Source organism: Vibrio sp. B1FLJ16, from assembly GCF_905175385.1.
Classification (GTDB): domain Bacteria; phylum Pseudomonadota; class Gammaproteobacteria; order Enterobacterales; family Vibrionaceae; genus Vibrio.
Genome location: NZ_HG992749.1, coordinates 2,191,517 through 2,306,859, shown reverse-complemented (window position 1 = coordinate 2,306,859; position 115,343 = coordinate 2,191,517). Strand labels below are relative to the sequence as shown.

The window sequence follows — 115,343 nt, the reverse complement described above, 5'->3', positions numbered from 1 at the left end:
AAGAATATTTAAGAGTTGAGTAAGTAAGATGTCGAACGTTGAATTTAATCCAGTGGATCATCCACACCGTCGTTTTAACCCGCTAACCGGTCAGTGGATTCTTGTCTCACCTCACCGGGCAAAACGTCCGTGGAGCGGGGCAGATGAAAAGCCAGCGATGGACGAGCTGCCAAGCTATGAAGAGAAATGTTTCCTTTGTCCTACGAACGAACGTATCTCCGGTGATGTAAACCCTGATTATCAGGGTACCTATGTGTTCAATAACGACTTTGCTGCACTGATGGTTGATTCTCCTGATGCGCCGGAATCAGAAAATCCTCTATTCAAAACTCAGGGTGTACGTGGTCTGAGCCGAGTGATCTGTTTCTCGCCAGACCACAGCAAAACGCTCCCTGAACTTCCGGTCGACAAAATTCGCGGTGTGATTGATACCTGGAACGAGCAAATCGAAGAATTGGGCAAAGACTATGTCTGGGTTCAGGCATTTGAAAATAAAGGCGAGACCATGGGCTGCTCTCAGCCTCACCCGCACGGTCAGATCTGGGCGAATAGCTTCTTACCTAATGAAATAGAACGTAAAGAACATAACCTGAAAGCTTACTACCAGCAACACGGCAGTAATCTGCTGGTGGATTACGTGCAGGCTGAGCTGCAAGACGGTTCCCGAATTGTGGTGGAAACCGAGCACTGGATAGCGGTTGTCCCTTACTGGGCTGCGTGGCCATTTGAAACCATGCTGTTACCAAAAACGCACATTCGTCGTATGAACGAGCTGAGCGATGAGCAACGTGACGACCTGGCCGTTGCTATCAAAAAGCTGACCAGCCGTTATGACAACTTATTCCAGTGCTCTTTCCCTTACTCAATGGGCTGGCACTACGCACCGTTCTTTGAAGAGGGAACAGATATCGATCACTGGCAGCTACATGCTCTGTTCTACCCGCCACTATTGCGAAGTGCAACAGTTCGTAAGTTCATGGTCGGCTACGAAATGCTGGCAGAAAGCCAACGGGATTTAACCGCAGAGCAAGCGGCACAGCGTCTGCGAGATTTGAGTGATGTGCATTATAAAGAAGGTTCTAGGTAAAACAAAGGTCCTAGGCTCTAGGGAAGGAAAACTGAATACGGAGCTCTTCGCTTACGGAATACAGAAGGAAGGCTCGATCTCTGTAATCCGTATTCTGTAGTCTTTAATCTTTTCCTAGGAACTAGAACCTAGGACCTCAAAAACCTCGAACCTTAAAACCTAATTTCAAAATCAAAAATCGAGATTTAACTATGTCTGATCTAATCCAAAATGTGAAAACGTCTTTTGAACAAGTGTTGGGCTACGCACCAAGTCACATCATTCAAGCCCCTGGTCGTGTAAACCTGATCGGGGAGCACACCGACTATAACGATGGTTTTGTCCTGCCGTGTGCGATTAACTACCAGACGGTTGTTGCGGCAGCAAGGCGCGAAGACAACCTGATACGCGTAGTATCGGTGGATTATGACAATGCGGTTGATGAGTTCGATATTACTCAGGATATCGCCTTCCTGGAAAACAAAATGTGGGCGAACTACATTCGCGGTGTGGTGAAGTGTTTATTGGCTCGTGGCTATCAATTTAGCGGTGCTGACATTTCGGTCAGCGGCAACGTACCTCAAGGTGCGGGTCTGAGCTCATCAGCGGCACTGGAAGTGGTGATTGGTCAGACATTCAAAGTGCTGTTCAATCTGGAGATCAGTCAGGCGGAAATCGCGCTGAACGGTCAGCAGGCAGAGAACGAATTTGTGGGCTGTAACTGCGGCATTATGGATCAGATGATTTCAGCTGAGGGCCGCGAAAACCACGCCATGCTGCTGGACTGCCGCAGTCTGGAAACCGAAGCCGTGTCTATGCCGGAAGATATGGCAGTCGTGATCATCAACTCGAATAAAAAGCGTGGTCTGGTAGACAGTGAATACAACACGCGTCGTGAACAGTGTGAAGAAGCAGCTCGTATTTTCGGCGTTAAAGCACTCCGTGATGTAACCATAGAGCAGTTCAACGACAAAGCTTCGCAACTCGATGAAATGGTGGCAAAACGCGCCCGCCACGTTATCACCGAAAATGATCGCACAGTAGAGGCAGCACAGGCGCTGCGTGCAAATGACATGAAACGCATGGGCGAGCTGATGGCGGCGTCACATGCTTCGATGCGTGACGATTTTGAAATCACAGTTAAAGAGATCGACACCTTAGTTGAAATGGTCAAAGAAGTGATCGGTGATAAAGGCGGTGTGCGTATGACGGGCGGTGGTTTCGGCGGCTGTATCGTGGCACTGGTTCCACCTACACTGGTTGAAGAGGTTAAAGCCGTGGTTGAAGCGAAGTATGAAACGGCGACAGGCCTTAAAGAGTCTATCTATGTTTGCCAGGCAAAAGAAGGCGCTGGTCTGGTCGAAGTTTTGTAGGGGGAAGTGATGACAACACATTTTGAACAGTTAGAACAGGCGATGGCAGAAACCCCGTCATTTGACGGTCAGCCGGCAAAGCTAATCCATCTTACTAACTCAAATGGCATGACAGTATCGTTTATGGATATTGGTGCTACCTGGCTGAGCTGTACTTTACCTGTCAATGACGAATCTCGTGAAGTGTTACTGCGTTCAGAGAACATGGCTGAGCACATGAAGCAGGACGCTTACTTTGGTGCTATTGTCGGCCGCTTCGCTAACCGTATTGCAAAAGGTCAGTTTACCGTTGATGGCAACTGCTACCAACTCGATATCAATAATGGTGAAAACGCGCTTCACGGTGGCCTACAAGGTTTTGACAAGAGCCGCTGGACCGTTGCTGAACAAGGTGAACAGTGCGTGGTCTTTACGCTTCATTCAGAAGACGGCGATCAGGGCTATCCGGGTAATCTCGATGTTAAGGTCACTTACACCCTGACTGACGAGAACGAGTTGGTCATCGCCTATGACGCGACTATTGATAAAACATCGCCGCTGAACTTAACTAACCATGCTTACTTTAATCTGGCCGGTGAACAGAGTGATGTAAATGGATTAGAGCATTCCTTGCAGCTTCACGCATCACATTACTTACCAACTGATACAGGGTTAATTCCTACCGGTGAGCAAAAGCCTGTTGCTGGTACGAGTTTTGATTTCATCGAGCAAAAAAGAGTCGGGCAGGATTTTCTTACCGAACAGGATCAGAAGACCGCTGCTGGCTACGATCACGCCTTTGTGTTCAAGCCTGAAGTGACCGATGGTGTGTCTATCGCTGCAATTCTGATTGCTCCGCAAGAAGATGTGGTAATGAAAGTCAAAACCACTAAACCCGCTATCCAGTTTTATTCAGGAAATTTCTTAACAGGAACGCCGGGAGCGAGCAAAGTTTATCAAGCGTATGACGGTCTTGCTCTGGAAACACAGTACTTTCCGGACGGGCCAAACAAACCAGAATGGGGACTCAACAGTGGGGTGTTGAGCTCTGGGGACTGCTATCAGCATCAGACCGTATATCAGTTTGAATTTTAGATAGCGTTTTTGGTGGGCTACATGCCCACCTTTTTTTATTGCGGTAATCAAATTATTACACTTGTGCGACGGAATTTCGGCGTACCAGAGTAGGACTGAAAATCGCAGTTTCTTCTTCTACATTTTCATCTCGGGATAAGGCTAGTGCTAAACGCGCCGCGCGCTCTGCCATGATTTCGATAGGGTATCGGATAGTCGTTAGGCTTGGATGTACAAAGCGGGCAATTAAACCGTCATCGAACCCGACCATGGATACTTTTTCCGGTACGGCGATGCCGTTTTGATCGAGTGTCGCTAACGCACCAGCTGCCATGTGGTCGTTGTAAGCAACTACGCCTGTTATCTCAAGGGATTTAGTCAGCAGGTTTGTCATGGCCACTTCACCGCCGTCACTGTTTGGCTCGCCATATTCTATATAGCTTTTTGACAGCTCAATACCGTGCTCTAGAAGAGCGGCTTGATAACCATGCAGACGTTCTTTGGTATCTTCAATATCATGAGAAGAGGTGATGCATGCGATCTTAGTGTGCCCGTGGCGGATAAGGTACTCTGTTGCCAGATAAGCGCCTTTACTGTTATCCAGAGAGATACAGCGTTCAGCTATTTCAGGAATATGGCGGTTGATCAGCACAAGTCCTTTTACCTCTTTGGCATATTCGATCAGCTCTTCATCAGAAAGCCCTTTAGCGTGAATGACAAGTGCATCACAACGGCTGTTGACCAACAGCTCTAGAGCACGGCGCTCATCGCTTGCGTTGTGGTAACCGTTACCGATCAAAATATGTTTACCGTTTTCACGCGCTACATTATCGACGGATTTTACCAGGGTACCGAAAAAAGGATCAGAAACATCACTCACCAGTACACCAATCGTGTTGGTACTTTGGCTTACTAGCGCACGTGCAGCGGCATTTGGCCGGTAACCTAGTTTACGCATCGCGTGTGTCACTGCATCAATAGATGTCTGGCTCGCTTTTGGTGACTTGTTGATCACTCGTGAAACGGTCGCGACCGATACACCGGCTTCTTTTGCGACATCCTTGATGGTTGCCATTGGGGTTCCTTACAGCACTAGTAACGTAATTTAGGGTATTAAACACCTAATGTGTAACAAGTGCAATTTTCTATTTAACGTTATGACTAGTAAAGTGCTTATTTATTGTATTTATTGGTTTTATTTTTGTGTAAACGTTACACATTGAGGTGTCTAACTACCCGATTAAATGTGCTGAGCGATCAAAGCATCTATTAACTCATAGTGATGTTCTTGAACGCCCGCGAGGTTGCCGTACTTAGGAGCATGTCTGTCGTTCTCTTTCACGTGATGCCAGCCGACAGTATGACGGACAAAGTGCTCTGCAAAGGCGTGTGAAACTTCCAGACAACCTGCCAGAACGGTATCAACGTAGCTTTGCATAATCGGAGTGTTAGAGCAGGGAGGTAACGGCTCATCTTTCACATAAACCCAAATAGCATGCTCACGGTTAAACTCTGCTTCGGTCTCTATTTGGTCTGGATGAATCTGAATGCGGTGATAACCACGTTCGCGGCGATCAAACTCGGCTAAAGCCGTTTCATCAACTTCAAGTAGCACACCATTTACCTGACCTTCTCCTTCATTGACGATCAGCGGAGAAAGCGTGTAGCTGTCATCGATTTTTCCCCAATGGCGTACTAAGCCATGAGCGATAACCGGAATTGCACTGCCGGTCTGTCCGGTTAATTTGCGTGAAGCGGAATTTATCAGGCTGCCATAGCCGAATATATACATTTTATTAGTGTCCCTGTTTACTTTAGCTGTTTATACCTAACTCATCATTTAAGCACAATTATTACCTCTAAAGTATAATCTTAATTCTTAACATGTATATTTTATGTGTGTTTATGCTAGCATCAAGGCTGATGATGAAATGACCTGCACCTAGACGATCCTGAGGGCAAGATAATGCTGAATATCACTGATAAAAAAGTGGAAGAGAAAATCCCCGCGTGGCTACGTTTAGGGTTTAGACCGTTTTTCCTATTCGGCGCTATCTATGCCGTTATTGCGATTGCTCTGTGGGTATGGATGTTCAAGACCGGGCAACCCGATGCTCTAGCTGTACCGGCGCTGTGGTGGCATGTTCACGAAATGCTGTTTGGCTTCTCAATGGCTATTGTTGCTGGGTTTGTATTGACTGCAGTGCAGAACTGGACCGGAATCAATGGTACGAAACATTACACATTGTTCGCTATTTTTGGTTTGTGGCTTGTCCCCAGAATACTGTTTTGGACGCCAGCGCCATTATGGTTAACCAGCACAATAGAAGCACTGTTTTTGTTGTCTGTCGCTTATGAGGTGGGCATTCGTGTCTACCGCGTAAAAGGATGGCGTAATCTTTTTTTCGTACCGCTGTTCTTACTGGCGATATTTGCTAATTTCGCCAGTTATGCGACGGTGAAAGGTATGCCGCCATTTACGGCCTCAGCGGTCTGGCAAGCCATGTTGTGGTGGTTTACGTTACTACTTTCTGTGATGGGGGGACGGGTGATCCCATTTTTCACGGCGCGTCGTTTTAATTTCGAAAAAGCGCAACCTATGGTTTTACTTGACTGGTTTGCAAACCTGCCACTGGTGATGTTGTTTATCTTGAGCTTTTTCCCTGTAATATTCGCAGAGCTCGGCAATCCCCTAATGTTGTTTGCTGGTATCGCGCAGCTTATCCGTTTCTTGCGTTGGAGACCTTGGCTAACCTTAAGTGAGCCGTTAGTTTGGTCACTGCATGCTGCCTACCTGTGTTTAGCTGCGAGTTTATTGCTGCGTGGTTCATGGGGTGATGCATTTGCCGCCCATAACCTGATTCACTTGTTCTCGGTTGGCGCACTGGGTGGTTTGATTCTGGCGATGATCACTCGTGTTACCATGGGGCATACCGGACGCATGATTTATAAAGGTCCGAATATGGCCATTGCTTTTGTGTCTGTTATTGCTGCCGCTTTGGTTCGCAGCTTTGCGGTGATATTTGACCCGGCAAACATGATGCTGTGGATTGATATCAGTGGCGGGCTATGGATTTTAGCGTTTGGAATGTTTATCTGGCGGTTTGACGCTATGTTGGTGACTCCCCGCATTGATGGCCACCCCGGCTAACGACTTTTGATCTAGAAAGAGGAGCGCATGCTCCTCTTTATGTTTGATGGTTTTCAGACGGTAGCTCTATTACTCATCTTATTCTTTATCAGCTTTGTTGGTGAACCCTAAGCGCTTGAACAGTAACCACTCTAGCGCAAATATCACGATTAATGCGACGCAGAACCAGGTGAACGCCGTACCGGATTCAACACCGGGCATACCGCCGATATTGATTCCGAGCAGGCCGGTCAGGAAGCTGGTTGGTAAGAAAATGGTTGCGACCAAAGTAAACAGGTAACTGTTTTTATTGGTCTTTTCATCACGGTTGTGCTTGATTTCCTCTTGGAAAAGTGCGACTTCGCCGAGATAAAAATCAATAGTTTCGTTGATCCGTGTGATGTTGTTGTGTGCAAAGCGATACTGATGCGGTCTGGATGCCACTAGATCAGAATTGGACTCAAGTAAGTCTTTGATCGCGTATTGCTGTGGGCGAATAAAGCGCTTGATAGAGATAAGCGCCTTTTGCGCTGAGATATGCTTGTAAGTGGACTCATCATTAACATCAAAGTGATTGAGGGTTTCCTCTATCGTGTCCAGGTACACATCAATTTTTCCGTTTAACCCTTCGATGATTTGGTTTAGTAAACTTGCAAGACTTTTCGGTCCGTTGTGTTCTGCCAGTGCCTGGCGGATTTCCATAATCGCGCGGGATGGGATTTTACGTGTGGAAATTAACGCACCCTGAAAATACAAAATGCGGATACTGAGCATGTCTTCCGGTGCGGCATCTTCATTCATGTTGATGCCGCGCAGGATCAGCATAAAGTTTTCATCATCAAGGGGATGGAAAGACGGGCGGCTTTCATCGGCGAGCAGATGGTCTACGGTTGAACGGGGAACCTGATTGTCTAATAACCATTCTCGAATACCAGGATGCAGCCTTTCACAGTGGTACCAGTGCTTTGCTTGGATCTCTTGTGGTGTTGTAGACTCCTGAGTTGCAACTGGGGTAGAAAAATCCCAATGCTCAATCATAAACCCCATATTCTCTTCCTTCTAATGAGACAGTGATTTTTGCATGAGTATGATTGTATTGAGATGAAAAGTCTATGAATAATTGCTTGAGAAGAAAACAAAAATGCCTGAAAAACTCGGACGTTAACCCGATTAAGGGCTTATCAGCTCACCTGGTGTAGGTTGACCACTTTTTTTTGCATCTTTTGTTTCAGGTATTCCGCTATCGAGCGTTTCTCATCCTCACTGATGTAGAGTCCGAGTTTTGTGCGGCGCCATAAAATATCCTGGTCGGTCAGAGCCATCTCATGATTGACTAGGTAGTCGATTTCACATTGATACACACCGCCGGCTTGTTCTGAAAACCTTTGGCCAAGTTCAGCTATCTCAGAGAACCCTTCCAATAAGTCCCATGTTTGCGTACCAAACTGAGTGACATAGCGGAGAATGAGCGCTTCGGGTGCCCACCGGTATCTAGATTGTATCTGTGTGGCTAACTGCTCACGGGTGCAACTGAAATTCCCGCCGGGCAGCGCTTGATTGGCTGTCCAGTTACCTCCCATTTGGGACAGGAATGGAGCCAGTTTTCTCATCGCAGCTTCGCTTAGTTTGCGATAAGTCGTGAGTTTGCCACCAAATACCGACAATAGCGGGGCTCGTCCACTCTGGGTATCCAGCTCTAGGGTATAGTCCCGTGTGACTGCCTGAGGAGAGGATGATTCATCATCACACAGAGGGCGAACGCCACTGTATGACCAAATGATATCGGCTTGGGTCAGCTGGTGGATGAAATGCTGGTTGACGATATCGAGCAGATAATCAATTTCATCATCAGAGATAGCGACGTTTGTCGGATCACCACTGTATTCAACATCTGTTGTACCTATGATCGTGAATTTATCCAAATACGGGATGAGAAAGACGATGCGGTTATCTCGGTTTTGCAGGATATAAGCTTGTGGTTCGTTGTGAATACGAGGAACCACGATATGAGACCCTTTAATTAAGCGGATGTTGCGAGGAGAGGTCTGAGCTAGTCCTTCGTCAAAGAAGTTTTTTACCCAGGGTCCTGCGGCATTAACCAGAACTTTGGCCTTACGTTCAAAACGTTGGTCCGTCATTATGTTGTGGATAGTGACGTGCCAGATACCGCTTTCTCGATGGGCTTTCTCAACTCTGCAATAGTTGCGTACCTCCGCATTGTTTTCCTTGGCGGCGAGTGCGTTGAGTAGTACTAAGCGCGCATCATCGACCCAGCAGTCTGAATATTCAAAACCGATCTTAATTTCTGGCTTGAGCAACCCCGATTTAGCTAAGTTGATGGTTTTACTGCCTGGCAATGTAGTTCTTTTCCCAAGGTGGTCGTAGAGGAATAACCCACAACGTATCATCCAAGCCGGGCGAAGAAAGGGACGATGAGGCAAGCGAAAACGCATTGGTAGTGCGATATGTGGAGCTTTGCGCAGAATGACTTCACGTTCCGCAAGGGCTTCGGAAACCAGACGAAATTCATAATGCTCAAGGTAGCGCAGTCCGCCATGGACCAGCTTGGAACTTGCTGAGGAGGTAGCGGATGCAAAGTCGTTGGCTTCATAGAGCCCGACGCTCAGCCCTCGACCTGCGGCGTCCGCGGCTATTCCGGCCCCGTTAATACCTCCTCCGACAACGAGTATATCCAACACCGGAGTTATACCGGTTGCCGAATTACTGGTTCTTATACTCATAACGCCGCCCTCGGTTATGTATTTCAGTAATAAAAAACCTCTGTCTAATTAAGACAGAGGTTTTTATGGAGGTCAAATTTTGAACGATAAGGAGTTTGCTGGGCTGGAGTTAATCTTCTTCTTCATGAAGCGCAGACCAGGTTTGCGCGCACTTCACCGCGCGTTTCCAGCCTCTGTAGCGGCGATTACGTTTGTCTTCATCGTCATGCGGCTCAAATGTACGATCGATAACGGCTTTGTATTTCAGTTCATCAAGGCTATCCCAGTAACCGACAGCCAACCCTGCCAGATACGCCGCTCCTAAGGCTGTGACTTCAGTGACCTGTGGACGATGGACGATGGTGTTCAATACATCAGACTGGAACTGCATCAGGAAGTTATTCGCGACTGCACCTCCGTCAACTCGAAGATGAGTGAGCTGAATACCTGAGTCGGCCTGCATTGCATCGAGTACATCTCTGGTCTGGTAAGCTATCCCTTCCAGTGTTGCGCGTATGATGTGGTTGGAATTAACGCCGCGGGTAAGACCAACAATCGTACCTCGCGCATACGCATCCCAGTACGGCGCGCCCAGTCCGGTAAAGGCTGGCACAACGTAAACCCCGTTTGACGAATCGACTTTGGTCGCGAAATATTCTGAGTCTTCTGCACCGTTAAGAATCTTCAGCTCATCGCGCAACCACTGAATCGCCGCACCGCCCATGAATACGGCACCTTCAAGCGCGTAAGTGGGTTCACCTTCCGCACCGCAAGCCAGCGTGGTTAGCAGACCGTGTGTGGAGGTCACCTTTTCTTTGCCGGTATTCATCAACAAGAAACAGCCCGTTCCGTAGGTATTTTTGGCCTGACCGGGTTCGACACACATCTGGCCGAAAAGCGCGGCTTGTTGATCTCCCGCGATACCGGCGATTGGAATACGGGTACCACCTTTACCGCCGATGTTGGTTTTTCCATACACTTCTGAAGAACGTTTTACTTCCGGCATCATCGAAGCTGGAATACCCAGTTCATCAAGTAATTTCTGATCCCAGCAGAGGTCATTAATATTAAACAGCATAGTACGAGACGCGTTGGTGTAATCCGTTACGTGGACACGTCCCTGAGTCATTTTCCAGACTAGCCAGGTATCAACGGTACCAAACAGCAGCTTACCAGCTTCTGCGTCCTCACGTGCGCCTTCGACATTATCGAGAATCCACTTTACTTTAGTGCCGGAGAAATAAGGATCGAGTACTAAGCCTGTGTTTTTGCGGACGTAATCTTCCAAGCCGCGCTGTTTTAGCGCTTCACAGATCTCAGCAGTACGGCGGCATTGCCAGACGATCGCGTTGTAAACTGGCTTACCGGTCTCTTTGTTCCAGACAATGGTCGTTTCACGCTGATTAGTGATACCAATGGCGGCTAACTGGTCGCTGCGGATACCCGACTTAGCGATGGCCTCAACCAGTGTTGAGCTTTGCGTTGCCCATATCTCCATAGGGTCATGTTCAACCCAGCCTGCCTGAGGGTAAATTTGGGTAAACTCTCTCTGAGCGACGTTAATGATATTGGCATCATGATCAAGAATGACGGCGCGAGAGCTCGTCGTTCCCTGGTCTAGGGCAATAATGTATTTTTGCTCAGTCATCGCAGAGTCCTTTTGTTGCTGTTTTTCTGTTTATATTTTAGGTGTTACAGAGTTTTGCCGGGCAAATTTAATCCGTATTGAGAGATTTATTCAAAAGTGTCCTGCATCAGGCAGAGCGACATTTTAAGGAAAATCTTAATCAGAATTTAATACCATGTCTGTTAGTGAACCCAAAGGATGATGGTCACAATTGCCAGTTTCATCACCCTTCTTTGGGTATACAAGCAGAAACAAAAATCCCCCGGCAGTTTCCTGTCGGGGGATTTATTAAAGTACAGGTCAACAGACCGTTATCAAAACAACTTAGTTGTTAGAGTGCAGTTCGCTGTTCAGTTCAACCGCGCTCTTGTTGGCAAGACACTCAACCTGGCCAGTTTGAGAGTTGCGACGGAATAGCAGGTCAGATACGCCAGCAAGGTCGCGAGCTTTAACGATTTCTACTTCGTTACCTTCTCTATCCAGCATGCGAACTTTAGTACCTGCTGTAACGTACAGACCAGATTCAAGAGTACAACGGTCACCTAGCGGGAAGCCAAGACCAGCGTTCGCGCCCAGTAGTGAGTTCTCACCGATAGACACAACCACAGTACCGCCGCCTGATAGCGTACCCATGATAGATGCACCACCACCGATGTCAGAACCGTTGTCTACCACAACACCTGCAGAGATACGACCTTCAACCATGCTCACACCTGTAGTACCAGCGTTGAAGTTGATGAAACCTTCGTGCATAACCGTTGTGCCTTCACCCACATGTGCACCAAGACGTACACGAGAGGTATCAGCGATACGAATACCAGTTGGAACCACGTAGTCGACCATTTTAGGGAACTTGTCTACACAATCGACGCTTAGTGTACGGCCAGCAAGACGCGCTTCGATTTGACGCTCAGCGAGTTCAGGCAGGTCGATTGGACCTTCGTTTGTCCATGCGATGTTGTGCAGCAGACCAAAGATGCCGTCTAGTACTGTACCGTGTGGCTTAACAAGACGGTTAGAGATAAGTTGTAGCTTCAGGAAACCTTCAGCAACAGATTGTGGCTGCTCGTCAGTTGCTAGGATAACCAGTACTAGAGGTTGCGCTGATTCAGCTGCCTTAGCGGCAAATGATGCGTTAGCAGCGTCGCCGTTAGCTTCGAAAGCAGTCGCCAGATCTGCGCTTTGTGCTGCAGAGATCTCGATAGCTTGGTTGCCTTGCTCGTAACCTGCTACTGAAGCTAGTGCGTTTACCAGCTCGTCGCTTGGGTTAAGAACTGGGTTTGGGAAAAACGCTTCGATGATTTTGCCGTCGCGGTTTTTAGTTGCCGTACCAAAGGCTAGAGAAAAGAAAGCCATAGTTGATCTCCGTCTATTGAGTCTGGTCTCGTCTGTTCACTGACAAGACGTTATTTTCTGTAAAGTGGTATCAATACCAATCGTAGTAAATAACTGCTCATTCTAGCTTGTTAAAATACTCGATAACTGCGTTACAATTTTTGATTGTAGAATAACTACTTATCAAAAATTCTGCCTTGTTCTCAAGCATTTTTCCTACGCTATTTCTGAACACTTACTTACTGTGATTGGTATAAGTTGATAGTCATCATAAAGAGACTATCGGGCAGTTTAAAGAGGGTAAGGGGATAAAGTCCGTAGATGGATACCTTTTGTCTTTTAAGAGATATGTCTGTCTGATTGGAAATGCTGGCTGTGAGGCGTGGGAAGCCTCCAGAGCTCAGAGAACTCAAATTGAATCCATAAAAAAACGCCGCAAACAGCGGCGTTTTTTCTGATGCTTATAAGCAATTTATGCAGCTTCTTCTTCAACTGCTTCAAGCTTCTTTGCTTTCTTTGGTGCAGGTTTACGTTTTGCACCGATCGCGTAAAGGAGCTCTTCTTTGTTTTGCGCAAGGAACATTGCAAGATCTTCTTGCTTACCTTCGTCTTCCAGAAGTTCACTTTTACCTAGCAGAGTGAATAGTTCATCTGCCATGTCCAGCATTTTGTCATATGCGTCAGCTTCCGCTTTAGAGGTAAAAGTCATTTTCTCTTCTCCGTTGCGTTCTACCACGTACTTGACTATTACAGCCATGGTTGGTCCCCTAACTTGGTGAATTGATACTGGCTGTTTATACAGTTTTTAACCAGCTAAGTCTAGTGAGTGATTTAATAATGAGATGCTGGTGGGACTTAGTGGCCAGTGTTTGAGCTATATGTGTATTCCCAATTCTGACAAAATTCAATAAAGGTTTTCAGGAGCGGGCTTTGGTATTTTTCCTTGTGTACCAGCAGCCAGAATCGTCGCTTCATATCCAGCGGCATTTCCAGCACCTTTACGCGCCCTTCACGAATAGCTGGGTCGGCGGATAAACGCGACAAACAGCCCAGCCCTAAACCTGCGGAGACGGAGTTAATAAGAGCTTCGGTGGTATTGAGCTGAAAAGCCTCATGCCACTGCTCTATACGCGGAGCAATTACGCGCAAAAAGAACTCCCGAGAGCCTGAGCCTGCCTCGCGCAATATCCACTCGCTATTTTCCAGTTCGGCTAGATTCATCATACCTTCGTGTGCCGCGGGATAATCTGGTGCGCAGATCACACACATCTCATCTTCACTGAATTGTGACGATTGCAGTTCAGGGTGAAGTGTTTTCCCCTCGATAAGAGCGATATCCAGTTCATAAGCAGTCAGCTTGTCACAGATCTGTGCCGAGTTGGAAATAAACAGGCTTTGAGAGCGGTGGTTGGTGTGCTGACGAAATGCGCTCAGAAGATAAGGCGCAACCTGATTGCCGATAGTATCGCTGGCACCGATACGTAACTGACCGGACAAAGCGTGGTCGCCCTCAAAAATGCTCTCAATATCTTTGGCACGGTTTAGCAGCTCGTCCGCTAAAGGCAGCAACTTTTTCCCTTCCTGATTGAGAATCAGACGGTTGTTGACTCGATCAAACAGATGATGACCAATCTGCTTTTCCAGCTCAGACAGCGCCATGCTGACCGCAGCTTTGGAAAGATAAAGGCTTTCTGAGGCAGCAGTCAGCGTGTTGTGCTGAGTGATGGTGGTAAACACCTTGAGTTGTTTGAGAGAGATGTGGCTTGCCATGGATCAATGTTTAGTTAATCTGAACGTGTGTTCTAAATAATTAGATATATTGAAACGAAGTGCAAGCGTAGAATCTGCAACATTGTTAGGGTCAACAGTCCCTAGTAGCTCTGATAGAGGTTGTGATGATGCAAAAAACGAAAGCAAAACTCTTGGCTGCGCCAACGCCGATGGCAGGGTTAGCACTTGGTATTGCAAGTTTGGGTTGGTGCTGGGAAAACTTCGCAGAATTACATGGCTATGGACAGTGGATGAGCGCAGGTATTGCCAGTTTGTTGCTTACCATTCTGGCGATTAAGTTCCTGCTAAATCATCACTTATTAAAACAGGATCTTGCGCACCCAGTGGTGGGGAGCGTGGTGCCGACTTTTGCAATGGGAACGATGGTGGTCTCTAACTCGCTGGGCCAAGTTTCCCCAGTCTCAGGAGACATACTCTGGCTGTTCGCGATAGCTCTGCATATCGCATTTTTAGCCAGCTTTGTTTATCACCGGGCCAAAGAGTTTGAGCTCCACCACATGGTACCGAGTTGGTTTGTACCACCTGTAGGCATTATCGTTGCGGATGTCTCTTTCTCGGGTAATCCTTTATTAGTGCCAGTAGCACACGGAGCTTTAGCATTCGGGATGCTGGCTTACGCTGTGATGCTGCCGGTAATGATTTACCGTTTTATGTTCACTCAGGAAGTTCCGGATGCCGCGAAACCAACGATGGCGATCCTGGCTGCACCTGCCAGCTTATCATTGGCTGGCTACCTAACGGTTGTTGCCACACCATCACCGCTGATTATTGCTTTGTTGTTTGGTATCGCGGTGCTGATGACGGCCATCATCTACTTGGCATTCTTTAAACTGTTAAGGCTGCCGTTTAGTCCCGGTTATGCCGCGTTTACCTTCCCTATGGTGATTGGAGCAACAGCATTGTTCAAAATGACTCATTGGATGGAGATGCAAGGTTTAGCTGTGCATTATGTTCAACAGGTGAGATCGTTAGCGGGTGTAGAGCTTATCGTGGCAACGCTTGTTGTCGCGTATGTCGCATGGCAGTACATCAGCCATTTATTGATTAAGCCACGTTTCATGTCGGCACAGCATGCTTGATTAAAACGCTGACTCACATCAGATCGCAAGCCTCTTGAACAAACATCAAGAGGCTTCTGCTTTTAGGTGACGGGAACTGGGGTTCTCAGAGCTTATCCTGAAGCTCCTCTGCATCCCCTGTGGATAGCACTCGTATCTCTCGTTGTGGGAATGGGATTTCGATGCCATTGTCCTGCAGCGTTTCGAGGATGATCAGTAGTAAATCTCCTCCGACACGATTACGTCCGTCATCGATCCCTTCCATCCAGAATTCGACAAACATATTGATCCCGGAGTCTCCAAAGCTGTCGATTTCACAATCCGGCCGCTCTTCAAATGGAACCTGATCTCCGCTTAAAACCTGCGGATGGGCTGCTACTGCGTCTTTGATTAACTCAACCATACTGCGAACATCTGTTTTGTACGCGACGGAGAAATCAACGCGATAACGCTGTTTGGTATTTTTATGTGTCCAGTTGGTAAATGAGCTGGAAATGAATTTCTCGTTAGGAACTACGATGTCTTTACCATCATAGGTTTCTAAAGTTGTTGAGCGCATGTTCAGCTCAGTGACTACTCCGGTCCGGCCATCTTCAAGCTCTATGTAATCACCGACTGAAATCGAACGGTCGAAAATAATAATTATCCCCGAGATGAAATTAGAGGCGATGGCTTGCAGGCCAAAACCCAAACCGACACCGACCGCACCACCAAATACAGCTAACGCAGTCAGGTTGATACCCATAAGCTGCAGAATCAGTAGGACAACAGTGAAGAAAAGCGCGACCTCAAAGACTTTGGCGACGATTTCACGGGTACGGAAGTCGAGCGACTTTTGTTTACGGATGATGGTTTGACCCGTTGCGTTGGAAACGCGTCCGAGCCAGAAAAGCAGCGAACCAAAAATTAATGTTCTCGCTAAGCCATAGGCTGAGATATGTATATTGCCAAGGTCAATCGACATTGACTCAAGCACAGCGATGATGTCGTCGAGTATGCCTATGCCGTAAAAAACAATAATCGGCATGCCTATCCAGCGAAAAGCTCTTGCAACCAAGGGGTTAGTGATAAGCAGGCCGATGAAAGAGTTAAAAAGTAGCAAAATCGCAATCGCGAAAGCGACTTTCATTACCCATCCGTCTTCAATGTAAAGCTGACTAAACTCTAATGAAATTCTCAGCAGCACTATTGCGAGTATCGGAAATAACAGTTTCCCACACCGAAAGATCAAATTTCGAATGGGATAACTACTGGCTGGTGAAGGAGGTTCCCTGAGGATGGGTACATACTTGTAGACGCGGTTGGCGAGAATAAAAGCCAATAAGTATATACACAAGATAATGCCAATCTGGCTGTATGTATCGGTACTGGAGAGGGAGTTAAGAAAAGAGTGGTAGTAATCAGTAATATAATCCATTTCAATTCCTTACTTTCTTATCCAGTGTCTGCTGAGTTTTGTTATATCAACGACGGATTTACATAGCGCACGGCAAGGTTATATCTGAGTCTTTTAAAGTTTGAATTAACAAGTGTTTAACATCGTAGTAATTGTTGTTGTAATTATTCTGTTCGTCCAGCCGGTATGTGGTTTCCGCTTTACGAATGTGCTTTCCTGCACATGCTGATCTTGTATTTTGAGTGATATCTAACCTTTTGTTATTTATGGGCGCGAGAAGAGTGCGGGTTTAAATCGGGCTGTGCTAAGCTAGCTAAAGTTTCAATCGGCTCCCGGTATTCCCAAATTGTTTACTGTTTATCACTCCAATCAAGTTGATGTCCTCAAATCCCTTCTTGTTGAACTGATTAGAATCAGTCCGCTGGAAAACCCGTTCGAAAAAGAACAGATACTGGTGCAAAGCCCGGGCATGTCTCAGTGGCTGAAGATGGAATTAGCCAAAGAGTTTGGTGTGGCGGCTAACCTCGATTTTCCGCTCCCGGCGACTTTCATTTGGGAGATGTTCACACAGGTATTGCCTGATGTACCGAAGCGCAGCGCCTTCAACAAAGAAGCGATGACATGGAAGCTGATGCACCTGTTACCTGGGCTTCTGAATCAGGAAGCATTTGCTCCGCTGGCGCAATACCTCAAAGACGACAGTGATAACTCCAAGCTCTACCAATTGGCGGAGAAAATTGCTGATATATTCGATGGCTACCTGGTGTACCGTCCGGAATGGATCGCAAGTTGGGAGGCAGGGCAGAATGTACCTGATCTGGAAGATGAGCATCCGTGGCAGCCAATTTTGTGGCAAGCGTTGTATGATCACACGGTATCATTAGGACAATCTCCTTATCACCGTGCCAACCTTTATGAACACTTTATCGAAACATTAGATAACTTTTCCGGCAACTTTGATAATTTGCCCGAGCGTCTGTTTGTATTTGGTATTTCTTCGCTACCACCACGATATATGGATGCACTAAAAGCGATTGGCGAGCACATTGATGTGCATTTGATGTTCACTAACCCCTGTCGTTACTACTGGGGTGAGGTTCGTGATCGCAAATATCTGGCTCGTTTGGCAGCAAGGCACAGGCAGCATGTTGTGTGGCAGGATGATCACTCTGAAGTGCAAGGCGAATCCGAGCAACTAAAAGGCTCACTGGAAGACAATGTGATCGATGAACTGCACACTGATGTTGTGGGCAACAGTTTGTTGGCTTCGATGGGCAAACTCGGGCGCGATAACATGTATCTGTTATCTCAACTAGAATCCCATGAGATTGAGGCGTTTGTTGATGTTGAGCGCGACAGTCTGCTCCATCAACTGCAAGCGGATATTCTCAATCTGGAAGAGCATCAAGACGACCAGCAGATTGAAAACAGCCAGCACAAGAAAGTGGTTAGCCTGGGAGATAAATCACTTAGCCTGCATTCCTGTCACAGCCCGATGCGTGAAGTCGAAGTTTTGCATGATCAGCTTCTGGCAATGTTCGATGCCGATCCGAGTTTAAAGCCACGCGATATCATCGTCATGGTGGCGGACATCAATGCGTACAGCCCAGCGATTCAGGCGGTATTTGGTAACGCGCCGGGTGAGCGTTTTATTCCATATTCGATTTCAGACAGGACGGCTGATCAGGAAAGCCCAATTCTTGCGGCGTTCATGCAGTTGGTGAACTTACCGAATACGCGCTGTTTGGCTTCAGAACTACTCGAACTGCTGGAAACTCCGGCGATATTAAACCGTTTCGAACTCAGTGAAGACGACTTCTTACAAGGCAAACAGTGGGTAGAAGATTCGGGTATTCGCTGGGGGCTGGATGCCACGACCGGAAGTGAGTTTGAACTGCCGGAAACCCGTCAGAATACCTGGCAGTTCGGTATTCAGCGCATGCTGCTGGGTTATGCGATGCCAGAATCTGCGGGCTTGTTTGAAACCGGGCAGGGCAGTTTGTCGCCGTACAATGAAGTGCAGGGTATGGGCGCAGAACTCGCCGGTAAACTGGCGCATTTTATTCAGCAAATCAGCACTTATCGCAGCAAGCTTTCTCATGTTCAGACCGTCGATAGCTGGCGGGAAACATTAGTTTCGCTGGTGGATGACTTCTTCTCGGTGGAGCTGGAAGGCGAAATGGCGCTCAAGTCCATTCGTGACACGCTGAGTCAACTTAAAGAGCAGCTCTCTGATGCAGCGTTTGAAGAAGCTCTATCACCTGCAATCATCCGTCAATATTTGCAGGATAAGCTCTCTGGTACCAGAGTTAGTCAGCGCTTCCTTGCTGGGCAAGTCAACTTCTGTACTTTGATGCCAATGCGCTCGATTCCATTTAGAACCGTATGTCTGCTTGGAATGAATGATGGCGTCTACCCGCGCTCTATGCCGCCGGAGGGCTTTGACCTGATGACAGGCAGAACCAAACCGGGTGACCGCTCTCGCCGGGACGATGACCGTTACCTGTTCCTCGAAGCGATGTTGTCGGCACAGCAAACCCTTTACATCAGTTATGTCGGTCGTTCGATTCAGGACAACACGGAGCGCGTACCGTCGGTGCTGGTTTCTGAGCTGATGGAATACTGCCATCAGAACTATTGTTTGAGCGGCGAACAAGCGTTACCAGTGGATGAGTCTGGCGACAATTTATTAAAAGCGTTAGTAAATGCTCACGCTATGGTGCCGTTCAGCCCAAGTGCGTTCCAGGGCATACACTCCAGCTACGCAAAGGAGTGGATTCCGGCAGCCTTAACCCAAACGAGTCAATCTCAAGGTCATGTCCGTGGTGATTTTAATCGAGCACTGGACGATTATCTGCTGGGAGCAACATTCCCACTCGAGCTTGATTTGGTTGAGCTGCAACGTTTCTGGCGATTACCGGTACAGTACTTTTTCAATCGCCGTTTGAAAGTGACCTTTGAGCCACCTTTGCCAGTAATGGAAGATGATGAACCATTCGTTCTGGGTGGGCTGGAAAGCTATCAGATGCGTGATGAGCTTTTAGAAACCTTGCTTGAAACGACATTGACGCAGCCAGAGTCGAAAACAGAGGTACTGAAGCTCTTTATGAATCAACAACGTGCCCAGGGCAAACTGCCAGTTGGAGCGTTCGGTGATATCGAGTTTGAAACCAACCGGGTTCAGGCTGAAGAGTTGGTAGACAAACTGGCGTTTTTATCCGGCGCACCGCAAGACGACTTAGAAATCGATCTGACTTTCGATTCCTTATTTGACTTTGACTCTTTACATAAAGGAAGTGAAAGCGAAGAGAAAAAAGTACGTCTGACGGGCTGGCTGACTCAGTGTTTCCAGTCAGGTTTGATTCGCTACCGAAGCGGCAGAGTCCGTGCTCAAGATTACCTTGCGGCATGGATAGATCATCTTGCCATGTCGGCATCAGGCCATGCCAAGAAGACTCATATCATTGGCTACGATCGTAAAGAAGGCGCGGTGCATTTAGTCTACCCGGAAATCGCAGATGCGCAGCACGCTAAGCTACTGCTCACGGAATTAGTGCGCCTGTACTTCGAAGGCATGACCAAACCTCTGCCTTATTTCCCGAAAACCGCTCTGGCTTGTGTTGAGGCGGGCTTCAACCGTGGTCACTGGGCTGACGACGAAGAGAAATCTTTGCAGAAAATGGCCAGTACATTCAATGATGGATACATGAGCTCTGGCGAAGGAAATAACGCTTATATCGCGCGTATCTGGCCTGCCTGGAACGATGAATTAGCCACAGAAGTCCGTTTACTGACAGCGTTGGTTTTGCAAGGTGCGCGTTTAGCGGTGCAAGAAGCAGATGATATTAAAGCGTAATAAAGACAAATGGTTACAGAGAAGAGAGTGTGGATTGAAAGAATAAAGAGTAGGGTGGCCGCCAGAAAATCATTATTTTGTGTAGGGCGTTCGCTGTACGGCCACAAGGTCAGAGGGACCATGATTCGTTTGCTTAATTCTTTTGAGTGGAGCTGCCTAAAAAGGCTGGCTTATCTCGTGGCGGGGATAGTAGCGGTACAGTAGAAGGATAACCGTGAGTGAGATCCCACAAAGCTCTAAATTTTCCGACTTGTTAAACATATTATTAGAATTTTTCACGATAGATCACACTTCTATCAGTTGATAATCCGGAGAGATTCAACGTTATGGATCAAATGTCAGGTGCAGAGTTACCGACCCATGATTTAAAAGCCCGTGAATTAGAAGCAACTATGCAATCACAGCCAACGCCACTAGAACCAATGACGTTTCCGCTGCATGGTGCGAGGCTGATTGAGGCATCAGCGGGTACGGGTAAAACCTTTACCATTGCGGGTTTATACCTGCGCCTTTTGCTTGGTCACGGCAGCGCGGCAACCCGACATCGCGTACCGCTTACGGTCGACCAGATTTTGGTAGTAACCTTTACTGAAGCGGCAACAGCAGAATTGCGTGACCGTATAAGGGCAAGAATCCATGATGCCCGAATTGCTTTTGCCCGAGGACAGAGTTCCGATCCGGTTATTCAGCCTTTGCTTAGTGAGTTCGATGATCACAAACAAGCCGCAGAAATTCTGTTGCAGGCAGAGCGTCAGATGGACGAGGCTGCAGTGTACACCATTCACGGTTTCTGCCAGCGCATGCTGACACAAAATGCTTTTGAATCCGGCAGCCGGTTTAACAACGAGTTCGTCACCGATGAAAGTCACCTTAAAGCTCAGGTGGTGGCTGACTACTGGCGTCGAAATTTCTATCCGCTACCGTTCAATCTAGCCGGAGAAGTTCGTCAGATTTGGGGCTCTCCATCGGCGCTTCTTGGCGACATCAGTAATTATCTCACTGGCGCGCCCTTAAGTTTGTCGGTTCATGCAATGAGTGGCAACCTAGCTGATCTGCATGCTGAAAATCTGAAGAAAATCGATGAACTGAAAGCGCTGTGGCGAGATAGCCAAGACGATTTCCTAGCGTTGATTTCGGACTCAGACATCAACAAACGTAGCTACACTAAAAAGTCTCTGCCGTCATGGCTGGAGGCGGTGAACGCTTGGGCGGCAACGGAAACTACCGGTTACGACTATCCAGACAAACTGGAGAGATTTGCCCAGAATGTTCTGCTAGAAAAAACGCCTAAAGGCAATGCGCCTCAGCACACAGTGTTTGAAGCAATAGAAGCTTTTCTTGCCAATCCAATTAGTTTAAAAGCTCCACTTCTTGCCCACGCTATTGAGCACTGTCGAGTGATGCTGGCCAGCGCGAAAAATCAGAAGCAGTGGCTCTCATTTGATGACTTACTGACTCAGCTTTCTGCCTCGATTGATACAGATGAAAGTGAACTGCTTGCCGAGCGAATCCGTACTTTATATCCCGTCGCAATGATTGATGAGTTCCAGGATACCGACCCTCTGCAATACAGTATTTTCAGCCGTATCTATTTGGATAATCCAGAATGCGGTCTGTTTATGATCGGTGATCCGAAACAGGCCATCTACGGTTTCCGTGGCGCAGATATTTTCACTTATATCAAAGCACGTAACCAAGTGAGTGCCCACTACACGTTAGGAACTAACTGGCGTTCAAGCGCGGATATGGTACAGGCGGTGAACCAGGTGTTCGCCTTGCCAGACAGCCCGTTTATCTATGATTCGGACATTCCGTTCTTACCGGTAAATTACAGTCCGAATGCCGGAAAACGCATTTGGACCATAGGTGGTCAAAAGCAACCGGCACTCACTTACTGGCTGCAAGAAGCGGATGAGAAACCGCTGCCAAAAGGCGAATACCTGACCCGAATGGCTGAGGCAACAGCAAGTAAGATCCAGACGATTTTGACTCAGGCTCAGCAGGGGCAAGCGTGTCTGGTAAACGGCGAAAAACAGAAAGCCGTTCAGGCCGGAGATATTGCCGTACTGGTTCGTACCGGTAATGAAGGTCGCATGATCAAACAAGCGCTGGCAGATCAAGGCATTGCCAGTGTATACCTATCTAACCGTGACAGTGTGTTTACCAGCTCGGTCGCTCAAGATTTACAGCGTCTGCTGCAAGCAGTACTGACCCCGGAAAATGATCGGGCTTTGCGAGCAAGCTTAGCCTCTGAACTCTTTGCCCTCGACGCCGCCAGCCTGGATGCGCTCAACAACGATGAAATCGTCTGGGAAAACGCAGTCAATGAGTTCAAAGAGTATCGCAAACTTTGGGTTCAGCGTGGTGTGCTACCAATGCTGCGCGCGGTGATCAGCAAGCGTCATATTGCCGAGCGATTGTTAGCGGGAGGTGCGGGCTCACAGGGTGAAAACGGTGAGCGGGTACTTACCGATCTCATGCACATCGGTGAACTGCTTCAGCAGGCAAGTAATGAACTGGACAGCGACCACGGTTTACTCCGCTGGTTAGCGCAGTCTATCAGTGACGCGGAAAACGGCTTGGGCGGCAGTGATGACCAAATCCAGCGTTTGGAATCTGAACGCAATTTGGTACAGATCGTTACCATTCACAAATCAAAAGGTCTGGAGTACGACCTAGTCTTTTTGCCGTTTGTATTCAGCTACCGGGAAGCGAGCGAAGCAAAATATTACGATGCTGCTAATGACCGCACTGTACTGGATATTACAGGCAACGATGCTTCAATGAAGCAAGCGGATAAAGAGCGTCTGGCTGAAGACTTACGTTTGATATATGTGGCACTAACGCGTGCCGTGTATGCCTGTTTTATAGGGGCTTCTCCCTTGCGAAATGGCCGCTCGACGAAGGAGCCAACTGGTGTACACAACAGTGCTATTGGCTACTTAGTACAAAATGGTGAAGAGGGCGGAATCAACGATCTGTACCAGGGTTTAAAACAGCAGCAAGATAAGCTCGAATGTGTAGTCATTGCAGAGCCGCCTCAGCAGCTTGAAGAGAAATACATCGCGCCGCAAGTTGAAGTGGACGACCTGACGGCTAAAGAGCTGCAAAACCCAATCGACAGAAACTGGCGCATCACCAGTTATTCTGGCCTGGTAAAGCAAGGCTCTCATCATGCGGTGCATGACGCAACCATTGAGATCACCGGATTTGATATCGACTCTTCTGATGAGCAGGATGAAGAGGATTTGGTTGAGCCTGAACGTTCTATTTTCACCTTCCCGCGCGGTGCTCGTCCGGGTACCTTCCTCCACAGCTTGTTTGAGGAGATTGAGTTTACTCAGTCAGCAACGACGGTAGAGAACACGCAAATCATTCTCGGCTTAATGGAAAGTGAGCAGCTGGATGAAGAGTGGCTGCCAATTTTACAGCAACTGATTGATACCGTTCTTGCCACACCACTAGACGGCAAATCTTTGCTGCTCAATCAAAAATCGCCATCACAGCGTTTAGTTGAGATGGAGTTTTTATTGCCGATTGAAGTATTGTCTGCACCGGCTCTGAACCGTGTTATTCAGCGTCATGATCCGTTGTCTGCAAAAGCAGGGGATTTAGGTTTCCATACCGTGCAGGGGATGCTTAAGGGCTTTATCGACCTGGTGTTTGAACATCAGGGCAAATACTACGTGCTTGACTGGAAATCGAACCATCTTGGCGATGATGTGAAGCATTACCATGGTGAAGCGCTGAAATCCGCCATGGCCGATCACCGTTATGATTTGCAGTATCAGATTTATGCGTTAGCACTGCACCGATTCTTGCGTAGTCGACTGGCGGATTATCAATACGATCAACACTTTGGTGGCGTGTACTACTTGTTCTTACGCGGCATGGACGGACAAAGTGAACACGGTATTTTTTCCGCCAAGCCAACCTTAGATTTCTTAAATGAGATGGATTGTCTGATTGATGGTCAAACGCCGGAAACGCGATCGACTCAGGCCGGTCAGATGGAGTTACTGTAATGACGACCAATCACAACCTTCATTCCGAGCAAGAGAGCTTGCTGGCAACACTTGAACATCTGGCGCACAAAGGTGCGATTCGTCAGCTCGATTACCAGTTCGCCCGTTTCCTTTTTACTCAACGTAATGATTCTCAATGTACTGATACCCAAAGCGAACTGATAACTGACGGTCAGGCTCTGGCGTTTATCGCCGGAGTGGTCAGCAGCGAGCTGGGCAAAGGGCACATCTGTTTACCACTGTTCGACTCTCAAGGTCAGCCTACAGATTTTGCCAGTACGTTAGGGCTATATGGTGAAGCAGCGTTAGCGCTCAACAGTAAGCTGCAAGGTATTGACTGGGTTAAAGTACTGCAAAGCTCGCCGTTAGTCGGCGGGCAGGGAGAAGCTTTGCCGCTGATGTTCGATGGTGAGCGTTTGTATCTGCACCGTTACTGGCACTATGAAGTGACCCTGGCGGAAAAGCTCAATCAACTGGGCGCTGCGGTTAACTTGCAGCCCCAAGAGTTTGCTCGATTATCTGAGCTGCTTAACCATCTGTTTGCGCGGCAATATCATTTTCTTTTTAACGCGCTAGCCAAAGCCAGTGAAGCGGGGAATAGTACCCAGGTTTTGCGTCAGCAACTGGTGTGTGACCACCTTGATGTTGTCGCAAGCGACATACTGGATTGGCCAGCAATTGACGCTCTGCTTGGTCAGGTGCGTAAGGTTCAGGATTTACAGCCACTGGATGAACTTGTGCCACTTTCTGCTTGTGTGAACTGGCAAAAAGTCGCAGCGGCGGTAGCGCTAACCCGTCGGTTTGCGGTGATTTCCGGTGGGCCGGGAACGGGTAAAACGACTACAGTAACCAAATTGCTTGCTGCTTTGATCGAGCAGGCAGTACAAGAGAAAAACCTCACCATTAAGCTGGTGGCTCCGACGGGTAAAGCGGCGGCGCGATTGACTGAGTCAATAGGTAAAGCGATACAAGAGTTACCCGTTTCTCCTGAGCTAAAAGCCAAGATCCCAACAGATTCGAGTACCTTGCATCGATTGCTAGGCGCGATCCCTAACAGTGCGGAGTTTCGTCATAACAAGCAAAATCCACTGCATTTGGATATCTTGGTGATAGATGAAGCCTCTATGGTCGATTTGCCTATGATGTATAAAGTGGTTGATGCATTACCGAAACATGCTCGGCTGATACTACTGGGCGATAAAGATCAGCTCGCCTCAGTAGAGGCGGGGGCGGTGTTAGGGGATATCTGCTCTTTCCACGCTTTGGGCTACAGTAAGGAGCAGGCTTCGGCCATCACAAAACTGACCGGATATGAAACCTTGGCCCACAGTAGCAACAGTGCATCCAGTATTGCAGACAGTTTGTGTATGCTGCAAAAGAGTTATCGGTTTGATGCCCGTTCGGGGATTGGGCAGTTGGCAAAAGCGGTTAATTCAGGTTCCGCTGCCAGCGTTGATAATGTCTGGGCGCGTGACTTTTCAGACATTGAGCATTTCGCACTGAGCAGTCAACATTACAACCAGATGATGCAGACGCTAGTGCAGGAATACGGCCGTTATCTTAAGCGCATCGGGCAGCAAGAAGTTGACCAGAAAACGGGGAAACCGGAATCGTTAACTCACAAAGCCAAAGCAGTATTAGACACGTTTAATCAATGCCGGCTGCTGTGTGCGATTCGCGAAGGCGACTTTGGTGTGGCTGGATTAAACCAGCGCATCGAGAAAGCCTTGGCAGCACGTAAGCTGATTCAGGTTCAGGACGAGATTTGGTATCACGGCAGACCGGTAATGGTCACGCGTAATGACCACGGTTTAGGTTTGTATAACGGTGATATCGGTATCTGTATGCTGGACGACAGTGAAGAAGAACCGCGTTTAAAAGTCTTTTTCGAGCTCCCTGACGGCAGTGTGAAATCGGTGTTGCCAAGCCGGGTACCAGAGCACGAAACAGCTTATGCGATGACAATTCATAAATCCCAGGGCAGTGAGTTTGATTACACCCTTATGATTCTGCCACCAGACTTTAGCCCGATATTAACCCGCGAGCTGATATACACAGGTATAACGCGAGCAAAGAAACGTTTAGCACTTTACGCTGAGCTGAATGTGCTTAAGAGAGGGATTAAAGTTAAAACCACTCGGGCTAGTGGGCTCACTCAGAGACTTTCCTGCTAAAAACAAAAAGACCGAGCTTAATGCTCGGTCTTTTTCTATCCGCGTTTTTTAAACGCACTCGTAAATGATACGCTTCGAATTTTGTATTGTTTCTGATGGTCGAGGATAAAGTTTCGGATAGAGTCATTCACCGGAAATACGCAGTGTACGTCTAACCCTTCTAAAAACTGATGGTCGGCCATATCCCAGAAGCTTTGAAGCGAATTACAAACGATGGTTCTCATAACAGTGCTCGTCTCGGCTTATTAAAAGTCAGATCAACAACTGTCCTTGATGTGTCATACCAGGCTCTTCGTTCGCTGGTACTTTAGGGTGAAGACCACACACATCCAGCTTGACTCTTATTTGAGCTTTTCTGGTTATATCATCACCTAGATCCATTGATATTTGGTTAAAAACCAATCATTAGGGCGCGGATTATAACCAGACATTTTCACATTGAAAAGATAAAAATGAGACTAATATCAATGTAATGCTTTGCATATTTTGAGTTGTTTGTTAATGGATTATAAATCCAGAGCTAAAATCTTAGACTTTCTCTGGAAGTTATACAGCCCCTGCTTAGCTCCCGGTAAATAATCAACGCTCACTTCGTAGAAGCCTTGTTCTCTGAACCAATGGAGGCTGTGTGTTGTGAGAACGAAGATTTGATGGATATTTTCAGACTTTGAACGGTGCTTCATGTAGTTGAGTAATAGTAAGCCGCGGTTACCATCCCGGTAGTCTGGGTGAATCGCGACGCAGGCCATTTCCGCTTTGTGCTCTTCGGCATATGGGTAAAGTGCGGCGCAGCCGATAATTAAGCCATCCTTTTCTATGATGGTGAACTTGCCAATCTCTTGCTCCAGCTGCTCACGTGAGCGCCTTACCAGTATGCCTTGCTCTTCCAGAGGTCGGATTAAATCCAGAATACCACCAATGTCATCGATGGTTGCCTGGCGGACTTGCTCGGCGCTGGCCATGACGACCTGAGTACCGATACCGTCGAATGAGAACAGTTCCTGGATTAATGCCCCGTCCACTTTATAGCTGATGAGGTGGCTGCGGGGTACACCCGCGCGACACGCTGCAATGGACCCTTTTAAGAAACGAAGAGTGCAGGAACTGTAATCAGAATCTGACGAGGTATTCTCAGTGAGCGTTTTCATCACATGTTCAGCTTCAATCGGAAGAAGTTCAGCGATAGCGTTGCCATTTTCACCGATAACACCTTGTTCAGAGCAAAAGCCAATCAGCTTGTCTGCACCAAGTTTGATCGCAAGTTGTGTTGCGACTTCTTCAGAAAGTAAGTTGAAACACTCACCGGTCACTGAACTGGCGATAGGGCCGAGCAGCACAATAGAGCCTTGATCGAGTGTGCGGTTGATCGCGTCAGTATCGATACGACGGATCCGCCCGCTGTGGCAGTAATCAACGCCATCATCGACGCCTAATGGCTGAGCAATAATATAGTTACCTGTCACGACGCTCAGTTCTGTTCCTGCCATAGGCGTATTGTTAAGGCTCATTGAAAGGCGAGCGGTAATAGCCAGTTGAAGTTGCCCTGCTGCTTGCATAACTACCGATAAAGCTTCTTCATCAGTAATCCGGATGTTTTTGTGGTAAGGCGTAGTAAGGCTTTGTTTTTCCAAGAGTTGGTTGATTTGCGGACGAGCACCATATACTACCACTACTTTAATGCCGAGGCTGTGCATTAAAGCAATATCATTGATGATGTTGCCAAAGTTATTATGGGCAACGGCTTCGCCACCAAGCATGATTACCATGGTTTTGCCACGGTGTGCATTAACATAGGGAGTTGACTGGCGGAACCCTTTGACGAGAGCGGTACTACGAATTTTCACTACAACCATTCCTTGTGACTATTTATGCTCAAATAATGGCTTTTTATTCGGCTTGTGGCAAGGGGATTTTTTGGAATAAAGAACAAAGATATGGGCAGGAACCCTTTATTGAACCATAGAGCTGAGGGTACAATGCCGCTCTTTATCTTTTCATTGGTGGTTCTTATGCCTTCAACGGCAAATCTCTCCGAGCAAACTCAGACAGAATCTTCCCAAAAGTCCAAGTTTCGGAAAGGGGCTGAGCGCTTCTTAATGCTTAGCGCAGTGATTGGAACCATCATAGTATGCATGCTGTACAGCGAGCTCATTGCTCAATATATCAACCCTTCTTTTTCCAAATCGACAATTTATGGAAAGTGGGTAGAACAGAATGTCGCGCACTACGTTCGTGAAGAGTTCGTTGTGAGTGAAAGAGGCGTGACTGTTAACGGCTCCACCGTTGCAACGGATTTTGAATTTGATGGTGATTCATTTTCTTATAAGCTGGGCTCGACTGTCCGTAGATTTAAGTTTACCGGCAAGCAGCATGCAGAAATGAAACTGGATGCGGACTCGCATTACCTGCCAGTGTTTCGTTTAGAAGACACGTCGATATAGATTCCCGTTAATCATTTCCTTTGCCAGTTAGGAAATAGTGCTTCTCTTTTTAGATATTGTCTGAACCGTTATGTATCGCATTTCCGATCTTAACGGTTGATATAGCGTCACCTAGAATCTTTGACTTAGTATTGAAACAAATTGAAGCGGCTTTTCAATTGCGCTGATGCTATTTGTTTGCCATCCTTTTGCTATCTTTTATTGCGAATAACTATTTGCCGAATAACCATTTACGGAATAATAATGTGCTAAAAAAACTCATTCCTATCGTTTCCCTGAGCCTGATGTTTGGTTGTGCGAAAAACGACCTGGCTAAACAGTATATTGATGGGGAGCTTCCTCAAATCCTCAATCAAGTTGAAGTGGTTGAGTCGAATAAACCGCGCGACTTTACTGAGTTCAACATGCAGGTTGAGCAGGTTGTGATGAAGTCGCCCTCTATGGCGAATATGTACCAGCCTCTCTACCACAAGTTAAGCGAATGGGCACAGCAGAGTGGTGATACCAGCGAACTCAGTGCCTATGGTATTCAAGCAGCGCAGTTAGGTGGTAGCGATAACCAAGGTAACGTCTTGTTTACCGGTTACTTCTCTCCGGTGATGGAGCTGCGTCATCAGCCAAATAACATTTTCAGGTATCCGGTTTATGGTATGCCTGATTGTTCTGCTGATTGTCCGACCCGGGCAGAAATCTACGCAGGCGCTTTAGAGGGGCAAGACCTAGTCTTGGGCTACGCACCGAATCGCATTGATCCATTTATGATGGAAGTTCAGGGGAGCGGTTATGTGCACTTTGAAGACGATGACACGCTGGAGTACTTTGCATACGCTGGGAAGAACAATAAGGCTTATGTGAGCATCGGACGAATCCTGATAGATCGTGGTGAAGTGCGACGTGAAGACATGTCGCTGAAAGCGATTAAAGACTGGGTCATGGAAAATGATGAAGCCACCGTTCGTGAGTTGTTAGAGCAAAATCCGTCTTACGTGTTTTTTGCACCTATGAAAGAAGCGCCAGTAACAGGAACCGCCGGCATTCCATTGTTACCAATGGCGTCCGTTGCGGGTGATCGTTCAATTTTGCCTATGGGTACGCCAATTCTGGCGGAAGTGCCGCTGCTTAATGCCGACGGAACCTGGAGCGGGGCACACCAACTACGCATTCTGCTTGTTCTGGACACTGGCGGTGCAGTGAAACGCAATCATCTCGACCTGTATCATGGCATCGGAGCCAGAGCAGGTACGGAAGCCGGACACTACAAACATTTCGGTCGCGTATGGAAGCTGGGACTGGAAAACTCGCCGACTCAAGCTCCTTGGGCTTTATCGCCAGAACAGCTACAATAGCGGCCTGATAGGAGTTATTGTAGCTCCCAATCTAGACATTCCATAAAAGAGTGCGTATAAATCGCACTCTTTGTTTTTCTATCGAACATCTGGATTTCAATATGCGCGAACTCGATACTCCGGCCTCTGACAATTATAATCAACGCTTTGGCGGCACTCGTCGTCTTTATGGCAACAGCGAAGTGGAAATTTTGCGTGCTGCCCATGTGTGTGTAATTGGCATTGGCGGTGTGGGGTCGTGGGCAGTGGAAGCGCTTGCACGTACTGGTGTAGGTGAGCTGACACTGATTGATATGGATGACGTGTGTGTTACGAACATTAACCGTCAGATCCATGCGATGTCCGGTAATGTCGGCCAAAGCAAAATTGAAGTGATGGCTGAGCGCGTTAAGCTCATTAATCCAGAGTGTAAGGTGAATCTGATTGATGATTTCATCACGCCAGACAATCAGCATGAGTACCTGAGCAAAGAGTACGATTATGTGCTGGATGCGATCGATAGTGTTAAAGCAAAAGCGTCTCTGTTGGCGTACTGCCGCAGCAATAAAATAAAAGTAATTACGACTGGCGGAGCTGGTGGACAGGTTGACCCAACGCAAATCATGGTGGCGGATCTGACCAAGACGATCCAGGATCCTCTGGCCAAGAAGATTAAGGACACCCTGCGTCGTCATCATAACTTTCCAAAGAATCCTGCGCGTAAGTTTGGCATAGACTGCGTATTTTCAACCGAGCAGCTAAAATACCCACAAGCGGATGGCTCGGTATGTGGCGTAAAATCGACTGCCGAAGGGCCGAAGCGAATGGACTGTGCAAGCGGATTTGGCGCTGCGACAGTAGTGACCGCGACATTCGGATTTGTAGCCGTTTCACGTATTGTCGAAAAGCTGATTCAAAAGCATAAGAAGTAACCCAGCCTAGAGCAGAGCAGAACATGACAGACTTTCCAGTTTCACCATTTGGTACCGAGATAACAAGTGACGATATCGTCGCAACCATGCAGCAGTTCAAAGGCTGGGAAGACCGCTACCGTCAGGTTATACAGTGGGGGAAAAAGCTACCCACAATGCCTGATGAACTGAAATCTGAACAAGTGACGGTGTCGGGCTGCGAAAGTTTAGTCTGGCTGGTGAGTAAAGAGCAGGATGGCGTTTGGCATTTCTGCGCTGACTCTGATGCACGTATTGTGCGCGGACTGATCGCGTTAGTGATGGCCGCGTATGAGGGAAAAAACTCTGAACAGATCAAAGCGTTCGACATTGATGCGTATTTTGAGCAATTGGGTCTGATTGCACACTTAAGCCCATCACGCGGTAATGGCCTTAAAGCGATTGTTGAGCAGATTAAATCCAGAGCCTAGATTTTTCTAGGCTCTTATATATCAGGCAGTCTGTTTCTAGAGCATATCAACGGCTTTTTCTACTGCCGCTATCAGTCTGTCTACATCTTCTATCGTGTTATAAATACCGAAAGATACGCGTACTGTTCCTTTTACATTGAGTGCGTCCATTAAAGGATGAGCACAGTGATGTCCGGCGCGAACCGCGATACCCTGCTGGTCGAGCAGCGTTGCTATGTCCTGATGATGCACGCCGTCCATAACAAATGTCAGAATCGATGCGTTCGGCTGGTAGCCAAGAATACGTATATCGTCTAATTGGCTAAGCGCCTGAAAGGCTCTGTTTTGCAGAGAGTGTAGGTGCTCTTCCACCTCTTGATGGTCAAACCCCTGATACCATTCAATTGCCTTTGCCAGAGCAATTGCTCCTGCCACGTTAGGTGTTCCTGCTTCGAACTTTCCGGGCAGGGCCGAAAAAGTGGTTTTCTCAAACGACACTCTTTCAACCATTTTTCCGCCTCCGTGCCAGGGCGGCATAGCTTCCAGTAGAGCTAGCTTGCCGTACAGTACTCCGATGCCAGCTGGTGCGTAGAGTTTATGTCCGGAGAATACGTAGAAATCGATGTCCGTTTCAGCGATGTTTAACTGTTCATGCACGATACCTTGCGCGCCGTCTACCACCACAACCGCACCAAACTGATGCGCCAGTCTGGTAATTTCTTCAACAGGCTGGCGTGAACCAGTGACGTTGGTGATTTGCGCACAAGCTACAATCTTACAACGCTCAGATAATAGCGATTTAAATGCTTGCATATCGAACTGGCAATCGGGAGTCATTGGCACTTTGATGACTTTAGAACCGGTCTGCTCTGCAACGATTTGCCATGGCACGATATTAGCGTGATGTTCCATTTCACTTATCAGAATCTCGTCACCAGCTTGCAGGGTGCTGCGAGCATAAGTCTGGGCAATCAGGTTCAGCGCTTCTGTCGCCCCGCGTGTCCAGATGATTTCCTTTGAACTAGCAGCGCCGATAAAGCGGGTGACCGTTTCGCGAGCCGCTTCGAACTGGCTGGTGGCATTCGCGGTTAAGCTGTGGCTGCCTCGGTGCACATTCGCATTCTGCGCACTGTAATAATGGCTTATAACATCAATTATGCATTGTGGCTTTTGTGTGGTAGCAGCGCTATCAAGGTAGACCAGGGGCGTATCATTGATGGATTGACTCAGAGCGGGAAACTGCTTACGAACTGCGTTAACGTCAAACATTACTCGTCACCAAACTTGTGATAGTGCAAAGTCGGGATTGTTACCATAGGCTCGGCGATGCTCCAGGCGTGCTTTTTACCTGACAGCTTGATGATCACTTCCATTGCGAACTCTAATGCTGTACCCGGTCCCTGACTGGTGATTAGATTATGATTCAGATCGATAGTTACGCGTTTACTGCGCCAGTTTGATTCGGGAATGTGTGACTGAAAGCTGGGATGGCAGGTCATCAATGCCTGAGGGAAAAGATCATGATGTTGCAACACCAGAGCAGGGGCTGCGCAGATAGCTGCAACCAGTTTACCTTCGTAAATATGCTGCTTAAGGATTTCTATCATTACCGTACTGTCACGAAGTACTTCTGCACCGCCGACACCGCCGGGAAGTGCAATTACATCAAACTCGTCATCGGCAATATCAACCAGCTTACAATCCGCCGTCAGCGTAACGCCGCGAGAGGCCTTCATTGTCAAAGCACCGTCGAACGCAGCACTGGCGACGGTCACGTCATACCCTGCGCGAACCATCATATCAATAATGGTGACGGCTTCCATTTCTTCGGTTCCAGGTGCGATAGGTACTAAGATTTTTACACTCATTGTTCTGTCCAGCTCTGTTCAATTTGTTTAATGCGTTGGTATAGCTTTAAGTTCTCAGGAGTATCGATGTGATATTTCTCAGCCGCTTGCAGAAGATACCCAGTAATGAAGTCAATTTCAGTACGGCGCTGATGGAAAACATCCTGTCTCATTGAAGAGTAGTTCTCTGCGGTGGCATTGACGACCTGCATGATGGTATTAAAGAGTTCATCGAATTCGATATTGATCTCTTCTTGCTTCATCACCTGGATCAGCTCATGGGTAACGAGCTCTAGAGTTGCTTTATATTCTTGCTGCCCAAGCTCTCCATTTTTGCATTGATGGATAGCCGTTAATGGATTTATCGCACAGTTGATAGCGAGCTTCGTCCACAATGCCACATTGATATTCGGGTTCCATTTCACGTCAGGAAGGGCGTGATTCATCACGTCTTGCAAAAACTGACACTGTTCGCCCGAGCGATTAAACGCTCCGATTTGTGTCATGCCATTCCCAGTGTGCAACACTTGTTGATTCGATGGTTTGTAAGCCCCGTGCGTGGTAGTTGCTAAAACGATAGGGTTGTTAGTAAGGACGGCTTCTACCTGCTGCGCAGTACCCATACCGTTATGCATTAACATTATGATGGTGTCAGGGTTTATATGCGGAAGCAGGGGAAGAATAGCCTCATCTACTTGCCAGGCTTTTACCGTCACAACAATCAGGTCTGCATTTTTTACATCTGGAAGATGATGATTCGTAAAAGTGTCAACAGCTGAGTCATCAAGTTGCAATTTGAGCTGAGATTCTGAACTTCTGCTCCACAGGGATACGTTATGTCCGGCTTGTTTGAGTTTTGTTGCCCAGAGTGAACCGATAGCCCCAGGGCCTAAGATGACAATATTCACCAAACGCTCTCTTTAAAAAGGTTTGCTGCAAGGATAATGAGGGGAAAAAGGAAAGCAAATAAAAATGGCGCCGATTGGCGCCATTTTTGAGAAAACTTATTGGTTCAATTAGAACTTGTAAGTTACAGCTAGGTAGTGACCGAAGCCAGATGTTTTACCTGCCCAACCGCCATCTTTAAGACCGTAAACGTCTTTGTAACCTTTCAGGCCGTAACCAACTGCAAAGCGGTCTGAGTGCCAGTAGATACCGTTGAACATAGCACCACCGTTAGTAGTGTTAAGTTCTTTTACGTCGTCATTCATACCAAACTGGTAATCGATGTAACCTTGGTAAGAGATGAATGAACCGTTCTCGAAGAAGTAGAAAGGTTTAAACCAGTTAGTCGAGATTTGGAAACCGTTCCAGTCTTTGTTGTTGCCGTCGTAAGTACCGTATAGGTTTAGACCAATTTTGCCTAACCATGGAACCATTACGTCAGAACCCAGACCGATTTTCTGGCTGTTAACACCAGAGTTACCACCCCATTCCATTAGGGATGCAACGTATAGTTCTTGTACTGGACCGAAAGACAGATCTTTACCAGTCAGTGCGTCCAGAGACATGCGAGGCGCGAACTTCATGAAGATTTTTTCAGCACCGTCTTTGTCGCTGCCTGGGTCAGATGCCAGGTTGAACACGTCAACGTAACCGTAAAGATCGAAAATACCAGAGCGGCCGCCGAATTCCATTTCTAGGTAGTCGTGAGAAGACTCACCTGGTAGCTCGTCAAATGCACCCATAAGGTTGAATTGCATCCACTTGTAATCGTTTTTGTGGATATCGCCATCGGAGTAATCAGCTGCCATAACTGGTGCTGAAGTCGCTGCTAGAAGGCTAAGAGCTAATAGTGATTTACGCATAAGGGGACTCTCTATGTTTGTAATGTTTCAGAACTCGCGATCTGTGCCGCGCTCTCCAATTGGCGGGAATAATAGCGATAAAAATCTCAAAAGAAAGTGATAGATCGTGCAAAAAGGAACCTTTTTTGGTGATGTGCGTCACGAAACTATTTTTAATTGCGGAACTTTTTATTTATTACATTTCATTGCATTTGATATGTGAATTTGATCTGGTTTGGGGTGGTTTTTGTGACTTTTTAAGTCAGTCGATTAACCAACAAAAATGGTTAGTGATCCGAGTAATCCCAGATTCGTATTACTCGGTGAACAAAAGAGGACTTATTAATGAGCGAAGTTATGTTGTTTCCACTCACTTCAGTCGTACTTCCTGAAGGCAAAATGAACTTGCGTATTTTTGAACCACGTTACATACGAATGGTGAAAGAGTGCAGTTCGAAAAATATTGGTTTCGGAGTCTGTCTAGTAGGCAACGACGGCGATCCTAAAGAGGTGGGGAACGTTTCTTCGGTCGGAACACTAGTCCGGATTGTTGATTTTGAAACGTTAAGTGATGGGCTTTTAGGCATTACAGTGGTTGGCGAAAAGCGATTCAATGTAAAGCGAGTAAGAGCTGATGCAGACGGTTTGCGACATGCTGAAGTTGAGTGGATGGAAAATTGGGCCGTACCTCCGGAGTTGCTCAGCTTTGGTTATTTAAGTCAACAGCTTGCTCACGTTTATGAGGAGTTCCCACAGTTAGGTACGCTCTACTTACATCGTTTTTATGATGACCCGACTTGGGTAACTCAGCGTTGGCTGGAGTTGTTACCGCTGGATTGTAATCTGTTTGAGAAGTTGGCTGGTGCTGATGATTGCCTGCCAGCATTGAAGTTTCTCTGCCAGGCACTGGAAGCCCCAAATAATAAAGAGGAGAGGTTATGAAACTATCGAGAAAAGTAGTAATGGTTATGTTATCTATTCTTGGGTTAGCAGCGTGTGGCTCAGATACAGATACCATTGAGTATTCTAACGTTCAGGCGGTACATGCATCTCATGATGCGCCATTAGCGAATGTATGGATAAATGACAAAGCTGCACTCACTGACGTCGATTATGGTACAGGCTCTGGGTATGTTGAGTTACGAGAGGGTATGAATTCGGTACAAGTAGATGTTCAGCTACCGGGAGATGAGGTGGCAACCGTGGTTCCAAGAACTGAGCTGGATCTCGATTCAGATCTTAAATACACCGTATTTGTTGTTGGTGACGCGGATGGTTCGCCAAACCCTGTTGAGCCGCTAGTCGTAGCTCGTAGTGCCGACTCTATGGCAGATGAAAACAGTTTAGATGTTCAGATTGTGCACGCCGCTTCCGGAGTACCTGCTGTCGACTTATACGTGACAGAGCCTGGTGCTGCTTTATCATCGGTTATGCCAATAACGAATCTCACCTACAAAGGCTCAACTGACGTACTCAATATCCCTGCTGGAGATTACCAAGTTAGATTAGCTGTGGATGATACCGTTGTGTTTGACTCTGGAACGCTTTCACTTGAAGGGAACTCTGATTTAACTATTGCCGCTATTAATACCGGAGACTCAAACAGTGCATCTCCGGTTAAGCTGATAGTTTTAGACGGCTCTGGTTCTTCTATAATTCAGGATACAGCAAGCCAAGCGGAAGTCCGTGTTGGTCACCTTGTGGACGGGGCGCCTGTTGTTGATGTGAATGTTAATGGTGTGCCGTTTGCGCCTTTGGCTGACTTATCTTTCAAAGAGATTCGAGGTTATCTAGATCTAGACGCTGACTCTTATGACATTGACGTATTTGTCGATGGCACAACATCTGACCCAATCATCAACGTGGATGCACTAGCTGTAGAAGGCGGAAAAGATTACAGCATTTATGCTGTAGGCGTGGTTAGCCCTTCTGTCGATATAGAGCCTTTAGTTGTTGAGGATATGAGAAGGGCTGTTGCAACCAGTGCGACCTTGAATATTACACACGCAGCAGCAAATCCGGTTGCTGAAAAAGTTGATATCTATCTCACTACCAGTACAGGAATTGAGGGTAGTGATCCAGCCGTCACAGACTTTACGTACAAAGATAGTCTGCAAAGACTTTACGTTGAAGAAGGAACCTATTACGTCACCGTAACGGTTGCTGGTGACCCATCTACGATTGCTGTTGATTCAGTGCCAGTCAATCTTATGAATGGGGTCGTTTACCAGGTGGTAGCGATAGACGATGGCAACAGTGGTGGCTTCAACCTGTTAGTTAATGACATAACAGACTAGGACGGAAACAGGAGGGGGAAACTCCTCCTGATTATTAAGGCCGATTATGATGAGTGATAGCCAACAAAAATTAGGGCGAAAAGAATGGAACGCTTATATGGAAAAAGTAAAAGCGCGGGATAAAGACGCGTTTTCCTTTGTATTCCGTTTTTATGCTCCTAAGTTGAAACAATTCGCCTATAAGCACGTTGGAAACGAGCAAGTAGCGATGGAAATGGTACAAGAAACCATGGCTACGGTTTGGCATAAAGCGCACCTCTATGATGGGGAGAAAAGTGCGTTATCGACCTGGATATACACAATCATCCGCAATTTGTGTTTTGACTTGTTGCGGAAGCAAAAGGGTAAAGAGCTTCATATCCATTCGGATGATATCTGGCCTTCGGAATATTACCCGCCTGATCTCATCGATCATTATTCGCCAGAGCAAGACATGCTGAAAGAGCAGGTCGTTAAATTTTTAGATACCTTGCCGAAAAATCAGCGAGATGTTTTGCAGGCGGTTTATCTTGAAGAGTTGCCGCATCAGCAAGTAGCTGAACTGTTTGATATACCTCTTGGAACCGTTAAATCCCGCCTGAGATTGGCAGTAGAAAAGCTTAGACATTCAATGCATACGGAGCAACTATGAACAAACATCCAGATAACAAACTGTTAGAGGCGTATGCTTCGGGAAGCATTGATGCGGTTTCTGGTCTTGTGGTCGCGACGCACCTGGAAACGTGCTCCAAGTGCCGGGAATATGTAAATCGGATTGAGGCTGAGCAAGCGGATGTAGTCAGTGATGTTCCTTGCGCTTATATTCCTGAGTTTGATGATATGTTTAATAACATTGTCACCGCTCCGATGATGCGGGATAGCGTTATTCTCAGAGATACGGCCAAAGTGTCCGTTGCAGGCAAAACCTTTGAGCTTCCTAAAACCCTGAGTCGCTTTTCTGACCTGGTTAGCTCGTGGAGAAGCTACGGGGGCAAGGTGTACAGTGCCCAGATAGAACTGGGTGAAGATGCACGGGTAAACCTAATGTACATCGGTGAAAATGTTCGGATTCCGCAACATACACACAAAGGGTTGGAGTCGACCCTAGTGCTTCATGGCAGCTTTAGTGATGAAGATGGCGATTACGCAGAAGGCGATCTGATGATACGAGATGCATCGGTGAAACACAGTCCGTACACTAAATCAGGAGAAGATTGTCTTTGTTTAACGGTACTGACAGAGCCTATGTTGTTTACTCAGGGCGTAGCAAGAGTCTTCAACCTGTTTGGTAAAGGGCTATATCCATAACGTGACAGGTTTTAAATACCAAAAGCCACCGATTTCCGGTGGCTTTTCTGTTTCTTGCTTTAAGATGTTTGGGTCAGAGCCGTTTAATCTTTATGCCGTGCCTTTTCTAACAGTTCATCGAAGTAATGGCGCAGTGAATAAAGCATTATCAGGCTTGGTATCACCATCACAGCAGTCAGGATGAAGAAGGTACTCCAGTCATTGAGGTAATCAACCAGTTCGCCACTGAAAGATGCAAGTGTTGTGCGACCAAAATTACCTAAAGATGCTAGCAACGCATATTGGGTCGCTGAAAACGCTTGTCCGGTCAATATTGTAAGGAAGGAAACAAATGCTACCGTGGAAAACGCAGTAGTAAAGTTATCGACGATGATGGTCGCCAAATATAGATGCTCATTCGGGCCTACAGAGGCAATCCACGCAAACATCAGATTACTTGCCGACATAGCGATACCACCGATCATCAGGCCGCGCACAATACCAAATTTCACATTGAACATACTGCCCACGAAAGTGAAGAATATGGTGGCTCCCCAGCCAATCAATTTCGAGTAGTGACCGATCTGTTCGTTGCTGAAGCCGATATCTTTATAGAATGCGATGGACATGCGGCCCAAGAATGCTTCCCCAATCTTAAACAGGAATACGAACAGCAATAAGGTAATTGCGACTCGCACACCATTGCGATTGAAGAAATCGAGAAAAGGCTCGACGACGGTTACCGTAAACCATGCGACCAGCCTTGAACCCACCACCTCTTTATGACGCTGTTCTGCTGCTGATTGTAACTGTTCTCGTTGTGTTTTCGGTTCGCCTACCAGTAAGGTAAAGATCATTAAAATGACAACGACGAAAGCCATACCATAATAGACGCCATTCCAGCCGATGCTGTCAGCATTGATAAATGCCAGATAGCCGGGTAGCGAATACCCGGTCCACCACCCAATTACCGCCATTGCGGATGCCTGAGGTAACTTAGATGCTTCCGATTTTGGGAAGGTATCGATACGAAAAGCGTCAATGGCGATATCTTGTGTTGCCGATGCGGTAGCAATACAAAGAGCAAGAAGTGATGCAAATACCAAGTTCTCTGCAGGGTCCACACCTGCAATGAACAGAGTCGCAATGAGTACAATGCTCTGGCATAAAAATATCCAACTGCGTCGCTGTCCCAATAAACGGTGCAACAGCGGCAGTTTGACCCGATCTACTAGGGGGGCCCAGAGAAAGTTAATCGCATATACAGCGAATACACTACCAAAGTAGCCAATTGCAGAAAGTGTAAGGCCAGCATCTTTTAGCCAACCAGACATATTAGAGCCAATCAGTACCCACGGAAAACCGCTTGAGCACCCGAGCATAAAGACCCATAACAAGCGTCTGTCGAGATAACTTTTTACCGTTTCCAACCAAGTGATGGAGGGTAATGAAGACATAGGTTAATCCAATTTAGTGATGCTGTTGAAAGAGAAAACCCTTTGAGTACTCAAAGGGTTTGTGCCCTAACTATTCTCGCTGAACTAAGTAAATAGAGGTAGTTTGGGTAATTATTTGCGTAGCGTCGCGTTGGTAATCACGATTTGTTTTTCAGGTACGTCACGCATTCCGCGCGCAGACGTTGTTGGTTGTTTCGCCATATTTTGAATGACTTCAAACCCTTCGATTACCTGACCAAATACCGCATAACCCGGCGGGCGGGCACCGTAATTCAGAAAATCGTTATCCACTAAGTTGATGTAGAACTGGCGAGTGGCAGAGTCAGGGGCATTAGTGCGGGCCATCGCGATAGTCGCACGGTTATTCTCCAAACCGTTACTGCCTTCATTCTTAATAGGCGCATAGGTCTCGACCTTTTGCATATCTTGATTGAAGCCGCCACCCTGAGCCATAAAGCCCGGGATCACACGGTGGAAAATCGTTCCCTTATAGCTACCGTCTTCCACATATTTAATGAAGTTCGCGACGGTAATCGGTGCTTTTTCTTCGTTTAGTTCTACGGTGAATGAACCTAGCGTTGTTTCAAACTCCACTTTAGGCCCGGCCCAGACGCTACAGCTTAGTAGCGCGAGAGAAATAATAGCTTTACGTATCATCAGAATCGTTCCTGCATGTAATTACGAAGTTCAGGGTCGTTGGCGATTTCTTTTAGTGTCAGGCTAATAACATCGTTTAGTGTCTGCTCAATGTCAGAATCCGACGCACTTAGTGTGCCTGAACGTTTTGCTGTGCCCGTGAAGGTTTTAACAAGTCGGCCTTGCGGGTTTTCTGCCGTAATTTCTATAACGACTTTAGCGTCCATTTCATTTTCCATCACCGAATGTTTTACATTCACGAGTGCTTGCTGGACTTTAAGCTCAACCACATTGTTGCTGTTTAGATCGGCATGGAAACCCTGAGACGAAAGCTGTTGTTCCAACGCTTGTTCCAGAGTAATACGTAAATTCTGTTTGGCATGAAGAGGAAGAATATTCGAGCGGCCATTGTCTACCAAAGCGACGTACTGAGAAGCGCGGGTATCTTTACTGGTTAAGCTGTAAGTTTTGCCTTGTACAATTGGATTTGTACTAAGTGTGCTTTCAGGCATCAGGTTCAGTTGAGGTTGTTGAGGTGCTGAACATGCAGCAAGCAAAGCAACTGAAGCCGCGAGTACCAGTTTTTTCATTCTATAGTTCCTTGTTTATTTTTTAGTTTTATTATTTTGTGTTTAATTTAGCAGGACTTTTTATCGCCTGTAAAATCACGAACTTATTATTGGAAGCGATAAGTTTCACATTACTATCGCCAAAGAGGCGCTTAAGCTTGGCATCGTAACCCAGGTGTCGGTTACCTATGACAAGTAAATAACCCCCAATGTTCAAAACTTGTTTGGAATCACAAAACATTTGCCAGGCAATATGGTCGGTAATCGCCTGTTGTTGGTGAAAAGGCGGGTTACACATGATGAGTGAACAGCTCTCTTTTTCGAAACCGTCCAGACAATTGTTCGCGATACACTGGATATCACGAACCTCACCTAAGTTATCTAGTAAGTTCTGTCTGGCTGATTCTAAAGCCATGTAGCTTTCATCGACACAAGTAAGACGCGCTTCAGGATTGAGTTGTCCTGCTTTTACGGAAAGTACGCCATTGCCGCATCCTAAGTCGATAATGTGCTTAATAGACTCATCCTGAGGGATGTGCTGCAACATGAAGCGGGCACCCAAATCCAAGCTTTCTCCTGAATAGACATTAGGAAGGTTTTTAAGCTGAATCTTCTCACCATCTACATGCCAGGCGGTGATTGGGTCGACATCCAGAACCGGTTGAACGTTCGCTTGTGAGAAAACCAAACGGTGTTTTTTCCAGGCGAGGGAAGTTTTCGTTTCACCTAAGTGTTTTTCAAATAGCTTTAGAGTCGAAGTGTGGATCTCTTTCGCTTTATTGACCGCAATTACAGGGCAGGACTCAGGGAGTGTTTTTCTCAACTGGCTGAGTATCCAAACCAGATGACGATTACTTTTCGGCAGCTGCAGTAGAACGAGATCAGTGTTAGCTGGTATATCATCCATTGTGGTGAGAAATGTGACGTCACCACATTGATTCTCTTCAAGGTTTTTCTGAGCGCCTTTGCGAGAAATATAGGAGTCGCTTATAAACGTCACATGATGTTTTTCAGAAAACCAGCAGGCGAGGGCACCGAAGTTATCATTAATCACGACAATGTGCTGATTGTCTGGCAGCGCGAGTTCTTCGACATGATTAATCAGGTACTCATCTCCCGCGTCCCATGCTTGTAGTGTTTCGTTGGAGCGCTTGGGGTAACGGTGAAGGTTTAAGCTTCGATCATGCAGATTCAGTTCGGTTTTCATAAGTAAACGTAGATTGATTCGATAAACTAGGCGTTATTGTCTCAAATGATGGCAAGTGTAGATACAAAAAGCTTTGAAATTTTATGTTTACTGCCTTTTGTCTGGCGCTTGGAACCCGCATGAGTTAAATATGTGTTTTTGCTGTCAGCTAAGATATTGCGTTGTTATTTCATTATTCCGTTAAGTGGCGTAAACATATCTGACTAAGGGTGCTGCAAGTTATTGCAAGTTGGGTATATACTTACCAAATGCATATCGACGAGGAACGAATATGATCCAAGAAATCATAGAGAAAAAGCTGCATAGTGAATTGCAACCAAGTTATCTGAAAGTGATTAATGAAAGCTATATGCACAATGTGCCACCTGGTTCAGAAAGTCATTTTAAAGTCATTGTTGTCAGCGACTCATTTGCCGGGCACAGACTGATTGGACGACATCGACAAGTTCATCAGATTCTGGCTGATGAACTCGATAATCATATTCATGCATTAGCGATTCACACTTACACTGATGAAGAATGGAAGCGTCAGCAAGACGGCGCGCCAGATAGCCCTATGTGTGTGGGTGGCGGACGTTAGAAGCGTATAAAACAAATATATAAAGATGGTGAAAGCCATCTTTTTTTTCGTTTTGAATCGTGTAACAACAGGGTGTTCACCTGACCGACTGTTAAAGAAAAAACATTAACAGTGTTTCAACAAATGAATGGAAATCAGAGAATGTTTCAGGTGGTGAATATTGATTTTCCATGCGATATGTATGGACTATTGTATTTGTGCGATTGGTCAAAGTTATGAGTATTATTTGACCTTTTAGACCTGATTGTACCTAAATAACCACTCCTTTCTTATGATTGGTCATGGCATCAAGTTCCTAAAAAATGCTAGAATATTGCACCTGAGAAATCTCGCTTATTTTTTGTAACGAGATTTTTAATAGGATGTTGCGATTTTGGTGTTTAAAACAGCACCAAAACCGGACACTGATGTCGTGTCTAAAAGTTACGCAATCAAAAGAATCTTTTTCCCGATAAAAGTAGTGCAAGTGCGTATGATTACAATAAAGAAGGGCTTGGATCTTCCTATCGCAGGAACTCCATCCCAGGTGATTAATGATGGTAAGACCATCAAAAAAGTCGCCTTGCTTGGCGAAGAGTACGTTGGCATGCGTCCAACCATGCATGTCCGCGTTGGTGATGAAGTGAAAAAAGCGCAAGTTCTTTTTGAAGACAAAAAGAACCCAGGCGTGAAATTCACTGCACCGGCAGCCGGTAAAGTGATCGAAATTAACCGTGGCGCTAAACGTGTCCTTCAATCTGTAGTGATTGAAGTGGCAGGTGAAGAGCAGGTTACATTCGATAAGTTCGAAGCCGCTCAACTTACAGGTCTGGATCGTCAAGTGATCAAGACTCAATTGGTTGAATCTGGCCTATGGACCGCTTTACGTACTCGTCCGTTTAGCAAGGTTCCAGCAATCGAGTCTTCAACTAAGGCGATTTTCGTAACTGCAATGGATACTAATCCTTTAGCAGCTAATCCTGAGTTGATAATTAACGAGCAACAAGAAGCATTCGTTGCTGGTCTAGACATTCTTTCAGCCCTGACGGAAGACAAGGTTTACGTATGTAAATCTGGCACTAGCTTGCCGCGCTCTTCTCAATCTAATATTGAAGAACATGTCTTCAATGGTCCTCACCCGGCAGGTCTTGCTGGCACCCACATGCATTTCCTTTACCCGGTAAATGCAGAAAATGTGGCGTGGAGCATCAACTACCAAGACGTTATCGCGTTCGGTAAGTTGTTCCTAACTGGTGAACTTTACACTGATCGTGTTATTTCTCTGGCTGGCCCGGTAGTAAATAATCCGCGCCTAATTCGCACGACTCTGGGTGCAAGCCTAGACGACGTAACAGATAGCGAGTTGATGCCAGGTGATGTTCGTGTGATTTCTGGTTCTGTACTGACAGGTACACACGCAACTGGTCCTCATGCTTTCCTTGGTCGTTACCACGCACAAGTTTCTGTTTTGCGTGAAGGTTATGAAAAAGAGCTGTTTGGCTGGGCTATGCCTGGTAAGAACAAGTTCTCAGTAACTCGCTCATTCCTTGGTCACCTGTTCAAAGGTCAGTTGTTTAACATGACAACGACGACGAATGGTAGTGATCGTTCAATGGTTCCAATTGGCAACTACGAACGTGTAATGCCACTAGATATGGAACCTACTTTGCTACTTCGTGATCTATGTGCAGGCGATACAGATAGTGCAGCAGCACTTGGTGCGCTGGAGCTAGACGAAGAAGACGTAGCATTGTGTACCTTTGTTTGTCCTGGTAAGTACGAATACGGTCAACTACTTCGTGAGTGCCTAGATAAGATCGAGAAGGAAGGGTAATTTTCATGTCTCTTAAAAAATTTATTGAAGACATCGAGCATCACTTTGAGCCTGGTGGTAAACATGAGAAGTGGTTTGCCCTTTATGAAGCAGCAGCAACGCTGTTTTATACTCCGGGTCTTGTAACAAAGAGAAGCTCGCACGTTCGTGATAGCGTTGACTTGAAACGTATCATGATCATGGTTTGGTTCGCGGTATTCCCAGCAATGTTCTGGGGTATGTACAACGCGGGTGGCCAGGCTATCGCAGCACTGACTCACATGCATGCTGGTGACCAACTGGCAACAGTAGTAGCAGGTAACTGGCACTACTGGCTAACCGAAATGTTTGGCGGAACCATTTCTGCCGAAGCTGGGGTTGGCAGTAAGATGCTTCTGGGTGCGACATACTTCCTTCCAATCTACGCAACAGTGTTTATTGTTGGTGGTTTCTGGGAAGTGTTGTTCTGTATGGTGCGCAAGCACGAAGTTAACGAAGGTTTCTTTGTAACTTCTATCCTGTTTGCACTTATCGTTCCGCCAACACTTCCTCTATGGCAAGCAGCGCTAGGTATTACCTTCGGTGTTGTTGTCGCGAAAGAGATCTTCGGTGGTACAGGTCGTAACTTCCTAAACCCTGCGCTAGCAGGCCGTGCATTCCTATTCTTCGCTTACCCGGCTCAAATCTCGGGTGACGTAGTTTGGACTGCAGCTGACGGTTTCTCTGGTGCAACGGCTCTTAGCCAGTGGGCTCAAGGTGGTAACGGTGCTCTAGTTAACACAGTTTCTGGTGCTCCTATCACTTGGATGGACGCATTCATTGGTAACATCCCTGGCTCTATCGGTGAAGTATCGACGCTTGCACTGATGATTGGTGCAGCGATGATTGTGTACATGCGTATAGCATCGTGGCGCATCATTGCAGGTGTAATGATCGGTATGATCGCTACATCGACACTATTCAATGTTATCGGTTCAGATACTAACCCAATGTTCAACATGCCATGGCACTGGCACCTAGTTTTAGGTGGTTTTGCATTCGGTATGTTCTTTATGGCGACAGACCCAGTATCCGCTTCATTTACTAACAAAGGTAAATGGTGGTACGGCGCTCTTATCGGTGTAATGTGTGTTCTTATCCGTGTAGTTAACCCAGCTTACCCAGAAGGTATGATGCTGGCGATTCTATTCGCGAACCTGTTTGCACCTCTGTTCGACCACTTAGTTATTGAGAAGAACATCAAGCGGAGACAAGCACGTTATGGCAAGTAATAACGACAGCATTAAAAAGACGCTGGGTGTTGTTGTCGGGTTGAGCCTTGTTTGTTCAATCATCGTATCAACAGCAGCAGTAGGTCTACGCGATAAGCAAAAAGCTAACGCTGTTTTAGATAAGCAATCGAAGATCGTTGAAGTTGCGGGCATTGATGCTGCAGGTAAAAACGTACCTGAGCTATTTGCACAATACATCGAACCACGTCTGGTGGACTTTAACACTGGTGACTTTGTAGAAGGTAACGCTGCGACTTACGACCAGCGAAAAGCTGCAAAAGATCCTGCTGAATCTATCAAGCTACCTGCTGAAGATGACAAAGCAAAGATCCTTCGTCGTGCTAACACGGGTGTTGTATACCTTGTTAAAGATGGCGATGCAGTATCTAAAGTTATCTTACCGGTTCACGGTAACGGTCTATGGTCTATGATGTACGCATTCGTTGCTGTTGAAACAGATGGCAACACAGTGTCAGGTATCACTTACTACGAGCAGGGCGAAACCCCTGGACTTGGTGGTGAAGTTGAGAACCCAAGCTGGCGCGCACAATTCGTAGGTAAGAAACTGTTTGATGAAAACCACAAGCCAGCTATCAAAGTTGTGAAAGGTGGTGCTCCAGCAGGTTCTGAGCACGGTGTTGACGGCCTGTCAGGTGCGACACTAACTAGTAACGGTGTTCAACACACATTTGACTTCTGGTTAGGTGACATGGGCTTTGGTCCATTCCTAGCAAAAGTTCGTGACGGAGGTCTGAACTAATGTCTAGTGCACAAAATATTAAAAAGAGCATCTTAGCGCCAGTATTGGACAACAACCCAATCGCGCTACAGGTTCTTGGTGTATGTTCTGCGCTTGCAGTAACAACTAAACTAGAGACTGCGTTTGTTATGACGCTGGCAGTAACATTTGTAACTGCTTTGTCTAACTTCTCGGTATCTCTAATCCGTAACCACATTCCTAACAGCGTACGTATTATCGTTCAGATGGCTATTATCGCATCGCTAGTAATCGTGGTAGACCAGGTGCTTAAGGCTTACCTGTACGATATCTCTAAGCAGCTATCGGTATTCGTAGGCCTTATCATCACGAACTGTATCGTAATGGGTCGTGCTGAAGCATTCGCAATGAAGTCTGCGCCAATCCCATCACTTATCGATGGTATCGGTAACGGTCTTGGTTACGGTTTCGTTCTTATTACTGTTGGTTTCTTCCGTGAGCTATTCGGCTCAGGCAAACTATTTGGTATGGAAATCCTACCTCTAGTGAGTAACGGCGGTTGGTATCAGCCAAACGGTCTGATGCTTCTAGCACCATCAGCATTCTTCCTAATCGGCTTCCTAATCTGGGCAATCCGTATTCTGAAACCAGAACAAGTAGAAGCGAAGGAGTAAGGACGTCATGGAACATTACATTAGTCTGTTAGTTAAATCGATTTTCATCGAAAACATGGCTCTGTCTTTCTTCTTAGGTATGTGTACGTTTCTTGCGGTATCTAAGAAAGTTAAGACCTCTTTTGGTCTGGGTGTTGCGGTTGTAGTAGTACTTACTATCGCTGTTCCAGTAAACAACCTTGTTTACAACCTAGTATTGAGAGAAAACGCTTTAGTTGAAGGTGTCGATCTTAGCTTCCTAAACTTCATCACCTTTATCGGTGTAATCGCTGCACTTGTACAGATCCTAGAAATGGTTCTAGACCGTTTCTTCCCACCTCTGTACAACGCGCTAGGCATCTTCCTACCGTTGATCACAGTAAACTGTGCGATCTTCGGTGGTGTATCTTTCATGGTACAACGTGACTACAACTTTGCTGAATCTGTTGTTTATGGTTTTGGTTCTGGTGTGGGCTGGATGCTAGCCATCGTTGCTCTTGCAGGTATCCGTGAGAAGATGAAGTACTCTGACGTACCTCCAGGTCTACGTGGTCTAGGCATCACGTTCATCACGGTAGGTCTAATGGCGTTAGGCTTTATGTCTTTCTCTGGTGTTCAACTGTAAGTCGGGTAAACCGCAACAATTAAGGAATAGTCAATGGACATTATTCTTGGTGTAGTGATGTTTACTCTGATTGTACTGGCTCTAGTACTAGTGATTCTTTTCGCTAAGTCTAAGCTTGTACCAACAGGTGACATTACAATTTCTGTGAACGACGACCCTAATCTGGCGATCGTTACACAACCAGGCGGAAAACTACTAACAGCACTTGCTGGTGCTGGTGTATTCGTTTCTTCTGCTTGTGGTGGCGGTGGCTCATGTGGTCAGTGTCGCGTAAAAATTAAATCTGGTGGTGGTGATATCCTACCTACCGAGCTTGACCACATTACTAAAGGTGAAGCACGTGAAGGTGAGCGTCTAGCATGTCAAGTTGCAATGAAAACAGACATGGACATCGAACTTCCAGAAGAAATCTTCGGCGTTAAGAAGTGGGAATGTACAGTTATCTCTAACGATAACAAAGCGACATTCATCAAAGAGCTTAAGCTACAAATTCCAGATGGCGAATCAGTACCTTTCCGTGCTGGTGGTTACATCCAGATTGAAGCGCCTGCTCACCACGTGAAATACGCTGACTTCGACGTACCAGAAGAGTACCGTGAAGACTGGGACAAATTTAACCTGTTCCGTTACGAGTCTAAAGTAAACGAAGAGACAATCCGCGCTTACTCAATGGCTAACTACCCAGAAGAAGAAGGCATTATTATGCTAAACGTGCGTATCGCTACGCCGCCGCCTAATAATCCTGATGTACCACCTGGTATCATGTCTTCATACATTTGGTCTCTTAAAGAAGGCGACAAGTGTACGATTTCAGGTCCATTTGGTGAGTTCTTCGCGAAAGATACTGATGCTGAAATGGTATTCATTGGTGGTGGTGCTGGTATGGCGCCAATGCGTTCGCACATCTTTGACCAGCTTAAGCGTCTTAACTCTAAGCGTAAGATGTCTTTCTGGTACGGTGCGCGTTCTAAGCGCGAAATGTTCTACGTAGAAGATTTCGACGGCCTACAAGCAGAAAACGACAACTCGTATGGCATTGTGCTCTGTCAGATCCAATGCCAGAAGATAACTGGGATGGTTATACCGGCTTCATTCACAACGTTCTTTACGAGAACTACTTACGTGACCATGAAGCTCCAGAAGACTGTGAGTACTACATGTGTGGTCCACCTATGATGAACGCAGCTGTAATCGGCATGCTGAAAGATCTAGGTGTTGAGGATGAGAATATCCTACTTGATGACTTCGGCGGTTAATTTTCCACGACGTTATTGAACTTATGGCTAGCTCATTCAGAGCTAGCCATTCTTTTTTCTAATCAAAGTAATGGTTGTCTTCAGTTGATATCGGAAATAGGTTTGAATTTCAGCGATCCATTTTCAATATCAATTCAACAACAATGGGAGTAAACAAGTGAAAAAGTGGCTTGTTGCATTCGCTTCTCTATTGGTTTTGGCTGGTTGTGAACAGCCAGCAGATCAAATTCATTTTAGTGGTCCGACGATGGGTACTACTTATAACATCAAATACATCGAGCAAGATGGGATTCCAACACCAAAGGTGCTACAAACGGAAGTTGACCGTTTGTTGGAAGAAGTTAATGACCAGATGTCGACGTATCGCAAGGACTCGGAGCTAAGTCGTTTCAATCAGCATCAGACCAGTGAACCATTCGAGGTCTCTTCACAAACCGCAACTGTCGTAAAAGAAGCAATTCGTTTAAACAACTTGACTCTAGGGGCGCTTGACGTGACGGTAGGCCCATTGGTTAACTTATGGGGTTTTGGCCCGGAAGCGCGCCCGGATGTGGTTCCTTCAGATGAAGAGCTGGCTGAGCGTAAAGAGAATACCGGCATCCACCATCTTTTTGTAGATGGAAATAGCTTGGCAAAAGATATTCCAAATTTGTACGTTGATCTCTCAACGATTGCGAAAGGCTGGGGGGTAGATGTCGTTGCTGACTATCTGCAATCTGCGGGTGTTAGTAATTATATGGTTGAAGTTGGTGGAGAAATGCGCCTAAAAGGTGTGAACCGCGAAGGTGTGCCTTGGCGTATCGCTATCGAAAAACCAACCGTTGATGAGCGCTCGATCCAAGAGATTATCGAGCCGGGTGATATGGCGATTGCAACAAGTGGTGACTATCGTAATTACTTTGAGAGCGATGGTGTGAGATACTCTCATATTATAAACCCTCAAACAGGCAAACCGATCAACCACAAAGTTGTGTCTGTTACGGTATTGGATAAATCGTCGATGACTGCTGATGGCCTTGCTACAGGGCTAATGGTACTTGGTGCAGAGAAAGGCATGGCCATCGCGAACGAAAATAGCATTCCGGTTTTCATGATTGTGAAAACGGACGATGGCTTTAAAGAACTGGCTTCAGAAACCTACAAGCCGTTTATGAACAAATAACAGCAGAAGTGAGCATGTTTTTATGAGTACATTTCTAATTACATTTGCCGTGTTTGTTGCAGTGATTGCAGCAATGTCTATCGGCTATATTATCCAGAAAAAAGTTGTAAAAGGTAGCTGCGGCGGATTAGGTGCTGTAGGCATTGAAAAGGTATGTAATTGCCCTGAGCCTTGTGACGCGCGTAAAAAGCGTGAAGCACGCGAAGCGGCACGCGCTGAGAAGCTGGCGGCTTGGGAAAAAGACCGTATTGCATAACACTCTGTAAAAGAATGTTGCCACGTAATAATCATATTTGAATAACCCGGCTAACGCTGGGTTATTTTTTATTGTGCGCCAGACTGGGTATATACTCTTGGATAGTGATCCTGTTTAGGAGGCAGATATGGAAATGCACCAACACGGCATGACGGAATTGTTTGAGCAACTTGGCTTGGGGAGTTCCCCAAAGGAAATAAAAGAGTTCGTGAATACTCACAGACATAAGCGAGACTCAGCACCAATACACGAAGCGAGCTTTTGGACAAGTTCACAGTCAGCATTTTTGAAGCAGGCTATAGAACAGGATGCCGACTGGGCTGAATTGGTCGATCAGCTTGATGTCATGTTAAGGGATTAGTTAGTACTACCTCAAACTTGTCATCTTACAAAGCAAACTCTCGTTTTCATCCGGCATAAATTTATCTATACTGTATTTTTAAACAGTGTGTTGCCGGTTATGTCAGAGCGAATCAGAAAAATCATTCATGTCGATATGGATTGTTTTTATGCTGCCGTCGAGATGAGAGATAACCCAAACTACCGAGGCATTGCGCTGGCTGTTGGCGGTCATGAGAAGCAGCGTGGCGTGATCAGCACCTGTAATTATGAAGCGCGTAAGTTTGGTGTGCGCAGTGCAATGTCTACGGCTCGCGCGCTGCAACTGTGTCCAAATCTTCTGGTTGTTCCCGGAAGGATGCAGGTCTATAAGCAGGTATCACAACAGATTCGCGCTATATTCGAGCGCTATACCCCCGTCATTGAACCCCTTTCGCTAGACGAAGCATACTTAGACGTGACAGACGCAACAATGTGTCATGGCTCCGCAACACTAATTGCTGAAGCGATTCGCAAAGATATATTTAATGAGCTTGGTTTGACGGCGTCAGCTGGCGTAGCGCCGATCAAGTTCTTAGCTAAAGTTGCGTCAGACATGAACAAACCAAACGGGCAGTTTGTAATTCCACCTGATAAAGTCCAGCAAGTTGTCGATAAGCTTCCACTGGAAAAAATTCCGGGAGTGGGTAAGGTCAGCCTAGAAAAGCTGCAGCAAGCCGGGTTCTATCTCTGTGAAGATATTAAAAACAGTGATTACCGTGAGCTGCTGCGTCAGTTTGGTCGTCAGGGAGCGTCACTATGGAAACGTAGTCACGGTATTGATGACAGAGAAGTAGTGGTCGAGCGGGAGCGAAAGTCAGTCGGCGTTGAGCGCACATTTAGCCAGAACATTTCTACTTACGAAGAATGTTGGCAGGTGATAGAGAGTAAGCTATATCCCGAGCTGGAAAAACGACTCGAACGAGCCAGCCCAGATAAATCCATCGTCAAACAAGGCATAAAAGTAAAGTTTGCCGATTTTCAGCTCACCACCATAGAACATATTCATCCACAGCTTGAACTGGATGACTTCAAAGTTCTGCTTAAAGATATTCTCAAGCGTCAACAGGGCAGGGAAATCCGCTTGTTAGGTTTGAGCGTGATGCTCAAACCCGAAGCACAAGCGAGGCAACTAAGCTTTTTCTAATTAAATGTCGCTTCTTTGAAGCTCGGTTTATCTTAACGAAAAGCTTTCAACGGAAAGCTTTTAACGACAAGTTTCTAACTACGAGCTTTTTCAACTTGCTCTATGACTTGATCAAAAGAAACATTTGCCATTGCACCGTAACCGGACAGCTTAGCAGCTTTGAGCTGGCTGATGAGTGGTGTGCTAATACCGCATAAAAACCGGGCTACCGCATCATTACTGATTGCTGTTGGAGAGAGTTTTATGAATTCATTCACCCAGGATGTTATCTGGGTAAGGGATGGCTGTTCATGCTCTTGATTCGGAAAGCTTGCTACTTGTCCACGACAAACCGAGCAATGCCCACACTGATGCGGTGCATTAGCGTCAGCAAAGTAGTGAGCTAACTGATGGCTGAGACAATCTGATGATTGGAACAGATTCAGCATGGTATGAATTCGTTCAATGTCCTTATGTTCTTTAGACTGAAACAGTTCATACAGGCGTTGAGTTAACTGCTCGGAGCTTTGTGTCTCAGGAAGAACGGAATACACATCGGTTAACTGTTTGCTTTCGAGTTCAATCCAACCGTTTTGGTGGAAGTAATCCAGAGCAGCAACTACGCGGCTTCGCTCTGACTGATAGTTCATCCACAGCGCGTCTAAATCCACCTGACACCATACTTTGGCTTTAGTAGAGCAAGTAAAGATTGCTTCGACAAACTGGCGTCGTTCCCCTTGAAACTGATTGAGAATGAATTGCTGATCTTGGAGAAACTTGAAGCGATATTCGGCAAAATAGCTGTATTTAGCTTCGATGACTTTCTCTAACTCCAGATAAACCAAAAGAGTTTTTAGCGGTAATTGGCGGATATTACTTTCTTTAGATAAACGCAGCGGTACAACTTCCCACTGTGGGGCATGTTCACGGGCTTGCTCTACCACATGGCTGATGGAGCTTTGCTCCGGCGTATCGCCATAAACAAAGTTTTCCAGCACCGTCAGGCCAGACGTATTGCCAAGCAGAATACATTCCGAGCGTTGACCATCACGTCCAGCCCGGCCAATTTCTTGCGCGTAATTCTCAATTGATTTTGGTAAATCAAAGTGGATAACGCGGCGAATGTCGGACTTATCCACGCCCATACCAAAGGCAATTGTTGCCACTATACAGTCGATTTGGCTCGCCATGAACTGCTGTTGAATCTGTTCACGGACGTCGCTCTTCATCCCTGCATGGTAAGCGTGCGCATTAATGCCAATATGAATCAGCGATTTTGCTACTTGCTCAGCTGTCTGTTGCTGAGTCACGTACACAATCGTCGGCAAGGCAGGCTGCGCGGCAATGATTCTATTAAGCTGAGTCTGCTTCTCAGATTCATTGCAGGGAACCACTTCTATATCTAGGTTCGGACGATAGAAACCAGTGACAGTAATATGTTCACTCGCGATATTGAACTTGTGCTGCATATCTTCAATAACGGCCGGAGTCGCCGTAGCAGTGAGCAATAGCGACTGAGTAATATTCAGCTCGCGCTGGTATTGCGGCAGTTTCAGGTAATCAGGACGAAAGTTATGACCCCATTCAGAGATACAGTGTGCTTCATCCACCACCATTAAAGAAATGGGAACCTGACGGATAAACTCCCGAAACCGCTCGTTCTTGAGCCGTTCTACTGAAATCATCAGAATTTTTATCTGGCCGTTTTTTACACCCGCCATCACTTGCTGCGCGTCTTCTCTGCTCTGGCTACTGTCGATTGAGGCTGCAGCGATCCCTTTGCCTTGCAAAAAACTCAGCTGATCTTTCATTAATGCAAGCAGGGGAGATATGACTAAAGTAAGGTTGGGTAACATGGTTGCCGGCAGTTGGTAGCAAAGAGATTTACCTGAACCGGTGGGAAAGATTGCCGCTGCAGAGTAACCATTCATGACGGCTTCGATGACTGGTTGCTGACCTGGACGCAAGGCGTCAAAACCAAATACGGACTGAAGCGTTTGATGCAACTGAGTACTTTTCTGCAACGGGTTAGTTTGCATGTTAGGGAAGCCTTACTTTAATGGTAAACTAGAGCACATTAACATATTTAGAGTGTGTAAAGCGCGTCTTAAAAGTATGAGCAAAGCAGATTTAGTCCAGATAATCATTCAGCAACTGGAAGAAAAACTTCAGGTTGCACACGCTGCTACCCAGCGTGCCATTGATGCCGCAACGGATGAAGAGACCGTACCAGAACATAAATACGATACGCTGGCCCTGGAGGCCTCATACCTTGCCCACGGACAGGCGATGCGTGTTCAGGAAAGTGAGGAAGAGCTGAGGCAGTACCGGGCATTAGTTCTGCGGGACTTTACTGGTGTGCCGATTGGTGTCGGTGCTTATGTCGTGCTCGAAGATGACCATTCCAATGAGAAATGTTTCTTCATCGGCCCCTGTTCCGGTGGTGTGACGGTCAAGTGGCAAGATAAGGACGTTTTTGTCTTAACGGCGAAATCCCCACTTGGCCGGGCTCTGATAGGTAAAGAAGAGGGTGACGAGGTGATTGTTGAAATCGGCAATAAAACAACTTGTTATGAGGTTGTGACGGTTTTCTGACACCAAACTTATCACTCAGTGTTATGTTTAACGATAGTAAAGTCGGACAAAAGAGAAATACATGAAAAAACTGATCACACTCTCTCTGCTGATGGTGAGTGCTTCTGGTTACTCGGCGCAATGTCGTGTCGATATCAACAACGAAGTTCGTATGGATGGACAGAGTTTGGAAATTCACCAGACAACCGGTGACAAAGCGGTCGTAGACGAAGACAACAATCTGTTTATAAAAGGGGAGCAGGTCGAGCTTGATGCTGAGCAAAAAGCGGCGATTGAAGACTACCGGGAACAGATGAACACCGCTATTCCTAAGGCCAAACAATTAGCGAGTGATGGTTTGGAACTGGCAAATGCCATCATCGATGATATTGCTGCGAGTCTAGATGCGCCAGATGCTTTTGATAATGTAAAAGCTTCCGTAAAAACGTTTTTGCGGACGTAGAATCGCGTTACTACAAAGATGGCGATTTCATTCTACCTGCAGAGAGCTTTGAGTCGATGACGCAAAGCTGGACGGATGACTTCGCGAAAGCTCAGGAGATCTTCAACAAGGAATTTTTGGCAAGTGCGTTTGAGGCGTTGTCTAAAAAGATGAAAGAAGGAGAGGGCCTGAATCTTACCGCCCTGTCTGAAAGCATGGCGGAGCTGAGCGCGAAAGTTGAACAGCGTCTTTCGGAACACTCGAAAGAGGTAGAACAGCAGGCTGAAGACCTGTGTGACTCGCTGGATAAAATGGCTGATCAGGAAGAAAACGTACTGAAAAAAATCCCTGAGCTGAAAGACTACCGAGTCTTTACGATTTAATCAGGCTTTCAGTAACCCAATTTAGGGTGGATAAATAATTAAAGAGAGCGTTTTTATGCGCTCTCTTTTTTGTTTATGTGGGAGCTTTGGAGCGGCCCCTGTTGGTGAGAAACTTATTGTGCATTCATTTGCGTCAGTTTATCGCCCACTGGTTGTGAGAAGTTAAAGCCATCGTGCTCGTCCCAATTGATAGACCATGTCATGACACCGGCGTAATTCGGGTAGTTGAATGCTGGTGTTACGTTTTCGCATGAGGTGCCTTTGGTTAAGCAATCCAGAGCATCGAGAATATTCTGAGTCGGTGCCTGACCTGAGTTAGCTGAGCTAGGACCAGATGGCAGACCAATCGCTACCTGATCATCGCGCAGAGGTTCAAACTGAGTTCCATCTGCCAGCTCAAATCCTTCAATCAGCATTTTAGATTGAGCAACCATCATATCTACAGAGCCTTCCGGCGCAGAACCGGCGAGGTAGGGGTTAGGTAGGCCACCGTTGTTATACAGTTGAACGTGTAACAGGTCGAGTGTACTGCGCGTATCATTGATTACCGGGATGTATGCCCCCCAGATACCGCTGTAGGCAACGAAACCACCCTGAACATACGGGTGCTCCGGAGCCATGGTCAGATACATATCACCGCCCATGTTCTGTTCAATTTGCAGTAGTGCACGACCCAAGCGAGCCTGAATTTGCGAACCGTGAACAAGGTTTGAGCCGCTCTCCAAATCTACATCCAGTCCGTCAAAGCCCCATTCCGCGATGATTTCGGTCAGACTGGATACAAAGTTAGCTTCATCCTGGTCGGTATTTAAGGTAATCGTACCTTCTGCTCCACCCAAAGAAAGTACAAATTTCTTACCTTTCGCCTGAAGTGCAGCCATATCCTGCTTGAACTGCGTTGCATCTAAAGCAGGGCACGAGCTGTATATGTCGCCTGAGTATAAGTTGAAGTGGACAGTACCATTGCTGTTGCGATCGTTTTCTGCAAAGGCAATATCAATGACATCCCATGCATCGGACATGTCAGCGAGACGGATTGGACAGCCCGCACCGTTAACGAAGTTGTGCCAGTAACCAATCAGCTTGTGACGTTTTGCAGTTTGCTCTACCACAGTAACCGTTGCTGAATCAGAAGTCGCTGAGTTACCTGCAAGATCAACGGCCATAGCGCTGACTGTGAAACTGCCGATAGCGGCTGGTGTCCAGTTTGTCGCGTATGGTGCAGTGGTATCAGTAGCGATAACTGCGCCGTTGACGATAAAGTCTACCTGTTTGATATCAGAGGTAAGCGAGGTGGCTTCTGCACTCAGTGCCAGATTCTTGCCCAAACCAACGGTTTGACCTGTGCCGGGATAAGATAAAGCAACGACTAAATCTTTGTCGCTGACCGTTACATTCACAACCGACTCTGAGGTGTTATTTTCGTTATCGGTTGCGATAGCTTTAAGCTGGTTTGTTCCTACCATCGTTGCATCCCAGAGCACCGAGTATGGCGCTTGGGAGACAACCCCCAGACTGGCATTGTTGGCGAAGAACTCGACTTGTGTAACACTGCCATCCGCATCGTTGGCTTCGGCGGAAACATTATTACTGCTGCCCGCGAGGAAGATCTGACCATCAACCGGAGAAGTAATCGAAACCTGAGGTGGAGCCGAGCACGTGCCTAATCCTGTCCATGCATCCTGCCAGTACAGCCCTTCGCCCGGCGCGTATGCCCAGGCAGCATCAGATGAACACCATCCTGCGACATCACAGCGGTATTTCTGGTTCAGGTTAGAAATCAGGGTACCGGCTTCATAGCTAGTACCTGCTACGTATTGAACCGCATCTGCACATCCACCACTGCCTGTACCTGAGCCTGCAACAATTAAAGTGACTTCCTGGCTAGTGGTTGTTAATGCTGAGTCATCTGTTGCCTGAGCCTTAAAGGTGTGTGTTCCCTCAGATGCCGTCCAGCTGTGTTCATAAGGCGCACTGGTATCAATAGCGACAGATTGGTTGTTCACAAAGAATTCAACCTGAGTCACGATGCCATCGCTATCGTCTGCCTGCGCACTGACTGTCAGGATATCACCTGCACTCAGCGTTTCGCTGCCGGTCGGGCTGGTCAATGCGACACTTGGCGGTGGAAGTTCAACTTGAGGCTGAACATTGATAGCAATGGTCGTTGCTGTCATGGCACCTTCGTTGTCGGTTGCTATCACAGTTAGCTGAGTAGTACCGTTCGTCGCGGTCCAGGAAGTTTCAAATGGCGCTTCTGTGATGATCGCAATGGTTTGATCCCCCGCCAGGAATTCAACCTGCGTTACCTGGCCATCCTCATCTGCAGCGCTTGCCAGTAAGGTAATCAGGCTACCTTCTGGAATGTCAGCATTGGCAGTCGGAGAAGAGAAAGACACGGTCGGAGACAAATTGCTGCTTCCGCCTTCACACTGACCAAGTAACTTCCAGGCTTCCCAACTTCCTGAGTTACTCTCCGGGTTATTGCCTTGGGTCCAGTATGCGGCTTCATAAGCGTCGCCCTGAGTCTGAACTTGGTCACCTGATGTATATACAGCCTTGCTGTCCCAGTCGGGTAAAGTTTCGCAATTGTAGGCTTGAGCTTGATAGCTGACACTCAGCGCTGCTATCACCGCTGTGTGAAGTGGGCTCAGTTTCATTTTTCTCTCCTTGAGTCATCGACATGAATGGAATATACCCAGGCATCCTGAGGTTACTTGGGCATCACTAGTTGATAGATAGACCTTGGGAGTGAAAAACGAAGCGCTAGATTTTTCTTTTCGACACAATGTCACGAGGAACTATTCGTGGCTGACACAAGAGCTCATAAATTTTCGGCTGACTTCACGATGGCTCGTGGCACTAAAACTTGCGGATTAAAGATGTTGGAGTAGTGGAAACTTTGGCTGATGAGTGATGACTAAATATGGGATGTACGTAATATTTTACAAACTGAATATCTGCGAATTGTTCTGGTTGTCGAATATTTGACCTGGTTGCTCTTGCTGATTAGTTGATATTTCTATAATGTACTAGTTAGCTAGTTCATTGATATTTTGTGTGAGTGGTATGACACAACAAACTTCTTCTCAGCCTCGTGAGCATTTTGGCTCTCGTCTCGGATTTATTTTAGCGGCAGCAGGCGCTGCAGTTGGTCTGGGCAATATTTGGGGCTTCCCAACACAAGCAGCAAGTAATGGTGGTGGTGCCTTTTTGCTGGTTTATTTAGTGATGATTCTTATCGTTGCTTTTCCTATGCTGGTGGTTGAAATGGCGATTGGTCGTCATGGTCAGGCCAACCCCGTAGATAGTATGCGCGCGCTTACACACAATCCGGTCGGTAAAAAGATTGGTGGCATTGTTGGCTGGATTGGTCTGAGTGTACCAAGTGCTGTGTTAGCGTTTTATTCTATTGTTGGTGGTTGGTTAATCTGCTTTTTACTCGGTGCAGTAACTGACATCATGGGCCTGGAAGAAATGACTGCCTGGTTCAAAGGTTTCAGCGTAGAGCGCAACCTGTTTGGTACGATCACATTTTACGTTCTTACTGTCTTGATCGTTCAAGGCGGCGTCAAAGACGGTATCGAAAAATGGTCAACGCGATTGATGCCAGCGTTGTTTGTGCTGTTTGGATTGTTGTTTGTCTACATCATGACGCAAAACGGCGCGATGGAAGGTCTTAAGCATTATCTGGTACCGGATTTTGAAAAAATCTGGGACAGAAAGCTAATTTTAGCAGCGATGGGGCAGGGCTTCTTTTCTCTGACCATTGGTGGCTGTTCGATGCTGATTTACGGTTCTTACCTCAGTAAGAAAGAGAACCTGCCTAAGATGGCGATGAACGTGACATTAGTCGACACAGCAGTGGCGTTTGTTGCTGGCCTGGTTGTGATGCCAGCGATGTTTGTGGCAATGCAAAAAGGCGTGCAGATATACGCAGAAGATGGCTCCCTGCTGAGCTCAGATACGTTAGTCTTTACTGTGTTACCACTGATGTTTGATAGCTTAGGTTTGCTTGGTCAGCTGTTTTCAATCGTGTTTTTCTTACTGCTGACGATTGCCGCACTGACGTCATCTATTTCTATGCTTGAATGTCCGGTTGCACTGGTAAGTGAGCGTTTCAATACTAAACGTGGCGCAACAAGCTGGGTACTAGGTGGCTTGATTGCTCTGTTCAGTGTGGTGATTGTATATAACTTTGGCGCAATGTTCGGTCTGGTTGCGACCGTGGCTACTCAGTATTTACAACCAACTGCAGCACTCCTGTTCTGTCTGTTTGGTGGCTGGGTATGGAGTCGTAATTCAAAAATCAAAGAACTTGAACAGGGCTTCCCGGAGTTCACTCAGGGCTGGTTTGGTAAACTATGGCCAGTTTACGTGAAGTTTGTTTGTCCGGTACTTGTGGCTACTGTTATCTGGGCTTCATTTGGCTAACGAGTTAAATTGATAAAACAAAGGGCTTGATGATCACTCATCAAGCCCTTTTTAGTATTCGTACCTTTAAGTAAAGGATTAACGGAACTGACCCGCTTCCGGAAGGTAATCAAACCCTGCGCTTGCCAGTCTGGCTTCCAGTGCGGCACGGTCAATATCAAAGAAAGAAACTAGCTTATCCAGATCTCCGCCAAAGTCGTCCCGCAGTTTCATGTTGACGATGCTCATTAGCATCACCGGGTCCATAGACTCAAAATTCGCCAGGTTCATTACTTATCCTCAAAATCTGAAATCAACAGGTTGGCAGCGGCAAAAGCTGCTGCTTCACGAGTTTCTTTTGGCAGGGATTCATTAGCAGCAACATCATTTAGCGCCTTCACTGCACAAGAAATTGCCTGTGGTATATAAGCTTGATCGCCACTGCCAATTTGAGCATAGAGTTCACGAACCAGTTCACAACAGCCGTATACTTGCATCGTCTAATCCTTAAAAGTGATAACTGCTCTCAAATATACACATAGCCGATTTGAAACTCAAAGCAGAGACTTGTTTTGGCTCAATTTGTTGTTCATCTTGAGCAGGGTTTAATCAGCGGAGCGAGATAGAGATTTTGATTTTCTTGAATAAAAAAGGGCTGACCGAAGCCAACCCTTTTTAACATCAATTAAGCAATGGAGTTACTTAAGCTGAGCTTTAACGTGCTCAACAATATCAGCCATCGCTACAGCTGCTTTCTCACCACTACGACGGTTCTTGTACTCGAAGTTGCCTTCTTTCATTGAACGGTCACCGATGATGATAGTGTGTGGTACACCTAGCAGTTCCATATCTGAGAACATTACACCTGGACGCTCTTTACGGTCATCAAACAGTACTTCGATACCCATAGCTGTCAGTTCCGCGTACAGCTTCTCAGCCGCTTCTTTCACTTCTTCTGACTTATGCATGTTCATAGGTACGATTGCAACCTGGAAAGGTGCCAATGCATCCGGCCAGATGATGCCGTACTTATCGTGGTTCTGCTCAATCGCTGCCGCAACAACGCGAGTAACACCGATGCCGTAACAACCCATTTCCAGAATTACGTTTTTACCGTCAGGACCAAGAACGCCACAGTTCATCTTCTCTGAGTAGTTCTTACCTAGCTGGAAGATATGGCCAACTTCGATACCACGCTTAAGCTGGATAGTACCTTTACCACACGGGCTTGGATCGCCTTCAACCACGTTACGTAGATCTTCAATCTGACCAAGTTCAACGTCACGACCCCAGTTAATACCGAAGTAGTGTTTGTCGTCGATGTTCGCACCGGCACCGAAGTCGCTCATTACTGCTACGCTGCGATCAACGATAAATGGCAGTTTAAGACCTACCGGGCCAAGAGAACCAGGGCCTGCACCGATAAGTGCGCGGATCTCTTCTTCTGTCGCCATCTCAAGTGGAGCGGCAACTTCTTTGAGGTTTTCTGCTTTTACTTCGTTCAGTTCGTGGTCACCACGAATGATCAGAGCAATGATGTCCGCATCGACTTCGTCAGACGCTTTAACAAACAATGTCTTAACCGTCTTCTCGATAGCTAGGCCATGTTGCTCAACCAACTCTGCGATCGTTTTCGCGTTTGGCGTATCAACTAGCGTCATCTCTTGAGTTGGCGCTGGAGCTGAATCAGCAAGAGCCAAAGCTTCTGCTTTTTCGATGTTCGCTGCATAGTCAGATTCGGTTGAGAACGCAATTAGGTCTTCACCGCTTTCTGCCAGTACATGGAACTCTTGAGAGCCGCTACCACCGATAGCGCCGCTATCCGCAAGTACAGGGCGGTAATCCAGACCCATGCGGTCGAATGCTTTACAGTAAGCGTCGTGCATTGCATCGTAAGACTTTTGCAGACCTTCTTTGTCGATGTCGAAGCTGTATGCATCCATCATCGAGAATTCACGAGAACGCATTACACCAAAGCGTGGACGACGCTCGTCACGGAATTTAGTCTGGATTTGGTACAGGTTCAGAGGAAGCTGCTTGTACGAGCTAACTTCGTTACGTACCAGGCTAGTGATCACTTCTTCAGCGGTCGGGCTAAGAACAAACGGACGAACATGACGGTCAGTAAAGCGAAGTAGTTCAGGTCCCATTTTTTCGCTGCGGCCTGTCTCTTCCCATAGTTCAAACGGCTGAACAACGGGCATCAAAGTTTCGATTGCACCTGCATTGTCGATCTCTTGACGAACGATGTTTTCGACTTTACGCAGTACACGTAGACCAGTAGGTAGCCAGGTGTATAGACCTGAAGCCAGCTTACGGATCATACCTGCACGTAGCATGAGCTGGTGGCTCACTACTTCTGCGTCGTTTGGAGTCTCCTTCAGAGTAGAAAGAAGATAATTACTGGTACGCATTAAATTTATCCGTTTATTTAAGTTAGATACTCTCGCCAGAATTGGACGGAGTATGGGGATCCCATAATGGGAATTTTGTTAGCCGCCTATAATATCAGCCAATTGGCTTTGTCAAAAGCTTTCGATCGCGGTAACCGTTATTAAGTTGTCATTCACCGTAAACTTGACGTTTAAATCGAACAAATTTACCGCATATTCTTTGCTGTCCGGCTTGTTCTTCTTATACGCTGGACGGGGATCTTGCGCTAACACTTGCTCGATGACACGCAACATATGTTCAGTATCGGATCGCTTTGTCTCCGACGCCAATGACTCTGATGAAAGTGCTTCTGAAGAAAAAGTGACTTGCAACTTTTCAGGCTCTTCTTCTGCATAGCCGCCTTGGGCTCTGGCAATCGAATCCGAGTAGGGGATGTAGGGTTTGATATCGACAATAGGGGTGCCATCGACTAAGTCAACACTGCCCACGTCTATATAGATTTGATCGCCTTTCTTAGTGACGCCTTTTACTTCAACTGCTGACATGCCAATACCATTTGGCCGAAAAGTAGAGCGAGAGGCAAATACACCAATTCTTTCGTTCCCGCCTAAACGTGGAGGCCTGACCGTTGGTTTCCAGCCTGCCTCTAAGTTCTGGTCGAACAAAAACAGCAGCCATACATGAGAAAACTGCTCTAAACCTCTGACCGCTTCAGGGCTATTTGCATCGCCCTGAAGTTTTACTCTTGCTGTTGCAGCCGGCACCAAACGTGGTTGGCGGGGTACTGCGAATTTCTCTTTGTAAGGCGTTTCAATGACGCCGATTGGCTCGATGGAATACATAGCAGATATCTTTAATGACTCGTTTAATGCAAAAAGTATCACAAATTTCTCTTGCTTTTCTTATTGGGAATTATTATTAATTAAAATGTTATAACATAACAATTAGTGCAAAGGAAAATGTAATGAGACCAGATATCCACCCCGAATATCGTCCAGTGGTGTTCCATGACACTAGTGTAGATAAATATTTTGTTGTTGGTTCAACACTGAAAACTGACAGGACCATCGAATGGGAAGATGGCAAAACATACCCTTATTTTACGTTAGATGTATCTTCTGCATCGCATCCTTACTACACGGGTAAGCAACGTGTGGTCCAGACGGAAGGGCGTATTGCCAACTTCAATCGTCGTTTTGGTCAGTTTACTAAAGAATAAGGAGACAGAGATGAAAGTTGTAAAGTCATTAAAGAGTGCTAAAAGCCGCCATCCAGACTGTCAGATTGTGAAGCGTAGGGGACGTCTATATGTCATTTGTAAAACCAACCCAAGGTTCAAGGCAGTACAGAAATAACAAGGTGTCATATTAACTGCTTATTGTTTTGTTTAATTGATAGTTTTGGCTTATTTGTCATATGTAGGTGAAAAATCTATGTTTTTAGTTGTGAGTGGTTAAATATTTGTCACTTAGTTACACTTTGTGACATTTAAGGCTTTAAATTGGCTCATCTCTCAAGTAATCTTCGCTCGCTTTTTGACAAATTTGTCACAAATGCACAGGAATAAAAACAAGGAGAGACCAGATGAGTTCATCTGCTTCAATTAAACAAAACACGCCTAAGAAGCCGCTGTTTACGCGCTTTTTGGATTCTGTCGAATATTTGGGGAACCTATTACCTCATCCGATTACACTATTTGCCCTTTTCTGTTTAGCCATTTTGGTGATGTCGGGTATTGCTGGTTACTTCGAAGTTTCAGTAATGGATCCTCGCCCAGAAGGGGCAAAAGGTCGTGCCGCTGATGGCATGATCCACGTTGTCAGCTTGCTTAATGCTGAAGGTCTGCAGTTGATCGTTACTAACCTGGTTAAAAACTTTGTTGGTTTCGCTCCGTTAGGTACTGTACTGGTAGCAATGCTTGGTGTTGCTATTGCTGAGTACTCAGGTCTGCTTTCAGCTGCGATGCGCGGTCTTGTAATGGGTGCTTCTCAGCGCATGGTTACAGTGACAGTCGTTTTTGCTGGTATCATTTCTAACACTGCATCTGAGCTTGGCTACGTGGTACTTATCCCACTAGCAGCAATGCTATTCCACTCATTAGGTCGTCATCCTCTTGCTGGTCTTGCTGCTGCATTTGCTGGTGTATCTGGTGGTTACTCTGCAAACCTGCTTATCGGTACGGTTGACCCTCTGCTTTCAGGTATCACTGAAACAGCGGCACAAATGATCGACCCGACATACACAGTTGGTCCAGAATCAAACTGGTACTTCATGTTTGTGTCTACGTTCTTCATTGCAGGTATGGGTGCATTCGTTACTGAGAAAATCGTTGAACCAAAACTTGGTAAGTACAACGAAGAAGAAGCTGCAGAAGATCTGTCTAAGGACAAGATGGGTGGCCTGACAGACCTAGAAAAGAAAGGTCTGAAGCTGGCAGGTATTGCAGTTCTGGCGGTATCAGCATTACTTGCATGGACAATCGTTCCTGAAGACGGTGTTCTGCGTTCTGCTACTGGTACTGTTGCAGGTTCACCATTCCTGAAAAGTATCGTTGCTTTCATCTTCGTATTCTTTGCTATCCCTGGTTTTGTATACGGTAAAGTTGTTGGCACAATGAAAACTGACCGTGACGTTATCGACGCGATGGCTAAGTCTATGTCTTCAATGGGCATGTACATTGTATTGGTATTCTTCGCCGCTCAGTTTGTTGCTTTCTTTAAGTGGACTAACTTTGGTCAGGTATTCGCAGTAGCGGGTGCAGACTTCCTGCAAAACATCGGTCTGACAGGCCCAATGTTGTTCTTCGCATTCATTCTGATGTGTGGCTTCATTAACCTGATGATTGGTTCTGCATCTGCACAGTGGGCTGTGACAGCTCCTATCTTCGTGCCAATGCTAATGTTAGTAGGTTACGCTCCTGAAACTATTCAGGCTGCTTACCGTATCGGTGACTCAACCACGAACATCATTACACCAATGATGAGCTACTTTGGTCTGATTCTAGCGGTTGCTACTCGCTACATGAAGAACCTAGGTATCGGTACTCTGATCGCGACAATGCTGCCTTACTCAATCTGCTTTATCGTAGGTTGGAGTGTGTTGTTCTACCTATGGGTATTCGTATTCGGTTTACCAGTAGGTCCTGGCGCGGCAACGTACTACACGCCTTAATAAATCGAGCTTTTCACACAGCTCTAAAAAGCTGCGATTATCGCAGGCTTTTTTATTTTTCGTTTTGGTCAAAGTAGGTGTGATTAGCGCTTGGCCAAAATACGGTCCAGATGATTGGCAAACTCACGACGCTCTGTCTGGGACAGTGCTGCCGGACCACCTGTTTGAATACCGCTCGAACGCATGGTGTCCATAAAGTCGCGAATGTTAAGGCGGGCTTTGATGGTGTCTTTGGTATATAACTCACCACGAGAGCTTAGTGCTAACGCACCTTTAGTGATGACTTCATCTGCAAGTGGGATGTCTGAAGTAATCACCAGGTCATTTGCTTCCACGCGACGAACAATTTCGTTGTCGGCAATATCAAAACCTGCCGGGACTTGGAGCGAATGAATATTTGCCCTTTTCGGTACAGGGACTGTGTGGTTGGCGACAAAGGTACACTCTACGCCGGTACGCTCTGCTGCGCGCACAATGGTTTCACGAATTACTTTAGGACAAGCATCGGCATCTACCCATAACTTCATGATAATTTCTCACTCAGTTTGGCTTCTAACTCTTCAATACGAGCAGTCAGCATGGCGACGGTATGTTCAAGTGCAGTCAAGCGATCTTCTTCTTTTGATGCGGGTGCTTTGATTTCCACTTTAGGTACGTGATTCGCACTCTTCCAACTTTTTATAACCGTTATCAAAGCTGGCATAGGAACTGGTGTTTTCATGCGGGCTTTAACTAAAGCCACACTCGCTTCTTTACCCTCTTTCTGCAGCTGCTCCATTACGGCTTCCAGCTCTTTAGTGACGTCTTGAGTTAACATTTTCTGTCCTTAACAGTGATATCGGTATCATCATACTTTGAGCTGTTGAATTTAGCGAATAGCAATTTGGATCGTGCTTTGTGAGAGATCTCTTACAAGACTTGTAAGAGAAAACGATTTTCGAAGCAGATAAAGCGAAGTTTTTCTTGTTAAGTTGTTGATAATTATGGGTTGGGCCTGAATGGCAATAAAATTGTCTGAAAAAATGTTACCCAGGCTAATTGTGATTGCAAAGAAAAAGCGTAAATTAAACCTTGTCAGCAGGAAGCAGACACGGAACAGGAAAGTACCAAGGATTTGGTTATCGTCAGGATGACGATTTGGTTACTCAGGATGAGTAGTCAAGCAAGGAGCAAAGGACATTGTAGGGAAGCAATCATTAACAGGAAGTTGATGACTAGGGACAGACAATGGACACCTCTCAGGATTGAGGTTAGGGACAGCATCAGGATGATGCCATGGACACCGCTCAGGGAACAAGTGAAGTGCGCTAACGGGGAATGTTGGCTATCAGGATGATAATGGACACCGCTAGGACGGCGAAGAAGGGACAGAGCTGAAGGGATCAGCCACTATTAAGGATGATGCAAGGAGCATTATTTAGTAGCCGGACTGCTGCGAGTAAGATCATGACCCCGATACGTTTGTGTCGGGGTTTTTCTTTTTGAATCAATTGTTTTTAGAATCCACGTGTACAGGCATCGTTTCCGGATATTTAAACAACGGGTTAAAGGATGCTTAATGCAGAGTAGTTAAAATTTGAAGCTCAACGTCTTCGTGATGTTATCCGAATTTTCCTACGCCACTTTTAGTAACAGAAATCATCTCCTTAGCATAAGATTAGCAACATCATAATAATTATTAATTGCCATTTAACGTATTGTTAAAAACATTAAATAAGAACAATACTCTATTAAATCAGTTGGTTAAACTTTTGGCTTTTCTACAAAATATTATGTTCGCAGTCACTGAGTTGTCTATTCATTACATGTGACATGCGGGTGAGTTAGGTTTGTTGTAATCAAGGAAAAGATGTGGCCATAGTAACCAGAAGAATGCTTCTTCTACCGTACGATGAGTCGTTGCAACTAGAATTTGTCATGCTTAATTGCTGTGCAAAAAATCGCGCTGAAATGAACGGCCCTCATACAGTAGCATCTGCCAAACAACTATTTGAAAAAATACTGGATGATAAGAATACTTATAGTCTGGCGGTGTTAGAGAGTGGCAGTCGAGACTATATGGGACATATATTTATATCCCAGCTGAATTCCAAGCCAGAATTAGGCTTTATCTTCGATAAAGCATATTGGGGGAAAGGTTTAGCAACGGAAGCGTTAAAGGCTTTTTTACCAAAAGCATGCCGGGAATTAGGACTTCATAAAATAACAGCGACTGTAAATTGTGGCCATCTGGCCTCGCTGGCGGTTTTGGAAAAATTAGGGTTTATTAAAATTCGAGAAAGTAAGGACTTATATGGCCCTTACTTTGAAATGGAATTTACAAACGATGCGGTGGCAGGTGAAAGCTCAGCGGCCTGAATCCGACCATTGTCAACTCCCCTTGGTAACAATCATCGCCAAGGGATGAAAACTCAAACTGATACACAGTATGCCAACGCCAGAACCCTTCTGGCGTTTTGAGTTTATGTGCACCAAAAGCAATACTCACTAACTGTAGATCCAATTGCTCGCATTTTCGTGTAATTGCGATTTTAGCCAGTTCAGACTGACGGCGCTGTTGCCAAAACAGAAAACAGAAAAAGCACAGTCCCAGTATTGCTAATAGATCTCCTATCATCCTTGAACCTTTATTGTCCTTTTTTCGCTTGTTCTATGGCCGCTTGCTGCAAATTGACCAGCGCACGCGCCAACTCTTCTGAAGGGCTAGAATGCAATAACGGCAGTAGCACCATTCTTAACTCTGGCAACATCACCAAATCAGCAAATAATTGATTAAATAGAGTTTGATTTCCTGTTTGCGCAAGTCGAAGTAAGAACTGCTCAGCAACCTTTGCATCCGCTAACAGGTGCCATGTTCGGCCTGCGATACCAATAAGGACTTCCTGGTGGCTAAGGCGAGGGCTCTGTAATATTGCTTTTAATACCGGCAAGGAGATCTCTGTCGACGCGCCTGCAAGTGCGCGCGTCAATGCAGATAACAGGAAGAGATCCGGTTCATTACTTTCAATCTCTTTTTGTGCTTTCTCCGCGATACGTTCAGCTAACTTTGTATTTAATTCAACATGCTCTAATGCTCCGAGCAAGGCATACAGTGGCTCGCTTGGAAGATGATGGAGAGATTTACGTAAGGCAACTGCGTTTTGCTCTTTGCTCTGCCTGGCCGCCATATCCGTGATACCTTGCAGCCCAACTGTCTGCCAGTTTTCCCAACCAAGACCACCAGAAAAGTAGTGTTGTGCATGTTCGTAATACTGACTGGTCGGCAACTCCAAATCAGAGCGAATCTGACTGTGGAAAACCGCCATTTTATCTTCCGTAGGTTTGAAGGTGTACGGGTTGTTAGACAACTTCTGTTGCTGTTCTTCGGACATTTCTTCGCTTAGACGTGTGCCCATGGCTTCAACGACGTATTTGATGAAGTTACCAATATCAGATTGTTTTAACAGGCCACGTTCATCCAACTCGAATTTTAAGAACCAGATCCAAGGCTGTCTTTGTTCATTCCAGTAAGCGATGGCTAAATGAGCTTTGCGCTGCATCGGAAACGGGTAAGGGCATTGACCTTTTTCAACGTCGGCAAAGATTTGCGATTCGATGGTTCTGATGCGGCGCCCGAGATCGAAGATTTGATAGTCACAATTACTATTTTTCAGCAACTGGGTGAGGGTCTGAATGTTTTCCATTAAATACGACGTCCTAACGTTCTTTTCACAAGAGATGGTATCATTCTCGGCTAATTCAAGGTTCGATATGTAAAAGTTAATGACAACAAGCACAAAACTGGCGGAATTACTTCATCAACTTGAAGTTCAGCTAAAAAACCATCAGCTTTGGCAACAAACCGTGCCATCTTCAAAAGCACTACAAAGTGTAGAGCCGTTTGCCATAGATACGCTCCATCCTCACGAATGGCTGCAGTGGATATTTATCGCCCGTATGAGGACTTTAGTTGAGAGTAATCAGCCGCTACCGAGAGGTTTTGCAATTGAACCTTATTTCTCAGAGGCGTGGAAACAAGACCCGCAATATGCTGAGTTATTGATAACTATCCGAACCATCGACGAAATATGTAAGTAACCACTATGTCAGAACAAGAAACATCACAAGTTGTCACTCCGGTCGAGCTGGAGATCGTTTATCAAGACGAATATTTTGTCGCGGTGAATAAGCCCGCAGGTATGCTGGTGCACCGCAGTTGGTTAGATAAACACGAAACCCAGTTCGTCATGCAGACACTGCGTGATCAAATTGGTCAGCATGTTTTTCCGCTCCACCGCCTGGACAGGCCAACATCCGGCGTTTTGGTCTTTGCACTTTCAAGTGAGGTCGCGTCTCAGGTGATGCCGATGTTTGCTGAGCACAAAATGGAGAAAATTTACCACGCTATTGTACGTGGCTGGATTGAGGAAGAGGGCGTATTAGATTACGCGTTGAAGGTTGAATTGGACAAAATCGCAGATAAGTTCGCTTCACAAGAAAAAGAAGCTCAAGAGGCGGTTACTGCATACAAGCCGCTCGCGAAAGTAGAAGTGCCATATTCTACTGGTAAGTTCCCGACAACGCGTTACTGTTTGATGGAAATGAAGCCAAAAACAGGCCGTAAACATCAGCTTCGCCGTCATATGGCACACCTGCGTCATCCAATCGTGGGTGATACTTCGCACGGTGATGGTAAGCACAACAAGCTCTATCGTGTTGAATTTGACTCACACCGCCTGTTATTGCACGCGTCAGAGCTTCGTTTTATCCATCCTTACACTAATAAAGAAATAGTACTCAAGGCGGGTATTGATGAAACCTGGCAGAGCTTGTTTGAGCGGTTTGAATGGGACACGTCGTTGGTGAACTAAACGTGAGATAAACACTAAGGGGTTGGCACTTCGCCAACCCCTTTTTCATTTTGTGATTAATCTATCGTTATTTGAGCTTTTCCAGATCCGCTTCGATCTCAGCGATCTTACTCGATACGACTTTTTCTAAATGACGAAGGTCAGAGAGAATTTTCTGTTTGACGTCGACTTCTGCCACTTTGGTTGGTTTGGTGATTTTATTCAGCTCATCAATAACTAAAGTGAGATTACGATTAATTTCTGTAACTTCTTTGTATTGGTGACTGCCACTGTCAACAAGGACGTTTTTAATCTGGCGTGGGTATTTGAATTTAACGCTTTTGGCAAAGAGCTCGCCTTTCTGCTTGAGGAAATAGATTTTCAGCACATCTTTGTGTGCCTCTTGGCGTAGAGAATAACGTTCTATCTGCTTTGGATCTTGAATGCCCAAACCAGTGAGGTGTGGAAACATAGGCTACCTCTATAATACTGAATTGATATCATCCTAACTGTAGCAGCCAAAGTGCGCGCTAGATAGCTGATATTTCGTCAAATTGCGCAATTTGTGGACAAGATCGCTATCGTTCTTGTCCACGCTAAGTATATTCTTCGATTAAACGCTTACAGCATCAGACAGAGTCTCTATCAGGTTCTCGCGTAGCTCACTTTGTTGCTCGTCACTGAGCCTACCGCCCGTACTACTGGTCAGAATAAATAAGTCTTCTGCTCGTTCACCGATGGTGGTGATTTTGGCGCCATGAAGATTGATATTCAAATCTGCAAAAGTACGTCCGACTTTTGCCAGTAGTCCAGGGGTGTCCAGAGCCACAAATTCCATTAAGGTGTGTTTTTTACCTTTGGTCGGCAAGAAATCTACTTTGGTTTTTACATTGAAGTGCTGAAGTTTATGCGGTGTACGACGAGTTTTAATCTTCGTCGGACGTCCATCTTCTAACACATGCGTCAGATGTTTGATAACAGCGGCATGACGAGATTCATCAATCGCTTCCCCGTGCTGATCAAGAACGATAAAGGTATCAATCACGTGGCCATCTTTGCTGGTCATGATCTGAGCATCATGAACGTTGAAGTTACGTCGGTCGAGCTCCGCAACAACAGTAGCAAAGAGCGCAGGTTGATCTTTGCTGTAGACAAAAACTTCAGTGCCTCCACGGGTGGCCTTTTTACTGATAAGCACGAGTGGCTTGCTTGAATCTTCCATACGCAGTAGATGGCTACAATGCCAGGCTATCTGAGAATGGGTATGGCGCAAGAAGTAGTCAGCTTTAAAACGTTGCCAGAGTACTTCTATTTCACGAGAAGAAAACCCTTCTTTGCGCAATAGAGCGGAAGCCATTTGTTGGTTGTGACGAATACGTTCTCGCACATCCACTGGGTTTTCCAGTCCTCGGCGAAGCGCTCTCTGAGTGGAGTAGAAAAGCTCCGCCAGTAGAGTACGTTTCCAGGCATTCCAAAGCTCTGGGTTAGTCGCACAAATATCGGCAACCGTCAGGCAGACAAGGTATTCGAGTGACTCTTCATCACGTACTTTTTTCGCGAATTCAGTGATGACATCTGGATCATAAATGTCTCTTCGCTGAGCCGTAACGGACATGAGTAAATGGTGTCTGACCAGCCAGCTTACCAGTTTGGCTTCTGGTTTAGATAACCCATGCTCAATACAGAAATCATAAGCTTCTCCCTCACCGATTACCGAGTGGTCGCCGCCTCTGCCTTTACCAATGTCATGGAAAATTGCTGCAATGATTAGCAACTCTTTCTTTTGCATCCGCGGGTAAATATCGCAACAAATCGGGTGCTTATCATGATTCGCAGGGTCACCAAAGGTGTTGATGTGTTTCAGTAAGCGGATACTGTGCTCGTCTACCGTGTATGCATGGAAGAGGTCAAACTGCATCTGGCCGACTATTTGGCTCCACTGAGGCAGATAAGCAGCCATTACGCCAAGTCGGTGCATAAGGCTGAATGCTTTGTGCAGAGCGTTAGGGTGACGACACAACGCCATGAACTTTTCACGGGCTGCGGGCATAGTATGAAGAAACTTGTTTAATCGGCGGCGAGCGGTTCGCAGCTGACGCAGAGTAGGAGGGCTAACACCTTCAATGGTTGAATCGTTAGCGATGTGCAGAAACATATCGAGAATGGTTTCTGGACGTGCCTGAAATAGCGCCGGCTTACGAGCTTCAATGAGTGAGCCTCGACGCTGAAAATCGTCATCAAGAATTTCCGCATTCTCGGTAATACCACCGTTGATAATCGCCTGGTCAAACAGCTTCAGTAGCATTTTGTTCAACTCTGCGACACGACGAAGGGTTCGGTAAAATTCCTTCATCATCATCTCAACGCCGCGATTACCTTCGCCTACGTAACCTAGGCTTTCTGCGACTTGAGCCTGATGAGCGAAGGTCAGACGGTTGTCGTAGCGGCGCAGCTCGAGATGTAACGCGAAACGAACTCGCCATAAGAAATCCTGACACTCAACTAGTTCGCGATACTCTGCATCGGTTAAAAAGCCATAACGGCTCATCTCTAGCAAGGATGTCGCGCCAAAGTGGCGGCGTGCTACCCAGCTTAAAGTATGAATATCTCTCAAACCGCCAGGTGTTGACTTGATATCTGGCTCTAAGTTGTATGTGGTGTCATGGTAACGCGCATGGCGCTCTCTTTGCTCTTGAATTTTGGCGCGATAAAAGGTTTCACTTGGCCAGAAAGAGTCGGATAACACGACTTTTTTCAGCGCCTGAAACGTATCTTCACTGCCACACAGCAGACGAGCTTCCTGAAGGTTGGTCGCTACGGTAAGGTCAGCGCGTCCAATTTCGGCACATTCATTGACTGTACGAACAGAATGTCCGACTTCAAGTTTGAGATCCCACAAGAAAGTGATGAACTCACTGATTTTCGCTTCAAGGGCATTAGGCAGTTTGTTGTTTGAAAGAATGAGAATATCAATGTCAGATAGCGGATGAAGCTCACCGCGACCATATCCGCCTACAGCAACCAGTGAAATATTATAAATGTCATTGAAACCGAAATGTTGCCATAAACGATTTAGGAGTAAGTCCATGTACTCCGCTCTGGCAAGAACCAGACTTGTGACGGGATGGTGATTTAGAAATTCTTGTTTTTGTTCAGAGCCGAATTTTTCGAGCTCTTGCTTAAGTTCACCGATATTAATTTGTTCATCGGTAAACGTAAGAGGGGACTGAAGTGACATATTTGCTATCCGTGCAAGCTAAACTATTAGCAATCTACCAAATTTGATGCAGATAAAAAATATCCCCGCGAGAGCGGGGATATTAAAGTTCGTTGTAATTATGCGTTTTTCATCAGGCGTGGAATAGAATCGTCGCTGCGAAGTGTCAGAACTTCACAACCGTCTTTCGTCACTACAACGGTATGTTCCCACTGAGCGGAGTTTTTACCGTCGCCTGTGTAAACCGTCCAGTCGTCTTGCGCATCAACGCTACAACCGAACTTACCAGCGTTGATCATTGGCTCAATTGTGAAACACATGCCTTCTTTTAGTACGCGGCGGTCTTTGTTTTTGTAGTGAACCACTTGCGGCTCTTCGTGGAACTCATCACCGATGCCGTGACCACAGAAGTCTTTCACAATAGAAAACTTATTACGCGGGTTGTTCTTGTTGTTTTCTTTAATGTATTTCTCAATCGCAGTACCGATATCACCAACCGTTGCGCCTGGTTTAACCTGACGCATACCGATGTAAAGTGACTCTTGGGCAACCATACAAAGGCGCTTGTTAGCCGGAGAAACTTCACCAACTAAGAACATCTTCGAAGTATCACCGTGGTAACCCTGAGGGCGAACGCTCAAATCTGCGTTTTCATCGTTAGGAATGATAACAGTGATATCAACGTTAATGATGTCGCCATCTTTCAGTACAGCGGGTTTTAGCTGACCGTTGCTACCAATCTCATCTTTTTCTGCCGGAATGCCGTGACAAACGATGTGGTTGATAGAGGTACAAATCGACTTAGGGAATCCATGATAATCAAGCGGTGCAGAGTACGCGCCTCTTTCTAGAGCGTATTCATGACAGATTTTATTTAACTCTTCTGTCGTTACGCCGACCTTAATATGCGGCTCGATCATTTCTAGAACTTCTGCGGCTAGCTTGCCCGCAATGCGCATGCGTTCGATTTCTTCAGCAGTTTTAATCTTGATTGACATTGGCTTTCTCTACTTATTCGTAAGCACGTAAACGTGCGAATGGCCGCATTCTAACAGACATCATGTGATGATCCCAAGCCAGTTAAGAATATGAGTCATTCTTAGGGGCTGTTGACCTTTCGCGGTTAAATTTTGTTCGAGATAAAAGCGTTTTAATCGCGGCGAGAGGTTTGTAGCCTAGTCATTCTAAGCAAACACCTCTCAACAAAGAGTAAAACGCTTTTAGCCGAATCCTTCGGGCAGCATTTTTGGCTCCTTTCTACCGCGTTATCGGCTTATCAAGTAGAATAACTACATTTCAAAGCCTCTGCCTTGTATAAAGAATCCACAAATTGCTGCAAAAATCAGCTCGAAAGGTCAACAGACCCTAATTAACTGCTGCCTTCCTTTAATGTTACTCTCTTTTACCGTTTTAAGAGCAGAAACGGACAGTCAAAGAAATAATTTTTACTAGCCAGAGTAAGCTAAAATATGATATAAAGCGCGCCGGATATAGAGGTCTGTTCTCTTCACTCAGAAAACCCTGAGTGGCGAAGCAGGCTTTATCCAAAAAACTTTTATCTTTAAATCACACACATTCCGACACATATTCCGGGGTGCTGAGCAGAAGCTTGGTCGGAGTTATGGGGAATGTGGAGGCCTAACCCCATAGAGGATTTTAAAATGGCAACTGTATCAATGCGCGATATGCTGAAAGCTGGTGTTCACTTCGGTCACCAAACTCGTTACTGGAACCCAAAAATGAAGCCATTCATCTTTGGTGCTCGTAACCGCGTTCACATCATCAACCTAGAAAAAACTGTACCAATGTTCAACGAAGCTCTAGCTGAACTAGCTAAAGTTGGCGAGAAGAAAGGTAAAGTTCTATTCGTAGGTACTAAGCGTGCTGCATCTGAAGCTGTTAAAGAAGCTGCAATCGCAAGCAACCAGTTTTACGTTAACAACCGCTGGTTAGGCGGTATGCTAACAAACTACAAAACTGTTCGTCAGTCTATCAAGCGTCTAAAAGACCTAGAGGCTCAGTCTCAAGACGGTACTTTCGACAAGCTAACTAAGAAAGAAGCTCTAATGCGTACTCGTGAAATGGAGAAGCTAGAGAAATCTCTTGGTGGTATCAAAGATATGGGCGGCCTACCAGACGCTCTATTCGTAATCGACGCTGATCACGAACACATCGCAATCAAAGAAGCTAACAACCTAGGTATTCCAGTATACGCTGTGGTAGATACTAACTCTAACCCAGACGGCGTTGACTACATCATCCCAGGTAACGACGACGCGATCCGTGCTGTTCAACTATACCTAAACGCTGCTGCATCTGCAGTAACTGAAGGTCGCAACAAAGACGTTGCAGTAGTTGCTGAAAAAGACGGTTTCGTAGAAGCTGAATAATCGCGGCTTGCTGTCACACTTAGTTTATGTGAAACCTTGTTGTAGCATAAACTGAGTTATAGTTAGCAATGGGGGCCGACAATGTTAGGCCCCTGTTTTTTACCTTATTTCGAATCAAACGAGGAATAGAGAATGGCAACTGTAACTGCTGCTCTAGTTAAAGAACTTCGCGAGCGCACTGGCGCTGGCATGATGGAATGTAAGAAAGCGCTTGTAGAAGCAAACGCTGATATCGAACTAGCAATTGAAAACATGCGTAAATCAGGCGCAGCGAAAGCAGCTAAGAAAGCTGGTAACGTTGCAGCTGAAGGCGCAATCATCATCAAAGAAGAAAACGGCGTAGCTGTTCTTCTTGAAGTTAACTGCCAAACTGACTTCGTTGCTAAAGACGGTAACTTCACTGCGTTTGCAGAAGAAGTTGCAGCTGCAGCTCTAGCTTCAAAAGCTACAGTTGAAGAACTACAAGCTCAATTCGAAGAAACTCGCGTAGCGCTAGTAGCTAAAATCGGCGAAAACATCAACATCCGTCGCGTACAGTACGCAGAAGGTACTGCAATCGCTTCTTACCGTCACGGTGAGAAAATCGGTGTTGTTGTTGCTGGTGAAGGCGACGCAGAAACTCTTAAGCACGTTGCAATGCACGTTGCTGCATCTAAGCCAGAGTACGTTAACCCAGAAGACGTACCAGCTGAAGTAGTTGCTAAAGAGAAAGAAGTTCAAGTTGAAATCGCTATGAACGAAGGCAAGCCTGCTGAGATCGCAGAGAAGATGGTTGTTGGCCGTATGAAGAAATTCACTGGCGAAATCTCTCTAACTGGTCAAGCGTTCATCATGGAACCTAAGAAAACTGTAGGTGAAATGCTGAAAGAAAAAGGCGCTTCAGTTTCAACATTCGTTCGCCTAGAAGTGGGTGAAGGTATCGAGAAAGCTGCAGAAATGAGCTTCGCTGAAGAAGTTGCGGCGGCTCAAAAAGGTTAATCCTTAGAGACTGCACAAATATTAGACCGTAGCCCAGGCTGCGGTCTTTTTATGAGCAGTGAACGGGATGATTAGCCGTGATGAATAGTTATAAATAACTTTGTGCCTATTCATGACTGTTAATCAAATACTCTCTTTGGAAGGTAAACTCCATGACTACGAACCCTAAACCAGCATATCAACGTATTCTATTAAAACTAAGTGGTGAAGCTCTTCAAGGCGCAGACGGTTTTGGTATTGATCCAGCGATCCTTGATCGTATGGCACAAGAAGTGAAAGAACTTGTTGAACTAGGTGTTCAGGTTGGTGTAGTTATCGGTGGCGGTAACCTGTTCCGTGGTGCAGGTCTGGCAGAAGCTGGTATGAACCGTGTAGTAGGTGATCACATGGGAATGCTTGCTACAGTAATGAACGGCCTTGCAATGCGTGACGCACTTCACCGTGCTTATGTAAATGCTCGTGTTATGTCGGCAATTCCTCTAAAAGGTGTTTGTGACGACTATAATTGGGCTGATGCTATTCGTGAACTTCGTCAGGGCCGTGTTGTTATCTTCTCTGCAGGTACGGGAAACCCATTCTTTACAACGGATTCAGCGGCTTGTCTGCGTGGTATCGAAATCGAAGCAGACGTTGTTCTAAAAGCGACGAAAGTTGATGGTGTATTTACTGCAGACCCAGTAGCAAACCCAGACGCAGAGCTGTATGATAAGCTATCTTACGCTGAGGTTCTGGATAAAGAGCTTAAAGTAATGGATTTGGCAGCATTCACTCTTGCACGTGACCACAAAATGCCAATCCGCGTATTTAATATGAACAAGCCAGGCGCACTACGTCGCGTGGTGATGGGTGAAGCAGAAGGCACGCTGATCAATTCTGACGCATAATTCTAAACACCATCCAAACAGGTTGGGTGGTGTTTCGCTTTGCTCAACCCTTTTAAGCTTTCTTCAGGAAAGATGATATTTTTAAGGTGAAACTGTGATTAACGAAATCAAAAAAGACGCGCAAGAGCGCATGGACAAAAGCGTTGAAGCGCTAAAGAACAACCTGGCTAAAGTTCGTACTGGTCGTGCACACCCAAGCCTGCTATCAGGTATTTCTGTAGAGTACTACGGTGCGGCTACTCCGCTAAATCAGGTAGCTAACGTAGTTGCTGAAGACGCACGTACACTAGCAATCACTGTTTTCGACAAAGAACTTACTCAAAAAGTTGAAAAAGCGATCATGATGTCTGACCTTGGTCTGAACCCAATGTCAGCTGGTACTATCATTCGTGTTCCACTTCCACCGCTAACTGAAGAGCGTCGTAAAGACCTGGTTAAAATTGTACGTGGTGAAGCGGAAGGCGGCCGTGTTGCAGTACGTAACATCCGTCGTGACGCGAATAACGATCTAAAAGCACTTCTAAAAGATAAAGAAATCTCTGAAGATGAAGACCGTAAAGCACAAGATGAGATCCAAAAGCTGACTGACGTCGCTGTTAAGAAGATCGACGACGTTCTTGCTGCAAAAGAAAAAGAGTTGATGGAAGTTTAATACTCCCATCCACATCACTGTTGGAAAACGCTGTGCTCGCAGCTCAGCGTTTTTTTGTGTTAGTCTGTCCAACTGATGGAACTCAATTAACTTCTTATGGAAAATTATCAAGCCTTCTCTGACTCCCTTCCTAAACATATTGCTATCATCATGGACGGCAATGGTCGTTGGGCTAAATCTAAAGGTAAACCTCGTGTATTCGGCCATAAAAAGGGCGTAAGTGCTGTTCGTAAAACGGTCGCAGCGGCTTCTAAGCTTGGTATCAAGGCTATGACGCTTTTTGCATTCAGTAGCGAGAACTGGCGCCGTCCAGAGGAAGAAGTCGGTCTGCTGATGGAGCTGTTTATCACGGTTCTGTCGAGTGAAGTAAAAAAGCTTCACAAAAACAATCTGCAATTACGAGTGATTGGTGATGTAAGTCGATTTAGTGATCGCCTGCAAAAGAAAATTGCAGAAGCAGAGAAACTAACGGCGCAAAATACCGGATTGGTGATCAATATTGCAGCGAACTATGGCGGCAAATGGGACATCACGCAAGCGACTAAAGCAATAGCAGAAAAAGCACGTAACGGCGAAATACGTGTAGAAGATATTAATGAGCAGTTAATTACCGAGCATTTGACCATGGCTGATTTACCGGAAGTAGATCTGCTTATCCGCACCAGTGGTGAATGCCGCATCAGTAACTTCATGCTGTGGCAAATGGCATATGCAGAAATGTATTTTACTCCCGAGTACTGGCCTGAATTTGACGAAGACAGCTTAGTTGAAGCAGTCACTTGGTTTATTAACCGAGAGCGTCGTTTTGGCTGCACGGGTGAACAAGTAAAGGCATTGATGGTTGCTCAATAAGGACTAGTTAGTTTGAAACAAAGAATAATAACAGCACTAATTTTAGCTCCCCTGGTTATTTTAGGCATTTTTAAGTTACCCCTTGTGGGCTTTATCATCGCATTGACTGCGATAACTTTATTAGGTTTTTGGGAATGGACTCAGTTTACCGGCAGTCGCTCCCGTATTGCTGCACTGGTTCCAGCAGTCATTATCACTGGACTAAGCTACTTATACATCTCACCTGACGCCAATAGTCTCAACAATTTAACCACACCCCATTATGTTGTACTTGGTCTGGGTTTTGTCTGGTGGATTGTTGCCAGTATGATGGCGATTACTTATCCCAATACGACTAAGACCTGGCAAAATAGTGTTATTCTAAAACATCTGTTTGGTATGTTGACTTTACTTCCTTTTTTGTGGAGTGTTGTCATTCTCAGAGCGACGGATATTGCGGTAGATCCATACCACGGCGCAAAGTTAGTACTATTTGTTTGCTTCTTGGTATGGGCTGCTGATAGTGGTGCTTACTTTGCCGGTAAAAGTTTGGGCAAGCGTAAAATGGCACCACGCGTAAGCCCGAATAAAACCATTGAAGGTTTGATTGGTGGCATTATCGCAGCGCTGCTTGTTGCGTGGTTATTTGCAGATTGGTTTGAAATCCAATTTGCCAGCCCTGTTCATATGATCGTTATCACGTTAGCTACCGTTATAATTTCTGTGCTTGGTGATTTGGTTGAGAGTATGTTCAAACGCATATCAGGCATTAAAGACAGCAGCAATATCATTCCTGGGCACGGCGGCGTACTCGACCGTATCGATAGCCTAACCGCAGCATTCCCCGTATTTGCTCTTCTTTACTACATATTCTAATTTATCGGGAGCGGCTTATCGCTCCTGAGTTTTTCTGACGGTTTTACAACATGCAAAAGTTAACGATTCTAGGTGCTACAGGCTCCATCGGAGCAAGTACACTTAAAGTGGTCGAACAGAATCCAGAACAGTTTTCTGTGGTCGCACTAGCAGCGGGCACAAACGTCGAAAAGATGGCAGCACTTTGTCAAAAATGGCAGCCTAAATATGCAGTAATGGCGGATAAGAAAGCGGCAGTTGCCCTGAAATCTGAACTGACTATTGCGGCTCCGGGAACGGAAGTTCTTGGTGGCATCGATGCTCTTTGTCATGTTGCGTCATTAACTGAAATCGACAGTGTAATGGCTGCGATCGTTGGTGCGGCTGGCTTACTCCCAACAATGGCGGCAGTGAAAGCGGGCAAACGGGTACTACTGGCAAACAAAGAAGCTCTCGTGATGTCCGGGCAACTGTTTATTGATGCGGTAGAGCAATACGGTGCGGAGTTGCTTCCTGTTGACAGCGAGCATAATGCTATTTTTCAATGCCTACCGCAGCAGGTTCAGACCAGTTTGGGTCGCTGTGACCTAAACGAACACGGTATTTCTCATATTTTGCTGACTGGTTCTGGTGGTCCGTTCCGATACACAGATATCGCAGAACTGGACCGTGTTACTCCGGCACAAGCGATTGCACATCCTAACTGGTCTATGGGGCCGAAAATTTCGGTCGACTCAGCAACTATGATGAATAAAGGTCTAGAGTACATAGAGGCAAAGTGGTTGTTTAATGCTGCACGTGAGCAACTTGAGGTGATTATTCACCCACAGTCAGTTATCCATTCAATGGTACAGTACCGTGATGGCTCGGTTTTAGCACAAATGGGCGAGCCTGATATGGCAACGCCAATTGCACTGACTATGTCATATCCGTCGCGCGTCGATGCAGGGGTTAAGCCGCTGGACTTTACTCGGGTTGGAGAACTGACTTTCTTGCAACCTGACTTCGACCGTTATCCGTGCCTTAAACTGGCGATTGATGCATGTTATGAAGGTCAGCATGCGACAACGGCACTCAATGCGGCCAACGAAGTTTCTGTTGACGCGTTCTTAAATAACCGCCTAGGTTTTACTGATATAGCTCGCATCAATGCATCTGTTTTGAATAAAATCAGTGCGAGCTACAAAAGTGAATATGTTAAGAGCTTGGAAAGCTTGTTGGAGCTAGATAGAATGGCTAGAACTATCGCCCTTGAACTCATACGCGAGCGTGGCTAATGACTGGTATTTTGTGGAATCTCGTTTCTTTTATTGTTGCCCTTGGCATTCTTGTTGCGGTGCACGAGTTTGGCCACTTTTGGGTAGCTCGCCGCTGTGGCGTAAAAGTGGAAAAATTTTCTATCGGTTTCGGTAAGCCTATCTGGAGCAAGATGGGGCAGGACGGAACGGAATACAGCATCGCAATGATCCCTCTTGGTGGTTACGTCAAAATGGTCGACAGCCGTGTAGATGAAGTACCACAACATGAAAAACATTTAGCTTTCGATCAAAAACCGCTGTGGAAACGCACCTCGATTGTTGCAGCAGGTCCTATCTTTAATTTCTTATTTGCTATCTTTGCTTATTGGCTAGTTTTTCTTATTGGTGTTCCGGTGGTTAAGCCTGTGATTGGTGAAATTACGCCCAATTCCATTGTTGCTGAAGCAGGAATTGAATCGGGAATGGAACTAAAAGCGATTTCGGGTATCAAAACTCCGGATTGGGAATCAGTCAATATGGGATTGATTTCTCACATTGGTGATGATTTGATGACGGTAACCGTCGCGTCAGATACTGAGATTGGCTCCGAGGAAACAAAAACACTCGACCTACGAAACTGGAAGTTTGATCCGGAAAACGAATCTGCGATGCACTCGCTTGGCTTTAAGCCCTTTACTCCGGAAATCTTCACGACCATTCAGCAGGTGACTGAAGGTGGGGCTGCTGAAAAAGCAGGCGTTCAACCAGGTGACGAGATCGCGACGATTGACGGTAAAACGGTTAAATCTTGGGATGATGTGGTAGCGGCAGTTCGAGCAAATCCAAATACCCCGATCGAGTTAACCGTCTTACGCGATGGTTACAAACAGTCATTAACTCTGACGCCTGACAGCCGGGAGCTGGGTAACAATCAGGTGATTGGCTTTGCTGGTGTCGCGCCTAAAGTCGCAGAATGGCCAGAAAGTTATCGCTTTGAATTGCAGTTTGGTGTATTCGAGTCAATTGGCAAAGCTATTGATAAAACGGGTCAAGTTGTCGGGCTCACCATTAGTATGCTGAAAAAGCTGATTGTCGGGGATGTTGGTCTTAACAATCTAAGCGGACCTATTTCAATTGCGAAAGGAGCCGGAGCGACAGCAGACTATGGTCTGGTCTACTTTTTAGGTTTTCTCGCTCTAATTAGTGTTAACCTAGGTATTATTAACCTCGTGCCGTTACCGATGTTGGATGGGGGGCATTTATTGTTTTTTGCAATTGAAGCGGTCATCCGACGCCCAGTTCCAGAACGAATTCAGGAAATGGGGTACAGAATTGGTGGTGCGATTATCTTCTCGCTCATGGCGTTAGCGCTATTTAATGATTTTACTCGTCTGTGATAGTTCAGAGACAAAGCAGTAGCAAGGAATAATTAAAATAAATATGGCGATTAAGCGAATTCTATTTGCAAGTTTACTGGCGACCAGTGTATCTGCAAATGGAGCAGAGAACTTCGTAGTTCAAGATATTGAAATCGATGGATTGCAACGTGTAGCACTAGGTGCTGCGTTGCTGAAAATGCCTGTACGTGTCGGTGATAGTATCGACCAGGGCGATGTTGCAGAGATTATCCGCGCACTGTACGCATCTGGTAACTTTGAAGATGTGAGAGTGCTGCGTGATGGTGGCGTGCTTATTGTTCAGGTAAAAGAGCGTCCGACAATTGCAAGCATCTCATTTTCTGGGAACAAAGCTATCAAGGATGAGCAGCTACAAGAAAACCTCAACGCTTCTGGCGTTCGCGAGGGTGAAGCGCTTGACCGAACTACGCTGAGTAACATCGAAAAAGGCCTGGAAGACTTTTACTATAGCGTTGGTAAATACAACGCGACAGTTAAAGCGGTTGTCACTCCACTACCGCGTAATCGTTCCGATCTTAAGTTTGTTTTTACCGAAGGTGTGTCGGCAAAAATTCAGCAAATCAACTTTATTGGCAATGAAGTCTTTTCAGACGAAGAGCTTCTGTCTCGCTTCAACTTAAACGTTGACGTGCCTTGGTGGAACTTCCTTGCTGATGAGAAATATCAAAAGCAGGTTCTTGCCGGCGATATCGAAGCGCTTAAGTCATATTACCTGGACCGCGGTTACCTCAAATTTAACGTTGATTCGACACAAGTAGCAATCTCCCCTGACAAAAAAGGGGTATACATTACCCTCGGTTTGGAAGAGGGTGAGGTGTATACCGTTAAGGATGTTAAGTTCCGTGGTGAACTGATTGGTCAACAAGACACGTTCAACAATATGGTGCCATTTGAGAGCAATGAAACTTACAACGGCTCACTAGTGACATCTATGGAAGAGGGCATTAAGCGTGTGCTGGGTGAATCTGGCTATGCATACCCTCAGGTAAACACCATTCCTGAATTTGATGATGAAAATAAACAGGTGTCGTTAGTCGTCAATATCGACCCTGGTCATCGTATTTACGTTCGTGATATCCGCTTCACCGGTAACAACGCGACCAAAGACGAAGTTTTGCGTCGTGAGATGCGTCAGATGGAAGGAAGCTGGCTGAATTCGAAGTCGATAGAAACTGGTAAAACGCGTCTGAATCGTCTTGGTTACTTCGAAAATGTAGAAGTACAGACCGTTCGTGTGCCGGGTAGTGATGACCAAGTTGATTTGGTTTACTCGGTCAAAGAGGCGAACTCAGGTAGCGTGAACTTTGGTGTCGGCTATGGTACCGAGTCGGGTGTCAGTTTCCAGGTTGGTCTGCAGCAAGATAACTTCTTAGGAAGCGGTAATCGTGTTGGTATTAACGCGATGATGAACGATTACCAAAAGAACGTTAGTTTAGATTACCGGGATCCGTACTGGAACCTTGATGGCGTGAGTTTAGGCGGCAAGATCTTCTATGATGAGTTTGAAGCTTCTGAAGCAGGTATTGTTGACTACACCAACCAAAGCTACGGCGCAAACCTGACATGGGGTTTCCCTTTTGATGAACTGAACCGATTTGAGTTTGGTGTTGGTTATACCCATAACAAGATCGGTAACTTATCACCTTACCTTCAGGTAGAGCAGTTCTTAAGAGCGCAAGCAGATAATATTGATTCTGATGGGTCGTTGAATACTAATGATTTTGACATCAACATCTCTTGGACTCGTAATAACCTGAACCGTGGTTACTTCCCTACTGCGGGTAACCACCAGCGTGCTTTTTATAAGATGACGGTTCCGGGTTCAGACGTTCAGTATTTCAAAATGCAATACGATGTTCGTCAGTACTTCCCACTTACCGAAAAGCATGAGTTCTCACTATTGTTCCGTGGTCGCTTAGGCTATGGTAACGGTTACGGTGATACAAATGGTAACGACAACTTGTTCCCATTCTACGAAAACTACTACGCAGGTGGCTTTACATCATTACGTGGTTTTGGCTCTAACTCGGTAGGTCCGAAAGCGGTATACCGTGACTACTCAGGCTCGAACAACGGTGCTGATACGGTAACAGATGATGCTGTAGGTGGTAACGCGGTAGCGCTTGCGAGTCTTGAACTGATTGTTCCAACTCCATTTGCTTCGGATGAGGTTCGCAGCCAAATTCGTACCAGTGTCTTCTTTGATATGGCAAGTGTCTGGGATACCGAATTTGACTACCGTGACTCAGGTGCGGAGTATGGTGACCGTTATTACTACGATTACTCAGATCCAACCAACTTCCGCTCTTCTTACGGTGCGGCGTTGCAGTGGATGTCTCCAATGGGGCCGTTAGTATTCTCACTAGCGAAACCAGTTAAGAAATACGATGGCGATGATGAAGAATTCTTCACGTTTACTATCGGTCGAACCTTCTAAAGAGGAAAATATTTTGAATAAAATGATTAAAGCGGCTGGGATTGGCCTGTTAGTACTTAGCTCATCAATGTTTGCGAACGCTGCAGAAGCGGCTCAACAAATTGCTTACGTAAACACAGCTCAAGTTTTCCAAGCTCTTCCTCAGCGTGAAGTTGTTTTGCAAAAAATGCAGAAAGACTTTAAAGGTAAAGCCGATGAACTTAAGTCTATTCAGGCTCAGGCTAAAACGAAAATTGAGAAGCTGCAGCGTGATGGTGAGCTTCTGGGTCAAGACGAAGTAGAGAAGCTACGTATTGATATTGCGAAACTCGACAGCGAATACAAAGTGAAAGCGCAAGCACTAGATAAAGCTAGCGCTCGTCGTGAAGCGGAAGAGAAAGCGAAGCTGTTTAAGACGATTCAAGACGCAGTGGAAAAAGTTGCTAAGAGCAAAGGTTACGATCTAGTTATTGATATTTCTGCACTTCAGTACGGTAAGCCAGAATACAATATCTCTGAAGACGTAATTAAAGCTCTAAAATAAGAAGTTATGAAGACATTAACATTAGCCGAGTTGGCAACAGTTACTGGCGGTGAAATCTTTGGTGATGACTCGCTGTCTGTAAACCGAGTTGCTCCGATGGATAAAGCGCAAGAAGGTGATGTGACCTTCTTGTCTAATCCTAAATACGCCAAACACTTATCTGAGTGTAAAGCGACAGTCATCATGGTGAAGGCCGAACATAAAGATCAATGCCCCGGCAACGCGCTTGTCGTAGCCGATCCTTATGTTGCATTTGCTCGCGTTGTTCAGGCAATGGACACGACTCCTCAACCTGCTGAAGATATTGCACCCACTGCGGTTATCGCAGCAGATGTGAAGATGGGTCAAAACGTATCAGTTGGCGCGAATGCTGTCATTGAAACGGGTGTCGAGCTTGGTGATAACGTAAGTATTGGCGCTGGTTGCTTTATTGGTAAGAATGCGAAGCTGGGTAATAACACTAAGCTTTGGGCTAATGTGACCATCTATCATGAAGTCTCTCTGGGCGATGATTGCCTGGTTCAGTCTGGTACGGTTATTGGCTCTGACGGTTTTGGCTACGCAAATGAAAAAGGCGAATGGATTAAGATTCCCCAGCTTGGCTCTGTACGTATCGGAAACCGTGTTGAGATCGGCGCATCGACGACGATTGACCGCGGAGCACTAGAAGATACGATTATTGAAGACAATGTCGTTCTTGATAACCAGATTCAAATCGCGCACAACGTTCACATCGGATATGGTACCGTCATGCCTGGTGGTACTATTGTCGCCGGCAGTACTACCATTGGTAAGTACTGTCAGATCGGCGGCGCGTCGGTTATTAACGGTCACATCACCATAGCAGATGGTGTTGCGATCACCGGTATGAGCATGGTAATGCGTAGTATCGAAGAAAAAGGTGTTTATTCATCGGGTATTCCTTTACAGACGAACAAAGAGTGGCGTAAAACTGCGGCTCGCGTTCACCGTATTGAAGAGATGAATAAGCGTCTTAAGGCAGTAGAGAAGCTGCTGGAGCCGAAAGAAGGCATTTAGACTGAGATTCTTTCTGTTCTGAGCTGAATTAAAACCTAAAAGATAATCCATGGTTCCATATTCAGGACAAAGACTCGCGAAGTGCGAGTCTTTTTCGTCTATAATGACGCGCTATTAGTATATTTAATATCAAGCTGGTATACCCTTCGCGGAAATCCGCTGATTTTGGGGCTACCGTACCATCTTGGTTTAGAGAATTTATATAGGAATACGACTTTGACTACTGAAAAGAAAACGATGAACATCTCTGAGATTCAAGAGCTTTTACCTCATCGCTACCCATTCTTATTGATCGACCGAGTGATTGATTTTGAAGAAGGCAAGTACCTTCACGCAATCAAAAATGTGTCGGTTAACGAGCCTCAGTTTACAGGTCACTTTCCTCAGCTGCCAGTATTCCCTGGCGTTTTGATTTTGGAAGCTATGGCTCAGGCTACGGGTCTATTAGGATTTAAATCATTTGGCGCACCAGCAGATAATGAGCTGTACTACTTTGCAAGTGTTGACGGTGCTAAGTTCCGTAAACCAGTAGTACCAGGCGATCAGATGATTATTGAAGTAGAATTTATCAAAGAGCGCCGCGGCATTGCTGCATTTAGTGGTGTGGCAAAAGTAGACGGCGAAGTAGTATGTTCAGCAGAACTGAAGTGTGCTCGTCGAGAGTTTTAATATGATTCATGAAACCGCTAAAATCCACCCGGCAGCGGTGGTAGAAGAAGGCGCAATTATTGGCGCTAATGTGACTGTTGGTCCATTCACTTACATCACCTCTACGGTTGAAATTGGTGAAGGCACCGAAGTGATGTCGCATGTTGTTATTAAAGGCCATACAAAAATTGGTAAAGATAACCGCATTTTCCCGCATGCTGTGATTGGTGAAGAGAACCAAGATAAGAAATACGGCGGAGAAGATACAACTGTGGTTATCGGTGACCGCAATGTGATTCGCGAAGCGGTTCAGGTTCACCGTGGCACTGTGCAAGACAAAGCAACGACTATCATTGGCGATGATAATCTGCTGTGTGTTAATGCGCACATCGCTCATGACGTTGTTGTAGGTAACCACACTCATATTGGTAACAACTCGATTCTTGGTGGTCACGTCACGGTTGAAGATCATGCCGGAGTTATGGCTCTGTCTGCGATTCATCCATTCTGTACTGTTGGTGCATATGCTTACGTTGGCGGCTGTTCTGCTGTTGTTCAGGACATTCCGGCGTATGTCCTTGCACAAGGTAACCATGCAACACCGTTTGGTTTGAATTTGGTTGGGTTGAAGCGTAACGGCTTCGAGAAACCAGAGATTCGTGCGTTGCAAAAGGCGTATAAAGAAATCTACCGTTCTGGTAAAACTCTGGAAGAAGTGAAACCTGTCTTAGCTGAAATGGCGCAAGAGTGGCCGGCAGTAAAGCGTTTCTGTGACATTCTGGAAACTACGGAACGTGGCATCATTCGTTAATTCACGAATGGTCAGATAAATTGAAAAGATCGCGCCCGACTCGGGCCGCGGTCTTTTTTGTGTTTTATGGATAGGGAATCGCATTACCTTATTCATAGAGCACAGGGCATAGTACATAGAGCGGGATCGATATGGAAAAACCATTACGAATTGGCATCATCGCCGGAGAACTTTCCGGTGATACTTTGGGTGAAGGCTTTATCAAAGCCGTTAAAGAACAGTATCCAAATGCTGAATTTGTGGGTATTGGCGGCCCCAAAATGATTGCTCAAGGGTGTGAGTCTCTCTTCGATATGGAAGAGCTGGCTGTCATGGGCTTGGTAGAAGTGCTTGGGCGTTTACCTCGCTTACTCAAAGTTAAAGCTGAACTGGTTAAATACTTTACTCAAAACCCACCGGACGTCTTTGTCGGCATTGATGCACCCGATTTCAATTTACGTCTTGAACTAGACCTTAAACAAGCGGGTATCAAGACGGTTCATTATGTCAGTCCATCAGTTTGGGCTTGGCGACAGAAACGTATTTTCAAGATTGAAGCAGCAACTAATCTGGTTTTAGCCTTCCTGCCGTTTGAAAAAGCTTTTTACGACAAGTTTAATGTGCCATGTGAATTCATCGGCCACACGTTAGCGGACTCGATTCCTCTTGAGTCAGACAAAGCATCTGCACGTGAGATACTAGCACTAGAGCAAGATAAACAATGGCTAGCTGTTTTGCCGGGAAGTCGCGGCAGCGAACTGAAAATGCTCTCGCAGCCATTTATTGAAACCTGTAAATTACTGCACCAGAAATACCCCGACTTAGGCTTTGTCGTTGCACTGGTAAACCAAAAACGCCGTGAGCAGTTTGAGCAAGTTTGGAAAGAACATGCGCCCGAGCTGGATTTTAAGCTGGTGGACGATACCGCTCGGAATGTAATTACGGCGTCGGACGCAGTAATGCTGGCTTCGGGTACCGTTGCTCTGGAGTGCATGTTGCTTAAACGCCCAATGGTTGTTGGTTATCGGGTCAATGCGCTGACTGCTTTCCTGGCCAAGCGTCTGTTGAAAACGCAATACGTGTCACTGCCGAATATTCTCGCCGACAAAGAGTTGGTCAAAGAGTACCTGCAAGAAGATTGTACCGCGGAAAACTTGTTTGATGAGGTCGCTCGTCTGCTAGAGAGTGATAACCAAGAGATGTTAGACAAGTTTACCGAAATGCATCACTGGATACGTAAAGACGCGGATCACCAAGCTGCAAACGCAGTACTAAAATTGATAGAAAGGTAGATAACATCCATGGTTGCGAAAGCTACGTCCGTAAAAACTACGTCTGTAAAAACTGGGTCTACCAAAGCTAAGTCTCCCAAAACCAATACGACGAAAGCGAAAGTCGAACTTCCGCCGTTTGAATATCCTAAGGGCTATCAGCTCATTGCCGGTGTTGATGAGGTCGGGCGTGGTCCCTTGGTTGGCGATGTGGTAACTGCTGCAGTAATTTTGGATCCCAATAATCCGATTGAAGGCTTAAATGACTCTAAAAAGCTCAGTGAGAAAAAGCGCTTAGCTCTTCTGCCTGAGATTAAAGAAAAAGCACTAGCCTGGGCGGTAGGTCGATGTTCTCCCCAAGAAATTGATGAACTAAATATTTTGCAAGCGACAATGGTTGCGATGCAACGTGCAATTGCCGGTTTAAATGTTCAGCCGGAGCTGGTACTTATTGATGGCAATCGCTGCCCTGATCTTCCAATGGATGCACAAGCGGTGGTAAAGGGAGATTTGCGCGTAGCTGAGATAAGTGCAGCGTCCATTATTGCTAAAGTAGTGCGTGATAACGAGATGGAAGAGTTGGACAAGTTATATCCGCAGTTTGGCTTTGCCAAGCACAAGGGCTATCCAACTAAAGCACATTTTGAAGCGATAGAACAACATGGTGTCATTGAAGAGCATCGCAAGAGCTTTAAGCCGGTAAAAAAAGTACTCGGCATTGTTGATTAACACATCATTAATTAACGAGTAGTATTAAGGGAATAGAGGTGTTATAACCCGCTTCCTTAAAAGAATTTCAAATCAAAAGAGTTACACGGTACCTGTTAATGTCAGATCCCAAATTCATTCACCTTCGTGTTCATAGTGATTTCTCGATGGTGGATGGTATCAACAAAGTTCCACCGATAGTTAAGAAAGTCGCCGAGCTTGGCATGCCTGCGATGGCATTGACCGATTTCACCAACCTGTGTGGTTTGGTGAAATTTTATGGCACTGCGCATGGCTGCGGTGTGAAACCGATCATCGGCGCAGATTTCAAAATGCAATCTGATGAGTTCGGTGAGGAGCTGACACAGTTAACAGTACTGGCTACCGATAATGCCGGTTACAAAAACCTGACATTGCTTATTTCCAAAGCCTATCTGCGCGGGCACGTCCAGCATCAGCCGGTTATTGATAAAACCTGGCTGGCAGAAATGTCGGAAGGCTTGATTGTCCTTTCCGGCGCTAAGAATGGTGATATCGGTAAGGCGTTGCTCAAAGGTAACCGTAAGTTGGTCGAAAGCTGCGTTGAGTTTTATAAGCAGCATTTCCCTGATCGTTATTATTTGGAACTCATTCGTACCGGTCGTCCGGACGAAGAAACTTATCTGCACTTTGCAGTTGAACTGGCAGAGCAAGTTGATCTCCCTGTTGTGGCGACAAACGAAGTCGTATTCCTAAGTGCTGATCGCTTCGATGCTCATGAAATTCGTGTTGCAATCCATGACGGTTACACCTTAGAAGACCCGCGCAGACCAAAAAATTACAGCCCGCAGCAGTACCTTCGTAGTGAAGAAGAGATGTGTGAGCTGTTTGCTGACATTCCTGAAGCACTGGAAAACAGTGTCGAAATTGCTAAGCGCTGTAACGTTACTGTGCGTCTTGGTGAATACTTCCTGCCCGCTTTCCCGACCGAAGGGATGGAAGAAACCGAATTCCTGGTTAAAAAATCGGAAGAGGGTTTAGAGGAGCGACTTGAGTTTCTGTTCCCGGATGAAGAAGAGCGCGCGAGACGCCGCCCGGAATACGATGACCGCCTTAAAATCGAACTTGAAGTAATCAACAACATGGGTTTCCCGGGTTACTTCCTGATCGTAATGGAGTTCATTCAGTGGTCAAAAGATAACGATATCCCGGTGGGACCTGGTCGTGGTTCAGGTGCCGGTTCTTTGGTGGCGTATGCACTGAAAATTACGGATCTCGATCCGCTTGAGTACGACTTGCTATTCGAACGTTTCCTGAACCCGGAACGTGTTTCGATGCCCGATTTCGACGTCGACTTCTGTATGGATAAGCGCGACCGCGTGATCGACCACGTGGCCGAAATGTACGGCCGTGATGCGGTATCTCAGATCATTACCTTTGGTACCATGGCGGCCAAAGCGGTAATTCGCGACGTGGGACGTGTACTCGGACATCCATTCGGTTTTGTTGACCGAATCTCCAAGCTGGTGCCACCCGATCCGGGGATGACGCTTGAGAAAGCGTTTAAGGCTGAACCTGCACTACCTGAGCTGTATGAGGCGGATGAGGAAGTTAAAGAACTCATCGATATGTGTCGCATATTAGAAGGTTGTACCCGAAACGCAGGTAAGCACGCGGGTGGTGTGGTTATCTCGCCAACCACAATTACGGATTTTGCGCCGATTTATGCGGACTCCGAAGGTCATTTTCCGGTTACTCAGTTCGATAAAAACGACGTTGAAACCGCCGGTTTGGTTAAGTTTGACTTCCTGGGTCTGCGCACTCTGACCATCATTGACTGGGCTTTGGGTCTGATTAACCCGCGTTTACAGCGTGAAGGTAAACCACCGGTTCGTATCGAGTCGATTCCTCTTGACGATGCGGCGTCATTCCGCCTATTGCAAAATTCAGAAACTACGGCGGTATTCCAGCTGGAATCACGTGGTATGAAAGAGCTGATCAAACGACTTCAGCCTGACTGTTTTGAAGATATTATCGCACTGGTGGCGCTGTTTCGTCCGGGCCCGCTGCAATCGGGCATGGTAGATAACTTTATCGACCGTAAGCATGGCCGTGAAGCAATCTCTTACCCGGATGAAAAATGGCAACATGAGTCATTAAAAGAAATTCTCGATCCAACTTACGGCATCATCCTGTATCAGGAGCAGGTAATGCAGATTGCACAGGTTCTGTCTGGTTACACCTTGGGTGGTGCGGACATGTTGCGTCGTGCGATGGGTAAGAAAAAGCCGGAAGAGATGGCCAAGCAGCGTGCTACCTTTGAAGCTGGTGCGGTTGAGAACGGTGTCGACGGCGAGTTGGCGATGAAAATCTTCGACTTGGTAGAAAAGTTCGCCGGTTACGGCTTTAACAAATCGCACTCTGCCGCATATGCTTTGGTTTCCTACCAGACGCTGTGGCTGAAAATGCATTATCCAGCGGAGTTCATGGCTGCGGTAATGACCGCCGATATGGATAACACCGAGAAAGTGGTGGGGCTGGTGGACGAATGTTTCCGCATGAAACTGACCGTACTTCCACCAGATATTAACTCGGGTCTATACCGCTTTAATGTCGATGAAAACGGTGCCATTGTTTACGGTATCGGCGCCATTAAAGGGGTTGGTGAAGGGCCGATTGATGCAATTTTGGAAGCACGAAATAAGGGCGGTCACTTTAAAGACCTGTTTGACTTCTGTGCTCGTATCGATCTTAAGCGCGTCAATAAGCGTGTTATTGAAAAACTGATATATGCTGGTGCGCTAGACCGACTTGGCCCGCATCGAGCTGCGATGATGGCATCGTTGAATGATGCGGTAAAAGCGGCGAGTCAACATCACCAGGCTGAGGCATTCGGACAAGGGGATATGTTCGGTGTCCTGACTGATGCGCCAGAAGAAGTTGAAAACAAATATACCCAAGTCCCTCCATGGCCTGAGAAAGTATGGTTGGAAGGTGAGCGTGAGACTCTTGGCTTATATTTGACCGGACATCCCATTAACGCGTATTTGAAGGAACTAAACAAATACACCAGTTGTCGACTAAAAGACGCGACTCCGACACGACGAGATCAATCAGTGACCGTCGCAGGCTTAGTAATCGCCGCCCGGGTTATGACCACCAAGCGTGGAACTCGTATCGGTATCATGACACTGGATGACCGAAGTGGTCGAATGGAAGTGATGTTATTCTCCGATGCGCTAGATCGGTATGCAGAACTTCTCGAAAAAGACAGAATTTTAGTGGTTTCCGGACAGGTCAGCTTTGATGACTTCAATGGTGGCCTTAAAATGTCGGCGCGTGAAGTGATGGATCTTGGCAGCGCGCGCGAAAAATACGCTCGTGGTTTATCGGTATCGATTGATGCAAATCAGATCAATGATCAGTTCTTCGAGCAGTTCAGTCGTATTTTAGAACCGCACAAAGCCGGAACCGTACCCGTCAATGTATACTACCAGCGTGCCGACGCCAGAGCGCGGTTAACATTGGGCACCGAGTGGCGAGTAACGCCTAGTGATACATTAATAGACGACTTAAAACAGTTACTTGGTTCAACCCAGGTAGAACTTGAATTTAACTAAAAAATTCAGTGCGATATGTAAGACGCTGAGTCAACAAGGATTCATAGATGAGCCTAAACTTTCTTGAATTTGAAAAGCCAATTGCAGAACTAGAAGCAAAAATTGAAGCCCTGCGCGATGTATCTCGCCACGGTGGTGATGCTGCGGTTGACCTAGATAAAGAAATCGAACAGCTAGAGAAAAAGAGCCTGGAACTGAAGAAAAAAACCTTTAGTAACTTAGGTGCGTGGGAAACTGCTCAGCTGGCTCGTCACCCATTACGTCCGTATACACTGGATTACGTTCAGCATGTATTTGAAGAGTTTGATGAACTTGCAGGTGACCGTGCGTTCGCGGACGACAAAGCTATTGTGGGTGGTATCGCTCGCCTGGAAGGCCGGCCTGTAATGATCATCGGTCACCAGAAAGGTCGTGAAACCAAAGAGAAAGTGAGACGTAACTTTGGTATGCCAAAACCTGAAGGTTACCGTAAAGCGCTTCGCCTGATGGAAATGGCTGAGCGCTTTAACATGCCAATCATCACCTTTATCGACACTGCTGGTGCTTATCCTGGTGTTGGTGCGGAAGAACGCGGCCAGTCTGAAGCTATCGCAAAGAACCTTAAAGTGATGTCAGGTCTTAAAGTTCCAGTGATCTGTAACGTTGTAGGTGAAGGCGGTTCAGGTGGTGCTCTCGCGATTGGTGTGGGTGACTACGTGAACATGCTTCAGTACTCTACGTACTCAGTAATTTCACCGGAAGGTTGTGCTTCTATTTTGTGGCGCGACTCTGATAAAGCTCCTCAGGCGGCAGAAGCAATGGGTCTGACTGCACCTCGTCTTAAAGAGCTTGAGCTGATCGATGAAATTATCGAAGAGCCTCTGGGCGGTGCACATCGTAATCATGTTCAAATGGCAGAAAACATGAAAGCAACTCTGCTTCGTCAGCTGGAGGAGTTAGTACATCTAGATAAAGAAGCGTTGCGTGAGCGTCGTTACCAGCGTCTGATGAGCTACGGTTACTGCTGATTCTTGCTTAGATAAGGTATAACATAGAAAGGGTTGGATGTGAGTCCGGCCCTTTTTTGTATCTCTTGGACCGAATCTTTATGGAATCGCTTTATCAGCACTTTGCCCGGATATTAACGGCGTACTATCAGCCTCAGACTAAAGTCGTTTTAGCCTTTAGTGGTGGCGTTGATTCTCGCTTGTTGCTCGAATTACTGCGTCGTTATCAGCAAGAACATGCTATTCGCTGCCATGCTGTGTATGTACATCATGGATTAAGCGATAACGCCGATGATTGGGCTGATAAATGCCGATTGTGGGCAGCTCAAGCAGGTATTTCCTTTGCGATAGAACGCGTTAGTCTGGATATCGGTAGTGGCGAAAGTATCGAGTTACTCGCCCGTGAAGCACGCTACCAGGCACTTGAGAAGCACGTTGAGCATGGCGATCTGTTAATGACAGGGCAGCATGCTGATGATCAGCTTGAAACCTTCCTTCTGGCGCTAAAACGTGGCAGTGGCCCTAAAGGGTTGTCATGCATGGCTGAGAGTATGCCTTTTTCACAAGGTACTCTTATCCGGCCACTACTGCCTATTCGTCGAGAAGATATCGAGGCCATTGCACAGTCGTTAGACCTTGAATGGGTAGAAGATGAGAGCAACCAAGATACCCGTTACGACCGTAATTTTCTGCGCCATCAAGTTGTCCCCGAGTTGTCCCGACGCTGGCAGAGTATTCACCAGGCAGTGCAACGCAGCGCGTCCCTTTGTGCTCAACAAGAATCGCTATTAGACGAACTGCTTAATGATATCTTTCAGCGAGCATTGCAGGCAGACCTAAGCTTAGATATTGCGCAGCTAGTGTCACACAGCGAGCTTGCCCGCGCTCGTTTAATTCGCATGTGGCTTGCTAAGCAGAATGCTCAGATGCCAACTCAAATGCAACTCGGTCTGATCTGGAAAGAAGTAGCTCAGGCACAGCAAGATGCCAATCCAAAACTTAAGTTAAAGCAGGGTGAAGTACGCCGCTTCCAGAACAAACTGTACTGGGTTACTGAAATGCCTGATCTCACCGACTGGCAAAGCACAATACGCCTTAATTTACCGCTTGTTCTTCCAGGGAGCTTAGGTGATTTAACGTTAAGCTCCGCGTCAAAACAAGCTAACATCGCGCTGCCGTCGCAGCCCGATCTACTAAGTGTTACATTCAACCCGGAGGGGCTGTCTGCTCATCCGGAAACACGTAATCACAGCCGCAAACTAAAAAAAATTGTTTCAGGAGTACCGGGTGCCGAGCTGGTTGCGTCGTCAGACTCCGATTCTTATGTATCAAGGCCAGGTAGTAGCCGTCGCCGATTTGTTTATTGATAAGGCATTTAGTGGTCAGGATTGTGAGCTGATTTGGCGTAAGCATCTGTAATCCGTGAGATAATATTGAAAATACGTCTAAATAAAAATCGATTAGGTGATGCAATGAAAAAAGTAATGATGGGTGCTGTTATGGCGCTAACCATGTTGTCAGGGCAAGCGTTGGCGACAGGTGATGTTGCTGCCGGACAGGCTAAATCGGCAGTGTGTGCTGCGTGTCATGGTGCTGATGGTATTGCTGCTATTCCTGGATACCCGAATCTGAAAGGGCAGAATGCACAGTACATCATGAGCTCAATCAAAGCGTACAAGAACAAAGAGCGTAATGGTGGTCTCGCAGCAGTAATGCAGGCACAAGCATCACTGCTTTCTGATGATGATATTGCTAACTTAGCAGCGTACTATTCCAGCTTATAGTTGCACTTTCTTTAGTGAATCTTAACCAAAGCCAGAGCATTGCTCTGGCTTTGTGATTTTTGCTCTAAAATATTCATCAAACTCAATATATTATAATGCTGATTAGAGACAAAGATTGAATGTTGTAAGACGGTAAACGATAATATCCGCATACGATTGATGCTTAAGGGAAGAACATGAAGAAGATTGAAGCGATTATCAAGCCATTTAAACTGGACGATGTTCGAGAAGCGTTAGCTGAAGTAGGCATCACAGGGATGACCGTTTCTGAGGTCAAAGGTTTTGGTCGTCAGAAAGGTCACACTGAGCTGTACCGCGGTGCAGAATATATGGTCGATTTTCTGCCTAAGGTGAAATTAGAAATTGTCGTCACGGAAGATGTGGCTGATAAGTGTGTTGAAACCATTATTGAGACCGCGCAAACAGGTAAAATTGGTGACGGTAAGATTTTCGTAACTGATGTCGAGCGCGTTATCCGTATTCGTACCGGTGAAGAAGACGAAGAAGCGATCTAAATTTCAATGCGAATTTATTTTCGATTAAGCTTAAGGGAGCCTGATAAGGCTCCTTTTTTATTACATATAGTTAGGTAAGGCCTCATGCTTAAACGTATTGTCCTGGCAATAGTCTTTTTTTTCATGGCCGTGGTACTCGGCTTTCAACTCATCTTCACTGTTCCGGAGCAACCACAGATTATCACGCAGGCTGGTGAAGAGATTAGCGAGGATATTCAGTGTATTGCGTTTAATAACTCACAATTCTTAGATGACAATGGTCAGCTCAATGTTTTAGTCTGGAATATATATAAACAAGGGAAAGAAAACTGGCAAACTGCGCTTGAACGACTGTCAGCAGACAGGCAATTGTTACTGCTGCAAGAGGCAAGCATGACAGAGTCATTTAAGCAGTGGCTGGTGGATGGCAGCTGGATAAGCAACCAAGTAAGTGCATTTAAAGCGTTGGGAAGCGGGGCTGGGGTCATTAATATTGCGCAAAAATTGCCGGAAAAAGCCTGTGCTTACACGTCGACTGAACCCTGGTTGCGTTTACCAAAATCCGCACTGTACAGCCAGTATCGCCTGAGTAACGGAGATACGCTTGCGGTGGTCAACATACATGCGATTAATTTCACGGTCGGAACAGATGAATACAGCTCCCAGATCTCCGCACTTGAGACATTACTAAAGCAACATTCAGGGCCGATTGTATTCGCGGGTGATTTTAACAGTTGGAATGAATACCGCTTGGATGCAATGAAGCAAGCTTTACAAAAAGCTAACCTACAAGAAGTGAAATTTACACCGGACCATAGAACCCAATTCATTACCGGACAACGACTCGACCATGTGTTCTATCGTGGGCTAGTCATTAAAAACGCGAAAGCGCCGCAGAGCGACGCTTCCGATCATAATCCATTACTTGTTTCGTTTGTCCTAGAAGACTAAGCGTTAGACGATCAACTCACGATAATGTAAAGCGCCCAGACTACGTAGAATACGATCCATGGCAGGCTTGCACTCACCAGAGCCTGCCCGCGTTCAAACTCAGTCCAGGTCAGAACGACGCCGTAACCTAAAACGATGTACCATGGCAGCAGCAGAGGTAGTGAGCTGGCAAAGTGACACCACTCATTGGTGAGCGGCAATTTCAGCAGACCATTAAGGCTGTTGAGATCGGCCGCGTATGTCATCACTTGACCATGTTTGAGTAACAAACTTGCATAACTTGCAATATCCCCAAGAACAGCTGGGAACAGAACAGCACACGACGCTGCAAACCATTTCCAGTAGCCGTACTGTTGTTTGCTTGCTTTCGTTGCAAGTAAAAACCAAAGCGCTAACAGCAGTAGTGTGGCAAAGCGGTTGACTACATCGTTGATGATCGCACCTGCCATTAAGGTGTTTGGCTCCAACAGTGCGGCTTGATCAGGATCGATTTGCTGGAACTGAGCAGTCAGTTGCTCACTAAGCCAAGAGAAGTCGACATTGGAGAAGTATGCACCCCAAAACAGGAACGGACTGATCATCAATACGATGAAAGGTTGCCACCCCCAACTACCACGTTGATATAGCGCAAGAAAACATGATGTTGGTGCACGAAAAATGTCCAACAGCATTACAAGCGGATTGCTTGATGGATTCATATACTTACCTTAGTTACGTCAACGTACAATTTAAGTTTTTGGCCTGGCTGCAGGTACTTCTTATTCTGAAGAGAGTTCCAGTTTACGATGTCTTTACTCTTCACTTTAAACTTACTTGCGATACCGCTGATGGTGTCGCCAGAGCGCACGTTGTAGAATACCGTTCGGATTACAGCACCATCCGCTGCTTTCTTCCAGATTACAATGTTTTGACCCTTTCTTAACGTATCTTTAGGTCCCATGCCGTTCCACTTAGCCAGAGACTTGTATGACACGTTATTGTCACGAGCAATGGTCCACAAGCTTTCACCTGACTGCACCACGTGCGTCAGCTTAAGGTCGCCGCGTACTTTAGACTGAGTCTTGCTCAGGCGGTTATCTGCTGATAACGCGTATTTGGCGTCATCCTTAGTGGATGTTGGGATCAACAGATATTGGCCAATGCGAATGTTATTATTGGCAAGGCCGTTTGCACGTCGAATCACTTTCGTCGTTGTGCCATATTTCTGTGCTAGTACGCCGAGCGAGTCGCCGGATTTCACTTGATAGCGAGCTACTTTCACACCTTTGCCACGATTCGCCGCAACCTCAGCAAGGAAGGTGTCTTTCTTTTCAATAGGGATCAGCAGCTTGTGTGGGCCATCTGGTGCGGTGGACCACTGGTTATAAGCAGGGTTATAGCTTTGTAACTCTTTAACAGTAAGACCAGCGTAATCGGCAGCAATCGCTAAATCCAGCTGTTCTTTAGGGTCGACAAGTGTGAGTACTGGTTTGTTAGCGATAGCAGGGATGTTAAGGCCGTACTTATCCTGGTTCGCAATGACATCAGCAAGTGCTAAGAGTTTTGGCACATAGCCGCTGGTTTCTTTAGGTAGATCCAAAGAGAAAAAGTCGGTTGGTTTACCCTGACTTTTATTTTTGCGAATCGCTTTAGATACGCGGCCACCACCGCTGTTGTACGCAGCGATGGAATGTGTCCAGTCATCAAATCGATTGTTTAATTTTACAAGGTAGTCTAGTGCGGCTTCGGTAGAGGCTGCGACATCACGACGTCCGTCATACCAGTAGTTTTGCTCCAGCCCCATCATTTTTCCCGTACCGGGAACAAATTGCCAGAGTCCGGCAGCACTACCATGTGAGTATGCAAATGCGTCGAAAGAGCTTTCTACCACGGGCAGTAAAGCCAGCTCCATTGGTAAACCACGCTTTTCAATTTGTTCCACAATCATGTACAGAAACGGCTCTGCACGTTTTGATACTGTCTTTAAATGGTTCGGGTGCTTTAAATACCAGGTACGGTAGTAGTTCACCTTTTTATTGTTCGGAATGTCCATTTCCAGCTGCATAGCAATACGCTGCCATACATCTTCTTGTTCCTGGGGAGAAAGCACTTTCGGCGTCTCTTTAGCTTCATTCTCGGCTAAAGGATGCTTACTATCTGCCTCTTCCTTAGCTGCTTGCTTTGCAGCTAGCTCTGATTTGTTGGTTTCAGGAGTGGTTGTTGTTGAGTCTGGAGAAGTCATCTGACAACCAGAAAGCAATAACACCAACGCCAAACTGTACTTCAAACGCATGGATTCAGCCTATTTAGGGCCTTTTTATCTTCTCCGGCCTGTCGCGTAGCTTTCACTACGTAGCAATCGCAAGATAATAGACATATTTCTTTAAACATAAACGAAAGAGGCTTAAAGCCTCCGGGGAGAGATACAAGTATATTTATACTCTTCCCAAAACGCAGAGAAGCGCCAGCGGCGCCTCTCTGAAAAACAACCCATGATGATACTGGGGTCTTGTAAACTTACAAGTAAAAGTTGGTTAAAATTCGTTCTTCCACTCTCTTAATGCAGTAAAAACCGAGCACGGATCGCTGTTTTTTATACGGCTTGTCACAGATTTAATAACGTCAGGGGCAGAAGTTCGCAAAAATGGATTGATCCACTTCTCTTGACGCAGCGTCGTAGGAAGGGTAGGAGTATTCAGCGCGCGCAGTCTGTTTACGTCGTCACGATACTGACGAAGTTGCTCATTATCTGGTTCTACCGCAAGGGCAAAGGCGACGTTGCTGGCAGTATACTCATGTGCACAATAAACTTTCGTTTCTTCTGGTAGCGCAGCGATTTTACTTAGTGATTCAAACATCTGCTCTGACGTGCCTTCAAAAATACGGCCACACCCGGCAGAAAATAACACATCACCACAAAACAATTTACCATCACCTACATAGCCAATGTGACCTAATGTATGTCCGGGTAAACCCAGAACCATAAAGATTTCGCCGAAGAGTTCCAGCTTATCGCCTTCTTCCATCGGGGCAGTAAGGGTCGGTATCGGTTCCGCTTTGGGGCCGACAACGGCGACATCAGGAAAAGCGCGCACTAAATCCGGAACGCCACCAATGTGATCATTGTGGTGGTGCGTAATCATTATCGCTTCTAAAGTTAACTCGTTAGCGTGCAAATATTCTAAAACAGGTTTTGCATCTCCCGGATCCACGACGGCGCAGCGCTTATCGTTATTTTGTATCAGCCAGATGTAATTATCATTAAATGCAGGTATGCTTTTGATCTCTAACACGATTCGTTCTCCGTCACCCAAATTAGTCAGGTGGTTAATGAAACCAGCACTCAGCAACAAAACTTTACCGCACCCGTCGTCTTGGTCTGATATGAACAACGGTCCTTGGGTGCTTGAGTCAATTCAAACCCGGCTTGATGAGTGGTGTCCGAAACTTTTCGGTTACCACATGCTAAAACTGGGTGGGTTGAGCTGTGAGCTAACCAGCTGTAACTGTAACATTCAACACCAAGTCAACGTAGATATCCAGAATCCGTTGCACAATGTGATTGCAGATGGTTACGAATTGCCCTTTTTGGAAAAAAGTTTTGATGTAGTTATTCTGGCTCATCAACTTGACTATGCAAGTGATCCACATCGCCTGTTAAGGGAAGTGGACAGGGTTATGATGGATGACGGCTATCTGATCATCACCGGATTTAACCCGTTCAGTTTTACGGGGATAGCGAGCCTTTTACCCTGGCGTAAGAACAATTTGCCATGGAGCGGGCGCATGTTTTCATCTAACCGGATTCAGGATTGGTTGGGGTTGTTAAACTATCAGGTGATTCATCGTGACCGATATGCGTTTTTCCCGATGAAACGCTATCGAACAATGTGGACGTGGTTGGAAAACAGTTTAGGGGACTGGGCGTCGCCGGCTGGCAGTTTGTATTACATCGTTGCACGTAAACGAACTTACCCTCTCAAACCTATTAAGTCTCACTGGCGCATAAAGAAAAAGCTTACGCCACTTGGAGTCATGAATCGAGAGGGTATTAGCTCGAAAAAGATAACGAGCGACGAGGGTTAAGAAGGCTGATAGCCGATATCTTCGTCAGTTGGATTCTCTGCTGCAGTTCGGGCTAACTCGTCACAGATCTCGTTTTCCCGGTGACCTGCGTGACCTTTTACCCAGTGCCATTCTACCTGATGACGCGCAGTTTCTTTATCCAGTGCTTGCCATAAATCGGCATTCTTAACCGGCTTTTTGTCTGCTGTTTTCCAGCCACGCTTTTTCCAGTTATGTATCCACTGCGTAATTCCTTGTCGCACATACTGACTGTCGGTGGTTAGCGCCACTTTACAAGGCTCTTTTAGTGTCTGAAGAGCAACAACGGCCGCGAGCATTTCCATACGGTTGTTGGTTGTAAGTGTATAACCTTTAGAAAGCGTCTTTTCCACGTCCTTGTAGCGCAAAACGATGCCGTAACCACCAGGTCCGGGGTTACCTAAACAAGATCCGTCAGTGAAAATCTCAACGTGTTTGGTCATATTTTTGGTACTATTAGCCGAAATATTTAATAAAGCATAGTCTGACACACATAACCTTATGAATACCAGCAGCAATTCTGAACATAGTCGCATTGTCGTTCTCGATACCGAAACCACGGGTATGAACCAAGAAGGCGGTCCTCACTACTTAGGGCACCGCATTATCGAAATCGGTGCTGTGGAGATCATTAACCGTAAGCTGACTGGGCGTCACTTCCACGTCTACTTAAAGCCAGATCGTGACATTCAACCTGAAGCGGTTGAGGTTCACGGTATTACTGATGAGTTTTTGGTTGATAAACCCGATTACGCGAGCGTTCACAAGGAGTTTCTCGATTTCATCAACGGTGCGGAGCTGGTTGCTCACAATGCGCCCTTCGATACCGGCTTTATGGACTACGAGTTTGAAAAACTCGATCCGGCTATCGGTAAGACCGATGATTTCTGTAAGGTGACCGATACGCTAGCCATGGCGAAGAAAATCTTCCCGGGCAAGCGAAATAACCTCGACATTCTCTGTGAACGTTACGGTATTGATAACTCCCACCGTACTCTTCACGGGGCTTTGCTCGATGCGGAGATTCTGGCTGACGTTTATTTGCTGATGACCGGTGGCCAGACAAGCCTCGAGTTTAACGCGAATAAGCAGGAAGGGGGCGTCGAGACTGTTCGCCGTATTGAAGGAAGAAAAGCGCTAAAGGTTTTGCGTGCAAGTGCCGATGAATTAGATGCACACCAGAAAAGATTAGAACTGGTGAATGACTGTATTTGGCATCAATAGGAGAAGCTATGCTGAGGGCTTTGCTGACCGCTGTTCTGGCGTTTTGGACTTGTGTTGCGAACGCGGCGGGTGAGTCAACTATGTCTTTGTTAGATAACCGCTTTCGTGTTGATCCTAGTATAGAACAAATTACGTTTCTGGTTTATCGTGAACAAAGTTCTCAACCGGTCGTATTAGTCCGTCCTGACGGTAAGAAGTATTATGCTTGGGGTACTTACGATAATGTACGCTGGTACCAGGAACCCTCGCTCGATATCATATCTGTCGATAATCCGATGCCCGGGCCCTGGCAAGCCGTGGGTAAAGTAACCCCGAAAAACAACGTCCGTTTAATTTCGCACTTAAAGTTAGGTACTGATGCCTTCCCTAATCACCTGTATAACGGTGAAGCACTCAAGTTTACGGCTCGGCTCACCTCTGAGGACGCTCCGCTTGTTTTACGTGATTTTCTCGACCGTGTGAATCTTCGCGTGACATTTACTAAGTTTGTTGAAAACGAAGATGAACTGATCAAAGAAGCTCGCCCGATACCAGCAGTAATTGGTGAGTTTGCAGATGACGGGCGTGGCTTAGATGAGCAAGCGGGTGATGGTGTGTTTACTGTCCAGTTACCAATTGAAGTTGAACCGGGTAAGTACCGTGCGCGAATTACATCGGGTAATGGCGTGTTTTTACGCGCTCAAGAACAAGTGGTGTTGGTTTACCCTGACCCGATATCTCGTACCTTTATTCAGTCGCGAAACATAGAAGAGGCACATCAGCTCGTGGTAAGTGGCGAGCAAGGTATGATTGCGCCTGGTTCCTTGGTAGTGAATGTTGAACAAAATGCGCCGGATGGATTTAAGAGCTACAGTCAGGGGCAGGTCTCCGACGATGGTTTGAAAACTACATTGAGTTTGAATAACGACCCAGCGCTTGGCAGATACTCATGGACAGGTAATATCTTTGCTACCGATTTAGCGACCAAACGCGAACTGGTCTTCCCTATCCGGGAGCAGACGTTCAGCGTTGTGGATGAAATTGATCTGCGAGCCGCGCGTAAAGCGAAGGAAGCAGAACTGGCAGAGCAGCACCGTATCGCACTGGAAAAACGAGTTATCGCCAAACGTGAATCTGATCGTCAGCGGAGTATCATCATTATCGCAATTGGTAACTTAATCATGCTGATCATCAGCGTTTTGGTCTGGCGGATATGGCGTAAGCGCAAAGCCCAGAAAGATGAATTACCAGAAATGCAGCTAAAAATGCCAAAGAATTAAAGATTGATTTCATGATAAACAGAAAACGGAGCCAACTGGCTCCGTTTTCTATTTCAAAAGTCTACATGTGCGATGCAGGTACGAGCTATCCGCTTACGCCACTTCCGGGATTGGTTTTGGTGGCTGTTCCGGGTCTGGCTCTCTTTGTACAGTTGGCACTTGACCTTCACCAACGGCACTGATGTAACAGCCACTGAGTTTGATTGCCAGGTACATATCTGCACGAAGCAGTATCCCGCCGTCGCTGGTACTGATGCCTGTCAAGTCGCACCATTGGCGCAAGCGCCGTTTTCGCCCCGCTAATACTAAGCGGATCCCGCGTTTTTTCAGGATGTCGTGAATGTCAGCCAGTGTGGCCATCACACTTAAATCAAGATGCGTAAAGCTGGACACCGCATCGACAACCACACAAGTCACATCTTTATCACTCTCTACATGATCTAGTATCCGGCGCTTAAAATAAGGCGCATTAAAGTAGGTAAGCGGTGAGTTAAAGCGATAAATCATCATTCCCGGAATCGGCGATGCTTTTCCTGTGTCGTCGATGGTACGGATAGTCCCTTTTTCATCTAAGCCAAGTAGCTGGTCACTCGGGCGCATAACGATACGTAGAAACTGAAACAGCCCCAAAAATACCGCTAACGTAATTCCCGGAATAACACCGACGACCAGTACGGAAATAAATGTGATAACCGCCAGATAAAATGCATCCTTGTCGCGTACTCTCAAAGTCCAGATCGCTTTGAGATCGAGCAGTGATTGTGAGGCAATGATTAATACCACGCCAAGCGAGGAGATAGGGATAAACTGCAAAGGCTCGTAGATAAAAATAGCGATCACCGCAATGGTGAGCGCTGCAATAATAGAGACTAACTGAGATTTTCCGCCGTTAGCATCGTTTACTGCGGTACGAGAATCAGCTCCACTAATGGCAAATCCCTGAGAAAAAGCCGAGGCAATATTGGCAAAACCCAGAGCTCTGAATTCTTTATTCGCATCAATGTCATAACCATTTTTTGCCGCAAAACTGCGGGCGGTAAGCATCATGCTTACAAAACTCACAATCGCGAGGTTTAGGGCTGGGACGACCAGTTCACGTACTTCACCCAGTTCAAATTGTGGGGCTTGAAACTGAGGAAAGCCGCCTTGCGTCAGTCCGACCACAGACACGCCAATATCTTGTAAATGCAGTAACCAAACCGAGGTGGTCGTGACTAATATGGCAAGCATCGCAGCTGGCCAAGTGGGGCGAAAACGCTTGGTGAGCAGATAGACAACAACTGTGGCAATACTTAATGTAACCGTTGGCCAGTGGAGTTCAGTCAAGCGCTGAGGTGCTTCCCATAAACGCTCCAGCAGGTAACGCTGTTCATATTTCCAGCCAACGACCTTCGCAAACTGGCTGACGATAATAGTGAGTGCGACGCCGTTAAGTAGCCCAAGGAGTATAGGGCGAGAGAGAAAGTCAGCAAAGATCCCTAAATTGAATCGGCTTGCGACCACACACCAGATACCCGTCATTGCTGTCATGGTCATGACCAGTTGCCAGTGTTTGGTGGGATCACCTGCTGCAAGAGGAGTCACAACAGCGGCAATAACTGCGCAGGTTGCCGCATCGGGGCCTACGATAAGTTGTCGTGAAGTCCCCATCAGGGCATATACCAGCATCGGTAGTACACATGAATAGAGGCCGACAATGGCAGAAACACCGGTTAACTGTGCGTAAGCGATGGCGACAGGTAATGCAACGGCAACAACAGAGAATGCAGAACGGAAATCATTGCTTAGCCACTCTCGTTGGTAATGTTTAAGCTGAATGAGTCCCGGGAACCACTGCAAAAAAAGTATTCTGGCCAATAAATTCACCCATAAAATTAGTTAAGTCACTGTAAATTATATACCGTTCTGTTAACCCTTCGTGAGCTATTTCTCAGCAGAAGTGAAAAGTAACCGGAGTAGCATCACCTCTCTATCTCTGTGTTTTATAAGCCGATCATCAAGTCGTTGTTATTTGGAATTATCACTTAAATTTCGGTTTCAAAATTTGAAATGACGTCACATATTTACCGTGCGTCGTACAATTTGGCTATTATTAACATTAGTGTTAATAACCGTAAATTTACTTTGTATGTCTATCTGGTCCTATTGAAGAGTATGGGTGGTCAAATAAAACCTCCATTACCTAAGAAGAGGAGAATAGGAAATGACAGATTATCGTAAAGATGAAGCAAAGCGGGTTCGTGATGCTGCAAGTCAAATGGCTTATGACCGAGAACATCCGAACCACCAAAGTAATGGTGATGAGCAACGCTTCGCGAGTGCAAATTACGCAATGAGTTTTACGAAAGGCCTAGAGCACGACGAAGATACTGGATTGATAGTAAACGCAGGAGACTTTAGAGCGTTTCGTTCGGCTATTGACCATGGCAAGGTTGATGCATTTACAACGTCTGTCCCCTCTGCGGTTCAAAAGCAGAGGCAGTGGGAAGCGCCCACGGCAGGTTTGGTGTGTGACTTACAAGGTCCTGATTCTCATTCAGTCACAATGGCTCCCGCACCTGTATTAGGCTCCAAAGAACTTGCTTATGAGATGGCAGAGGTATATGAGTTAGCGTTGTTACGTGATGTTCCTTTAACTGAGTTTAAGGGGAGCTCTAATGGCAACTTAACGGGATCTATGCTTGAACAATCCATTTATCGTTTAAATAAGATCGAATACGATATTTCTGGTAGGGAAGGGCGCTCTCGTAAAAATAATGATGGAGATATCATTGGTCAGACAGCATTTCGAGGCTCTTCACCTGGTGTCGACATAGGACCATACTTGTCTCAATTCATGCTATTAGGTACCAAAAGTGTTGCAGGTGATGGAGATATCACGGATGGTATTATCGGTTACGGTGCGTTGAGTATTAATCAAAAAGTACCCGTTGCGCTGGCAGGTGTGAACTTCATGACCACAGATGCGAGTTGGTTGGCGGTACAAAATGGCGCGGACACACAAAGTGGTAGCGAAGTGGATCTTTACGGCTCACCGCCGGTGGCACGAAGGTTTATATCCACCCCGCGAGATCTTGCTACTTATGTGCATTACGATGCTCTCTATGAAGCCTACCTCAATGCTTGCTTAATACTGCTTGGAATGAAAGTGCCTACTGATCCAGGCTTCGATAGTTTGTCTGGTCGTGGTCAATTAAGCCTGAATAGCTTTGCACCGGATGATCCTGTTATTACTCGTTTCTGGGAAACTCATGAACGTGAGGCTGGTGGTTTTGCCCTCTGGGGCGGCCCGCATATATTGACACTCGTTACTGAAGTGGCAACACGTGCCTTAAAAGCCGTTCGTTACCAAAAGTTTAATACTCATTGCCGTCTGCGTCCTGAAGCTTTAGCTGCCCGTATCCATAAAGCAACGCAAATCGAGACTAACTTTCCTTCCGTTGAAGGCTTTTTTACAGGATTGCGGGGTGACATCCTGGACACGGTTGCAGCGATAGAGGATTTGAACTCGTCTGGAACTAGTTTACTTCCTATGGCTTTTCAAGAAGGCTCTCCAATGCACCCTTCTTATGGTGCTGGTCATGCGACAGTAGCCGGAGCCTGTGTCACAATCCTTAAAGCTTATTTCGATACTAATTGCGCACTGCTTGAACGTAGTGGAAATGTCATGTTTTCGGTACCACAAGCCGGAGATACTCCCGTAGCGTATGTATCAAATTATGATGATAGTGATGCAACAAAAGTAGGTGATTCTCTTGTTAAAGAACAACCTGATCATTTTCTTACTGTGGAAGGCGAGTTAAACAAACTGGCTGCTAATATCTCTATCGGGAGAAATATGGCTGGGGTGCACTATTACTCCGATTACTACGACAGCCTGCGAATGGGTGAGAAAATTGCGTTGGGCATTTTAGAGGAGCAAGCACTTTGCTATACCCAAGAACCGTTTGTTCTTTCTGTACCAACATTTGACGGAGAAGTTCGCCGAATCGGTGCGCCATAACTCAATAATGAGCACGTAGTGCATGAGAGCAACGAATAAATTGCTGGTGGCTTATAGTCGCTGAATGCTGATTAATGAAAAATAAAACGGGAGCCGATTAGCTCCCGTTAGTTTTTATTATCGTTTAAGTTTTTATCCGATTAAGCGACGCTCTCCATCTGAGGATAGCTCGGCTTCGCGGCTAATAGTTCTGGGGCAAAGTCATCAACATTGATGGTATCCAGGCGATGCTGTTCTGCTTCTTTTAGCAGTTCCGCTTCTTCCGGAATAATAATTCCTTGCTCCAGTCCTTCTTCAGCAATCAAATCCAGACGCAGGAACGGACGGCGTTTACCCTGCGCTTTGCACACTTTGTCGAATACCGGTTCTGCCTGCAAAATGACTGACAGTGCTAGTTCAATCTTACCTGCAGGGTTGTGCTCTGTTGGTTCCAGGTACTGACCGCGACCGATACGAGAGCGGGTTGCACTTGGTGTTTGCAGAATACGAGCTACTTTGCTGTCTAGTTTGTCGTTTGGCGCTTTACGAACGCGGCCAAATGGCATGATCAGTATACGAAGCGCGCGACCAAACACCTTGTTTGGGAAGTTAGCAAGGAACTCATCAACGGCAATTTCTGCCTGCTTCAGGCTGTCTTGTAATCCCCAGTGTACCAGTGGTAAATCTTCAACCGGACGGCCATCTTGTTCGAAGCGTTTAAGCGCTGCAGAACTCAAGTAGAGCTGACTTAGAATATCACCAAGGCGCGCAGAAAGACGCTCTTTACGTTTAAGTGAACCACCAAGCACAGCCATAGAAATGTCAGACAGAAGCGCCAGGTTAGCACTGTAACGGTTAAGTTGCTGGTAGTAACGCTTGGTCGCATCTTTAGTCGGTGCTGATGAACCAAGACCATCGCTCAGACCGAACCAAATGCTGCGTACAAGGTTACTCATGGTAAAGCTGACATGGCCTGCAAGCGCTTTATCAAACTTCTCTACTGCGTCACTTGCGTCTGAATATGCCGCGTTCATTTCTTCCAGTACGTATGGATGACAACGAATCGCACCCTGACCGAAGATGATCATAGATCGAGTCAGAATGTTTGCACCTTCTACGGTAACTGCGATAGGCGAGCCTTGGTAACCACGAGCGAGGAAGTTCGACGGACCAATACAGATGCCCTTACCACCGACGATATCCATGGCATCAATGATGCTCTGCTGACCACGGTGTGTACAGTGGTATTTCACGATAGCGGAGATGACGGATGGTTTTTCACCAAGGTCGATACCAGCCACAGTTAAGTTGCTGGCAGCATCCATAACGTAAGCGTTACCACCGATTCGTGCCAATGGTTCTTCAATACCTTCCATGTGTCCGATAGGCTGTTTGAACTGACGGCGGATACGTGCGTAAGCACCGGTTGCCAGTGCGGCTGTTTTAATGCCACCCGTCGAGTTAGATGGTAGGGTAATACCACGGCCAACAGACAAACACTCAACCAGCATACGCCATCCCTGGCCAGCCATCTTCTCACCGCCGATAATGAAATCGATAGGAACGAAGATATCTTTACCGCGTGTCGGGCCGTTCTGGAATGGTACGTTTAGTGGGAAGTGACGATTACCAATCTCAACGCCTTTCACGTCGGTCGGGATAAGAGCACAAGTAATACCAAGATCTTCTTTATCACCAAGCAAGCCTTCTGGATCGCGCAGTTTAAACGCAAGGCCAAGCACGGTTGCAACTGGAGCTAGCGTAATGTAGCGCTTATTCCATGTCAGGCGCATACCTAACACTTCTTTGCCTTCCCATTGGCCTTTACATACAACACCGTAATCTGGGATTGAGCCTGCATCAGAACCTGCTTCCGGGCTGGTCAGAGCGAAACATGGGATCTCTTTACCTTCGGCTAAACGAGGTAGGTAGTGGTTTTTCTGCTCTTCTGTACCATAGTGTTGCAGTAGTTCGCCCGGGCCTAATGAGTTAGGTACACCGACAGTAGAAGAGAGAACGCCGGAGACGCCGGTCAGTTTTTGCAGTACCAGTGACTGTGCGTAAGCTGAAAACTCCAGACCACCGTATTTCTTCTTGATGATCATGGCGAAGAACTTGTTGTCTTTCAGGTACTGCCATACTTCAGGTGGCAAATCGGCAAGTTCATGGGTGACCTGAAAGTCATTAACCATGGCACAAACGGTATTTACCGGACCATCAAGGAACGCCTGTTCTTCTGCACTTAGTTTCGGTGTCTGAATTGCGTGTAGTTTTTGCCATTCAGGCTTGCCCTTAAACAGTTCAGCTTCCCACCAAACCGTGCCTGCATCTAAGGCTTCTTTTTCGGTTTGAGACATAGCCGGAAGGACTTTTTTGAAAACAGCTAACGCCTTGCGGCTGATAAGCGACTGGCGAATACCTGAAACTGCGAATACAGCAATAGCAAGTATATAAACTGCCCAGCCAATAAAGCCTGCAGAGCCGGCGATAGTCAGCACTAACATGACAGCAGTCAGTAGACTGACAGATTTTACGAGTGACATGCGGTGATAGAGCGTAATGCCCAACACGGCGGTCATCGCAATAATTGAAAGCAAGATGTCCATATGTATTTTCCTTTTCAGACTTTATAAATGTTGTACGTCTGCTTCTGATAAGAGGTCTAACCAGCAATGTTAATTGTAAGCAAATTATTAATAAAATGTAAAACCAATGATTGGATAAAAAGTGATCTAAGTAGAGTAATGATTCTAAAGTTGCGATTTGGGTGCCGTTTTCTTAAGCAAAATACCAAGTTTATTACTGCTGCCGATCCAAATCTGCTGGTTCACTATCGACACTAATTCTCGTTTGTGGGTAAACTCTCTGTAACGAGATGTCTGGTGCGGAAATCGCGTCAGGACAATTTGCCAAGGTAATGCAATTACATACCAAAGGCCGACATAATAAAGAGAACGTCTTATGTACCAAGATCTGATTAGAAATGAGTTAAATGAAGCTGCTGAAGTGCTCAACAAATTTTTAAGCGATGACCATAACATTGCTCAAATTGAAGCGGCTGCAAAAATGATTGCGGATTCGTTTAAGCAAGAAGGTAAGGTTCTGTCTTGTGGTAACGGTGGTTCACACTGTGACGCTATGCACTTTGCTGAAGAATTGACAGGTCGCTACCGTGATAATCGCCCAGGTTATGCTGGTATCGCGATTTCGGATCCAAGCCACCTTTCTTGTGTGAGTAACGATTTTGGTTACGATTTTGTTTTCTCTCGTTATGTGGAAGCGGTTGGCCGTAAAGGTGACGTTCTGTTTGGTTTATCGACATCTGGTAATTCAGGCAATATCCTTAAAGCAATTGAAGCGGCAAAAGCAAAAGGTATGAAGACCATTGCTCTGACGGGTAAAGACGGCGGTAAAATGGCTGGTCTGGCGGATATCGAAATTCGTGTACCGCACTTTGGTTACGCAGACCGTATTCAGGAAGTACATATTAAGATTATTCATATCGTCATTCAGCTGATTGAAAAAGAGATGGAATAATACCAATCTAAATAAGTACTTGATCATTCTTGCTGGTTAAAATCGCTGATAGCTGCGTTATAGATTTTGCAATTAGAATAACTAGTTAAAGCAATCTATGCCTTGTTCTAAATGATTTTTCCTGAGCAATACATTGACCACTTACTTATCCAGATTGGTATAAAGTTTCGCAGCTTTTATCTGAGTTGCGGTATAGGTAAGGAGTTCGTTAAACGATGTGTGAGTTGCTCGGCATGAGCGCCAATGTTCCGACTGATATTTGTTTCAGCTTTACAGGCTTGATGCAACGTGGAGGCCGTACAGGCCCGCACCGGGATGGCTGGGGTATCACGTTTTATGAAGGCAAAGGTTTCCGGACTTTTAAAGATCCTAAACCTAGCTGTGATTCTAAAATTGCTGAACTGGTGCAGAACTATCCGATTAAAAGCCGTGCAGTGATCAGTCACATTCGTCAGGCAAACCGGGGCGGAGTTAATTTAGAAAATACTCATCCGTTCACACGTGAGTTATGGGGTAAGTACTGGACTTTTGCTCACAATGGTCAGTTGACGGACTATCAGGATTTGTACACAGGACGGCATCGTCCCGTTGGGCAGACTGACAGTGAATTGGCTTTTTGCTGGCTGCTGAAACAGATGGAAGACCGCTACCCAGAGCCCCCGCAAGATATGGAGTCCGTTTTTCTCTATATTGCTAAGTGCTGCGATCAACTGAAGGAAAAAGGTGTATTCAACATGCTGCTCAGCGATGGAGAGTACGTTATGACCTATTGTACCAATCACTTATACTGGATCACGCGCAGAGCTCCATTTGGCAAAGCGGCTTTGCTTGATGAGGATGTGGAAATTAACTTCCAGGAAGAGACGACGCCTAACGATATCGTTTCTGTGATTGCGACTCAGCCTCTTACCGGTAATGAGGAATGGCAGCGAATGAAGCCTGGCGAATATGGCCTGTTTCATTTAGGTGAGTTAGTTAAAAACAATGCTAATGAGCTGTCAGATGTCGCGTTCGCACCAAAGAAAGTAGCAAGTCAGGCTCCGACAGAACCACTGGAATAGTTAAATCCTTCCATTTGTAAAAAAGGCAGTCAATTGACTGCCTTTTTTCTTGGAATTAAAAGAGGTTACTCTTCTTCAGCGGCTGCATAACCATGAGGCCCAAGCGCTTTGCCATCGAGCCACGCTTTGCCCTCTTGCATCTTTAGTCTTTCTTCAACAAGCCATTTGGTGACCATAGGGTAGATGCTGTGTTCCTGAGTCTGAACACGTGCAGCAAGCCTAACGGCGTCATCATCTTCAAACACCGGTACTTTTGCCTGCAGAATCACCGGACCGCCATCAAGCTCTGGAGTAACGAAGTGGACACTTGTGCCGTGCTCTTTATCTTTAGCATCAATCGCGCGCTGGTGGGTGTGTAACCCCGGGTATTTTGGCAGCAGGGAAGGATGAATATTGATCATCTTACCCATGTAATGCTTTACAAACTCGTTGCTGAGAATACGCATGTAACCAGCGAGAATTACCACATCGGGTTGATACTGGTCGATTTGTGTCATCAGTTCTGCGTCAAATGCTTCACGAGATTCAAAAGCTTTAGGATCTACAAAATGGCCATCAACATTAAATTGCTTTGCACGTTCTAACCCATAAGCATCCGCTTTATTTGAGAAAACAGCCGAGACTTGTGCGTCAGGTATGTTGCTTTCGCACGCTTCTAAAATAGCTTGTAAGTTGCTGCCGTTTCCTGAAATGAGGACCACTATGTTTTTTAGGGTATGGTTTTTCATGATGTTGGGACTGCCTTGATCCTGTAGGTTTGAGTTGCGTAGCTTCAAAAATTACCTGCTATTAGAAAGGGTTTTGTTGTTCTAGATAGCAAAATGAGGACCTAGTAATCTAGTGTCCCCATTATTTTTTATATTTTGAGCAAGCAGCGCAAATTATTTGATTTCAACTTGCTCTTCGCTTGCTTCAGCTTGAGCGATTTCACCAATCACCCATGCGTTTTCGCCTTCTTCTTTCAGAAGTGCAACGGCCGCGTCAGCCTGATCTTTTGGCAGAGCAACAATAAGACCAACACCACAGTTGAAGGTACGGTACATCTCGTGTGTTTCAACGTTACCTTTTTCTTGCAGCCATTGGAAAATAATAGGCCATTCCCAGCTCTTGCCGTCAATTACCGCTTTCGTGCCTTCAGGCAGAACGCGTGGAATGTTTTCCCAGAAACCGCCACCTGTAATATGAGAGATTGCATGGATATCGTGCTTCTCAATCATCTTAAGGGCTGATTTGATGTAAATCTTAGTTGGTTCCAGAAGGTGTTCGCCAATAGTGCGGCCTTCTAGCTCTTCGTTTTTGTCTGCGCCAGAAACTTCAAGGATCTTACGGATTAGCGAATAACCATTTGAATGAGGACCGCTTGAGCCAACTGCGATAAGTGCGTCACCTGCGGCTACTTTCGTGCCGTCGATGATGTCTTCTTTTTCAACCACACCAACACAGAAACCTGCTACGTCGTAGTCTTCTCCTTCGTACATGCCCGGCATTTCAGCGGTTTCGCCACCAATTAGCGCACAGCCTGCTTGCACACAGCCATCTGCGATACCAGAAACAACGTCTGCTGCTGTGTCTACGTCCAGCTTACCTGTCGCGTAGTAATCAAGGAAGAACAGTGGCTCTGCACCTTGCACGATTAGATCGTTTACACACATCGCAACTAGGTCGACACCGATAGTATCGTGCTTG

The 115,343-nt window shown here is 46.2% G+C and carries 100 protein-coding genes and 3 pseudogenes (1 of these 103 cut by a window edge); 63 read left to right on the top strand and 40 right to left on the bottom strand.

What is annotated here, in order from left to right; genetic code table 11:
- Window positions 1–28 precede the first annotated feature (28 nt).
- The 3 genes from KHN79_RS10460 to galM all read left to right on the top strand — a co-directional run bounded on the left by KHN79_RS10460 (window position 29) and on the right by galM (window position 3,513).
- Entirely contained in the window at window positions 29–1,087 is a 1,059-nt protein-coding gene (locus KHN79_RS10460; RefSeq protein WP_182008742.1) for a UDP-glucose--hexose-1-phosphate uridylyltransferase, read from the top strand.
- Window positions 1,088–1,278: 191 nt separating this feature from the next.
- Entirely contained in the window at window positions 1,279–2,439 is a 1,161-nt protein-coding gene (gene galK / locus KHN79_RS10455) for a galactokinase (RefSeq protein WP_182008741.1), read from the top strand.
- A 9-nt stretch (window positions 2,440–2,448) separates the two neighbouring features.
- The gene (gene galM / locus KHN79_RS10450) at window positions 2,449–3,513 is read left to right on the top strand and encodes a galactose-1-epimerase (RefSeq protein ID WP_182008740.1); all 1,065 of its coding nucleotides are present in this window, start codon (window positions 2,449–2,451) and stop codon (window positions 3,511–3,513) included.
- A 55-nt stretch (window positions 3,514–3,568) separates the two neighbouring features.
- Here galM and KHN79_RS10445 read toward each other — a convergent pair whose 3' ends face one another.
- Window positions 3,569–4,567 carry a substrate-binding domain-containing protein gene (locus tag KHN79_RS10445; protein ID WP_182008739.1) on the bottom strand — a complete coding sequence of 333 codons (999 nt, stop codon included), beginning with the start codon at window positions 4,565–4,567 and terminating at the stop codon, window positions 3,569–3,571.
- 165 nt (window positions 4,568–4,732) lie between these two features.
- Window positions 4,733–5,284, bottom strand: coding sequence for a gamma-glutamylcyclotransferase family protein (locus KHN79_RS10440; protein WP_182008738.1), 552 nt, complete (start codon window positions 5,282–5,284; stop codon window positions 4,733–4,735).
- A gap of 174 nt (window positions 5,285–5,458) precedes the next feature.
- Here KHN79_RS10440 and KHN79_RS10435 point away from each other — a divergent pair, with 174 nt between their 5' ends.
- Window positions 5,459–6,643: an NnrS family protein gene (locus KHN79_RS10435; RefSeq protein ID WP_182008737.1), complete on the top strand. Its 1,185-nt coding sequence runs from the start codon at window positions 5,459–5,461 to the stop codon at window positions 6,641–6,643.
- A gap of 78 nt (window positions 6,644–6,721) precedes the next feature.
- Here KHN79_RS10435 and KHN79_RS10430 read toward each other — a convergent pair whose 3' ends face one another.
- The 6 genes from KHN79_RS10430 to KHN79_RS10405 all read right to left on the bottom strand — a co-directional run bounded on the left by KHN79_RS10430 (window position 6,722) and on the right by KHN79_RS10405 (window position 14,074).
- A complete protein-coding gene (locus tag KHN79_RS10430) occupies window positions 6,722–7,669 on the bottom strand; it encodes a CorA family divalent cation transporter (RefSeq protein WP_182008736.1) in 948 nt (315 codons plus the stop codon).
- A 134-nt stretch (window positions 7,670–7,803) separates the two neighbouring features.
- Window positions 7,804–9,363 carry a glycerol-3-phosphate dehydrogenase gene (glpD, locus tag KHN79_RS10425; RefSeq protein WP_182008735.1) on the bottom strand — a complete coding sequence of 520 codons (1,560 nt, stop codon included), beginning with the start codon at window positions 9,361–9,363 and terminating at the stop codon, window positions 7,804–7,806.
- Window positions 9,364–9,472: 109 nt separating this feature from the next.
- Window positions 9,473–10,990, bottom strand: a complete 1,518-nt coding sequence (gene glpK, locus KHN79_RS10420; RefSeq protein WP_182008734.1) for a glycerol kinase GlpK — start codon at window positions 10,988–10,990, stop codon at window positions 9,473–9,475.
- A 303-nt stretch (window positions 10,991–11,293) separates the two neighbouring features.
- Window positions 11,294–12,325 (bottom strand): 2,3,4,5-tetrahydropyridine-2,6-dicarboxylate N-succinyltransferase, encoded by a 1,032-nt coding sequence (gene dapD / locus KHN79_RS10415; protein ID WP_182008733.1) that lies wholly within the window; start codon window positions 12,323–12,325, stop codon window positions 11,294–11,296.
- Window positions 12,326–12,776: 451 nt separating this feature from the next.
- Window positions 12,777–13,061, bottom strand: a complete 285-nt coding sequence (locus KHN79_RS10410) for a YebG family protein (protein ID WP_182008732.1) — start codon at window positions 13,059–13,061, stop codon at window positions 12,777–12,779.
- A gap of 98 nt (window positions 13,062–13,159) precedes the next feature.
- Window positions 13,160–14,074 (bottom strand): LysR family transcriptional regulator, encoded by a 915-nt coding sequence (locus tag KHN79_RS10405; RefSeq protein WP_182008731.1) that lies wholly within the window; start codon window positions 14,072–14,074, stop codon window positions 13,160–13,162.
- Window positions 14,075–14,199: 125 nt separating this feature from the next.
- On the opposite strand from KHN79_RS10405, the gene KHN79_RS10400 reads away from it, so the two are divergent.
- Window positions 14,200–15,174, top strand: coding sequence for a TDT family transporter (locus KHN79_RS10400; protein ID WP_211907240.1), 975 nt, complete (start codon window positions 14,200–14,202; stop codon window positions 15,172–15,174).
- An 85-nt stretch (window positions 15,175–15,259) separates the two neighbouring features.
- Here the strand turns inward: KHN79_RS10400 and KHN79_RS10395 are convergent, their stop codons facing one another.
- Window positions 15,260–16,282 (bottom strand): mechanosensitive ion channel domain-containing protein, encoded by a 1,023-nt coding sequence (locus KHN79_RS10395; protein WP_244812558.1) that lies wholly within the window; start codon window positions 16,280–16,282, stop codon window positions 15,260–15,262.
- A 613-nt stretch (window positions 16,283–16,895) separates the two neighbouring features.
- Between KHN79_RS10395 and recC the strand changes: the two genes are divergently transcribed.
- The 3 genes from recC (at window position 16,896) to recD (ending at window position 26,604) form a co-directional block, all read left to right on the top strand.
- Complete coding sequence (gene recC / locus KHN79_RS10390) at window positions 16,896–20,405, top strand: exodeoxyribonuclease V subunit gamma (RefSeq protein WP_182008729.1); 3,510 nt, start codon at window positions 16,896–16,898, stop codon at window positions 20,403–20,405.
- A 392-nt stretch (window positions 20,406–20,797) separates the two neighbouring features.
- Window positions 20,798–24,430, top strand: a complete 3,633-nt coding sequence (gene recB / locus KHN79_RS10385; protein ID WP_182008892.1) for an exodeoxyribonuclease V subunit beta — start codon at window positions 20,798–20,800, stop codon at window positions 24,428–24,430.
- Entirely contained in the window at window positions 24,430–26,604 is a 2,175-nt protein-coding gene (gene recD, locus KHN79_RS10380) for an exodeoxyribonuclease V subunit alpha (protein WP_182008728.1), read from the top strand. The genes recB and recD overlap by 1 nt, the downstream gene beginning before the upstream one ends.
- Window positions 26,605–26,639: 35 nt before the next feature.
- Here recD and KHN79_RS21610 read toward each other — a convergent pair whose 3' ends face one another.
- Window positions 26,640–26,828 (bottom strand): hypothetical protein, encoded by a 189-nt coding sequence (locus tag KHN79_RS21610; RefSeq protein WP_224913830.1) that lies wholly within the window; start codon window positions 26,826–26,828, stop codon window positions 26,640–26,642.
- 282 nt (window positions 26,829–27,110) lie between these two features.
- Window positions 27,111–28,448: an amino-acid N-acetyltransferase gene (gene argA / locus KHN79_RS10375; RefSeq protein WP_182008727.1), complete on the bottom strand. Its 1,338-nt coding sequence runs from the start codon at window positions 28,446–28,448 to the stop codon at window positions 27,111–27,113.
- Window positions 28,449–28,580: 132 nt separating this feature from the next.
- On the opposite strand from argA, the gene KHN79_RS10370 reads away from it, so the two are divergent.
- From KHN79_RS10370 to csdE, 4 genes are all read left to right on the top strand, one after another.
- A complete protein-coding gene (locus tag KHN79_RS10370; RefSeq protein WP_244812556.1) occupies window positions 28,581–29,045 on the top strand; it encodes a DUF2850 domain-containing protein in 465 nt (154 codons plus the stop codon).
- Window positions 29,046–29,290: 245 nt separating this feature from the next.
- Window positions 29,291–30,391: a murein transglycosylase A gene (gene mltA, locus KHN79_RS10365; protein WP_182008726.1), complete on the top strand. Its 1,101-nt coding sequence runs from the start codon at window positions 29,291–29,293 to the stop codon at window positions 30,389–30,391.
- 101 nt (window positions 30,392–30,492) lie between these two features.
- Complete coding sequence (tcdA, locus tag KHN79_RS10360; RefSeq protein ID WP_182008725.1) at window positions 30,493–31,302, top strand: tRNA cyclic N6-threonylcarbamoyladenosine(37) synthase TcdA; 810 nt, start codon at window positions 30,493–30,495, stop codon at window positions 31,300–31,302.
- Between the two features lie 23 nt (window positions 31,303–31,325).
- Complete coding sequence (gene csdE / locus KHN79_RS10355) at window positions 31,326–31,751, top strand: cysteine desulfurase sulfur acceptor subunit CsdE (RefSeq protein WP_182008724.1); 426 nt, start codon at window positions 31,326–31,328, stop codon at window positions 31,749–31,751.
- Between the two features lie 36 nt (window positions 31,752–31,787).
- On the opposite strand, the gene csdA is transcribed toward csdE, so the two are convergent.
- From csdA to KHN79_RS10335, 4 genes are all read right to left on the bottom strand, one after another.
- Window positions 31,788–32,999: a cysteine desulfurase CsdA gene (gene csdA / locus KHN79_RS10350; RefSeq protein ID WP_182008723.1), complete on the bottom strand. Its 1,212-nt coding sequence runs from the start codon at window positions 32,997–32,999 to the stop codon at window positions 31,788–31,790.
- A complete protein-coding gene (locus tag KHN79_RS10345) occupies window positions 32,999–33,598 on the bottom strand; it encodes a DJ-1 family glyoxalase III (RefSeq protein WP_182008722.1) in 600 nt (199 codons plus the stop codon). Before KHN79_RS10345 ends, csdA begins: the two co-directional genes overlap by 1 nt.
- On the bottom strand, window positions 33,595–34,485 hold the full coding sequence (gene panE / locus KHN79_RS10340) for a 2-dehydropantoate 2-reductase (RefSeq protein ID WP_182008721.1): 891 nt from the start codon (window positions 34,483–34,485) through the stop codon (window positions 33,595–33,597). Before panE ends, KHN79_RS10345 begins: the two co-directional genes overlap by 4 nt.
- Before the next feature lie 108 nt (window positions 34,486–34,593).
- The gene (locus KHN79_RS10335; RefSeq protein WP_182008720.1) at window positions 34,594–35,385 is read right to left on the bottom strand and encodes an outer membrane protein OmpK; all 792 of its coding nucleotides are present in this window, start codon (window positions 35,383–35,385) and stop codon (window positions 34,594–34,596) included.
- 324 nt (window positions 35,386–35,709) lie between these two features.
- Between KHN79_RS10335 and KHN79_RS10330 the strand changes: the two genes are divergently transcribed.
- From KHN79_RS10330 to KHN79_RS10315, 4 genes are read left to right on the top strand one after another with little or no spacing between them, the layout of a single operon-like run.
- On the top strand, window positions 35,710–36,306 hold the full coding sequence (locus tag KHN79_RS10330) for an LON peptidase substrate-binding domain-containing protein (RefSeq protein WP_182008719.1): 597 nt from the start codon (window positions 35,710–35,712) through the stop codon (window positions 36,304–36,306).
- Window positions 36,303–37,661 carry a DUF4397 domain-containing protein gene (locus KHN79_RS10325; protein WP_182008718.1) on the top strand — a complete coding sequence of 453 codons (1,359 nt, stop codon included), beginning with the start codon at window positions 36,303–36,305 and terminating at the stop codon, window positions 37,659–37,661. The genes KHN79_RS10330 and KHN79_RS10325 overlap by 4 nt, the downstream gene beginning before the upstream one ends.
- Before the next feature lie 46 nt (window positions 37,662–37,707).
- Window positions 37,708–38,292 (top strand): RNA polymerase sigma factor, encoded by a 585-nt coding sequence (locus tag KHN79_RS10320; RefSeq protein WP_182008717.1) that lies wholly within the window; start codon window positions 37,708–37,710, stop codon window positions 38,290–38,292.
- Window positions 38,289–38,948 (top strand): ChrR family anti-sigma-E factor, encoded by a 660-nt coding sequence (locus KHN79_RS10315; RefSeq protein WP_182008716.1) that lies wholly within the window; start codon window positions 38,289–38,291, stop codon window positions 38,946–38,948. The genes KHN79_RS10320 and KHN79_RS10315 overlap by 4 nt, the downstream gene beginning before the upstream one ends.
- A gap of 83 nt (window positions 38,949–39,031) precedes the next feature.
- Here the strand turns inward: KHN79_RS10315 and KHN79_RS10310 are convergent, their stop codons facing one another.
- The 4 genes from KHN79_RS10310 to KHN79_RS10295 form a co-directional block, all read right to left on the bottom strand.
- Window positions 39,032–40,384, bottom strand: a complete 1,353-nt coding sequence (locus KHN79_RS10310; protein WP_182008715.1) for an MFS transporter — start codon at window positions 40,382–40,384, stop codon at window positions 39,032–39,034.
- A gap of 111 nt (window positions 40,385–40,495) precedes the next feature.
- Entirely contained in the window at window positions 40,496–41,041 is a 546-nt protein-coding gene (locus KHN79_RS10305) for a peptidylprolyl isomerase (RefSeq protein WP_182008714.1), read from the bottom strand.
- Window positions 41,041–41,610, bottom strand: a complete 570-nt coding sequence (locus KHN79_RS10300; protein ID WP_182008713.1) for a YajG family lipoprotein — start codon at window positions 41,608–41,610, stop codon at window positions 41,041–41,043. The genes KHN79_RS10305 and KHN79_RS10300 overlap by 1 nt, the downstream gene beginning before the upstream one ends.
- A 31-nt stretch (window positions 41,611–41,641) precedes the next feature.
- Window positions 41,642–42,796, bottom strand: a complete 1,155-nt coding sequence (locus tag KHN79_RS10295) for a methyltransferase (RefSeq protein ID WP_182008712.1) — start codon at window positions 42,794–42,796, stop codon at window positions 41,642–41,644.
- Window positions 42,797–43,067: 271 nt separating this feature from the next.
- Here KHN79_RS10295 and bolA point away from each other — a divergent pair, with 271 nt between their 5' ends.
- From bolA to dinB, 11 genes and pseudogenes are all read left to right on the top strand, one after another.
- Window positions 43,068–43,376 carry a transcriptional regulator BolA gene (gene bolA, locus KHN79_RS10290; protein ID WP_182008711.1) on the top strand — a complete coding sequence of 103 codons (309 nt, stop codon included), beginning with the start codon at window positions 43,068–43,070 and terminating at the stop codon, window positions 43,374–43,376.
- 472 nt (window positions 43,377–43,848) lie between these two features.
- Window positions 43,849–45,189: a Na(+)-translocating NADH-quinone reductase subunit A gene (locus KHN79_RS10285; RefSeq protein ID WP_182008710.1), complete on the top strand. Its 1,341-nt coding sequence runs from the start codon at window positions 43,849–43,851 to the stop codon at window positions 45,187–45,189.
- Between the two features lie 5 nt (window positions 45,190–45,194).
- Entirely contained in the window at window positions 45,195–46,439 is a 1,245-nt protein-coding gene (locus tag KHN79_RS10280; RefSeq protein ID WP_182008709.1) for an NADH:ubiquinone reductase (Na(+)-transporting) subunit B, read from the top strand.
- Complete coding sequence (locus KHN79_RS10275) at window positions 46,429–47,199, top strand: Na(+)-translocating NADH-quinone reductase subunit C (RefSeq protein WP_182008708.1); 771 nt, start codon at window positions 46,429–46,431, stop codon at window positions 47,197–47,199. Before KHN79_RS10280 ends, KHN79_RS10275 begins: the two co-directional genes overlap by 11 nt.
- On the top strand, window positions 47,199–47,831 hold the full coding sequence (locus KHN79_RS10270; RefSeq protein WP_182008707.1) for an NADH:ubiquinone reductase (Na(+)-transporting) subunit D: 633 nt from the start codon (window positions 47,199–47,201) through the stop codon (window positions 47,829–47,831). The genes KHN79_RS10275 and KHN79_RS10270 overlap by 1 nt, the downstream gene beginning before the upstream one ends.
- A 7-nt stretch (window positions 47,832–47,838) precedes the next feature.
- Window positions 47,839–48,435: an NADH:ubiquinone reductase (Na(+)-transporting) subunit E gene (gene nqrE, locus KHN79_RS10265; RefSeq protein WP_014232790.1), complete on the top strand. Its 597-nt coding sequence runs from the start codon at window positions 47,839–47,841 to the stop codon at window positions 48,433–48,435.
- 33 nt (window positions 48,436–48,468) lie between these two features.
- Window positions 48,469–49,691 (top strand): annotated as a pseudogene (gene nqrF / locus KHN79_RS10260) (NADH:ubiquinone reductase (Na(+)-transporting) subunit F).
- 157 nt (window positions 49,692–49,848) lie between these two features.
- On the top strand, window positions 49,849–50,853 hold the full coding sequence (locus KHN79_RS10255) for an FAD:protein FMN transferase (protein WP_182008705.1): 1,005 nt from the start codon (window positions 49,849–49,851) through the stop codon (window positions 50,851–50,853).
- Window positions 50,854–50,875: 22 nt separating this feature from the next.
- Window positions 50,876–51,109 carry a (Na+)-NQR maturation NqrM gene (nqrM, locus tag KHN79_RS10250; RefSeq protein WP_014232787.1) on the top strand — a complete coding sequence of 78 codons (234 nt, stop codon included), beginning with the start codon at window positions 50,876–50,878 and terminating at the stop codon, window positions 51,107–51,109.
- A gap of 127 nt (window positions 51,110–51,236) precedes the next feature.
- On the top strand, window positions 51,237–51,470 hold the full coding sequence (locus KHN79_RS10245) for a DUF2789 domain-containing protein (protein ID WP_182008704.1): 234 nt from the start codon (window positions 51,237–51,239) through the stop codon (window positions 51,468–51,470).
- A gap of 99 nt (window positions 51,471–51,569) precedes the next feature.
- The gene (gene dinB / locus KHN79_RS10240) at window positions 51,570–52,634 is read left to right on the top strand and encodes a DNA polymerase IV (RefSeq protein WP_182008703.1); all 1,065 of its coding nucleotides are present in this window, start codon (window positions 51,570–51,572) and stop codon (window positions 52,632–52,634) included.
- A 74-nt stretch (window positions 52,635–52,708) separates the two neighbouring features.
- Here dinB and KHN79_RS10235 read toward each other — a convergent pair whose 3' ends face one another.
- Complete coding sequence (locus KHN79_RS10235) at window positions 52,709–54,652, bottom strand: RecQ family ATP-dependent DNA helicase (RefSeq protein ID WP_182008702.1); 1,944 nt, start codon at window positions 54,650–54,652, stop codon at window positions 52,709–52,711.
- 76 nt (window positions 54,653–54,728) lie between these two features.
- Here KHN79_RS10235 and KHN79_RS10230 point away from each other — a divergent pair, with 76 nt between their 5' ends.
- Window positions 54,729–55,208: a GreA/GreB family elongation factor gene (locus KHN79_RS10230; RefSeq protein WP_182008890.1), complete on the top strand. Its 480-nt coding sequence runs from the start codon at window positions 54,729–54,731 to the stop codon at window positions 55,206–55,208.
- Between the two features lie 61 nt (window positions 55,209–55,269).
- A pseudogene (locus KHN79_RS10225) lies at window positions 55,270–56,012 on the top strand (YggN family protein).
- 113 nt (window positions 56,013–56,125) lie between these two features.
- Here KHN79_RS10225 and KHN79_RS10220 read toward each other — a convergent pair.
- Window positions 56,126–58,672 carry an Ig-like domain-containing protein gene (locus KHN79_RS10220; protein ID WP_182008701.1) on the bottom strand — a complete coding sequence of 849 codons (2,547 nt, stop codon included), beginning with the start codon at window positions 58,670–58,672 and terminating at the stop codon, window positions 56,126–56,128.
- Between the two features lie 409 nt (window positions 58,673–59,081).
- Here KHN79_RS10220 and KHN79_RS10215 point away from each other — a divergent pair, with 409 nt between their 5' ends.
- Window positions 59,082–60,446 carry a sodium-dependent transporter gene (locus KHN79_RS10215; RefSeq protein WP_182008700.1) on the top strand — a complete coding sequence of 455 codons (1,365 nt, stop codon included), beginning with the start codon at window positions 59,082–59,084 and terminating at the stop codon, window positions 60,444–60,446.
- Between the two features lie 78 nt (window positions 60,447–60,524).
- Here KHN79_RS10215 and KHN79_RS10210 read toward each other — a convergent pair whose 3' ends face one another.
- The 4 genes from KHN79_RS10210 to tsaA all read right to left on the bottom strand — a co-directional run bounded on the left by KHN79_RS10210 (window position 60,525) and on the right by tsaA (window position 63,661).
- Complete coding sequence (locus tag KHN79_RS10210; RefSeq protein ID WP_182008699.1) at window positions 60,525–60,716, bottom strand: DUF4250 domain-containing protein; 192 nt, start codon at window positions 60,714–60,716, stop codon at window positions 60,525–60,527.
- The gene (locus KHN79_RS10205; protein ID WP_182008698.1) at window positions 60,716–60,922 is read right to left on the bottom strand and encodes a YaeP family protein; all 207 of its coding nucleotides are present in this window, start codon (window positions 60,920–60,922) and stop codon (window positions 60,716–60,718) included. The genes KHN79_RS10210 and KHN79_RS10205 overlap by 1 nt, the downstream gene beginning before the upstream one ends.
- Before the next feature lie 201 nt (window positions 60,923–61,123).
- On the bottom strand, window positions 61,124–62,839 hold the full coding sequence (locus KHN79_RS10200) for a proline--tRNA ligase (protein WP_182008697.1): 1,716 nt from the start codon (window positions 62,837–62,839) through the stop codon (window positions 61,124–61,126).
- A 111-nt stretch (window positions 62,840–62,950) separates the two neighbouring features.
- Window positions 62,951–63,661 carry a tRNA (N6-threonylcarbamoyladenosine(37)-N6)-methyltransferase TrmO gene (gene tsaA, locus KHN79_RS10195; protein WP_182008696.1) on the bottom strand — a complete coding sequence of 237 codons (711 nt, stop codon included), beginning with the start codon at window positions 63,659–63,661 and terminating at the stop codon, window positions 62,951–62,953.
- Between the two features lie 122 nt (window positions 63,662–63,783).
- Between tsaA and KHN79_RS10190 the strand changes: the two genes are divergently transcribed.
- The 3 genes from KHN79_RS10190 (at window position 63,784) to KHN79_RS10180 (ending at window position 65,990) form a co-directional block, all read left to right on the top strand.
- Window positions 63,784–64,038, top strand: coding sequence for a type B 50S ribosomal protein L31 (locus KHN79_RS10190; protein WP_182008695.1), 255 nt, complete (start codon window positions 63,784–63,786; stop codon window positions 64,036–64,038).
- A 10-nt stretch (window positions 64,039–64,048) separates the two neighbouring features.
- The gene (gene ykgO, locus KHN79_RS10185; protein ID WP_005380299.1) at window positions 64,049–64,174 is read left to right on the top strand and encodes a type B 50S ribosomal protein L36; all 126 of its coding nucleotides are present in this window, start codon (window positions 64,049–64,051) and stop codon (window positions 64,172–64,174) included.
- 229 nt (window positions 64,175–64,403) lie between these two features.
- Window positions 64,404–65,990, top strand: a complete 1,587-nt coding sequence (locus KHN79_RS10180) for an AbgT family transporter (RefSeq protein ID WP_182008694.1) — start codon at window positions 64,404–64,406, stop codon at window positions 65,988–65,990.
- Between the two features lie 83 nt (window positions 65,991–66,073).
- Here KHN79_RS10180 and KHN79_RS10175 read toward each other — a convergent pair whose 3' ends face one another.
- Window positions 66,074–66,517, bottom strand: a complete 444-nt coding sequence (locus KHN79_RS10175) for a YaiI/YqxD family protein (protein WP_182008693.1) — start codon at window positions 66,515–66,517, stop codon at window positions 66,074–66,076.
- Window positions 66,514–66,807 (bottom strand): hypothetical protein, encoded by a 294-nt coding sequence (locus KHN79_RS10170; RefSeq protein WP_182008692.1) that lies wholly within the window; start codon window positions 66,805–66,807, stop codon window positions 66,514–66,516. Before KHN79_RS10170 ends, KHN79_RS10175 begins: the two co-directional genes overlap by 4 nt.
- 1,055 nt (window positions 66,808–67,862) lie before the next feature.
- Between KHN79_RS10170 and KHN79_RS10165 the strand changes: the two genes are divergently transcribed.
- On the top strand, window positions 67,863–68,348 hold the full coding sequence (locus KHN79_RS10165; protein ID WP_182008889.1) for a GNAT family N-acetyltransferase: 486 nt from the start codon (window positions 67,863–67,865) through the stop codon (window positions 68,346–68,348).
- Here the strand turns inward: KHN79_RS10165 and KHN79_RS10160 are convergent.
- Together KHN79_RS10160 and KHN79_RS10155 are read right to left on the bottom strand one after the other, a co-directional pair.
- Window positions 68,308–68,607, bottom strand: a complete 300-nt coding sequence (locus KHN79_RS10160) for a DUF3301 domain-containing protein (protein ID WP_182008691.1) — start codon at window positions 68,605–68,607, stop codon at window positions 68,308–68,310. The genes KHN79_RS10165 and KHN79_RS10160 overlap by 41 nt on opposite strands.
- 10 nt (window positions 68,608–68,617) lie before the next feature.
- On the bottom strand, window positions 68,618–69,673 hold the full coding sequence (locus tag KHN79_RS10155) for a DUF3549 family protein (RefSeq protein ID WP_182008690.1): 1,056 nt from the start codon (window positions 69,671–69,673) through the stop codon (window positions 68,618–68,620).
- A gap of 79 nt (window positions 69,674–69,752) precedes the next feature.
- Between KHN79_RS10155 and KHN79_RS10150 the strand changes: the two genes are divergently transcribed.
- The gene (locus KHN79_RS10150; protein WP_182008689.1) at window positions 69,753–70,067 is read left to right on the top strand and encodes a YqcC family protein; all 315 of its coding nucleotides are present in this window, start codon (window positions 69,753–69,755) and stop codon (window positions 70,065–70,067) included.
- A gap of 5 nt (window positions 70,068–70,072) precedes the next feature.
- Window positions 70,073–70,840 carry a tRNA pseudouridine(65) synthase TruC gene (gene truC / locus KHN79_RS10145; protein WP_182008688.1) on the top strand — a complete coding sequence of 256 codons (768 nt, stop codon included), beginning with the start codon at window positions 70,073–70,075 and terminating at the stop codon, window positions 70,838–70,840.
- 67 nt (window positions 70,841–70,907) lie between these two features.
- Here truC and KHN79_RS10140 read toward each other — a convergent pair whose 3' ends face one another.
- The 3 genes from KHN79_RS10140 to map all read right to left on the bottom strand — a co-directional run bounded on the left by KHN79_RS10140 (window position 70,908) and on the right by map (window position 75,034).
- Entirely contained in the window at window positions 70,908–71,291 is a 384-nt protein-coding gene (locus KHN79_RS10140; protein ID WP_182008687.1) for a DUF3461 family protein, read from the bottom strand.
- Between the two features lie 141 nt (window positions 71,292–71,432).
- A complete protein-coding gene (gene glnD / locus KHN79_RS10135; RefSeq protein ID WP_182008686.1) occupies window positions 71,433–74,057 on the bottom strand; it encodes a bifunctional uridylyltransferase/uridylyl-removing protein GlnD in 2,625 nt (874 codons plus the stop codon).
- Between the two features lie 98 nt (window positions 74,058–74,155).
- The gene (gene map, locus KHN79_RS10130) at window positions 74,156–75,034 is read right to left on the bottom strand and encodes a type I methionyl aminopeptidase (RefSeq protein ID WP_182008685.1); all 879 of its coding nucleotides are present in this window, start codon (window positions 75,032–75,034) and stop codon (window positions 74,156–74,158) included.
- Between the two features lie 663 nt (window positions 75,035–75,697).
- Between map and rpsB the strand changes: the two genes are divergently transcribed.
- The 21 genes and pseudogenes from rpsB (at window position 75,698) to KHN79_RS10025 (ending at window position 98,511) form a co-directional block, all read left to right on the top strand.
- Window positions 75,698–76,426, top strand: a complete 729-nt coding sequence (gene rpsB, locus KHN79_RS10125) for a 30S ribosomal protein S2 (RefSeq protein WP_182008684.1) — start codon at window positions 75,698–75,700, stop codon at window positions 76,424–76,426.
- A gap of 132 nt (window positions 76,427–76,558) precedes the next feature.
- Window positions 76,559–77,404 carry a translation elongation factor Ts gene (gene tsf, locus KHN79_RS10120; protein WP_182008683.1) on the top strand — a complete coding sequence of 282 codons (846 nt, stop codon included), beginning with the start codon at window positions 76,559–76,561 and terminating at the stop codon, window positions 77,402–77,404.
- A gap of 152 nt (window positions 77,405–77,556) precedes the next feature.
- Window positions 77,557–78,288 (top strand): UMP kinase, encoded by a 732-nt coding sequence (pyrH, locus tag KHN79_RS10115; protein WP_182008682.1) that lies wholly within the window; start codon window positions 77,557–77,559, stop codon window positions 78,286–78,288.
- 94 nt (window positions 78,289–78,382) lie between these two features.
- Complete coding sequence (frr, locus tag KHN79_RS10110) at window positions 78,383–78,940, top strand: ribosome recycling factor (protein WP_182008681.1); 558 nt, start codon at window positions 78,383–78,385, stop codon at window positions 78,938–78,940.
- 96 nt (window positions 78,941–79,036) lie between these two features.
- Window positions 79,037–79,792: an isoprenyl transferase gene (locus KHN79_RS10105; protein ID WP_182008680.1), complete on the top strand. Its 756-nt coding sequence runs from the start codon at window positions 79,037–79,039 to the stop codon at window positions 79,790–79,792.
- A gap of 12 nt (window positions 79,793–79,804) precedes the next feature.
- On the top strand, window positions 79,805–80,647 hold the full coding sequence (locus tag KHN79_RS10100; protein ID WP_182008679.1) for a phosphatidate cytidylyltransferase: 843 nt from the start codon (window positions 79,805–79,807) through the stop codon (window positions 80,645–80,647).
- A 50-nt stretch (window positions 80,648–80,697) separates the two neighbouring features.
- On the top strand, window positions 80,698–81,903 hold the full coding sequence (ispC, locus tag KHN79_RS10095; RefSeq protein ID WP_182008678.1) for a 1-deoxy-D-xylulose-5-phosphate reductoisomerase: 1,206 nt from the start codon (window positions 80,698–80,700) through the stop codon (window positions 81,901–81,903).
- The gene (rseP, locus tag KHN79_RS10090; RefSeq protein WP_182008677.1) at window positions 81,903–83,261 is read left to right on the top strand and encodes a sigma E protease regulator RseP; all 1,359 of its coding nucleotides are present in this window, start codon (window positions 81,903–81,905) and stop codon (window positions 83,259–83,261) included. The genes ispC and rseP overlap by 1 nt, the downstream gene beginning before the upstream one ends.
- A gap of 43 nt (window positions 83,262–83,304) precedes the next feature.
- The gene (gene bamA / locus KHN79_RS10085) at window positions 83,305–85,719 is read left to right on the top strand and encodes an outer membrane protein assembly factor BamA (protein WP_182008676.1); all 2,415 of its coding nucleotides are present in this window, start codon (window positions 83,305–83,307) and stop codon (window positions 85,717–85,719) included.
- Between the two features lie 13 nt (window positions 85,720–85,732).
- Window positions 85,733–86,242: an OmpH family outer membrane protein gene (locus KHN79_RS10080; RefSeq protein ID WP_182008675.1), complete on the top strand. Its 510-nt coding sequence runs from the start codon at window positions 85,733–85,735 to the stop codon at window positions 86,240–86,242.
- 6 nt (window positions 86,243–86,248) lie between these two features.
- Window positions 86,249–87,280 (top strand): UDP-3-O-(3-hydroxymyristoyl)glucosamine N-acyltransferase, encoded by a 1,032-nt coding sequence (gene lpxD / locus KHN79_RS10075; RefSeq protein ID WP_182008674.1) that lies wholly within the window; start codon window positions 86,249–86,251, stop codon window positions 87,278–87,280.
- Between the two features lie 216 nt (window positions 87,281–87,496).
- Complete coding sequence (fabZ, locus tag KHN79_RS10070) at window positions 87,497–87,949, top strand: 3-hydroxyacyl-ACP dehydratase FabZ (RefSeq protein WP_182008673.1); 453 nt, start codon at window positions 87,497–87,499, stop codon at window positions 87,947–87,949.
- Between the two features lies 1 nt (window position 87,950).
- Window positions 87,951–88,739: an acyl-ACP--UDP-N-acetylglucosamine O-acyltransferase gene (gene lpxA / locus KHN79_RS10065; RefSeq protein WP_182008672.1), complete on the top strand. Its 789-nt coding sequence runs from the start codon at window positions 87,951–87,953 to the stop codon at window positions 88,737–88,739.
- Window positions 88,740–88,870: 131 nt separating this feature from the next.
- Complete coding sequence (gene lpxB / locus KHN79_RS10060; RefSeq protein WP_182008671.1) at window positions 88,871–90,010, top strand: lipid-A-disaccharide synthase; 1,140 nt, start codon at window positions 88,871–88,873, stop codon at window positions 90,008–90,010.
- A 9-nt stretch (window positions 90,011–90,019) separates the two neighbouring features.
- The gene (gene rnhB / locus KHN79_RS10055; protein ID WP_182008670.1) at window positions 90,020–90,718 is read left to right on the top strand and encodes a ribonuclease HII; all 699 of its coding nucleotides are present in this window, start codon (window positions 90,020–90,022) and stop codon (window positions 90,716–90,718) included.
- Window positions 90,719–90,816: 98 nt separating this feature from the next.
- Entirely contained in the window at window positions 90,817–94,296 is a 3,480-nt protein-coding gene (gene dnaE, locus KHN79_RS10050; protein WP_182008669.1) for a DNA polymerase III subunit alpha, read from the top strand.
- 47 nt (window positions 94,297–94,343) lie between these two features.
- Window positions 94,344–95,303 (top strand): acetyl-CoA carboxylase carboxyl transferase subunit alpha, encoded by a 960-nt coding sequence (accA, locus tag KHN79_RS10045; RefSeq protein WP_182008668.1) that lies wholly within the window; start codon window positions 94,344–94,346, stop codon window positions 95,301–95,303.
- A gap of 80 nt (window positions 95,304–95,383) precedes the next feature.
- Window positions 95,384–96,701 (top strand): annotated as a pseudogene (gene tilS / locus KHN79_RS10040) (tRNA lysidine(34) synthetase TilS).
- 53 nt (window positions 96,702–96,754) lie between these two features.
- Entirely contained in the window at window positions 96,755–97,066 is a 312-nt protein-coding gene (locus KHN79_RS10035; protein WP_182008666.1) for a cytochrome c, read from the top strand.
- A 176-nt stretch (window positions 97,067–97,242) separates the two neighbouring features.
- On the top strand, window positions 97,243–97,581 hold the full coding sequence (gene glnB, locus KHN79_RS10030; RefSeq protein ID WP_182008665.1) for a nitrogen regulatory protein P-II: 339 nt from the start codon (window positions 97,243–97,245) through the stop codon (window positions 97,579–97,581).
- Between the two features lie 84 nt (window positions 97,582–97,665).
- Window positions 97,666–98,511 (top strand): endonuclease/exonuclease/phosphatase family protein, encoded by an 846-nt coding sequence (locus KHN79_RS10025; RefSeq protein WP_182008664.1) that lies wholly within the window; start codon window positions 97,666–97,668, stop codon window positions 98,509–98,511.
- 11 nt (window positions 98,512–98,522) lie between these two features.
- On the opposite strand, the gene KHN79_RS10020 is transcribed toward KHN79_RS10025, so the two are convergent.
- The 3 genes from KHN79_RS10020 to gloB form a co-directional block, all read right to left on the bottom strand.
- The gene (locus KHN79_RS10020; RefSeq protein ID WP_182008663.1) at window positions 98,523–99,209 is read right to left on the bottom strand and encodes a YIP1 family protein; all 687 of its coding nucleotides are present in this window, start codon (window positions 99,207–99,209) and stop codon (window positions 98,523–98,525) included.
- Window positions 99,206–100,783, bottom strand: coding sequence for a LysM peptidoglycan-binding domain-containing protein (locus KHN79_RS10015; RefSeq protein WP_182008662.1), 1,578 nt, complete (start codon window positions 100,781–100,783; stop codon window positions 99,206–99,208). The genes KHN79_RS10020 and KHN79_RS10015 overlap by 4 nt, the downstream gene beginning before the upstream one ends.
- Before the next feature lie 241 nt (window positions 100,784–101,024).
- On the bottom strand, window positions 101,025–101,783 hold the full coding sequence (gene gloB, locus KHN79_RS10010; RefSeq protein WP_182008661.1) for a hydroxyacylglutathione hydrolase: 759 nt from the start codon (window positions 101,781–101,783) through the stop codon (window positions 101,025–101,027).
- Between the two features lie 37 nt (window positions 101,784–101,820).
- On the opposite strand from gloB, the gene KHN79_RS10005 reads away from it, so the two are divergent.
- A complete protein-coding gene (locus tag KHN79_RS10005; protein WP_182008660.1) occupies window positions 101,821–102,576 on the top strand; it encodes a class I SAM-dependent methyltransferase in 756 nt (251 codons plus the stop codon).
- Here KHN79_RS10005 and rnhA read toward each other — a convergent pair.
- Window positions 102,573–103,037 carry a ribonuclease HI gene (rnhA, locus tag KHN79_RS10000; protein WP_182008659.1) on the bottom strand — a complete coding sequence of 155 codons (465 nt, stop codon included), beginning with the start codon at window positions 103,035–103,037 and terminating at the stop codon, window positions 102,573–102,575. The genes KHN79_RS10005 and rnhA overlap by 4 nt on opposite strands.
- A 58-nt stretch (window positions 103,038–103,095) precedes the next feature.
- Here rnhA and dnaQ point away from each other — a divergent pair, with 58 nt between their 5' ends.
- Both dnaQ and KHN79_RS09990 read left to right on the top strand, forming a co-directional pair.
- On the top strand, window positions 103,096–103,818 hold the full coding sequence (dnaQ, locus tag KHN79_RS09995) for a DNA polymerase III subunit epsilon (RefSeq protein WP_182008658.1): 723 nt from the start codon (window positions 103,096–103,098) through the stop codon (window positions 103,816–103,818).
- 8 nt (window positions 103,819–103,826) lie between these two features.
- Complete coding sequence (locus KHN79_RS09990; RefSeq protein ID WP_182008657.1) at window positions 103,827–105,077, top strand: TIGR03503 family protein; 1,251 nt, start codon at window positions 103,827–103,829, stop codon at window positions 105,075–105,077.
- Window positions 105,078–105,170: 93 nt separating this feature from the next.
- Here KHN79_RS09990 and KHN79_RS09985 read toward each other — a convergent pair whose 3' ends face one another.
- Window positions 105,171–106,934, bottom strand: a complete 1,764-nt coding sequence (locus KHN79_RS09985) for a SulP family inorganic anion transporter (protein ID WP_182008656.1) — start codon at window positions 106,932–106,934, stop codon at window positions 105,171–105,173.
- Window positions 106,935–107,280: 346 nt separating this feature from the next.
- On the opposite strand from KHN79_RS09985, the gene KHN79_RS09980 reads away from it, so the two are divergent.
- On the top strand, window positions 107,281–109,080 hold the full coding sequence (locus KHN79_RS09980) for a vanadium-dependent haloperoxidase (protein WP_182008655.1): 1,800 nt from the start codon (window positions 107,281–107,283) through the stop codon (window positions 109,078–109,080).
- A 140-nt stretch (window positions 109,081–109,220) separates the two neighbouring features.
- On the opposite strand, the gene fadE is transcribed toward KHN79_RS09980, so the two are convergent.
- A complete protein-coding gene (fadE, locus tag KHN79_RS09975) occupies window positions 109,221–111,665 on the bottom strand; it encodes an acyl-CoA dehydrogenase FadE (protein WP_182008654.1) in 2,445 nt (814 codons plus the stop codon).
- 355 nt (window positions 111,666–112,020) lie between these two features.
- On the opposite strand from fadE, the gene lpcA reads away from it, so the two are divergent.
- Window positions 112,021–112,596: a D-sedoheptulose 7-phosphate isomerase gene (gene lpcA, locus KHN79_RS09970; RefSeq protein ID WP_182008653.1), complete on the top strand. Its 576-nt coding sequence runs from the start codon at window positions 112,021–112,023 to the stop codon at window positions 112,594–112,596.
- 215 nt (window positions 112,597–112,811) lie between these two features.
- A complete protein-coding gene (locus KHN79_RS09965; RefSeq protein ID WP_182008652.1) occupies window positions 112,812–113,657 on the top strand; it encodes a class II glutamine amidotransferase in 846 nt (281 codons plus the stop codon).
- Window positions 113,658–113,722: 65 nt separating this feature from the next.
- Here the strand turns inward: KHN79_RS09965 and purN are convergent, their stop codons facing one another.
- Window positions 113,723–114,385, bottom strand: coding sequence for a phosphoribosylglycinamide formyltransferase (gene purN / locus KHN79_RS09960; RefSeq protein WP_182008651.1), 663 nt, complete (start codon window positions 114,383–114,385; stop codon window positions 113,723–113,725).
- 153 nt (window positions 114,386–114,538) lie between these two features.
- Window positions 114,539–115,343, bottom strand: partial view of a phosphoribosylformylglycinamidine cyclo-ligase gene (gene purM, locus KHN79_RS09955; RefSeq protein ID WP_182008650.1) — the 3' portion only. 236 nt of this gene lie beyond the right edge of the window; the window shows 805 of its 1,041 coding nt (coding positions 237–1,041); its start codon lies beyond the right edge, outside the window; it ends in the stop codon at window positions 114,539–114,541.

Coding starts and splice junctions, on each gene's coding strand:
- KHN79_RS10320 (WP_182008717.1), top strand. CDS start 37,708: ATGATGAGTGATAGCCAACAAAAATTAGGGCGAAAAGAATGGAACGCT.
- KHN79_RS10020 (WP_182008663.1), bottom strand. CDS start 99,209: ATGAATCCATCAAGCAATCCGCTTGTAATGCTGTTGGACATTTTTCGT.
- KHN79_RS10015 (WP_182008662.1), bottom strand. CDS start 100,783: ATGCGTTTGAAGTACAGTTTGGCGTTGGTGTTATTGCTTTCTGGTTGT.
- KHN79_RS10005 (WP_182008660.1), top strand. CDS start 101,821: ATGAAACCAGCACTCAGCAACAAAACTTTACCGCACCCGTCGTCTTGG.
- csdA (WP_182008723.1), bottom strand. CDS start 32,999: ATGTTTGACGTTAACGCAGTTCGTAAGCAGTTTCCCGCTCTGAGTCAA.
- dinB (WP_182008703.1), top strand. CDS start 51,570: ATGTCAGAGCGAATCAGAAAAATCATTCATGTCGATATGGATTGTTTT.
- KHN79_RS09990 (WP_182008657.1), top strand. CDS start 103,827: ATGCTGAGGGCTTTGCTGACCGCTGTTCTGGCGTTTTGGACTTGTGTT.
- KHN79_RS10400 (WP_211907240.1), top strand. CDS start 14,200: ATGATGCAAAAAACGAAAGCAAAACTCTTGGCTGCGCCAACGCCGATG.
- KHN79_RS10325 (WP_182008718.1), top strand. CDS start 36,303: ATGAAACTATCGAGAAAAGTAGTAATGGTTATGTTATCTATTCTTGGG.
- ispC (WP_182008678.1), top strand. CDS start 80,698: ATGCAAAAGTTAACGATTCTAGGTGCTACAGGCTCCATCGGAGCAAGT.
- nqrE (WP_014232790.1), top strand. CDS start 47,839: ATGGAACATTACATTAGTCTGTTAGTTAAATCGATTTTCATCGAAAAC.
- glnD (WP_182008686.1), bottom strand. CDS start 74,057: ATGTCACTTCAGTCCCCTCTTACGTTTACCGATGAACAAATTAATATC.
- lpxA (WP_182008672.1), top strand. CDS start 87,951: ATGATTCATGAAACCGCTAAAATCCACCCGGCAGCGGTGGTAGAAGAA.
- bolA (WP_182008711.1), top strand. CDS start 43,068: ATGATCCAAGAAATCATAGAGAAAAAGCTGCATAGTGAATTGCAACCA.
- KHN79_RS10180 (WP_182008694.1), top strand. CDS start 64,404: ATGAGTTCATCTGCTTCAATTAAACAAAACACGCCTAAGAAGCCGCTG.
- pyrH (WP_182008682.1), top strand. CDS start 77,557: ATGACTACGAACCCTAAACCAGCATATCAACGTATTCTATTAAAACTA.
- purN (WP_182008651.1), bottom strand. CDS start 114,385: ATGAAAAACCATACCCTAAAAAACATAGTGGTCCTCATTTCAGGAAAC.
- KHN79_RS10440 (WP_182008738.1), bottom strand. CDS start 5,284: ATGTATATATTCGGCTATGGCAGCCTGATAAATTCCGCTTCACGCAAA.
- KHN79_RS10025 (WP_182008664.1), top strand. CDS start 97,666: ATGCTTAAACGTATTGTCCTGGCAATAGTCTTTTTTTTCATGGCCGTG.
- lpcA (WP_182008653.1), top strand. CDS start 112,021: ATGTACCAAGATCTGATTAGAAATGAGTTAAATGAAGCTGCTGAAGTG.
- KHN79_RS10295 (WP_182008712.1), bottom strand. CDS start 42,796: ATGAAAACCGAACTGAATCTGCATGATCGAAGCTTAAACCTTCACCGT.
- lpxD (WP_182008674.1), top strand. CDS start 86,249: ATGAAGACATTAACATTAGCCGAGTTGGCAACAGTTACTGGCGGTGAA.
- KHN79_RS10215 (WP_182008700.1), top strand. CDS start 59,082: ATGACACAACAAACTTCTTCTCAGCCTCGTGAGCATTTTGGCTCTCGT.
- KHN79_RS10270 (WP_182008707.1), top strand. CDS start 47,199: ATGTCTAGTGCACAAAATATTAAAAAGAGCATCTTAGCGCCAGTATTG.
- dnaE (WP_182008669.1), top strand. CDS start 90,817: ATGTCAGATCCCAAATTCATTCACCTTCGTGTTCATAGTGATTTCTCG.
- KHN79_RS10285 (WP_182008710.1), top strand. CDS start 43,849: ATGATTACAATAAAGAAGGGCTTGGATCTTCCTATCGCAGGAACTCCA.
- glpK (WP_182008734.1), bottom strand. CDS start 10,990: ATGACTGAGCAAAAATACATTATTGCCCTAGACCAGGGAACGACGAGC.
- KHN79_RS10170 (WP_182008692.1), bottom strand. CDS start 66,807: ATGTTAACTCAAGACGTCACTAAAGAGCTGGAAGCCGTAATGGAGCAG.
- dapD (WP_182008733.1), bottom strand. CDS start 12,325: ATGGCTTTCTTTTCTCTAGCCTTTGGTACGGCAACTAAAAACCGCGAC.
- KHN79_RS10210 (WP_182008699.1), bottom strand. CDS start 60,716: ATGAACCTGGCGAATTTTGAGTCTATGGACCCGGTGATGCTAATGAGC.
- KHN79_RS10370 (WP_244812556.1), top strand. CDS start 28,581: ATGCCGCTCTTTATCTTTTCATTGGTGGTTCTTATGCCTTCAACGGCA.
- KHN79_RS10190 (WP_182008695.1), top strand. CDS start 63,784: ATGAGACCAGATATCCACCCCGAATATCGTCCAGTGGTGTTCCATGAC.
- KHN79_RS10140 (WP_182008687.1), bottom strand. CDS start 71,291: ATGTTTCCACACCTCACTGGTTTGGGCATTCAAGATCCAAAGCAGATA.
- KHN79_RS10335 (WP_182008720.1), bottom strand. CDS start 35,385: ATGCGTAAATCACTATTAGCTCTTAGCCTTCTAGCAGCGACTTCAGCA.
- KHN79_RS10305 (WP_182008714.1), bottom strand. CDS start 41,041: ATGATACGTAAAGCTATTATTTCTCTCGCGCTACTAAGCTGTAGCGTC.
- ykgO (WP_005380299.1), top strand. CDS start 64,049: ATGAAAGTTGTAAAGTCATTAAAGAGTGCTAAAAGCCGCCATCCAGAC.
- recB (WP_182008892.1), top strand. CDS start 20,798: ATGCAATCACAGCCAACGCCACTAGAACCAATGACGTTTCCGCTGCAT.
- KHN79_RS10230 (WP_182008890.1), top strand. CDS start 54,729: ATGAGCAAAGCAGATTTAGTCCAGATAATCATTCAGCAACTGGAAGAA.
- KHN79_RS10330 (WP_182008719.1), top strand. CDS start 35,710: ATGAGCGAAGTTATGTTGTTTCCACTCACTTCAGTCGTACTTCCTGAA.
- tsaA (WP_182008696.1), bottom strand. CDS start 63,661: ATGTATTCCATCGAGCCAATCGGCGTCATTGAAACGCCTTACAAAGAG.
- nqrM (WP_014232787.1), top strand. CDS start 50,876: ATGAGTACATTTCTAATTACATTTGCCGTGTTTGTTGCAGTGATTGCA.
- KHN79_RS10245 (WP_182008704.1), top strand. CDS start 51,237: ATGGAAATGCACCAACACGGCATGACGGAATTGTTTGAGCAACTTGGC.
- KHN79_RS10280 (WP_182008709.1), top strand. CDS start 45,195: ATGTCTCTTAAAAAATTTATTGAAGACATCGAGCATCACTTTGAGCCT.
- KHN79_RS10175 (WP_182008693.1), bottom strand. CDS start 66,517: ATGAAGTTATGGGTAGATGCCGATGCTTGTCCTAAAGTAATTCGTGAA.
- recD (WP_182008728.1), top strand. CDS start 24,430: ATGACGACCAATCACAACCTTCATTCCGAGCAAGAGAGCTTGCTGGCA.
- bamA (WP_182008676.1), top strand. CDS start 83,305: ATGGCGATTAAGCGAATTCTATTTGCAAGTTTACTGGCGACCAGTGTA.
- KHN79_RS10430 (WP_182008736.1), bottom strand. CDS start 7,669: ATGGGGTTTATGATTGAGCATTGGGATTTTTCTACCCCAGTTGCAACT.
- KHN79_RS10310 (WP_182008715.1), bottom strand. CDS start 40,384: ATGTCTTCATTACCCTCCATCACTTGGTTGGAAACGGTAAAAAGTTAT.
- accA (WP_182008668.1), top strand. CDS start 94,344: ATGAGCCTAAACTTTCTTGAATTTGAAAAGCCAATTGCAGAACTAGAA.
- glpD (WP_182008735.1), bottom strand. CDS start 9,363: ATGAGTATAAGAACCAGTAATTCGGCAACCGGTATAACTCCGGTGTTG.
- rseP (WP_182008677.1), top strand. CDS start 81,903: ATGACTGGTATTTTGTGGAATCTCGTTTCTTTTATTGTTGCCCTTGGC.
- KHN79_RS10150 (WP_182008689.1), top strand. CDS start 69,753: ATGACAACAAGCACAAAACTGGCGGAATTACTTCATCAACTTGAAGTT.
- galK (WP_182008741.1), top strand. CDS start 1,279: ATGTCTGATCTAATCCAAAATGTGAAAACGTCTTTTGAACAAGTGTTG.
- KHN79_RS10395 (WP_244812558.1), bottom strand. CDS start 16,282: ATGAAAGTCGCTTTCGCGATTGCGATTTTGCTACTTTTTAACTCTTTC.
- rpsB (WP_182008684.1), top strand. CDS start 75,698: ATGGCAACTGTATCAATGCGCGATATGCTGAAAGCTGGTGTTCACTTC.
- KHN79_RS10345 (WP_182008722.1), bottom strand. CDS start 33,598: ATGAGTGTAAAAATCTTAGTACCTATCGCACCTGGAACCGAAGAAATG.
- fadE (WP_182008654.1), bottom strand. CDS start 111,665: ATGGACATCTTGCTTTCAATTATTGCGATGACCGCCGTGTTGGGCATT.
- KHN79_RS21610 (WP_224913830.1), bottom strand. CDS start 26,828: ATGAGAACCATCGTTTGTAATTCGCTTCAAAGCTTCTGGGATATGGCC.
- map (WP_182008685.1), bottom strand. CDS start 75,034: ATGTCAATCAAGATTAAAACTGCTGAAGAAATCGAACGCATGCGCATT.
- glnB (WP_182008665.1), top strand. CDS start 97,243: ATGAAGAAGATTGAAGCGATTATCAAGCCATTTAAACTGGACGATGTT.
- csdE (WP_182008724.1), top strand. CDS start 31,326: ATGACAGACTTTCCAGTTTCACCATTTGGTACCGAGATAACAAGTGAC.
- KHN79_RS10460 (WP_182008742.1), top strand. CDS start 29: ATGTCGAACGTTGAATTTAATCCAGTGGATCATCCACACCGTCGTTTT.
- dnaQ (WP_182008658.1), top strand. CDS start 103,096: ATGAATACCAGCAGCAATTCTGAACATAGTCGCATTGTCGTTCTCGAT.
- galM (WP_182008740.1), top strand. CDS start 2,449: ATGACAACACATTTTGAACAGTTAGAACAGGCGATGGCAGAAACCCCG.
- KHN79_RS10405 (WP_182008731.1), bottom strand. CDS start 14,074: ATGGCAAGCCACATCTCTCTCAAACAACTCAAGGTGTTTACCACCATC.
- truC (WP_182008688.1), top strand. CDS start 70,073: ATGTCAGAACAAGAAACATCACAAGTTGTCACTCCGGTCGAGCTGGAG.
- KHN79_RS10165 (WP_182008889.1), top strand. CDS start 67,863: ATGCTTCTTCTACCGTACGATGAGTCGTTGCAACTAGAATTTGTCATG.
- KHN79_RS10410 (WP_182008732.1), bottom strand. CDS start 13,061: ATGGCTGTAATAGTCAAGTACGTGGTAGAACGCAACGGAGAAGAGAAA.
- KHN79_RS10235 (WP_182008702.1), bottom strand. CDS start 54,652: ATGCAAACTAACCCGTTGCAGAAAAGTACTCAGTTGCATCAAACGCTT.
- KHN79_RS10105 (WP_182008680.1), top strand. CDS start 79,037: ATGGAAAATTATCAAGCCTTCTCTGACTCCCTTCCTAAACATATTGCT.
- KHN79_RS10435 (WP_182008737.1), top strand. CDS start 5,459: ATGCTGAATATCACTGATAAAAAAGTGGAAGAGAAAATCCCCGCGTGG.
- rnhA (WP_182008659.1), bottom strand. CDS start 103,037: ATGACCAAACACGTTGAGATTTTCACTGACGGATCTTGTTTAGGTAAC.
- KHN79_RS10220 (WP_182008701.1), bottom strand. CDS start 58,672: ATGAAACTGAGCCCACTTCACACAGCGGTGATAGCAGCGCTGAGTGTC.
- KHN79_RS09965 (WP_182008652.1), top strand. CDS start 112,812: ATGTGTGAGTTGCTCGGCATGAGCGCCAATGTTCCGACTGATATTTGT.
- lpxB (WP_182008671.1), top strand. CDS start 88,871: ATGGAAAAACCATTACGAATTGGCATCATCGCCGGAGAACTTTCCGGT.
- KHN79_RS10035 (WP_182008666.1), top strand. CDS start 96,755: ATGAAAAAAGTAATGATGGGTGCTGTTATGGCGCTAACCATGTTGTCA.
- KHN79_RS09980 (WP_182008655.1), top strand. CDS start 107,281: ATGACAGATTATCGTAAAGATGAAGCAAAGCGGGTTCGTGATGCTGCA.
- KHN79_RS10160 (WP_182008691.1), bottom strand. CDS start 68,607: ATGATAGGAGATCTATTAGCAATACTGGGACTGTGCTTTTTCTGTTTT.
- tcdA (WP_182008725.1), top strand. CDS start 30,493: ATGCGCGAACTCGATACTCCGGCCTCTGACAATTATAATCAACGCTTT.
- KHN79_RS10445 (WP_182008739.1), bottom strand. CDS start 4,567: ATGGCAACCATCAAGGATGTCGCAAAAGAAGCCGGTGTATCGGTCGCG.
- KHN79_RS10200 (WP_182008697.1), bottom strand. CDS start 62,839: ATGCGTACCAGTAATTATCTTCTTTCTACTCTGAAGGAGACTCCAAAC.
- tsf (WP_182008683.1), top strand. CDS start 76,559: ATGGCAACTGTAACTGCTGCTCTAGTTAAAGAACTTCGCGAGCGCACT.
- KHN79_RS10300 (WP_182008713.1), bottom strand. CDS start 41,610: ATGAAAAAACTGGTACTCGCGGCTTCAGTTGCTTTGCTTGCTGCATGT.
- KHN79_RS10275 (WP_182008708.1), top strand. CDS start 46,429: ATGGCAAGTAATAACGACAGCATTAAAAAGACGCTGGGTGTTGTTGTC.
- KHN79_RS10315 (WP_182008716.1), top strand. CDS start 38,289: ATGAACAAACATCCAGATAACAAACTGTTAGAGGCGTATGCTTCGGGA.
- rnhB (WP_182008670.1), top strand. CDS start 90,020: ATGGTTGCGAAAGCTACGTCCGTAAAAACTACGTCTGTAAAAACTGGG.
- KHN79_RS10205 (WP_182008698.1), bottom strand. CDS start 60,922: ATGCAAGTATACGGCTGTTGTGAACTGGTTCGTGAACTCTATGCTCAA.
- KHN79_RS10155 (WP_182008690.1), bottom strand. CDS start 69,673: ATGGAAAACATTCAGACCCTCACCCAGTTGCTGAAAAATAGTAATTGT.